Origin of the sequence: Chitinophaga sp., from assembly GCF_019236475.1 — a bacterium.
Taxonomy (GTDB): domain Bacteria; phylum Bacteroidota; class Bacteroidia; order Chitinophagales; family Chitinophagaceae; genus Chitinophaga.
Window position 1 is genome coordinate 288,358 of record NZ_JAFAIX010000009.1, and the last position, 115,343, is coordinate 403,700.

The following is a 115,343-nucleotide window of genomic DNA, read 5'->3' on the forward strand; positions in this document are numbered from 1 at the left end:
AAGATATTCTGCATTGGCTTTCACAAACACTCGAAAACGGGCGCAAACACAAACGCTTCCAGTTTAAAGGAAAAGCGGCAGACAGGGCACTGCTGATTATGACGAATCTTCAGGCTTCCCTGCTCATGTCCCGCGTGCTAGGACCCGAAATATTTACCCGGATAAGCCACCAACTTATGGAGGACCTTATCCCTTAAAATCAATGCTATGAAAAGAGTTGTAGTTACCGGAATGGGTGCTGTTACGCCGCTCGGAAATGATGTAAACACTTTCTGGAATCAGTTGGTAGCTGGCGCCAGCGGCGCTGCCACGATCACCCGCTTCGATCCCTCTAAATTCAGAACTCGCTTCGCCTGTGAACTGAAAAACTATGATCCTACACTGGCCCTCGATAAAGCTGAACTGCGTAAAACAGATCCTTTTACGCAATACGCCCTCTCCGCTACTGCAGAAGCGGTCGCCGATGCAGGGATCGATTTTGCTGCCATGAATCCTTTTGATACGGGTGTCATCTGGGGTAGTGGCCAAGGAGGAATGCAAACTTTCGAGGAACAAGTAACGGAATATGTGAACGGTGGTAATATTCCCCGATTCAGCCCCTACTTTGTTCCCCGCCTGATCGCGAATATGGCTTCGGGAATGATTTCTATGAAGTATGGTTTGATGGGTATTAACTATACGACTGTTTCTGCTTGCGCCACTTCGAACACGGCTATCATGGATGCGCTTAATTATATCCGCCTTGGTAAGGCAAAGGTGATTATCACTGGCGGCTCTGAAGCGCCTATCACGCCTGCTTCTGTGGGTGGCTTCTGTGCAATGAAGGCGATGTCTACCAGGAATGAGGATCCCGCAACTGCGGCCCGCCCTTTCGATACGGAAAGAGATGGTTTCGTGATGGGGGAAGGCGCCGGTGCGCTCATCTTGGAAGAATATGAACACGCAAAAGCGCGCGGTGCTAAAATATATGCGGAGGTGGCTGGCGCGGCTATGACGGCGGATGCTTACCATATGACGGCTACCCATCCAGAAGGCCTCGGCGCTTTCCAAGCAATGAAATTCGCCCTGGAAGATGCAGGCCTAAACACGACGGATGTGGATTACCTCAATGCGCATGCAACGAGTACTCCTGTTGGTGACTTGAGTGAAATTAAAGCAATTACACGCCTTTTTGGCGATGATCCGAGCCATTTGTATATAAGTGCCACCAAATCAATGACGGGCCATTTATTGGGCGCTGCAGGGGCAATAGAAGCGATTGCAGCTATATTGAGTATCGATAAGAAATTGATTCCGCCAACGATCAATACTACGAACCTAGACCCGGAAATCCCCGCCAATCTCCAGATTGTCCTAGGCAATGCACTGGAGAAAGACGTGAAAGTGGCCATCAGCAATACGTTTGGCTTCGGCGGACACAATGGGATTGTTGTCTTCCGAAAAATATAACTTTATTGTCCACTTCCGGACATACCTTGCCCCTTAGTGAACACTTATCTGTTAGTACTTTTGCATAAGTTGCTGATAGATAAGTGTCCACGTTTCTGGTATTTTTGTTGGCGATACCCTCCAAACAATCCGCCTATGTTGGTAAACTATTTGAAAGTCGCCTGGCGCCACCTCCGTCAAAATAAGGTCCTTTCTTTTATAAATATCTTCGGACTCGCCACAGGTATGGCTTTCGCCTTGCTGGTTTATATGTGGGTACATTATGAACGCAGTTTTGATACGTTCCATACCAACAAGGATCGTATCGCAATGGTGATGAGAAACGTACAGTACAATGGGGTGAAATCTACCTTCGCGGCTACGCCATTGCCCCTATACCAGGAACTGAAAAATAGCTTTCCAGAGGTGCAATATGCTGTGCGTAATTCCTGGCCACAAGAACATAGCCTGCTCGTAAAGGATAACAAATTCCGTAAAAACGGCATGTTTGTAGATCCCGATTTCCTCCATATGTTCTCATTTCCACTCCTGAGTGGCAATAGCGCAACTGCTCTTAAGGAGCAGAATAGTATCATCATTTCCGCCACTACAGCGAAATCGCTGTTTGGTTCCCTGGATGCTGTTGGCAAAACACTGCGACTGGATAATACCTATGACATGCTGATTACGGGCGTTATACAGGATGTGCCGGAAAATTCCTCGGTAAATTTCGACTTCCTAGTAAACTTTGATTTCTACGCTGCTCAACAAAAATTTAATGAACGAGGAATGTCATGGGGAGACAACATTCTCTTGAATATTGTACAACTTCGTGAAGGTACGTCCATGGCAACTTTCACAGAGAAGGTGGAAAGAATCCTCGCGCAGAAATCTCCTGAAACCAAAGATCAGTTCTTCACCGTCCAACCACTTACCCGCTGGCATCTGTATAGCGATTATGTCAACTGGAAAAATGTCGGTGGACGTATTACCTACGTGCAATTATTCATGCTGGTAGGCATCTTCGTGCTGTTAGTGGCTTGTATGAATTTTATGAATCTGACTACTGCCAGATCTGAAAAACGTAGCAGGGAAGTAGGTGTGCGGAAATCCGCTGGCTCCACGCGCAAACAACTCTTTTTGCAATTCATGGTGGAATCATTGCTCACATCTGTACTGGCTTTCTTCATAGCTATTCTACTCCTAGTGCTGATTTATCCTTTCATCCGCGATCTTGGCTTTGAACATATTCACGGGAATGCTTTCAACCTCCGATTGCTGGCGGTGATGTTGCTGGTGTGCATCGCTACTGGTTTTATTTCGGGCATTTATCCGGCAGTGTATTTGTCGGCCTTCAAACCTATTGCGGTGTTGAAAGGCTCCTGGCGCCCGGCTGGCGGTGCTGCCTGGTTCCGTCGGATACTGGTGGTAACGCAATTTTCCATTTCCTGCATACTCATCATTTGCACGATTATTATCTTTCAACAGGTAAGATATGGCCAGCAGCGTAATCCAGGATATAATGCCATGAACCTGATCAACGTACAAGCTAGCGATGATCTGCGGAAGAATTATGATGCGTTGAAGAATGAATTAATGGAGACAAACGTCCTGGAATCGGTCGCGCGCTCTTCGCAACCCATGACTACCTTGTACAATAGCTGGAGCGATTTCAAGTGGGAGGGTAAGGACCCAACCGCAAACATCGCGCTAGACGTGATCATGACGGATTTCGATTTCGAAAAAACTGTAGGATTACAATTTACAAAAGGTCATGCTTTCCGCAGGAACTACAGTACAGATTCTAGTGGTGTCATCATCAATGAGGCGGCTGCAAAAATATTGGGCTTCCAAGACCCACTAGGAAAAACGATCGCAGAAGGAGACCGGCGGTGGACCATACTCGGCGTGGTAAAAGATGTCATCCTAACGGACCCCTTCAAACCCATATCTCCACTGGTTTTCCTATTCAATACAGACCATCCAAATGCAGTACTATTACGCTTGAAACCTAATGTGAATACGGCTGTGGCACTGAATACGCTGCGGCCTATATTCGAAAAATATGACCCTTCGCTACCATTTGCTTATACCTTCACAGACCAAGAATTCGCAAAGAAATTCGATACGGAAAAACAAGCAGGTAAACTGGCAGTCATTTTCTCTGTATTGGCCATATTAATTTCCTGTCTGGGTTTATTTGGATTGGCCATGTACATGGCGGAAAGAAGAACGAGAGAGATTGGTATCCGCAAAACCTTGGGCGCTTCTGTCGTAAACCTCTGGATACTGTTGTCAAAGGAATTTATCTGGATGGTGCTACTGGCCTGTACTATCGCTTCTCCCATTGCATTGTGGATGATGAGCAACTGGTTGAAAAAATATGATTTTCATGTCAGTATAAGTCCTGCTGTGTTTATCGGCACTGGCGCGTTGGCTTTACTGATTGCTATCGCGACCGTCAGTACTCAATCTGTCAAGGCGGCCCTCACTAATCCGGTGAAGAATCTGAAGACAGAATAGCACGTGTCTCTATAAAAAATGAGGTTGTATTTAAAATTAAATGAAAGCTGAAATCTACCGCCTATCGTGCCTGCCCAGCTAAGCGGTACTTCATCAAAAGCTTTCCTGCCTATCGTCTCTGCGCAGATAAACCCAAAGGGAATGAAAGCAAAACTTTCCTGCCTATCGTCTCTGCGCAGATAAACCCAATGGGAATGAAGGCAAAGCTTTCCTGCCTATCGCCTCTGGGCAGATAAACCCAAAGGGAATGAAAGCAAAGCTTTCCTGCCTATCGCCTCTGCGCAGATAAACCCAAAGGGAATGAAGGCAAAGCTTTCTTGCCTATCGCCCCTGCCCAGCGGGCTGGGGCGATAAAAAAATAAGGAAAAGGGTTTGACGTCGCAGACGTCAAACCCTTTTCCTATCAAAATCCTTTTATACTTTCAGTAGAATTATACAGCTACATTAAATTCACGCAGTGTATCATTCAAACTTGTTTTCAAGTCGGTAGAAGCTTTACGCTGACCAATGATCAATGCACAAGATACCTGGTATTCGCCAGCAGGGAATTTCTTGGTATAAGTACCAGGAATTACCACGCTACGAGCTGGTACACGGCCTTTGTACTCAATTGGTTCAGGACCGCTAACATCAATGATTTTGGTAGACTGTGTCAGTACTACGTTTGCACCCAGTACAGCTTCTTTTTCCACGATCACACCTTCTACAACGATACAACGAGAACCTACAAAGCAACCATCTTCGATGATTACAGGACTAGCTTGCAGCGGCTCCAATACACCACCGATACCAACACCACCACTCAGGTGAACGTTTTTACCGATCTGCGCGCAAGATCCTACAGTTGCCCAAGTATCCACCATAGTACCTTCGTCAACGAAAGCACCGATGTTTACGTAAGAAGGCATCAGGATACAACCTTTTGCAATATAGGCGCCGTAACGAGCAATAGCATGAGGAACAACTCTTACACCCAGGTCTTTATAGTTGGTCTTCAGCTTCATTTTATCGTAAAACTCGAAAGGAGGCAGCTCCATAGTTTCCATTGGCTGAATGGAGAAATACATCAGGATAGCCTGTTTCACCCATTCGTTCACTTTCCAGCCGTTGGATGTAGGCTCTGCAACTCTCAGATGTCCCTTGTCAACCGCTTCAATTACCGCTTTGACTGCATCTGAATATACGGTTTCCTGTAACAGACTGCGATCCGCCCAGGCTGCCAGTATTTGTTGTTGTAAATCCATCGTCTTTTTAAATTTTTTGCAAACATAATGCGAATTTTCTTTTCATGCAATTGTGCCTCGCAATGCCGCAAAGAGACAAAGGCGACAAACATTTATTATTTTGCGCTCATGAAAATCGGATTTGACGCTAAACGCGCCTTTCAAAACAATACCGGACTGGGAAATTACAGCCGTAGCCTGATTGATTCCCTGGTCCTGGGCTATCCTGAAAACGACTATTACCTATTTGCTCCGAGAGAAACCACCATGTATAAATGGCAAAATCATACTGATCTGCACCTTGTCACTCCTGAAAAGGCGATTCATCGCTGGTTTAAGTCGGCTTGGCGTAGCAGATTCGTGGTGGATGAACTGGTAAACACAGGGATCGATATCTATCACGGCCTAAGTCATGAAATCCCTTTCGGTATTCATAATTCTGGTGTGAAATCCGTTGTTACCATGCACGACCTGATTTTTGAAAGGTATCCCAGTCAGTATAATCCGATCGATGTCATAACTTACCGTCGGAAGGCGCGCTACGCCTGCGAATACGCGGATAGGGTAGTGGCGATCAGTGAACAGACCAAGCAGGATCTGATTACTTATTACAAGACGCCAGCAGATAAAATCGATGTAGTATACCAGAGTTGTGACCCTTCATTCGCTCAAATCCACTCCCAGGAAGATATTCAGGCCCTGCGTACCCGCTACCAGTTGCCAGCACAATATTTCCTGTATGTAGGTTCTTTGATCGAACGGAAAAATCTGCTGAATATAGTAACTGCCATGCATACACTCCGTGGATCGGATAAATTGCCCCTGGTAGTGCTGGGAAGCGGTTCCGCATATAAAAAGAAAGTACAATCCTGGCTGGCAGCCAATAATATGACGGATCAGGTAATTTTCCTGAATGAACGTGGGCGATTGGCCAATGCTGAATTACCTTTGCTGTATCAAGGAGCGGCTGCATTGGTATATCCATCGCTCTTTGAAGGTTTTGGGATTCCCATCCTAGAGGCTTTGTGGAGTGGTACACCGGTGATTACATCTACTGGATCTTGTTTTGGGGAGACAGCCGGTCCTGCGGCCTTCTACGTGGATCCCTTAGATACGGCTAGTATCGCGGGTGCCATGCGCCAGGTACTGCACCAACCAGCGTTGGTGGAGGAACTGCGTAAAAAAGGATGGCAGCATGCCCAGCGCTTTACTGCGGAGAAATGTGCAGCAGCCATGATGAACGTATATTATAAACTGAAATAACCAGCCTGAATGGAGATATTTGAAGAGGATATTAGTGCCGCATTGCCGATTTTGCGCGATGGCGGATTAATCCTATACCCTACAGACACTATTTGGGGCATCGGCTGCGATGCCACAGACGAAGCCGCCGTGAAAAAGGTATTCCAACTCAAACAAAGAGAGGAAAGTAAAAGTCTGGTCATACTCCTTGCCGATGTCAGAGATCTGCTGCATTATGTGGCCAATCCCCGCCCCGATATGGCGGAAATCATCGCTGGCTTCACCAAACCTACTACCGTGATTTATGAAGGCGCACTGGGCCTGGCTTCCAACGTGATAAATGCAGACGGAACCATTGCGATAAGGATTGTACAAGACCAGTTTTGCCGACATCTCATTAAAAGATTAAGAAAACCCCTGGTATCCACTTCTGCTAATCTCAGCGGCGATCCTTCCCCAGCATCCTTTTCCCAGGTAAACGCGGAAATTGTCAATGGGGTAGATTATGTGGTAAAGTACCGCCAGCAGGAGGATGCAGCCCATACCGCCAGCCGGATTATCCGCATCCACAAAGATGGTAGTATAACCGTAATTCGCGACTAAAGGCGTTATTTCTTACATTTGCGCCCTGGTTTTAGCGAAAGGCACTACATTTAACCGGATTATAACTATATGATTAGCAACAAGCCAATGGATATTCCCTGCTCGCTGCAGGAAAGGAAAATACTGGAAAAGATAGCGCTGGCAGCTAAGGATCTGCACCTGCCTGCCTATCTCATAGGAGGCTTTGTGCGTGATAAAATCCTTGGAAGAAGAACAAAAGATATGGATGTCGTGTGCGTGGGCGATGGTATTGCACTAGCACATAAAGTAGCTGAATCGCTGGGCGAAAAGGTGCCTGTCAGCTTCTTCAAAACATATGGCACCGCCCAAGTGAAATGGAATGAACTGGAAATCGAATTCGTGGGCGCCCGTAAGGAAAGCTATCGCCAGGAATCCCGTAACCCAGAAGTAACGGAAGGGACCCTCCAAGACGATCAGAATCGCCGCGATTTTACGATCAATGCCATGGCTATCAGTCTCCGCGAAGAAGATTACGGCTCCCTATTGGACCCCTTCAACGGCATGGAAGACCTGGAAGCCAAAATTATCCGTACACCGCTGGAACCCTCGCAAACCTTCAGCGACGACCCACTGCGCATGATGCGGGCTATCCGCTTCGCCTCCCAGTTGCAGTTTACCATCGTTCAGGAAGCCTTTACTGCCATCCAAGAGAATGCGGAAAGAATCCGTATCATCTCCCAGGAAAGAATTACGGACGAATTCAATAAAATAATGCTCTCCCCTAAACCTTCTGTAGGTTTGGATTTATTGTATAAATCTGGACTGATGAAGATTATCCTCCCGCAAATGGTAGACCTAGTGGGCGTGGAAATGCTGGAAGGGAAAGGACATAAAGATAATTTCTATCACACTTTACAAGTGGTAGATAATATCTCTCAAAATACCCGCGACCTCTGGTTGCGTTGGGCAGCACTGCTGCACGATATCGCAAAACCAGCTACCAAAAAGTTCGAACCGGGCCATGGATGGACTTTCCACGGCCACGATGCCCTCGGCGGTAAAATGGTGACACGTATCTTCAGCAAGTTCAAATTGCCGATGGGAGATAAAATGCGCTTGGTGAAAAAATTGGTAGAACTACACCTGCGCCCTATTTCACTTACAAAAGAGAATATCACGGACTCGGCTATTCGCAGATTACTCTTCGATGCCGGGGATGATATCGACGGACTGATGTTGCTCTGCGAAGCGGATATCACCTCCAAAAACAAAGTGAAAGTTAAACGCTACCTGGAAAATTTTGAACTGGTACGCGCCCGCATGAAGGAAGTAGAAGAATCAGATCGTATCCGTAATTGGCAACCGCCCATCACCGGTGAAATGATTATGGAAATCTTCGGACTCTCTCCTGGCCGCGTGGTCGGCGACCTGAAAACCGCTATCAGAGAAGCTATCCTGGATGGAGAAATCCCCAACACTTACGAGGCAGCATATGCGTTTATGTTGGAAAAAGCAAAATCTTTCAACTTAACCCCTGTAAAATAAAATTGGTATTTTTACATTACAGAGTTATAGCGTAACTGTTAGCGACACTGCGCGTCATTGAGCGTTAAACCTTTATATATTTATCTAACTTATAACTTATTGTCATGCCGGTTTTGAAATTCAGAGTTTACTGGGAAGAAGATGAAAGCGTTTACAGGGATATTGCTATAAAGCCTAATCAAACGTTTTTACAATTTCACCAGGCAATCCTGCAAGCATTCGAATTCGACTCCAAACATAAGGCGACTTTTTTCCGCAGTAATGACAACTGGCAACGCGGAAGGGAAATAATCCTGGAAATGGATAAAACCCCCCGTAAGGCAGAACCATTGCTTATGTCTGAAACCCCGATCGGCGCTGCTGTGAAGGACCCTAACCAGAAATTTATCTACCTCTATGATTTTGCCAAAAACTGGAGCTTTTTGGTGGAATTAATCGGTGTTTCCAAAGAGGAGAATATTAAAGTTACCTATCCTTTATGCGTACGCAAAGAAGGCCTGGCCCCTAGCCAATATGGTACTAAAGGCCTCGTAGGTGATAAACTCGTGGAAATGGAAGAAAAATATGACCTCAATAAAGAGGGCATGGACGAAGAAGGATTTGGTGAGGAAGGAGAGGAAGACTCCACAGAAAATGATCAGGCAGAAGAGATGGGTGCTGAGGATGATTTGATGTTCTGATATGCAAAAAACAGTAATTGTAATTGCTGGACCCACCGCTTCGGGGAAAACGGCCATGGCTATACGATTAGCCAAACTGTTCAATACCTCTATCATATCGGCTGACTCCAGGCAATGTTATAAAGAAATTAGTATAGGCACTGCGAAGCCATCTCAGGAAGAGCTGGCGGCAGTGCCTCACTATTTTATCGACTCCCATAGTATCCAGGAAGAAGTCAACGCTGGCATGTACGAAAAACTGGCACTCCAATACTGCCAGGAAATTTTTACTTCCAACGATGTGGCTATTATGTGCGGTGGCACCGGCCTGTATATCCGCGCTTTCGCGGAAGGAATGGATGATATGCCACAAATTCCAGCGGAGGTCAGACAAGCCATTATGGCCCAATATGAGGCACAAGGCATCTCCTGGCTCCAAGAAGAAATCCAACGCCGGGACCCCGACTTCTACGCCATCGCAGAAGTGCACAACCCTGCCCGATTGATTCGCGCATTGGAAGTACTGGAAACCACCGGAAAATCTATTACCACCTTCCGCACTGCTGTTAAACGGCAACGTGATTTCCGTATCATCAAAACCGTGATCACATTGCCAAAGGAATTACTCCATGAGAATATCAACAAACGAGTAGACCTAATGGCCGCAGCAGGATTGGTAGCTGAAGTGAAGTCCGTATTACCTTACCGCACCCATAATGCCCTTCGTACAGTGGGCTACACGGAAATATTTGACTACCTGGATGGTAAATTATCGCTGGAACAAGCTTTGGAAGATATTAAAGTACATACCCGACAATACGCCAAACGCCAATTGACCTGGTTTCGCAAAGACAAAGAGTATAATTGGTTCGATGCTCGAGAAGGAGATGAGCTGGAAAATTGGGTAACAAGACAACTTTAGTGCATTTTCTTCTGCTTGTTGTCCCTGCCCAACGGTTAGGGACAACAGAAAAATAAAAATCGCTAAAAGACGCTACGATAAGCACCGGAACTTCTTTCCTGCTTGTTGTCCCTGCCCAGCGGTTAGGGACAACAGAAAAATAAAAATCGCTAAAAGACGCTACGATAAGCACCGGAACTTCTTTCCAGCTTGTTGTCCCTGCCCAACGGGCAGGGACAACAAAAAAAATAAACAAAGGGATTGACGTCGCAGACGTCAATCCCTTTGTTTGATACAGCACTCTTCAGTGCTTATTAAAGACTTCTCAAAATTAAAATTTGAATCCAACAGTAGCCATAATATTACTTCTTTTGAAGTCCACCATAGCAGCAGGAGGGTAGTAATCAGCAATATCAGTAGTATACAACTGATAGAAATCTTTACCCTGTGTATAGCTGTAGGTCAGGTCTACATAGATACCTTTAGTACGTACGCCTACGCCACCGCTGTATGTTCTGCGGGATGCATCTACGCTCATATTGTAGGTATCGTTGGAGTAAGGATTGCCAAATTGTGCAAAACCACCGCGTACCGCGAAGATGCGAGCAAATTTAACCTCTGCACCCACTTTGAAGTTGGAAGCGCTTTTGTAGAGGAAACCGATAGCGTCATTCACTGAACGTGAACCTGCTTTATCATCTGCAAAATTGTATTTGGATTTGCTGTGGTTAACATACTCATAGTCAGCCGCAATAAAACCGGTAACAGCATCTGGATCTTTCAAATTTCCGAAGAAATAAGAAGCGCCACCACTGAGTCGGAGGGGAGCTGTCAGATCGTAGCTATAATCTTTCAACAGGCTGTAATCTGCTGCAGTATTATATTTTTTGCCGCCCCAACCTTCTGTGTCAGAAGCCAGGTCCCCACCTTGCGTGATGTTCATGCTGTACTTGGTAGGAGTGCGGAAGTTAGCACCGATACGGAATCGATCTGTGATTTTATAGAGGATACCGATATTGGCGGCAATACCCAGTCCGGATATTTTAGTATACTGGTTGTAGTCGAAGTATTTGAAATTGTTATTAGGATTACCTGTGTTATCATCTTCAGATACAGACAGCGTTTCCTGGTAATTGATACTAGGAACAACGAGGCCGGCGCCGATATAGAATCTATCACCATAATTACCTCCGAAGGCAATGGTATAATCAGTCAATCCACCTTTGGTATCCAGTGCAGCACGTTGATAGATAGAGGCGAGACCGCCAGTCTGGCGAACTGGAGAGGCTTCAGAAAGCAGATCGGTTTCTCCTTTACTGTTCACATAAGAGTGAATAAGCCCTTGTTTAAAGGCCAATCCAGCACCGGTGGGCGTATATGTTGGGTCCATTGGATTGAAGCCCGCAGACCATAGTTGATCTATCCAGTTTTCTGTATAAGAGGTGGTGCTAGTAACGCCACCGATATTGATCCTGTTATTGAAATTCGCCTGGCGATTGGCGCCAACTGCGAAAGAGAAGTTATTCCAACTGTTAGGGCCAGTAGCTCTGTTGGCGGCAATCACTACGCCAATATTGGGTACTTGGAAGTTAGTGCGACTGCCTTTTATATCCAGTGGATCTGCTTTTGGCAGGTAGGAAGTTGTATTGCTGGAGATACCAACGCCACCGGAGATGAGAAACTCTCCAGTTTTGAAGATACCGATACCGGCCGGGTTGGAAAATGCGGATGAAAAGTCGCCTCCTAATCCTACAGATACGCCTCCTAATGCTTGTGTTCTGGCTGTACCACTGGGCTGCTGATTGGAAATCATCAGTGCGTCTGGAGCAGACTGAGCCATAGCGGAAACAGTTAATAACAACCCTCCCAGAAGAGGATAGATGCTCTTGATCATAAATTAAAACTTAAAAAGATATGCAGGTACTTTCTTTTTGCTTAACCTAACGGGTTATGTTGGCTAAAAACGTTCGTCGACGTGCAATTCGTATGTGGGTAGAAAAGATAAGCGTAGTTTTTGAGGCTACGCTTATCACTAAATGCTTTATTAACGACCACCTCTAGATGGACGGCTACCGCCTCCACCACCGCCGCCGCCTACTCGGCCACCACCACCGCTTGGAGCGCTGTAGCTAGGCTGTGAGTATGAAGGCTGTGAATAGCTAGGTTGACTTTGTTGTGGTCTGCTATATTCCACGCGGGAAGGACGAGAACTGTTATTGCTTGGTTGGTAAACAGGTCTTTCACCGGAAGACTGCTGGAATACCCTGCGAGGTCTTTCTGTGTTTGCTGGAGCCGTATATCCGCCACCGTTATTGTTGGTTGGCTGATAGCTTACTCTGCTTGGACGACCGTAGCCAGTGTTGTTACCAATTGGTTGATAACCACCTCTGTCTGGACGAGGGGTAGAACCACCGGCCATACCACCACTGCGTACAGGACGATTATAGTTATTGTTTACCCTGTTGTATACTGGTCCGTAGGTAGAACGGCTGTAGTATCCGCCGCCATAACCACCACCGTAGTATCCGTGACCATAGTAACCACCCGCATAGTATGGGTAGTAATATGGGTTGTAAGCATAGTAAGGATAACCCCAACCGCCACCGTAGTAGCCATAGCTCCATGGGCTGTAAAATCCGCCCAAACCCCAACCTAAACTGAGACCCATAGAAGAACCCCAGAAAGGACTGTAGCCATAACCAAAGCTGGAATATGGATATCCATAACCCATACCATAGCTCATGCCATAGTTAAAGCTGTTGGCATACATACCATCGTAGTAACCATCCATGTAGCTGCCTCTGTAACTAGACCCACCGCTTCCGAAGCGATCCAAGCGACGCTCATAATCACCCTGCTCGTCACTATAGGTTACATAAGTGCCGCCATCATCGTCTGCGGCAGGTACCGTACTATAGGTATTATCATCCTGGCGGGAATTGCCATTGGAATAATTACCAGCATAGGCAGGGTTCTGTTGCTGACGGGGTGAATAGTATACATCATCCGGCGTACCCGTAGTTCTATACGCGCTGGAACAAGCCCCGAGGGCCAAGGTTCCTGCCAAAATGAAAAAATATGATATAGGCTTCATTTGAAATATATTTTATGCGTGATCTGTACTGTAAATCTACTTTATTTAAACGGATTTTAGCTGAACAAAGTTACAATATACAAACCCCTCTATATTATTTTGTTGCAACTATTTGCTGCTTTATGATTTTCATGTAGGTTTGTAGCATTTTCTTTTTGAATATTAGTCAAAAATTACGCCAGACTATTATTTAATTTTCTTGATATAGGAAAAATTTTATATCAGGATAATTTTACAGATTTTTTGTTTAAATATAAAGATATATAAATTAGATATTTTATTTATGAGTAAAGAGATCACCGCCCGTTCAGCAGATTATTCCCAGTGGTACAACGACTTGGTGCTGAAAGGTGGACTGGCAGACTACTCTGCCGTAAAAGGATGTATGGTTATCAAACCATACGGCTTTGCTTTATGGGAAGCCATGCGCGATGTATTGGACCGCAAATTCAAAGAAACCGGTCACCAGAACGCTTATTTCCCGCTGTTTATCCCCAAAAGCTTCCTCAGTAAAGAAGCAGCACACATCGAAGGGTTCGCTAAAGAATGTGCCGTGGTAACTCACTACCGCCTGAAAAACGACCCCAATGGCGGCGGCGTAGTGGTAGACCCTGAAGCTAAACTGGAAGAAGAACTGATCGTTCGCCCAACTTCTGAAACCATCATTTGGAATACATATAAAGACTGGATCCAGTCATACCGCGATCTGCCCCTGCTCATTAACCAATGGGCCAACGTAGTTCGCTGGGAAATGCGTACCCGCCTGTTCCTGCGTACAGCAGAATTCCTCTGGCAAGAAGGTCACACTGCCCATGCTACTGCAGAAGAAGCCGTAGCTGAAACAACCCAAATGCTGAATGTATATGCAGATTTCGCGGAACATTACATGGCAGTACCAGTTGTTCGTGGGGTGAAAACTGCCAACGAACGCTTTGCCGGCGCTGTAGATACTTACTGTATCGAAGCACTCATGCAAGATGGTAAAGCCCTCCAAGCAGGTACTTCTCACTTCCTCGGCCAGAACTTCGCTAAAGCATTCAACGTACAGTTTTCCAACAAGGAAAATAAACTGGAATACGTATGGGCTACCTCTTGGGGCGTTTCCACTCGCCTGATCGGTGGTTTGATCATGGTGCATTCCGACGACCAAGGTCTGGTACTGCCTCCAAGAATCGCTCCGCTGCAAGTAGTAATCGTGCCTATCTTCAAAGGAGAAGAACAGAAAGCTACCATCGATGCGAAAGTACACGCACTCATAGCGGACCTGAAGAAACTCGGCGTTAGCGTAAAATATGACGACAGCGATAATAACCGCCCAGGTTGGAAATTCGCTGAGTACGAAATGAAAGGCGTACCTGTTCGTATCGCTATCGGCGCAAGAGATATTGAAAACGGCGTTGCTGAAGTAGCCCGCCGCGATAATAAAACGAAAGAAACATTGCCACTAGAAGGCCTGGGCCAACGTATCCAAGACCTTCTGGAAGAAATCCAGCAGAACCTCTTCAACAAGGCTAAGACCTACCGCGATGAACACATCACCCGTGTAGATACCTTCGAAGAATTCAAACAAGTGCTGGACGGAAAAGCAGGTTTCGTAAGCGCTCACTGGGATGGTACCAGCGAAACGGAAGAGAAAATTAAAGAGCTTACCAAAGCAACTATCCGTTGTATTCCGCTTAATAATCCGCAGGAAGAAGGCGTTTGTATACTCACTGGCAAGCCTTCAAAAGAAAGAGTGCTGTTCGCAAGAGCATACTAATAGCAGCATATATCCCTATATGCATGCGGCAAATAATTACAATGAGTGCATTTGCACTCATTGTAATTATTTTTAATTTCTTTCCCTCATTCCAAAAGAAACCAGTAAATTTATCCGATGCCCTCTGTCCGTTACATATTGTTTTGGATGCTGGCCATCTTTTGTGTTAGTACGGTTGCCCGCGCACAGGGCCTCATGATCCGTAACTTCAACGTGAAAGACGGACTGGCAAATGCCACCGTATATGCAGCGGTACAAGATAAAGATGGGTTTATCTGGTTCTCTACTCCCACAGGTGTCAGTAAGTTCGATGGTAAACGCTTTCGCAACTACGCTAAAAAAGATGGCCTGACAGATAACGATGTGGTCAAACTGACCGCAGATTCTAAAGGAAGGGTATGGTTCTTCACCCTCAATGGCAAACCTTCCTATTACTTCAATTCTGTTATTCACAACGAGGAAAACGATACCACTCTTACCTTCAATTCTCATGGACATTACCTCCAATATGCCTTCGAGGGAATAGGAGGAAACCTCATTTGGTTCCTCAACTCCAATAATAGGAGTCTGCTCTATAACGGGAAAAGAATCACCTACGATAAACAAGGCTCCACCGGTAGTGATGTTCGCTTCCTCCTAGCCCGTGATAGTATCTTCCATCCCCTACAGAATGCCTTCCGCCTGGAAACACTGAAAGATCCCAATAACCCTGAACAAAAAATTATTTCCGTACCCCCTTACCCAGTAGATGATCCGGATTTCCGCAGTCGTATTGCTAGCCATCCAGTAGTCATCCTGAAAAATAGCCTCTATTCTTATCGATTTAAAGATGCCATCAGCTTTTTTAATGGACCTGAATGGGGCATCCGAGAAGATATCAGCGATATCTGTCTAGATAATGATAACCTCTGGGTAGGCACGCAACGGGCACTCTACTTCATCAAAAACTTCTTCAAAGGAGAACGAAAAGTAACCCGGCTGCTGGAAAATCACTACATCACCTCCCTTCTCAAAGATCGGGATGGCAATATCTGGATCACTACTTTCGGAGATGGGGTGTATTATATTCCTTATAAGAATTTTTACTTCAGCTATCTCGATAATACCAACGGACTTTATTCTCACTCTATCTTCAGTATCTGTAAAGACAAAAAAACAGATCTGCTACTGATAGGCCAGAATGCTGGTATCCTCAATACCATGGATGCACAGGGAAATATCCGCCAATTTACGCTGGATACGACCACCGGTAGAAATAGCCTGCTCTCCATTATTCCTTACAAGGATAATAGTGTGCTCATCGCTACGGATAATGCCCTTTTTCAGTTCAATACCGCTACGCAACGCCCTAGTTTGCTGCGATCCGTGAAAATGCTGAAAGATGTAGACGTATCCCCATCTGGGAAAATTCGCATTGCTGCTAAAAACCAAGTCATCGCTCTGGATAATTATGTGATCCCTGATTTGGATATGGTGGTCACGTCCATCGCATCGGTAGATGATTCTACTTATTTCGTGGGTACCAATAACGGACTGTATTACTGTTCAGATAATAACCGGCAATTGGTAAGACCTGGCAACAATACGCACCTGAAACAAAGCATCAAGGACCTGAAATGGATCAACGGATTTCTTTGGATAGGTACCAGCGACCAGGGCATTTATGTGATGCACCACGACTCGGTGGTTCGGCATCTCTCTACAGCCAACGGCCTAGCCTCAGATATCTGCCAGCAACTCTATTACGATGGGGTTGGTAAACTATATGTGGCTACCAATAAAGGCGTGAGCGTTATCAATGTAACCAATCAGCATATTGTCCGCAATATTACCTCTAATGATGGCCTGATGTCTGATGACATCCGTGGCGTGTATTCAGATGACGATATGCTGTATATCGCTACTTCCAATGGCTTGTGCTATTTCAAAGGGAATAACATGCCGGTGGATTCTGTACCGCCGGTGATTTACCTCAGTAATATCCGGTATGCAGACAGTACCTTCTTGCCAGCAAAGGATTTCGTTCATTTATATCAGCGAAAATCCTCGTTTGAAGCGGAATTCGGTACCATTGTATTCGATCTGCCGGACCAGGTGGAATACCAGTATAATTTCTCTGGTGACAGTACTACCGGATGGCAAACTACCATGTCCAATTCCAATATTATCCCGTTCCCGGATCTGCAGCCTGGAGTTTACAAGCTGATGGTACGTGCCAGGAAATATAAAAGTGACTGGAGTCAGCCAATCAACCTTAATGTGAGCATATTACCCCGTTGGTACCAGCAATGGTGGGCCAGGGGAATATTACTGTTATTGGGATTACTGGTAATTCTTTTTATTTTACGCTATATTGTACGCAGAATCAAACAATCGGAAAAAAGAAAGACAGAATATAACCGGCGAATCGCAGAGCTGGAAGCCAAAGCCCTGACGAACCAGATGAACCCACATTTCATCTTTAATTCGCTAAATTCAGTACAGCATCTGATTCTGGAAAAAGAAGAAAAACAAGCATTGAATTTCCTGGCCGACTTTGCCACACTAATGCGGCAGATGTTGAATAATTCCCGGAAATCGTATATCTCTTTGGAAGAGGAAATAGCCTTTCTGACCAGGTACCTGGAGCTGGAGAAAATACGCTTTGCTCATTCATTTACCTATAAATTTACCCTTCAGGAATCCCTGAAGGACTATACCATCTATATTCCGCCTATGATCATTCAACCTATTGTGGAAAATGCGATCAAACACGGACTGGCACCGAAAAACAGTAGCGGTTGCCTGGAAATAAGATTGGAAATGTTGGATGATCTGTTATATTGCTCTGTAGACGATGATGGAATAGGATGGGATAAGTCCAATACCTTGAAAAGTACAAGACTGGTAAAACACGAATCTACCGCACTGAGCGTGATTAAGGAGCGATTGCAGATTATAAAATCTTTTAATGGAAGTGTTGGAAAGTTAGAAATTATTGATAAATTTAAATCTGGTTTCGGCAATAAGGAAGGTACCTTAGTTGAAATCCTGATTCCCATTGTTAAGATGTTATGAGTAATATAAAAGCTGCCATTGTCGACGATGAAGTCCGCAACATTCATATTTTGCGAAATATCCTTGAGAATTACTGTAAGGATGTCACTGTAGTGGGAGAAGCGCAAAATATCCATGAGGCGGCAGAAATGATTAAAAACAACCCCATTGATGTACTTTTCCTGGATATCGAGATGCCTCCGCATAACGGGTTCCAGTTGCTGGAAATGTTCCCTGTACTGAACTTTGAAGTAATTTTCATCACAGCTTTTCAGGAATATGCCCTTCAAGCCATCAAATTTGCAGCCCTCGATTATCTACTGAAACCAATCAAAGTAAGTGAAGTAGAAGACGCGCTGGAAAAGGTGAAGAAAAGTAAAAAAGGCCGCCTCAATGAACTGGCCTCCATCCTGAAAGACTATGTAAAGAACAATGATAATGCCTTCTCTAAAATTGTAATCCCCGTTAACGACGGCTACAATGTCATAGACCTGAAAGATATTATCTACTGCGAAGCATTTGACAGCTATACCAAAATACAGTTGATCAATAATGTTTCTCACCTAATCTCAAAGTCGCTGAAAGAATACGAAGAGATGCTCTCCGATAAAGGCTTTTATCGGGTGCATAAGTCTTTCCTGATCAATATTCACCATATTGTCAAGATCATCAAAGGATTGGGTACTGCCGTTGTCATGAGCGATCAGAAGAATATCCCGATCTCCTCCCGCAAAAAAGAAGAGTTCTTTACCCAGTTAAAGGGTGTGATTAATCTTTAATTTATAAAATTTAATGATATTTAACAGCCGGTTAGCTTGCGCTTAACCGGCTTTTTTATGCATTCACAAGGTAATTTTCGCATTTGACGGGAAAGCATAAATATTATCATATCTATATCCTATTTTCAATATGGGTTTTCATAGATATGGCTGATTACCTGTGAAGTTTTTTCAGGCAATGCAGGTATTGCTTAAGATAAAAAGGGTCACCAGGGGTGACTCTTTTTATTTGTATGAACTGCTTCGGGAGTCCATAAAAAAAAGGCGGTCTGGTCAGACCGCCTTTTTCGTAATGCTTGCGCTTTGATTAGAAGCTTTCCCTGGCAGCGCTGCCAGTTTGAATATTGTAATAGTAGATATTAGTGCTTTTTTCTGGATATAATCCAATCAGTTGAACGGTGGATTTTTTATCCAGCACTTTCGCCAGTTCATCCGGCGTGGTAATGGTTTGGTCGCCAGCTTTGATAATGAGGAAGCCGGGAGCCATGGTTGTTTGTTTTTTTAGGATACCATTGCCAATAGCACTTACCCAAACACCGCCACGAATACCGAGTCTGCGAGCGTCATCTTTATCCAGTGCGGATAAATCTGCGCCCAATCGGTCTATCATAGTGGTTTTTACCACATCGGTATTACCAGCCAGGTTTCGCAGGACTACATTCTCAGCAGTCATTTCCTTGTTATTGCGCAAGTACGTGATGGTGATTTTATCGCCTGGTTTATAGCGGGCAATTTGTTCTGTCATCTGGGATGCACCAGGAATAGGCACTCCGTTGATTTTGATGATGATATCGCCCGTTTTGAGGCCGGCAGCTTTAGCAGAACCATTGTCTACCACTTCCGTAATCTGTACGCCTGGAGCATCTCTTCTTACACCCAGTTCTTTCAACTGGTCATCGGTAAGGGAAGCAATGACAGAACCAGGCATATAGGAAACACCTAAGTAAGCACGTTGCACATTACCGTATTTCATCAGGTCGTTCACTACTTTTTTCACCAGGTTTACTGGGATGGCGTAAGAGTAACCTGCATAAGAACCGGTAGGAGAGGCGATAGCGGAGTTGATACCCACTAGCTCACCGTTGGTGTTGACGAGGGCGCCACCACTGTTACCTTGGTTAACGGCAGCATCGGTTTGGATAAATGATTCTATAGCGCTGTTACGGGAACCGCGACTCTTATTAATCCCGATCGTGCGTGACTTAGCACTTACGATACCGGCAGTAACCGTTGCATCTAGGTTCAGCGGATAACCTACCGCCAGTACCCATTGTCCGATTTCTACATTGTCGGAGTTGCCATACAGTAAGTAGGGCAATCCACTTGCCTCAATTTTGATAACAGCCAAGTCTGTGCTTGGATCTGCACCGATCAATTTCGCCTTATAGGTTTTACCACTGTTAGAGAGTGATACCGCTATGTCATCTGCGTCATCGATCACGTGGTTGTTGGTAACGATATAACCATCGTCAGAAATCAACACGCCGGAACCAGAAGCCATCTGGCCTGGAATGTAATATCTGCGGCCATCTCCGCTACCGTTAAATTCATCGCCGAAGAAATCATCGCCGAAGAGATCCTGCAAGATAGAACGTTTACGCTGCAGGTTATTACCGTTGGTTACCTGGCGGGGATTGATTTTCGTCTTGATATGAACCACTCCTGGTACCGCGGTTTTTGCAGCCGCTGTAAAATCAGATGGGGGTAATGCACCACTATTGTGTTCCGTGCCGGGCATATACCGGGCATAATTCACAGGTATGTCGGCTGAGCCATTCTGGAAAATTCCTGCCTGTCTGGGTTGGATATATTTGCTGTACACAAATATGGAGGCAGAAGCGGTCACAATGCTGATAAGGACAATTGTAACAATTTGCTTGAATTTCATATTATAGTGTGTTTAGCGTACGAATAAATTTGTAACACGCACTTCAGGTCAATTTTAATGCCTTCGATACAAATTTAATATCCGTGTTTAATCAAATATCCTTGTCTCTCTTCACTTTAACAGTTTTTTATATCAATCGTTAATTTAAATTAAAGATTAACGGATATCGGGCTGACAACCCTTCATTTACCACCTGACAGGATAACAATCTGATGCGACATTTTGTTAGATGCCCAGTAAAAATGCCATAGTATCTACCCCATCAGCATATTCCTGGAGTGCTGGTTGTTGTGCGTACCCGAAAGGTATAAAATCCTTTCCTACCAGGCATTGCAGTACTTCGTCCTGATGAAGGGAAGCAGCCAATTCCTGGATATCATCATAATAACCATAATTCAGTACGCTCAGCGGACTAAACAGGGATTCCGCTTCATGTAACAGCAGGGTGCCATTGGTGATATAAGGACTGTTATTTAGGAGCAGCAAGGCCAGGTTATAATCGTAATTGTTTTTGTACTTGTGATGATCCATCAGGTAGCTGTACTTGTTGAGTGCATCCAGTAGGGGTTGGAAATTATAATCCCTTGGTACAAATATTTTGGTCACATTGCGGCATCCCAGGCCGAAATAAAGCATAATATCATCTGCGAGGGCTTCCAGTTCGGCCGGGGTTTCTTTACCGGTAAGTACTGCTGCGGAAGTGCGGTTATGGCGAATGATATGTGGATATTTAGCGAAATAGTAATTGAAATAGCGGGCAGAATTGTTGCTGCCTGTGGCGATATAAGCCTCACAGTCCTTCAGCATGTCCAAAACTTCCGTCTGGCCGGCTGTTTCAGGGTACCATTCCTCCATTTTGCTCAGGATATGCTTCATGAGGATTTCATCCTTACCGGAGAGCTTCAGTTTCACTTGATGGCCACTGATAAATCCGCAGAGCCAATCATGGAACCCTACCAGGGGAATATTTCCCGCTGCCACAATACCCACTTTACGAGGAGTACGGTCTGCTGTTACAGCAGGATAGGACTGCAGCCATTGCTGGAGTTTGGCAGGTTCCAGGAAGTATTGGCAGATATTTTCCAGCGCATTGTTGATAAATGCCGGGATAAACCATCCATTGGCGATATAAGCCCTCTCCTTAACCACTTCCCATTCAGGGCTGTTTCCGGCCAGGTATTGGCCCAGGCGCACCAGCGCTGCTTCTTTTTCTGCTATATTCATGAATCTTTAATAAATAATGACTTGATTAAACCCGGAAAATTATATTTTTGTCCACAAAATTAATGGCTTACTACTTAAACAAAAAGTTTACTCTATGGCAATTAAGATAACAGACGAATGTATTAACTGCGGCGCTTGCGAACCAGAATGCCCAAACAATGCAATTTATGAAGGCGGAGTGGAATGGGCCATTGCTGATGGAACCAGTGTAAAAGGAACTTATACCCTGATGGATGGCTCCACTATGGATGCTGATCAGCGTAATGCTCCTATTAGCGTAGATACATACTACATCGTTCCTAATAAATGTACTGAATGCCAGGGATTTCATGAGGAACCACAATGTGCAGCTGTTTGCCCTGTAGACTGCTGTGTACCAGACGAAATGTACCAAGAAACAGTAGATGAACTGCTGGGTAAGAAAGAAAAACTGCACATGTAGTTAATATATTCAAAGGAAGCTAGAACCGCTCTGGAATGGTGCCAGAGCGGTTTTTTTATGCTCATAACAGTCTTCGTATATACGCTGGACGTTAGGTAATCATAGGTAGGCATCGTACCTTGCCAGTGACATAGATTAATAACTAAATCTTATTCCCTATGGCATTAAAAATTAATGAATGCCCCAACAACGCCATTTATGAACAAGGCGTAGAATGGTCCCTGGCAGAGGGGACCTCCCTCAAAGGACAGGTAGTCCTCAGGAACAATGAACCGCTGGATACCAGCCAGCGAAAACCCCCTCTCAGCAACGATATCTTTTACATCGTCCCGGACAAATGCACGGAATGCCAGGGTTTCCATGAAGCACCCCGCTGCGCGGATGTTTGCCCCGTAGATGCCTGTGTTCCGGACGAATTGTACAGAGAAACGCTTGACGAACTACTCGAGAAACAGGCTTTTCTCCATGCTGAATAACACACGATAGCTTTGCTGGAGCCCGGCCCCTGGCCGGACTCCCTTCTTTCCGCTATTATTTTCTGGCCTCTTGTACGGCAAAAAACTTTCCTTAACTTTACCCGCTTATAGCTCAGTCATCTTATGAAGAAAAATATTGCTTTAGTTGCCGGTGGCTACTCCGGAGAATATGTAATTTCAGTACAAAGCGCTGTTACCATTGAGAAAAACCTGGACAGCAACAAGTATGCGGTCTATAAAATTATTGTTACCCGCGAGGGCTGGACACACACTGCTCCTGATGGCCAACAATATGAGGTGGATAAGAATGATTTTTCCCTGACCATCAATGGGAATAAAATCAAATTTGACTGTGTTTTTATCGGTATTCACGGCACTCCTGGCGAAGATGGCCGCCTGCAAGGATATTTTGAAATGCTGGACATTCCATACACTAGCTGTGGAATGGTTACCTCTGCACTGACCTTCAACAAAAGCTATTGCAATAAAGTAGTGGCGGCGTTAAATGTGGTGAATGTTTCCAAATCCGTTCATATCTTCAATAATCAGCCTTATAATACCCAGGATATCCTCCAGCAACTGCACTTACCGATATTTGTAAAGCCTGCAGAAGGTGGCAGCAGTATCGGTATGTCAAAAGTTAAAACTGCAGAAGAGCTGCAACCAGCTATTGACAAAGCTTTCAAGGAAGATTCCCAGATCCTGATCGAAGAATTTGTAAAGGGTAGAGAACTGACAATTGGCGTATACCGCGCTGGTGGCCAGTTGCATGTACTCCCTATTACAGAGGTAGTGAGCAGCAAAGAGTTCTTCGACTACGAAGCGAAATATACACCAGGCGTTTCCAACGAAATCACGCCAGCTCCTGTACCTGCTGAAATTACAGCCCTGGTACAACAAACCGCTTCTAAACTGTATAACCTGCTGAACTGTAAAGGCATCACCCGAATCGACTTTATTTGGGAGGAAGCCAATAATAAACTATTTTTCCTGGAAGCCAACACCATGCCCGGTCAGTCTGAAAACAGCCTGATCCCGCAACAGGTAAGGGCTGCAGGGATGACTTTGACCGACTTCTACGGCGCTGTGCTGGAAGAAGCGATGAAAGGCTAACCTGTAACTGATTTATCACTTTTAACGTAATAAACTGTGTTTGATTTTATTACTAAACGATCTTTTGTAGTCAATGTGGTGGCGGTGATTGCCATGTTTTTCCTGTTGGCTGTCATCTTCTTTACGATGCTGCCTATCATTACCAAACATGGTAAACAGCTCACAGTGCCTGATGTAAAAGGTTTGAATGTTAAAAATGCTATTGCCAAACTGGAAGCTGCTGGATTTGATGCAGAAGTGAGAGATTCTATTTTTATCGATAGTATTCCGCCACTGGCAGTATGGGCCCAAACGCCCGATAAAGGGGCGGAAGTGAAAATGGGTAGAACCATCCACCTGACCGTCAATAAAACCGTAGCCCCAATGGTGGCTATGCCGGACTTAGAAGGACTTACCTTCCGTAGTGCGGAAATGATGCTGAAAAGTCTGCGCCTGAATGTAGGGGATACTATCTATAAACCGGATTTCGCTACCAATACGGTGTTGCAACAGCTCCTAAATGGCAAAACACTGAAACCCGGTACCATGGTGGCGGAAGGAACCAATATCACCCTGATTCTCAGTAGTGGTAGAGGAAGCGTGGAGAACCCAGTACCTGATTTTATCGGTCTGACTTATGCAGAAGCAAAGGAAATCCTGAGCGCCAGCAATCTAAACCCAGGTTCAGTAATTATCGATCCAAATGTATCAGATACCCTGAATGCCTACATTTACAAGCAGTATCCTACCCGTAAGAACGAAATCGGGGATTTCAATATGGTAAGAGCTGGGGAAGCCGTAGATCTCTACCTATCTGCTACCAAACCGGTGAAAGATAGTTCTGGAGCTGCACAGCAGCCTCCTGCGGGTGAGTAGGAAAAATTGGTTAATTTTACTGGTAATCAACAATCATTAAAAAAGAAAAGTATGCAAAACATAACTGCTGAAGAATTAAAAGCACGTCTGGATGCTGGTGAGCAACTGACACTGGTGGATGTAAGAGAACCACACGAACGCGCTGAATTCAATATTGGCGGCATTCATGTGCCATTGGGTCAAATCCAGATGATGCAAATCGATGAACTGGAAGGACTGGAAGGTAAAGAAGTAATCGTTTACTGCCGCAGTGGTAACCGCAGCGGACAAGCAGCTATGTCACTGGAAACACAAGGCTTCACCAATGTGTTGAACCTGGCCGGCGGTATGCTGAAATGGAGAGAAATCTACGGTTAATCCGTGTTTTTGATATTTTTATCGAGATAATTCCGGGAGCAGCAAAATGCTCTTGCCGACAAAAAAAGGGGAAATTGACGTCACAGATGTCAATTTCCCCTTTTTTGATACAGCTTCTTTTATTATGATTTTACTATTGCGGTAGCTTCTATTTCCACCAAATAGCGGGGATCAATCAGTTTGCTGACCTCCACCATGGTAGTAGCGGGTTTGATACTTTTGAAGAACTCGCCATGAGCACGGCCAAATTCTTCCCAGCGACTGATATCCGTCACAAACATCCTGGTTCTTACCACATCATGTAAAGTGGCGCCCGCCCTAATTAATACCGCTTCGATTTTGGCGAGAATAAATTTCGTTTGTTCATACGCGTTACCCTCTGCCACCACTTTCCCTTCATCTTCTGCAACGGTACCTGATACTTCAATAACATTTCCGGTTCTCACTGCTCTGGAATAACCTACTTTGTCTTCCCAGGTGGCTCCGGAGGAATAATTGGTACGAGTCATACAGCTAATATTTGTGATAAAGATAATTATTTACTGTCGGCTGGCGTATTCCGAAATTTCACCACCTTCCCTAATAGATCAAACCAGAACGGAGCCCCTAGGGAAATGGCCATGGCAGTCATAAACCAACCTGCCAATACCAACCAGATGTTTGCCTGCAGCGGGTGTGAGAGTCCGAGTCTCCCTACAGCAAAATCCCGGTGAATGCCCAACACATTGCGCGCCTCTGCCGCATCTCTGCGCAACATGCCATATACGGCCACTACAGCCGTATCCGCCACAAATGCCTTTACACTCGTATCTTGACGCAAGAAAGCACTGTCTTTATAAAATAGTTGATGTTGTTGCAACGTGTCTACCATGGGATAAAAGGCATCGCTTCTACTGCTGGCCAATTGCACCATTTCCTGTCGTACTGTTTTATCTTTCATCAAAATCCTGGCAATCGCGATGGTATCTACGTTGAAGATACCGGCAATGAAGAAGCCAATGATCAATAGCCAGGTCTGGCAATGCTTGCGATACCAACTGCTGGCCCTAGACATGGTTTCATTGAACCAGGATTCTAATTGTATCCTGAACTGAGGAATATCTTCACCTGCATCTGCAAACAAATTTCGTATATGCGATACCGTATGTTGGCCTAATTGCAGGCTGTTTTCTTCCAGCGCGGCCTGGATCGTTTCCGTATCACTGCTCTTGGCAGTAGTACTGGTTCGCAACAGGTGCACAATCGTTTGAGAAAAGATAGTCGGACTGATATACGCCGGCCTGGATGCGGCGGTATTTTCTCCTAAGTAATGAATGGAAGGAGAGTCGTAGAATTTTTTCAATATGGGAGCATCGGCAAATGGATTGAAATAGTGGACAATACTCCATCCTTTTTCGTAAAACCAGGTAAAAAACGTGAATTTTCCGAATTTTCCCAGGTCATTTGCATGAGTATCTTCATCCAACATGCGTCGTAGCGCTTTCGACAAGATACGTGACCGCAGGCCAAAGGCGCGCGCGATCATTTCCTGTAAGATAGTGACGAACAGAGAATATAGGAGATAAATGAATATCAGCCCCAGGGCAACATCGATGGCAAGGTTACTAAACATACATAGGGATTTGGATCAAAAATAGGGTGCAGGTACGCAGGTTATTTACGTAGCTGCCGGAATAGCTTCAAAGAAACAGCAACTGCCACCTACCCAGGTATCATTACTGTTGAAGCCCACTCCAATCATTCTGCCCTTACTGATGCGGGACAGGTTATGCACGAGCATAGGTCGGGCCGCACCATCTGGCCAGATATAGATCATGCGAATTTCACAGATTGCATTACCATCTGGCGTTACGATAACAGGTGCATATTGTACCCGATGCTGCAATATCCAGTTTTCCGGATCTTTGATCGCATTGATATCTTCTGCTGTTACATCAATCTTCACGCCCTGGCCTGCAAAGGAAAACAAAGGTTTCAGTACATAATTCTCTAGATCGGTCGGAATTACCGGCAGTTGATGCAGAAACCAGCTTTTAGGCACATAATCACTGTGCAACAAAGGCATAGTATACTTACTGATCCGATAAAACCAGTTTGGATGCGTAATCCACTCTACATCTAAGTCTTGGAAGAGATTTACATGCTCGCCCAAGGTGGATTGCTGACGTTGCAGATCGTCGAAGATAATGCGGTTATAGATGCGTTTTACAGGTGTGAGTACGCCATCTTTACGATAGAAAAGGTGATTGCCTTCCTGTACCAGGTCTGTAATGCACACGGCACGAATCCCCAGGTATTTTTCGGTGCTGTAAAAATCGATTTTGGTTTTCTGTTCTTCCGGTTTTACTTCCAATAGAATGACTTCTTCCGGTGGAAGATCGCCGATGATCATCTCCCGTAGGAGCTGATAATAGCTATCGTCATCCAGACCGTTGAAATAGTTATTGAGTTCCTGAGGGATTTCAAAATGATTCCTAAACTGTTTGGCCATCACCTGCTGGAAGGCGTTCATGGTAGGGAAGCCTTGCAGTTCTATCAGTTGTGGTTCCAGTTCGCCGGCTTCGTTGCGGGTAACGGCGAAATCGATCACAATGAAGTGCGGATGGTCATTTTCTCCAGGCACTTTGAGGGCTGGAGGAATGGCTTCTTCCGTCAGTGTTTTGAAATCGGGCCGCAGTATTACATTCACTACTTCTTCGCAAGCCTGTACTAGCTTGGCTGTCAGGTCGCCGGGAACAAATACAGGCGTTTCAGCCACTCTGAATGCGGGGGCTACACCGGCTTCTTCGGCCATTCCCTGTAAGAAATGGTGATATGCCGTTGTGGTGAACTTTTCGTTATAGGCTTTTCTTACGGAAGGAATCATAGTAAAATAGCTTAGAAGAATGTGTTTTCGTTATCATTATGGGCCGCTACCTGTACCAGTCGTTCGATGGTGGCCAATCGCTCACTGAGCGCACCATAGATGGCATAATCCAGGAATGCGGTGATGAAGCGGTCGTGTGTCAGCATGATTTTATCCGGATCGGTGAGCTGGGTAAGCATGCTTTCATACTTTTCAATACCGTGATGGGCGATGACCTGTTCTTTCTTTTCGTCTTGTAACAGGTACATGTGCATACCAGCGGCATCTGCTTCGGGATGGAACTGGGTTCCTATGAAATGTTCATTGAACCGGATGGCCATGGTGGCGCGTTCCAACGGAACGTGCGGACGTTCTTTTTCAATGGCGAGTACTTTGGCGCCCATGGCGGCTAGGTTCTCTTCATTGAGTTCTATTACTTGCCAGTTGCGGCTGTCCACAATGTAAAAAGGATCAGGCAATGCGGAGAATACTTTTTCCTGCATGCCCGCAGCAGTTTTATGTACGGGGAAAACGCCGAAGGCAGGGGATTTGCGCTTGCAAACATTCCCTAGCTTGTAATAGCGGCACATGATCTGGTAGGAGTGACAGATAAAAAGCACAGGCTTTTTCTGTTCATGTGTTTTATTCCATGCCATCAGGTTTTCCACGAGGTGGAAATAAGCCTTTTCCCAGTCGCTACCTTCACTATCGACCGGACTTCCAGGGCCGCCAGTGGAGATATAAATATCGTAGGATGTATCTGGTACCTGTTGCTGTAGTCTTACCTCAAATTCATCAAAAAGCAGATTGAGCGAGTGCATCTCTGCATATTTCAGCAATATCTCCCGGATACAGCGCATACCCTCGTTCGGTACGCCTTCGTACATATCCAGCACGGCTATTTTAATGGTGCGCATGCTGCAAAATTACAAATATCATGGGAGGAATCCTGGAATTAGCAGTTCGCAAGAAATTGTTGCTGAATGAAATCGGTTACTGCAACGAGGTCTTGGGTATCTTGGTACACTTTCAGTTGCCTATCGGCGCCAGTTCCATTTTCGAGGATGCGGGCGGTGGCACTGAGAATTTCCCGGCTGCCTAAGTCATCTACCACATCGTCAATGAAGTCGAGCAGTTCAAAGATGAGTGCCCTGGCATTCACTTCCATTTCCTTACCGAAATCGATTAGGTTGCCCTCGATGCCATAACGGGAAGCCCGCCATTTATTTTCGTTGACGAGAGCCCGGTTATAGATAATGAAGTTCAAGTTCTGCATGCGGAGCTTATAGATCTTAGCACATACGGCTTGGAACAATCCAGCAATGGTGATGGTATCGTCTAGGGTTAAAGGCACATCACAGATCCGGAATTCCACGGTGTTGAAGAAAGGATGTACGCGCAGGTCCCACCATACTTTTTTGGCATTGTCTATACAGTTGGTTTTCACCAGGAGCTGGATATAACGATCGTATTCTTCAATGCTGCTAAAGTAATCCGGGATACCGGTACGAGGGAATTTATCAAAAACCTTTGTGCGGAAGGATTTAAAACCGGTATTCCGGCCTTCCCAGAAAGGGCTGTTGGTGCTTAATGCAAATATATGCGGTAGGAAATACCTAACGGAATTAGCGATGTGTAGTGCCATATCCCGACTTTCCATGCCTACATGTACGTGCAGGCCAAAAATGAGATTGGAGCGTGCGGCATCCTGCATTTCGTTGACGATTTCGAAATAGCGGGGATTATCCGTAATCAATTGCTGTTGCCAGTGGCTGAAAGGGTGAGTCCCGGAAGCGCCGATGCTGAAGCCAAGATCCCCGGCAATCTGCGCGATGGTTTTACGCAGGAGGGCTACATCTTCGCGGGCATCGTGGATATTATTACAAACGCGGGTGCCTACTTCCACTACTGCCTGGTGAAATTCTGCTTTCACCTGGTCGCGGATAACCTTGTGGGCATGTTCCACAATTTTTTGTTCATGCGATCTCAACTCCCTGGTTACGGGGTCCATCACCATGTATTCTTCTTCTATACCCACTGTGAACGCATTGTACATAAAGTGCTCCTATCGTTTTTAATTTATACAAATGTATGTCGGGAAATCAATCGGGTGTAATTTTTTTCTATTTATCAGGATGGATAAATTTTCCCCAAGTGAGGTTGTCTTTTCCGGGTTCCTGTGCGATGGCTCTTTCTATGGCATATTCGGCGCTTATTTCCACGATCCATTCGAAATTCTTTTTTCCAATGGAGTGAATATCGGCATCGGGAGCAGGATTGCAAAAGTCGATTGCATAAGGTACATCCCCTCTGACGGCAAATTCCACGGTATTGAAATCGTATCCCAGGTGTTGGTTCAATGCCAACGTATCCCGGGTAATTTCATCCAACACAGCCTGGGGCGTGTCGAAATCAGCATGGTAACGCTCGTGATGCTGATGACGGGGATTGTAGGGCATAATATGCACATGTTTCCCGCCAATACAGTAACAACGGTAGTAGGAAGTGAAATCGATCTCCTCCTGCAACATCATGACTAATTGACCTGTTTCCTGGTGGATATTGTAAAACTCTTGTTTGTCGTTCAATCGGAATACGTTCTTCCAACCGCCGCCATCAAAGGGTTTGAGGTAGGCAGGAAAGCCTACATAGTCGAAGATGGCATTCCAACTGAGGGGGTAAATCAAATTGCGAAATGATTTATCGGAGGTATTGTCCGGCAACTGAAAAGAGGGGAGCAGTGCGGTTCTGGGCACGCGTACACCAATTTTTTCTGCGAGGGCGTTATTGAAAAATTTATCGTCGGCGCTCCACCAGAACGGGTTGTTGATAACGGCGGTTCCAGAAGCGGCGGCATTTTTTAGATAAGCCCGGTAGAAGGGTACATCCTGGGAAATACGGTCTATGATCACAGCATATCCAGCCGCTTCTCCCTGTAATACTTTGTCGATGGTGACAAATTCTGCGAATATTCCCGGCGGATTTTTCCGGTTAATAGCGTCTACGAATGCTTGTGGAAAGGTATTTTCCTGTCCGAACAGGATGCCAATCTTTTTCATGTGTTACCTGATTAATGAGAGATAGCGAGGAAGCATATTACGCCATGCTGGCCAGTCGTGGGTACTTTCCGGACGTATATCCAGCCAATGGTTGATATCCTTCCTGGTCAGTATGCCAGACATATTTTCATTCTGTGTGCGGGTAACATCGTTGTCGGCGACGCCGAGAATGATACCCATACGCCAGAGGGCTTCGTGTTGATTGTCGCGTATAAAATCCACGGGATTACTATAATAGACTTGATCGTCATAATAGCCATCCAGCCTGGATTTTATATCAAAAATGCCGCTGAGGGAGAAAAGATAAGATACAATTTCCGGATGACGAAATGCAAAAGAGGTGGCATGAAATCCGCCGAAACTGCAACCAGCAGTGATAACCCGGGTATGGCCTGTTTCGGTAGTCATCCTCGGATATATTTCTTCCAGCAGGAGTTTGTCATAACGTTGATGGTTATACGCTCTTTCAGCGGGTGTGATGTCTTTGTTGTACCAACTACTCGTGTCATAACTATCCGGGCAATATACCCGAACAATTCCTTCGTCAATAAACCAACTGATAGCCTCTATGAGGCCTCTGTCTTTACTTTCATAATATCTACCCATGGAGGTAGGAAACAATAGGAGCGGATAGCCAGCATGCCCGAACACCAACATTTCAAATTCCTGGTCTATGTTGGGGGAATGCCATTTATAGAAATTTTCAATCACGGTGCAAGCTTTGTCTAAATTTAAAAAATGTTTCGCGAATTGAATATGCGTACCTTCAATTTATGATCTGGAATGATTTCGTTTATGCACCCGGACTGGACCGGGAGGTGCTCCTGGATATTTACCAGTTCAGCGAACAGCCGAAAACATTGCTGCTGTTGAATGACGGACAAGAAGTTCGGAAAATGGATATGGCTGCATTATTGGATAACCTACGATTGCCAGTGGCGGTTGTGGCTATTCATGCAGGTCCAGCGCGATTGCAAGAATACGGCATCGCATCTCAACCCGATTACAACGGAGATGGCGCTAAAGCCGGCGCCTATACTACGTTTATCAATACCGTTTTACTTCCCGCCCTCTATAATCGTTTTCCTGATTGGAAACCCTTACCAGTGGCCTTTGCAGGCTTTTCCCTGGGAGGTTTGTCCGCCCTGGATATCGTTTGGCACCATCCGGATATTTTTTCCTTTGCTGGCGTATGTTCTGGCTCCCTTTGGTGGCGAGATGTGCCACTGGGCCCCGATTACAGCGATGCCAATAACCGTATCATGCACCGATTGATCCGCCAAAGTGCCTATCAACCTGGATTACAGTTTTTCTTCCAATGTGGCACCGAAGATGAAACCGCTGATCGTAACGGGAATGGCATCATAGACAGCATTGATGATACCAAAGATCTGATCCAAGAGTTGTTATCCAAAGGATATGAAATGGATAAAGACCTGTGGTATTATGAAATTGCCGGGGGCAGACACGATGCTATCACCTGGGAAAAAGCCCTGACGGCCATGTTGTTGTTGCCTTTTTTCAATGGTCCGGATAGAAAATAATAATCTCCACTCTTCTGTTTTTCTGCCTACCCTGACTGGTGCTGTTATCTGCTACTGGTATGGATTCTCCCATCCCGTTAATAGCGGTGATCGCGGTTTGTGGATGTTTTTGTCGCACATAAGCCGCTACAGAGGCTGCTCTGCGCATACTCAGGTCCATATTATACAGTACTGTTCCTTTATTATCCGTATGACCGGTGATGGCCAGTTGTATGCCAGGAATGTCTGGGATATGGCGAAGAACGCTATCTAACGAGGCATAAAGGTGTTGATTCAATGCGCTGCTGTCGAACTTGAAAAGAATATCCGGAATAACGAGGGTATCTGTTTTAGCAACAGGTACTGATTCTTCTTTAGCCGGTTGGCAGCTAATGATTTCCACGGTTTCTATAGAGTCCATTCCAGGGCGCGGATGCGTATATCCTTTTATCACAAAGTCATCAAAGCTGAACCCCCGGTTATAGACCAGGTATTTTGCCACTTCATTGGCCCGATCAGTGGCGATAATCTCGTTATACTGGGGATTGGCTTTCAAGTAAGAGTAACCCGATATGAAGATTTTCTCTTTGACATCCTCAGGCTTTACCGTGAACACGCGTCCTAACTGATCTGCATATACGTGATTGATATCTTTACGATTGCTTCTGAAAAATTCGGGGGAGATGGTCACTGTATCACATTTACCGCTATGCTGAATTACCCGCAAAGGTAGTTGCAGCTTGGGTTTGAGAGCGGCTTGGTACAAAGAGGTGCTGGGACGTGCATAGGAATGCCGCCAGCGGTCGTTGTACAGGAGTTTACGGATACTATCGGCCATAGTGGCGTTGTAGGCCTGGCCGTCTAAGGGCGTGATGGCAATACTATCAATATAGCAATAGAGGTCGCGGGCATTTTTAGGAGAAGAAGGTGCACTGAAATTCCCCATTACGAGGTAGGCATAATTATCTGCTGCCGTGAAGGTGGCCGTTGATTTTATCCATCCTTCCTTTGGTTTATCGGGAGTGGATTTGGTGAGATGGATAGTAGGCGTAGCGGCCAGTTGTACTGGAATGTCCTGGAAGGTTTCAGTGGTATCCAGTTTTATGTCAAGGAAAGTTGATGCATTTGATGTATTGAGCCAGAATACTTCCAGTTGATAACGGGTACCTTTCCGTAATGGATTGAGCAACTGCGTTTTATAATAAGGCCGAAAGCTGGTATTGGCGCGGTTTTCCATGATCAGGGTAATGGAATGATTGTCAGACGCGGTTTCCCCATCATAGATAACTTTACTGAAAAAGGGGGCGGTGGGATACCAGGCTCTTGGCGCACATCTGGCGGCATATTCGATGCAAATGTTAACTTCATTGAAACCGGGATTGGGAAGCAGATTTTGTGCAGATACGCTCGTACAGATGCAAAACAACAACAACGTGGTAAGGATAGATTTCATAAGGGTACTGATTAGCGTCTAAACGTGACAAAATCCGGTTTTATTTTAACAGCGGCTCGGATTTTAAGATAAATATTAAATTCGTAAAAACTTGAAAACCTTGCAGTTTCCAGTAACTCTTCCAATTGGATCAACCCATTTGCCCCTTCATGCACTGACGGAAACCTTGGGTATGTTCATCGGTTTCAGATTCTTTTTATTGCTGAAGAAGCGTCAGGGAGACGCGGTTACTCCGTCCAATCGCATCTGGGCTATTATAGGAGCTATTTTTGGCGCACTCTTCGGCAGCCGATTGTTGGGGGCACTGGAAAACCCACCCGAACTCGCGTCTGCCCATAATATCTTACTCTACGTCTATGCTAGCAAAACCATAGTGGGCGGCCTTCTCGGAGGACTCGCAGGTGTAGAGCTCACCAAAAAGCTGATAAAAGAAACCCGATCCACCGGTGATTTATTTGTTTATCCGCTGATACTTGCCATGATGATAGGACGTATCGGGTGCTTTAGCATGGGCGTGTACGAAGAAACCTATGGTTTGCCTACTACGCAGCCATGGGGCATGTACCTCGGCGATCAGTACCTCCGACATCCTGTAGCCCTATACGAAATCTTATTCCTCGGACTGTTGTGGATTTCGCTGGCATTGCTGGATAGAAAGGTAGTATTGGTTCAGGGGGCGCGATTTAAGCTGTTCATGGTTGCTTATTTATTATTCCGTTTCTTACTCGATTTCATAAAACCCGGTTACAGGTTTTCTATTGGTATAGGATCTATACAGATAGCCTGTTTGCTGGGATTACTATATTATCTCCCGGATTTCATTATACCGGGCCGACTCATTGAAAAACGCCATTATGCCTGAAAAAAATTACACCTATTATGATTTCACATTGAGCATTTGCAGTACTTGTTTACGCAGAGCAGATGCCAAAGTGATCTTCGAAGACGGAAAAGTGTTTATGGTAAAACGCTGTCCGGAACATGGAATGGAAAAAGTACTGATTGCGACGGATATTGAGTATTACAAAAATACCCGTAACTACAACAAACCTTCTGAAGCACCTTTAAAAACCAATACCAATACGCATTACGGATGCCCTTATGATTGCGGATTATGCCAGGATCATGAACAGCATTCTTGTTTGAGTGTTATTGAACTGACAGACAGATGTAATCTCACCTGTCCTACCTGTTATGCAATGTCCAGTCCGCATTATGGCCGTCATCGTACATTGGAGGAGATCGAGCAGATGTTGGATATCATCGTTGCCAATGAGGGGCAACCGGATGTGGTACAATTGAGTGGAGGAGAACCGACGCTGCATCCTCAGTTCTTCGAGATATTGGATATTGCCAAACGTAAGCCTATACGACATCTGATGGTCAATACCAATGGTATTCGTATTGCGAAAGACAAGGAATTCACTGCCCGCCTGGCTACCTATATGCCTAATTTTGAGATCTACTTACAATTCGATTCTTTCCGACCGGAAGTGCTGGAACGTATGCGTGGTAAGGATTTGACGGATATACGCAAACAGGCGCTGGAAAACCTGAATGAAGTAAACCTCAGTACAACACTGGTGGTTACGCTCCAGAAAGGGCAAAATGAAGATGAGATGGGGGCTATTATTGATTATGCCCTGAAGCAGCGTTGTGTGCGTGGCGTTACATTCCAGCCGGTACAGGTGGCGGGCCGTACGGATGATTTTGATCCTGCTACCGATCGTATAACGTTAACGGAAGTACGTCAGCGGATATTGGAGCAGTCGCCCATCTGGCAGCCGAATGATATTATTCCGGTTCCTTGTAACCCGGATGCATTGGCGATGGCGTATGCCCTGAAAATTGACGGGGAGGTCTTTCCGCTCACCCGTTATGTAGATCCGGCGGTTTTGCTGAATAACGGAAAAAATACGATTGTATATGAACAAGACGAGCGTTTGCATCAGCATGTGCTGAAGATCTTCAGCACGGGGATTTCCACTGATGCCGCTGTCAATGATATGCAGTCGTTATTATGTTGCTTGCCGCAGATACAAGCGCCCGGACTGGATTATACCAACCTATTCCGGATAGTGATTATGCGTTTTATTGATGCTTATGATTTTGATGTCAGGGCGATTAAGAAGTCTTGCGTACACATTGTACATAAAGATGGGCGCATTATTCCATTTGAGACCATGAACCTGTTTTACAGGGACGACAAAGAGGAATACCTGAAAGCATTGCAGATGGAAATGGGTGGCCCAAAGCGGATGGTATCTCCCGATATAAAATCATAAAGCCTATGTATATTTTTAGGATGGTTGTTTTGATGACCGGAATACCGCTAGGCTTAGCTGTGATTTTCATTTCTACCAAGGAGTTGGAAGGGCTGATAGCAACGGCAATACTGGCGGAGGTAGTGATACCTTCATATATCCTTGGAGCGCTCATACTGGCATTCCTGCGAAAGAAGGAAATAGCCCAAGCTATGGGATGGAGTGTAGGAATTTTATTGTTGATAGGGTTCTCTTTTTTGGGGCTGCTGGGAATAATGTAGGCAGACAGCAATGGTTATTATCTCCCAATATAAAATTTAAAGTTTATGAATAATTTCTGGAAGATGACATGTTATATGACCGGCATCCCGCTGGGAATAGCGTTGTTATTGGGTCTTGTTGGTGGAGAGGATGGATTGGCATCCGCGGCAATTATGGGATTGGCGTTGATACCTATTTATTTTTTTACTATGATCATACTGGCGATTATGGGTAAGGCGGATGCGGCAAAAGCCATGGCATTGAGTATGGGGTTAATGTTGTTGATTGGGTTATCTATCTGTGGCGCGGTGATGTCTGGGATGAATTTTCACTAATTATCGTAGTGGCTATAAACGAAAAGCGGCTGTATCACTTGATACAGCCGCTTTTTTTATGGAGATTGAAATAAATCTTAGAAAGAATATCTCAGACCCAGTTGCATACCCCAAGTGCTCAGGTTAGAAATGTTATTCTGGTAAGCATTGTTTACCAGGTTAGCACCTACGTTAGCCATTTGGTAAGTAACCACGCCGTTTGCATTTACACCTTTACTAACCAGTGGGTTAGTTACAGTAGTCTGCTGTCTTACGCCCCAGTTTTTGTTCAGGAGGTTAGGCAGGTTCAGCATGTCTACGCTGAATTGCAGGGTATGACGGGTACCACCTTTGGTAGTCAGGTAGAAGTCCTGCAGGAAGCGGGCATCCAGTCTGTTGTACCAAGGGAGAACGGCGCCATTTCTGTCAGCGTATTGGCCTTTGTGTTTTTTTAGGTATTTGCTGCTGCTGATGAATTGGTCATAAGCTGCTTGTTGATCAGCAACAGTGAACACTCTTGCATCAGGTTTACCAGCGTTGTAAGTGAACTGAGTGAAGTTCACATCAGCACCAGTTTTGTAGATGTACATCAGGTCAGCAGAGCTGTTACCGTCACCGTTGATATCACCATTGATAACGTAGCTAACGGTAGAGAGGTTAGAACCTTCGTAGAACAGAGACAGGGTAGAAGCGAAGTGCTTAGCATACTCTTTTCTGTAAGAAACGTTCGCAACTACACGGTGAGGCATAGCGTACTGAGAAGGTCCGAGTTCCAGGGAGTTGGAAGTACCCACGTTAGGGTTAGACTGCCAGATAGAAGCTGCCTGGTTACCTGGGTTACCAGTTACGTCTTTAGCGTTAGTGTAAGTATAAGCTACGGAACCATACAGACCGTTAGAGAAGGTTTTGCTCAGTTGACCGGTGAAAGACATAGAGTACCCTTTGTTGGTGTTCTCCATGATAACAACAGTAGTCTGACCTTTATTCAGGTATTTATCTGACTGGTTAGCCAGTACACCATACCAAGGACGGTTATCACCGTTAGCATTCAGTTGTTTGGTTGGTTCCAGCAGGTTCGGGTTACGCATAACAACCGCGTTGATGTCTTTGGTAAACATCGCCTCGAAAGTAGCGGTGAAACCACCACCAAGTGCTTTATCGATACCTAGGTTAGATCTCCAAATCTGAGGGAATTTGAATTTAGGATCGATCAGGGTAAAGCCTGAAGGTGCTACAGGAGAAGGAGCAGTAGGGAATTTATTCAGGTAAGCGCTTGCATTTGGATTGAAAGTGATTCCAGCCAGATCAGCAGCTTTGTTCAGTACAACCTGGTTCTGATACATACCAGAGTTGGTAGGCATGTTGGTCAGGTATACGAAAGGAATTTTACCAGTGAAGATACCGGTTCCACCACGAACGATCAGGGATTTATCACCCATTACATCCCATCTGAAACCAACTCTTGGAGACAGCATCAGTTTGCTGTTAGGCCATTTACCAGTAGAGAAGTGAGTCATGTTACCATCTTTGTCAGGGAAAGACAGTGCAGTGATAGCTGGGTTTTCCAGCGGTTGTTGTGGGTAGATAGGCAGATCAGCGCGTAAACCTACAGTCAATTTGAAGTTAGGTTTAACGTTCCACTCATCCTGTACGTAAGCGCCCAGTTGAGCGATTTTCAGGTTAGCAGAGAATACAGAAGAATCGCCTGGTACCAGGGTATAGGTATTTGCGTAGAAAGCAGGAGTTGCATTGTTCATGAAGTCAGCCAGGGTATTATAGATATAATAGCTGGAAGAACCAGGCATGAACATGTTACCTAATTTCTGGTATTCGTAAGAGATACCAGCAGTGAAGGTATGATCACCTTTGTACAGGGTGAAGTTATCAGTAATGTTGAAGATATTATTGATAACATCGTTGTTGCGGGTGAATGGATCAGTACCAAAGCTGATATAGTTTTTGCCGGTACCATCGAAGATATCTACAGTTGGGAATGGATTGCCCATTGAGAAACGGGTATCCTGGTTCTTAGTGTAAGTAACGATGAACTGGTTAGACATTCTGTTAGAGAATGCAGAGTTTAATTCCAAGCTACCGGATTTCACCCAGTGGTTAGTACCATAGTTAGAATTAGCAAAGCCCATAGACTGGTTGCTGAAACGGTTGTTTGGCAGACGAGAGATACCTGAAGCACCACCACCCAGTACAAATGCGTTACCAGTTGTTGAGTTAGGAATGGAGCTTAAGTTCAGCATGCTGTTGTCAGAACCTTTGAAATCAGAATATTTCAGGGTCAGTTTGTGAATGCTGTTGATATTCCAGTCAACTTTCGCGAGGATCTTATGGTTTTTGGTTTCAAATGCAGGGAAGTTATTGAAGCTTCCTGGATCATAACCATATTTAGATTTCAGGAAATCAGACAGTTTCTGCAGAGAGTCAGCAGAAGTAGCAGACATATTTGCAGGACGTGTACCAGTGAAACCTGAAGGAGTTGGCTGCCAGGTTACACCAGGAGCAGAAGATTTCTCATACTCACCGCTCACGAAGAAGAACAATTTATTCTTAACAATAGCGCCACCGAGGGTACCACCGAATATTTTATTTTCGCTCTTAGGCAGTGTCAGGGTGTTATCGTGTACTTTAGTACCGTTGAAGCTCTGGTCACGATAGTAACCATAAACGCTACCATGGAAGTCGTTAGTACCACTTTTGGTAACAGCATTAATACCAGCACCAGTAAAACCTGATTGTCTTACATCATAAGGAGCGATATTAACAGAGATTTGATCATAAGCGTCCAGAGAAATAGGAGATGCACCACCACCTGGTGTTGGGTCACTGCTCAGACCGAAGTTGTTGTTCAGGTTGGCACCATCTACTTGCAGGTTGTTCAGACGACCATCACGGCCACCAAAACCGTTACCATTTGCCTGAGGAGTGAGGCGGGTAAAGTCAGTGATGTTTCTAGTTACAGTAGGAAGAGTTTGTAATTGACGGAGGCCTACTACAGTTGATGCGCCCGTTTTGTTTTGGTTTAAACTTGCAGATTTGCTACCTACTACATTTACAGTTTTCAATTCTTTACCAGAGGTCATTGTCTGGTTGATAACGAAAGGTTCGCCCAGGTTGAGGCTGATACCTTCCATAGTGATCGTTGTGAAACCGATGAAAGATATTTCTACCTTGTAAGGGCCGCCGATACGCATGCCCGGAATGGTGTAGTTACCATCGGTTCTAGTAACTGTACCGTACACTGTACCAGAAGGAACGTGTGTAGCTTTTACAGTGGCGCCGATCAATCCTTCGCCCTTGTCATCCTTAATCCTACCCGTGATGCTAGAGGTCGTAACCTGACCAAAGCTGACAAAGGCAAGAAGCATTAAAGAAAATGTTAATAATAATTTTCTTAATCCCATGATTTGAGAATTTTGATTCATGGCGCAAAGATGAGCAATTCTCATGGTTAAATTTTAACTCTGTATTAACAAATTGTTAAGAGCCTTGCTGAAAATTGAAAGGGGCTAAAAAAAATTTGAAGCTTTTTATTAAAAGAATTATTCGTAGGACATTTACCAAATATTTCTGCTAAAATTTCGCGGCTGTCAAATTTACCTTATTGTTAATAACTGGAATCGCTGTAAACACTGAACCTTTAGCGGTTTAGTTTGTTTCGGGCAACTTATTTTAAGTCAGTAAAATATATGTTAATTTAATAGTGCGTAATTAACATAGCTGCAACATAATTTTAACAGAGAAACCGAGATCACATGGTCCAGTTTTCCATGTTTAATTGTCGTAACTTTGCGCCATTCAATTATTACTTCGAAGAACTATTTTATGTTAGATACAATAGAAGCTGCAATAGAAGATATAAAAAACGGAAAGCTGGTAATTGTAGTGGACGATGAGGACCGCGAAAATGAGGGAGATTTCATCACTGCTGCCCGCAACGTTACTCCTGAAATCATCAACTTTATGAGCATCCATGGCCGCGGCCTCATTTGCGCTCCCCTCGTGGAAGAACGCTGTGAAGAACTCGGCCTCGAATTGATGGTAAGGGACAATACTGCTCTTCATCAAACACCCTTTACCGTTTCTGTAGACTTGCTCGGACATGGTTGCACCACCGGTATCTCTGCACACGACAGGGCTAAAACCATTCAAGCCCTGATCGATCCGGCCACCAAACCGGAAGATCTTGGTAAACCAGGTCATATCTTCCCCCTGAAAGCTAGATCAGGTGGCGTACTCCGCCGCTCAGGTCATACCGAAGCTGCTATCGACCTAGCCCGCCTCGCAGGTTTTGAGCCCGCAGGCGTACTCGTGGAAATCATGAATGAAGATGGCACCATGGCCCGACTTCCTGAACTCCGCGAAATCGCTACCAAGTTCGATATGAAACTGATCTCCATTAAAGATCTGATCTCTTACCTCCTCAACCAGGAAACCCTGATTGAAGAAGGCGTTAGCGTTCAAATGCCTACCAAATACGGCAACTTCGAACTGATCGCCTTCAAACAGGTGAACACCGGCGAAATCCATATGGCGCTGAAAAAAGGGGAATGGGAAAAAGGTGAACCCGTACTGGTACGCGTACACTCTTCCTGTGTAACCGGCGATATCCTGCACTCTCTGCGCTGCGACTGTGGTGAGCAATTAGCTGCTGCCATGAAAATGGTGGAGAAAGAAGGAAAAGGACTGATCCTGTACATGAACCAGGAAGGACGTGGCATCGGCCTCATGAATAAACTGAAAGCATACAAACTCCAGGAAGAAGGCCGCGATACCGTAGAAGCCAATCTGGAACTTGGTTTCAAAATGGATGAACGCGATTATGGCGTAGGGGCACAAATCCTTCGTCATCTGAATATCTGCAAACTGCGCCTTATTACCAATAACCCGCGCAAACGCGCTGGCTTGCTAGGTTATGGACTGGAAATAGTGGAAAACGTTCCTATTGAAATTCATCCGAATCCGCATAACGAGAATTATCTCCGTACTAAAAGAGATAAACTCGGACATGAAATCCTGAAAGGATAATTTTTATACCATATTATATTATGTAAAGGGAATGACGTCTGCGACGTCATTCCCTTTTTGTTTTCGTCGCCCCTGCCCGCCGGGCAGGGGCGACAGCCGGGAGAATTTTGCTTTGCGCGAATTGCCACCGCAGGAAATGCGATTATGTTGAATCGACTTTAGGACTGGGTGACAGCCGGGAGAATTTTGCTTTGCGCGAATTGCCACCGCAGGAAATGCGATTATGTTGAATCGATTCTAGGACTGGGTGACAGCCGGGAGATTTTTACTTGTATTATTATTGATCAGAAGACTTCTTCGTGCTATCTGGTGGAGGCACCAGTTTTATGCCGCTACTATCTACTATATGATGGCGGGTACTATCCGGCCGTGGCTTAGCGCGTAAGGCCTTGTTGCGATTGAATAACTCCAGGAACCGGTCATACTCTCTCACGTAGGAAATACCCAAACCTGATTTCGTACGGTTGTTCAGGTTATATACGTCGTAATCAGATTTACTGAAGGCATTGATACGGAAACGACCATCCGGCGTCAGTAGGTATTCGATGCGGAAGTCGCCTGCAAAACGGTTGGAGCTAGCAGAGGTAGCTGTTTTACCCCAGTCGTAATCTCCACCTGCATACAGTCGGAAGCGGTTATTAAATAAGGTACTGGTGACACCGGCACTTACCTGGTTACGATCTACAGAGGAATTATCCGGTAATCCGCCTACGTTATAAGCGCGATAGTTTACATTGATGCCTATACCGCTTCCTTTGAGCAAGGCGCCGGTTATATTATTAAGGATAGCAGATGCCTGTGCGGAAATCGCTTGTCCCACGCTGTTTTTACCAGTGATGCCCACATTGGCGCCACCACCGGCATCATCCGGCAGGAATTGGTTGGCGATGAGCAATCCGTATATCTGTAAGAGGGCTTTGTTCTGGTCGTTGTTGATTTCTTTCAGTTTAGCTGCTACGCCGCTCTCATAAGACATGGTGCCTACTTCGGGGAGTTCAATGGAATAGGTGATGTCTGGTTTCATGAGGGCGCCGCGCAGGTTGATCAATACATCCACTTTCTCCTGACGGGTAGCGAGTTTGTCGTTCGCAGCGAGGGTGGCTGCCTGACCTACCAGGTTGTACAAGCTCACTTTAGGGAGTGAGTACTTGGCGGTGATATTCATCTTGGCTTCACGGGGATCTCCATTCCAACTGATGCTACTGTTTTTCTCAATGTCAAATTTCCAGCTAGTAACACGTTGGAAGGTGAAGTTATAGGAACCATTACTGATTTCATAGTTGCCGAACATATTGAAATCACCGTCTGTATTAGCAATGATTTGCAGATTACCCGTTCCGTTGGCGGAAATGATGTCTCCCGTTGTAGCATCCAAAATCACATCAATCTGTGCATCCGGATTGGCGGCGATGTCTAGCTTTACGGTTAGTTTGGTATTGTCTTTCTTTTTCTTGTTTTCTTTTATCTCTGTACCGTATGTTTTGAAAGTAATGTAATCATACTTGCCAATGTCTTTACTGTCGGATATTGGGAGATAGAAATGTGTTCCGCGGATCGGTCTTGCTAATACGTGCAACTGTAAATCATTCAGCGGCCCGGAGAAATAAACCTTTCCATCAGCGATGACATCCCCGTAAAATAGGTCATTATCATGCGCCGTGGTATTAAGGAAAAGGAATTTACGACCCGTTACATCAAAGTCGAAATTGAGTTTATCGAAGTGATCATGGCTGATATAGCCGTTGGCGGTCCCTTTTGTGTTGTATTTATCAATAACAGTGAAGCTACCGAATTCAATCAGGTTGTCGTCTACATTCACATTCAGCTTAGGTATCCGATAACGGGTACCCAGGTAATCTACGGTAACGCCTACGGTGTCAAGCGCCAGTTTACCCACCACAGATGGTAGATCAGTGGTTCCTGAAATATTCAGGCTACCAGATACGGAGCCGGTAAGATCATGTACATAACCCGCCAGGTATTTATTGAGTAGATTGATATTAGCGCCACCCAGGTTGATAACGGCGTCTAGCCCTTTGTCACTTTTGGAAGTGCCCACACGGCCTTGGGCCATGAAGTTCATACCTGTATTATCCGACTGTACAGAGAAATTTACCACGCCGGTATGTTGCAGATAGCTACCCTCGAAGGTTACCAATCCTATGGAATCGTTGTCTATCCGCAAATCTCGGGTACGCAGCGAAGTATTGATATCTAGGTTTTGGGTAGGATCAGATATATTAATAGTACCATCGGTGACACCTTCAATCCGCGTAGCTACCAGTTGACTAGGTATCACATCTGCGAGGTTCAGGTTTTTCAAGGTGATGATAAACCTGGATTCATCCGGATTGAATTCGTTTGTTTCTACTGTGATGCTTTGATCGTTGCGGGTAACACGCAGATTTTTCACTGTCAGGAAATGCTTACTCCAGTAAATCTCATTACCTGGCGTTACATTCCATTGGCGTTCATTCACGGTAAAGGCACTATTGAGGAAATTCACCTTTATGCCTTCCTGTACGGTGACGACACGGGCATAGAAGCCATCCAAGCTACTGGTGTCTTCAGCCTGCATATCCATTTTGATGTAAGAAGTATCATTGGAGGAAGAGGCTAGAATCAATGGGTTTTGTAAAACGACATTGCTTCCATTCAGTACCTTACCTACGGTACTGCTTAGATTCACCTTGTGGGCATTACCATCCCCTTTGATTTGTAAGTCCTGTAGATGATATCCCATGATGCTGGCTTCTGGTACTTGTACGTTTAAGGCCAGGTTGCCGGAAGTGGTATTGAGAGAGCCTTCCACTGTGGAATTATCGAAACCGGTTACGGCGGTGGTAAATCCTTTGATGAGTTTGGCAATGTTGCCAAACTGGAAATGGAATTGGAAGTCTTCCTGGATTTTACTGTTCACCGGCGCTTTGAAATAGCTAGGGTAGTAGCGGTACAACAGGAATTGGAAGGCATCTGGCAGTTCGAGGAAGCTGTATTTCCCTTTTACATATCCATCCACTTCACTACCATTGATCAGAAGGGTTTTCTGATCTACATCGGTATGTGCGCTGATAGCGAGGGAGTCAAATTCTAGGCGACTTTTATCTTTAAACACAGAAACGTCGTACATCCTGGCCACCCCTTCGAAGTTATCGATATTGCTACCGGCGAAGTTCAAGTCCAGTTTGGCTTGCAGGGTAATAGAATCATTTACCAGGTGTAGCGCTTTCAGGTCACTTTTCCGGATTTCAGAATTGAATTTAAAAACGGGGAGTTTCTCGTTAAAGTCGATTGTCCCGGAGAAGTCCATATCCAGGTTAGGATCGTTGGCGGTGAGGGCGCCATTAAAGAATTTCCGGTTCATTTCTCCTTTGGTGCGGATATTCTGGTATTTGTAACCGTAGAGGGAAATACTCTGTACATCTGCATCCAAGGAAGCTTTGAGGGTTTTGAAGTTAAACCCGGCCCCGTTTACGCGGGCATTCAAGGTCGCTTCTTGGAGGTCGGGGATATTGAGCAGGCTACCCAGGTCGAAATTATTTGTAGTCAGACTACCGGAGTATACCGGTACATCGCGGTTGGTTTTAAAGTTCAAGTCGGACGTCACCTGGCCGAGGTTCGTTTGGAACTGGCCATAGGCCACGAAGTCGTTGATGAAACCTGTATAGCTTCCTTTAAATCGGATATTCGTGAGTCGGTCTATGCGTACATTGGCGGTTACATCTTTCACGAGGGGCATGATCTGCATAACATCCGTGCCGGTGGTCACCAGGTCGTCTGTATGGAAATCGATGAATGTTTCATTGATGTCTGGCAATCCGCGCATTTCCAGGGAGCCTTTGAGGCGAGTGGTATTGCCGGCTTCCAGTTCTACATCGGAAGCTTTTAGGTTGCTGACAGGGCCACGGGCGTTTCCGTTGATGGTAATTTCCTTTTTCCAAGAGGAGAGCGGAGGCGCGAAGTAGGCGATATCATCTGAGGAAACTTTACAGTTCTTGAAATTGGCCCGCATGTATACCAGGTCGATATAATCGCTCATATCGTCGAAGTCACTGTACTGCATGGTATAGTAATCACCGATATGGCTACGATTGGTCTCGAGGTCCAGGTGGGAAAACTCCATTTCCACGGGCGACATTTTAAACCTACTGGTCAGTTTTTTCACCTCAAAGCCACAGCGTTCGCGGGTGGTGAGGGAAAGGTCGCCGATGATACTGTCTTTGAAGATACTGGTATTAGTGAGTGACAGGTTAATATCTCCGAAGCGGATATGATGGGGTGCAAAATAGCCATCTTCGATTTTCGTAGTGTCTTCCGGGTTATCCACGCCGAATAATCCGTTTTTGATTGTGAGTTCTTTTACCAGCAGTTTCCAGTTGGCGCCGTTCCAGCGAAGCTGGGTGCTATCGTAGGTTACAGGCGTATTGGCTCTAGGCCGTTTTTTACGGAGTGGGGAAGAGCTATAGCTACTGAGGATAAAGCTGGGTTGGTCCAGGGAAATTTCCTGGATATCGACATTATGTTTTTTCAGGTCCAGACTTTTGGCATCCAGGTAAATACGTTTGGCATAGCCGCGCATATCTTCGCCGACCCATTGATCTATTTGATTGATGCGGATGTTGCGCAGGTCGATTTTTTTGAGATCTAGGGAGATGCCGGTATTCTGTTTGGGTGTTTTACTTGGAGCAGAGCCGAACGCATCCGAAATAAAAGCATAGTTCCATACGGAGTCGTTGCGGGGACGGAGCAAGTTTACTTGTGCATTTTCCAGTCCTATGAATTTGATAACAGGTTTATCCTGGAAGAAGAACCAGTCTGTAATCCTTAACTGTAGCTTGCCGGCATAGATGAGCGTGTCTTTATGCTGATCTTCAATGAGCGCGCCTTCTAGATCCAGGCTGTTGAATAGCCGGATATTCACATGTTTGATTTCCACCCTTGTATTCAATTGTTCGGACAATCTGTTGGTAGCCTCATGTACCAGGAAGTTCTGGACAAAAGGAATGTTTACCAATACTCCGATCAAAATGATGAGGCCTAACAAACACAGTAGAATCACCGATAATATTTTCCGTATTTTTTTCAGGCGGCTAAGTTTATCCGGCAAAAATAATTAATAGTTGCTATCAGCATGCAGCAAGAAGCAGAAATATCTTCTAAATTTATACCAAAAGTTCACAAAATGTTCAAGCGACTGATATTACCATTTGCCGCCCTGGTGATGGGTTCCGGCTCATTGATGGCAGCCAGTGGGGTGGAGAGGGATTCCGCAACACAGAAAACACGTTATATGTTGGTTATTCACGGAGGGGCGGGGACCATTCTGAAATCCCAGATGACCCCAGAAAAAGAAGCTGCTTACAAAGCAGGACTTACTAAGGCATTGGAGGCAGGTTATACCATTCTGAAATCTGGAGGTAGTAGTCTGGATGCAGTAGAAGCCGCCGTAAAGGTGATGGAGGATAATCCTTTATTCAATGCAGGGAAGGGCGCAGTCTTTACCAATGAGGGGCGCAATGAAATGGATGCCGCCATTATGAATGGAAAAACCTTACAGGCGGGTGCTGTAGCAGGAGTAACGGTTGTTAAGAATCCGATTACTGCTGCTCGTGCTGTCATGGATAAATCGCAGCATGTATTGATGTTTGGCCCTGGCGCGGAGAAGTTTGCGAAGCAGGCCGGATGTGAAATTGTAGACCCCAGTTATTTTTATACGGAAGACAGATGGAAATCTTTGCTGAAAGTTCGAGCGGCGGATTCCACCAAAATGCAGTTGGATCACGATTCCACTATTCAACATAAACCAGCTACCAAATTAGGGGTGGAGAATAAAGATCATAAATTCGGTACCGTTGGTGCGGTGGCGATAGATAAACAGGGCAACCTAGCTGCTGCTACTTCCACTGGAGGTATGACCAACAAAAAATTTGGCAGGGTAGGAGATAGCCCGATCATTGGTGCAGGCACTTACGCCAATAATGCCACTTGCGCTATTTCTTGTACAGGATGGGGCGAATATTTCATCCGATTGGTAGTGGCAAAAACTGTCAGTGATCTCATGGAGTACAAGAATATGAGTGTAGCAGATGCCGCTGCGGAAATGATTATGAAGCAAGTGCCTAAACTTGGCGGTGATGGCGGTCTTATCGCGATTGATAAAGACGGTAATATCGCGATGCCTTTCAATACTGCGGGCATGTATCGCGGTAGCGTAACTGCCGACGGCAAAATCGAAGTAAGTATTTATAAAGAGAATTAATGCATATGGGCTGACTGTAAATATACGTCAGCCCCTTTTTATTATATTGTATCTGTCATTCTTCTGTCACAAACTTATCAACTGCTACCATGCTGCTATAGTTTGTAATATCTTGTTATAAGGAACCAAAGTCGCAAAAACGTAACAGCACTACCCGAAATGATACCCGCAATGTTTGTGTGCTCCCGCTGTCCCGTCATGCATTAAAGATAAAAGTATCGTCAACCAAGGCCCGCCAACGAGCAATTTTTTTCAACAATCATTTAGTACATCACCATCAAAAAAGTCATCGCGTAATTGTTAAACATGCTTTGCTAAATCGATTTTTTAAACTAAAACCAGGAGGTACACATCTACACTTTCACTATTGAATAATGAAAAAACCGTGCACCTGTGTACGGAGATCACCACATTTATCAACCAGGAAATCCAATCATCATGCATTCCATCTATTTCTATCGAGGCTGCCATGGCAGCTAGTTTCATGTATTTCGGATGAGGCGCCGGCAGCGTAATGCCGTGTTCTCCTGCTGCTATTAAACTGCGGTACTCGTACTGCGGCAGGCCATCTCATGTCCTTACCTGAACGCCGGAAACCTCCCCTCCATTTACCCACCTTCCCTCCAAAAGGGAAAGGTCAGACCACGGATACCCAGTGGTAATGGCCATTCCATGCCCATACGGTATTCGCCAATTCTCACCACAAACCAACATCTATGTCAAAGAAAATTTTGTACTTGTTGCTCCTGCTATGCTGCTCGTTGAGCATGTATGCACAGCAGGGGAAGGTGACCGGGATCGTTAGAGACGAAAACGGCTCACCCATTCCAGGAGCTACCATCCTGGAGAAAGGTACCCAGAACGGTACCACCACTAATGTAAACGGTACTTTTTCCCTCACCCTGAAAGGCACCAGCAATGTGCTGGTAGTCACTTTCGTAGGTTATGCTCCCAAAGAACTGAAAGTAGGGGATAAAACCAATTTTCAAATCAGTCTGGCCCCAGACGCCAAATCCTTGAAAGATGTGGTAGTTATCGGTTACCAGGAAGTATCCCGGAGAAAGAACACCGCTTCTATCTCTAGTGTAAAGGGAGACATGATCAAAGACTTACCAGCGCCCAGTTTCGACATGCTCCTGCAAGGCCGCGTAACAGGCGTAAACGTGCAAAACTCTTCCGGAGAGCCAGGTGTACGCAATTCGGTGGTAGTAAGGGGAAACAGCTCAGTGCTGCGCGGTTATGATGAAGCCCGTGCCCTTAGCTCTCCGCTCTATGTAATCGATGGTGTGCCTGCTTCTACGGATGATATCAGTGTGCTTTCCTATGGGCAGGGTACCGGTACGAATATGTTGGCAGGCCTCAACCCCAATGATATCGAATCCATCGACGTATTAAAAGATGCTTCTGCTGCGGCTATCTATGGTTCCAGAGGTTCTAACGGGGTCATTATCGTAAAAACAAGAAAAGCCAAATTGGGTAAACCTCAGTTCAACTTCAGTACCTATATGGGCTACTCCCAACAACGTAAACTGACAGAACTGGTAACAGGTGCAGAAGAGAGACGACAGAAACTCTGGGTACTGGGCCTATACAACAAATGGGCAGATAATCAATATCTCCCCCAAATGCTGACAGATAGCCTGAATCCGGCGTTTAATAATGCAACCGACTGGCAGTCGCTTTTCTATCAGACAGGTAAGATCAATAACTATGATATGTCTATGTCTGGCGGTAGCGAAGCCGTGAATTACCGTATCAGCCTGGGTCACTACCGTGAAGAAGGTATCCTGAAAAACACTGGTTTTAAAAGATATAGTGTACTGGCCAATATCAATTCACAGATCACCTCCAAACTGACGAATACAACTATCATTAAAATATATCGTACAGATAGGCCTCGTTCGCTGAAAGATCGTACTGGTGGCAACTTCGCCTTCAATAGCTATGAATTGCCTTCTTCTTTTTATAAGCTCACAGATGCCGGCAAACAATTCCTGCTGGGCAACAGTCAGAATACAGATAAGAACCTGAACAACAGCATGCAGTTGAGTACCATCTTCAATTACAGTATTCGACCTAACCTGAATTTTAATACCACCATTTCCTACGAAACCGCCAATTCCAGCAGAAACTATTACGTACCTGCGGTGGTGCGCACCAATGGCTATGGCTACGCGTCTTCCTTTGCTGACAAATCAGAACACTTTACGGTATATAACACCCTCGAATACACGAAAAAACTGGGACAGCATACTATCAATGTCATCGGCGGACAAAACCTGGAGTACAATTCCTACCGCAATACCTTCGCGTCAGCGGATTTCATTGCAAATGACTACGTGAATGTAGTAACGGTGGCTGATAAAAACTTCAGCACTGCCAGTTCCGGCTTCCAGGAAAGTGGCCTCCAGAGCTTGTTTGTACGTATGAACTACGATTTTAAAGGAAGATACTTGCTCTCTGGTGTATTCAATGCGGACGCTTCCTCGAAATTTGGTACGAAAAATCGCTGGGGTTATTTCCCTTCTGTATCTGCGGGCTGGATCATCAGTGATGAACCTTTCATGAAAGGCACTGGCAACTGGCTAAATATGCTGAAAATCCGCGGTAGCTGGGGTATTACTGGTACGCAGCCGGAAGAAAACTATTTGGGCTATAACACCTATGCAGTGAACAATGCGAATTTCACTGATCCCACGTCTACCTATAACGGCGGTTCTGTTATCACTCCCAACTATCACAATGGGATTGCCCAGCGTAATCTTTCCTGGGAACAAAGTATCCAGAGCAATATCGGCTTGGAAGCTTCTCTGCTGAAGGATCGTATTAAAGTCACCATGGACGCCTATTCCCGAGGTACTAGCAGAGGATTTTTTGAATACAAACTGCCCGTTTATAGCGGATATGATCTCGCTAAAACAAATGCGATTGGTATACGTAACTCCGGACTGGAACTAATGATCAACACCCGTAACCTGTCGCCTACCAGTAAGGTGCAATGGTTTACTGATTTCAATATCTCCTATAACAAGAACGTTATTACGAGTCTCCCTAATGGCGGACGCAGCCTGATTATCCCCTATAACGGTGGCGCCTATGGGTTCGATTACCTACTCACAGTAGGCAAACCTGCCAACCAGATGTTTGTGTTCCAATACGGTGGTGTGTATGCCTCAGATGCAGATGTGCCATTCAACAAACTAACAGGTAAACCACTGCAAAACTTTGTAGGTACTGATTATAAAGGTGGAGATCCTATCCTGATCGACCAGGTAGGTAACTACTACATTAAAGAACCGATGGACCAGATTGTTGGGGGAGACCCGAACCCTAAAGTGACGGGAGGTCTAAACAACGCCATCAGCTACAAAGGTTTTACAGTGGGCTTCTTCTTCACCTTTACTGCAGGTCGTCAGATTCTGAATTCGTATATGCTACGTCGTTATGCCAACCTCTTCGATGCCAGCGGTGATGCCGGCGAATGGAAACTGGCACAGGGAGCCCTTTTCGATCTGACAAAAGTGAACTTCTGGAAGAAACAAGGAGATCATGCAGATATTCCTTCCTTATCACTAGTATCCTCCGACCGCGATTATCACTACACCTGGTTTGATAAAAGTTCCATGTACATTGAAGATGGTAGCTACTGCCGACTGAAAAACCTCAGTCTAAACTACGCTTTTGGCCCCAAAGTGCTAAAGACCCTGAAGTTATCACGGTTACGCATATACGGCGTAATGGATAATGTGTTTACCATTCAGCGTTCTCATGTACCGGATGTGGAAGCCGTTAACGCATATGGTGTATATGATGGCGATGGTTACCCCATTCCGCGGAAATATACACTGGGACTTGATTTAGGATTTTAACCATTTAAACAACCAGACATGAAACGAATCATTTCATATATAATACTCATCGCATTTTGCAGTGTTTCCTGCAAGCAGGTACTGGAGCTCAGACCGAAGGAAACACCCAGTAGCGATGTATACTGGCAAAGTGAGAATGATGCGCTGGCGGCCACATTGGGCGCTTATTCCCTCTTGCGCGACGCGCTCACGGATCAAAACCGCTACTACGTTTACGGCGATGTGCCTTCCAAAGCTTTCCAAATCACCTATAACTCAGATTATGCCATTCAGCAGTTGATTGCTGGCTCTTATGATGGCGTGTATTATGGTTACCTGGATAATCTGCAAGACTGGACAAAGTTCTATAAGGCTATTGCACAGACCAACCTGTTGATCAAACGGCTGCCACAGATGGATGAAAAGAAATTCAAACTGGCAGACCGTAAGAAATATTTCCTGGGAGAAGCCCTGTACCTGAGAGCTTTTACCTATTTCTATATTTCACGGGTATGGGGAGACGTGCCGCTGGTAACTACAGCCGTTGAAGATGTCGTGGAGGCGAAACAATATGGCAGAGAAACACAAGCTAAAGTACTGGCACAATGCATCGCAGACTTGGAACAAGCCAAGACACTGATTCCAACCGTAACGGAGTCGCCCTCGGATAAAGGTATCCGTGCTAGCCTGGCTACTGTTCTGGCCTTGGAAGCGCATATCTACGCCTGGATGGGTAACTACCAAAAATGCGAAGAAATGACAAAAGATATCGTAAATAATCCTGCACAGTTTAATCTACAGTTTATTACAGACTCTGCACAGTTCCAGCGTATATCGATTGGGCGTACTTCAGAAAGCATTTTTGAAATCAGTATCAACTACGATCAGAATGAAAGCTCACAGCAAGGCATTGGTGAACGTACCTTATATAGTCCTTTCTTGGCTACACGTATCCCAAGCGGAGAGAACGTTCCCTGGACATTGAGCATGGAAACCATCAATAAACTGTATGATATCAATGGTGCTGATACCTTGGATCTCCGCTACAAATCTTGGTTCTACCAGGTGAAGGGGGATCATCCTATGCTGAAAAAATATGCAAATGTGATTTATAAAGATGGTGAAGTAAAGAAGAACCCACGCTTCTCTAATAACATTATCATCTTCCGTTTGTCGGATATCATGTTACTGCGTGCGGAAGCACTGTACAAAACCGGTAATGAAGCAGGGGCCAGGGTATTGGTAGATCAGATTCGTGCGAGAGCAGGCACCACACCAAGTGATCCGACTGTAACAGGGGCTGATTTCTTGTCATTCCTGGTATACGAGGAAATACGTGAGTTGTATGCAGAAGGGCATATGTATTATGACCTCATACGCAATGATATGCTCTCTGAATTCAATGATGTATTTGATGGCGCATTAGATAAAGGAAGCGCCAATTACGGACGCCAGTACTGGCCGATTAACAGGGATCTGTTCAAAGATAATCCCTATATGAAGCAAACGCCTTACTGGAGCGGTAGATTATAGTCATCCACTTAAAAAAATTATGTATGAAAAAGTTGATTTATTATAGCTGTATGCTGGGCCTTGCTATCGTCCTGCTGCAGGCTTGCAAGAAAGATAATTATATTGTGGGAGGCAGTCTGCATAACCCAAAATACAACGGCACTACTTACGATTATCTACATACTAATCACTTGTTCGATACCCTGCTGATAGTGATCGACCAGTTGGGATTGAAAGATGAAATTAATGCGAATAACACTACCTTCTTCGCACCTACAAATTATTGTTTCTATAATTATGTAAAGAAGATAGTGCAGGCCAGAAAACGTATAGCGCAAAATGATGAGAACCTGGTAGTGAATTTCAGTGATATAGATCTGAATACTCTACGGGATTCCATTCGGGCTTATATTTTTCCTGGAAGAATCGTATTGGATTCATTGGACAAGTATGGCAAAATGATTACTGCCATGGACGGAGAACAACGGTTGATCCGGGCTATTGAGGACCCCTCTGTAAATGTGGGCGGTACTAATTTTACGGATCTACCTAAATATATGTTTCTGACAAAAATTTATGGCACGCGCGACCCTGATAACCTCGACAGTCTGAAACTAATTCCGGATAGTCAGAAGGATGAGACATCCATCATGCAGACCACGGGCATTATCACCAATAACGGGGTATTGCACGTGTTGAGCAATTATCACATCCTCACTTTTGCCAAAATTCCTCAATAATTTACTATGAAAATGTGTAAATATATTTCGCTGTTCCTTTTGCTGATAGCCGTTTTTGCTGCCTGCACTAAAGTAACGCCAGGTTATATCAGCGATCAGATTCGTTATGTAGACGACACCTTCAGGGTGCCTAAAGGAACCTACTATTCGGCCGACTGGCGCTCCTTTCAGGCAGATGGTTCCAGTTATCCACTCAGTGTAAAACTGCTGGAGATAAGGGACCTGGCCACTGGTAAAGTAGCCACGCAGTTTTCCGATTCCCAAAACGTTTGGGTATTCAACGAACTGTTTAACCCAGATACGGATACCACCGTGGAACTCCTGAATAAGAAACGCACCATGCAAAGGGTACTGCCTATTCAAATCATGGAGAAATCCGGACAGGTAACGTTGAATCAAGGCTCTTTAAATATTCCTGATGGGAATTACACTTTTGATATCAGTGTTGCCAATGAGAGAGGGATGAAGGTATTCAAAAATATCGCGGTGTTGCAATTATACCTGGAGCAGTTCCAAGATCAAGGAAAGGGCTGTGCATGGTTTAAGGATAATACCACTACCAGCGGGGATTTGGGCGCGCCTACCATGACTTGTACCAAAGTATCTGACCAAGGTTATCGCGTAATTGTACGGATAACGGATAAAGCAGGAAATCCATTTAATCCGAAAGCAGGGGAGTTAATCAAACGTGGCGACAGGCCTTTGTTTGAAAGCTATGCACGCTTTCATCCAGTACAATATACAGATACTACGATGATTTGTGATTATGAGGTAACGCCGTTCCCTATGAAGGAAGTGCCAGGTTATGGTTATCTGATGTATTATCGTATACCCAGCCAGTTTGTAACGATTGATCCAGGCGTAACACCTACTCCTGATCCGATATATAGTGTGAATCCACGTTTTGCTTTCCGCCTGTTGGTACCAGGTACTTACCTGGTGAACATTAAGTTGCAGAAGGTTTTAAGAAAGATATAGGTAAATGGTGAGAATAAGTATTTGCAAGGGAGATGACTTGTTCATCTCCCTGCAAATATGAATTATTTCACTGGCTCTACTGTATAACCTTGCTTACGCAAAAGATTAATCACTCCTTCTTCCCCTCCAAGATGACCTGCCCCAAAAGCAAAGAAAGTGCTGGATGTTGTTGCTGCCTTTTCTATAACAGGAATCCAGTTTTTATTGCGTGTATACAATAATACATTGGCGTATTCGGCATAGGATGATTCTTGCAGTGCAAACTCAAAGATCTTATCTACATTGCCTTCAGCATAGTACTGTTTGGTTTGCTCATCTCTTTTGCGCGCCGCTTCAGGATTTTTGATATCCTTAATGATATCCGCCATTTGCACGCTATCAGGGATGACGTCAAATATTTTGAGCTGTGTCTCCAAACTTTCTAATCCTTCCACTGGTTTATTACTAGCCTTGGCCATGCCAAGAAATTCCTGCTCCAGTCCTGTAGGCGGACATCTCATATGTTGCACCATTAACAAACTGATCAGCACCAATGGTTTGAGATGAATCAACTGTGTTGCCTCCATATGGAAGCTATCGCGGATATAATTGGAGAACACTTGGAAATCGCTATCAGACATCGCTTTGCGCAGGTCATTTTCAGGCTTGGGAGCAAGTAAGGCCTGCATTTTTGCGGCAAACTGCGGATCTGCCATATTCATTTCTAAATACAGTGTAGAGGCCTTATCGAAAGCCTGTTGGGCTGCAGGGGAAATTTTGATTTCTTCTTTACAGAGCAGGTGGTAGGTGCCATAGAGCCAGGAGGGCTGTTTAAGACCTTTCCCTGAGACTTTCCACAACAGGGAAGATTCTTGTGCCTGGCTGACCAGCGTTGTAAAGCATACAAGGGTAAAAAGAAAAATCTTCTTCATGAGCTATGAATGGCGTTGATAAAATTCAAGTAAAAACTGTTGTAATATCTGAAGGTCTTTAGACAAATGCAGTGCCGAAATGATGGCTCTGTGTACCGGTGCATGATGTGGCAACGGATATGGAAAGCTGGAAATGATCAGATCTCTCTCTGACAAGTAATTTGCCAGGGAAGGACGATCATCATATTGCGGTAGTATGAATATCGGGAGACACGGATGCTGCTGATAGGGAACGCCTTCTAACAGGTGACGGGCGGTCTGAATATTCAACTTAAGCTGTTGTAATTGCTGTTTGATCAACGGTGCGGATTGCAGCCATGCAAAGGCAGTTGCTGGCATCATAGGCGTACTTGCGGTGAAGTAGGGGGTACGTTTTAGGGCCGCAATATCTGCTGCAGTACCAGCAATAACGCCACCTTCCGTACTATATGCTTTTGCCAGGGAAGTGGTGACCAGGTAACGTACGTTATCCGTACCTGGAGCCGTATGAATACTCCCTTTCCCTTCTGGTCCCAGTATCCCGAAACCGTGGGAATCATCCAGTATTACGAGCACCTGTCGACTCAACTGCCGCAGCCAATCGAAATTGAATACCGTTCCCGTAATCGGATTAACGGTATCTGATACAATCACATAGGAATGATCAGGGTGATTGTTTACTTTTTCAATCGTCTGGGCTTCCCATTGCTGCCGCGTTTCCGTTGGTAATGCAGGCACATGATGCCAGATCGCAGGATGCGCACCAGGTGCATATAACAGTTCTCCGCAATTGGCGGCATAGTGAATAGCAGCCTGACCAGATAGGTAACCAGAAGAAAACAGTACTGCTGCCTGCTGGTCCATCGTGGAGGCCAGGGCATGTTCCATTTCTTCGTATAGGCTTAAACGTATGTTGCTAACGCGGGATGCAGGAAATAAGGCGCCGAATTGGTTGATACCCTCAATGAGGGTGGCTTTAAAAACAGGGTGTTGGTGTAATCCTAGATAGGAGAAGCCGGAAAAAAATAGACAGCTTCTCCCATCAATGACTACCGTTCTGCCTGGGGTGAGATCGGTGTGGAACATAGGAATTGTTTGTGGAGACAACTAGTCCTTTTTAGTGCAAAGGATAAAATGAAAATCGCCGGATACCACTTTCATATCGAAATGATCATCATCCAGTCGATCTACTGTTACTAGGTTCTCCGCCTTACGATCTCCGTTAGAAGCAGTAACGGAAATAACTTTACCATTACTGAGTATCCGATATTTACCGGAATCAGGTTTATTGTCGATGGTGGCAATGAACACGTTATTATCTAGGAACTGATAGTATACATTGCTGTAATAGCCGTCTTTTAAATCGCGTGCCTGTGTGATCTGGGTCAGATTGTAAGGATCTCCTTTAGGCACCTTTACATCATATACCCGCCATTTTTTATGCAATAGCAATTCGTTCGTCTTACCGGTATTACATGCCTGCAGGAATAATGCAGCGATGATAACAGTAAAGACTACACGGAACATAGTGTTTGTTTTCATATTATCGGGAACCGAATTTTGCTTTGTTATAGGCCTCTGACTGACCTTTTGGAATAGAAAGGCTATCCCATTTGTCTTTCAGTATCATCTTACCAATATAAACCATCTGTCCCACATGATAGGGAATATGTCCCAGTTGACGGTTAATGGCATCTACCACAATAAGTGGTTCATTGCGGATCATTACCGTCTTTTCCAGGTCTTCCGGCTTCAGGGAAGCCAAAGTATCCATCATACATTTCCAGCCTTCTTCCCAGAGGGCTTGAATAGCTTCCTTATCAAGATTATCGTTCTCAAATTCCTCATCGCGGTGACGGTTAGGTTTCTCGCCATCGGTGGTGAGGAAGTCTGTCCAGCGGGAGAGCATATTGCCGCGCACATGTTTCACAATGTGGGCAATGCTGTTTGGTTCTCCTGCTGGCTGCCAGTGTAACTGTTCAGTATTCAGGCGGGCAATGGTTTTGCTGCCCATTTCTTTGGCAGTGAGAAAACGTTGTTGAACGCTGGTCAGATATGCGGTTGCTAATGATGACATGATGAATCAGTTTTAGGATTAATAACCTGCGGCGCTGTCGTCGCCGCGTTTGTCTGCTGCTGCATCCAGTTTTTTGGATGTCAGGTTTTTACGAATTAATTCTGTTCTGCCGATAGGGCCTCTTTTCACCACTTTGTACCCCATTGCTTCCAGTGCTTTGATGCTGGCTTCATTGAAACCTGTTTCCACATATACTACATCTGGCAGCCATTGGTGATGGAATTTCGGTTTATTCACGGCATCATCTGGGGAAAGGCCGAATTCCAGCGAATTTAACAGGGTCTGAAACACAGAGGTGATGATCGTAGAGCCACCTGGAGTGCCCAGGGAATAAACCGGCGTATTGTTTTGTAATACGATGGTCGGCGTCATGCTGCTGAGCATACGTTTGCCGGGAGCAATTGCATTGGCTTCTGTGCCTACAAGTCCGTACATATTGGGTACGCCTGGTTTTACGCTGAAATCATCCATTTCATTATTCAGGAGGAAGCCGGCTTTACCTACCACTGTACGAGAACCGTAGTGCCCGTTGAGGGTAGTGGTGACTGCCACGGCATTTCCTTCTTTATCAATAATGCTCAGATGCGTAGTTTGTTCGCTTTCCTTGATCAGTCCGGCTTTGGTTTGATCGCTGTTACCTGCTTTGCCTGGTTGATAATCTGCCATTCTTTGTTTCAGGTAATCCGGTTGGATCAGTTTTGCTACCGGTACTTTTACAAAGTCTGGATCGCCGAGAAACTCGGCCCTGTCGGCGTACGCGCGTCTCTCTACCTCAATCATCAACTGCATGGCCTCCGGCGATTGAAAACCCCATTTACCGATAGGGTACTTTTCTATCATCATCATCATTTGCTGTAAACAAATACCGCCAGAAGATGGGAGGGGCATGGTAACAATCGTTTTACCTTTGTACTGGAAGGAGAGAGCAGTTCTTTCTTTCGCTTTATAGTTCTTCAGATCTGCCAAAGTCATGATACCATGACCGCGCTGCATTTCGGCTACAATTTTATTGGCCGTTTCGCCTTCATAAAATCCTGCCATTCCTTTTTCACGTACTAATCGGAGGGTATGTGCCAATTCCGGCTGTAAGAGGGTATCTCCGGCTTTCCAGGGTACATCTTTTACAAAAGCTGTGGGGGCAGTATTGAGTTTCAGGAATTCCGCTCTCGTATCATTGAGGTTTTTTGCTTCCTGGGCAGTAATCACATATCCTTTCTCCGCCAGTTGGATAGCGGGATCAATCAACTTGCTGAATGGCAGTTTACCATATTTATGAGAAGCATATAACCCAGCGATGGTGCCCGGTACGCCTGCGGCCAGGTGGCCATCCAAACTTAAATGCGTGATGGGATTACCTGCGCTATCCAGGTACATATCGCGACTAGCTTTCGCAGGGGCGGTTTCGCGGTAGTCGATAGCAATATTTTTCCCGTTTTTCAGGTGGGCTACTAGGAATCCTCCTCCGCCGATATTGCCGGCGCCTGGGTATACGACCGCCAATGCCAACTGTGTAGCGATGGCCGCATCTACGGCATTCCCTCCTTGCTGCAATATGAGCACACCCGCCTGACTGGCAAGGGGATGGGCGGAAACCACCGCACCGTTGGGAACGGAAATATTTTTTTCTATGGTATAGTCGTAAGGGCGAAGTTGGTAGCCCGGTTGCTGGGCACGGGCACTGAGTAATCCGCCGATGGCCACTCCAAATATTAACAGAAAACGCATGGAAAAACTCTTTTAACTAAATTAGTATTACCAGCGAATTTCAGGAAATTTACTCTACTTTGCCGGATATTTTATTCCTTTTTCTATGCGTAAATATATATTGCTGGCACTAACGATAGTTGGTTTTCTGCCTGCCATGGCGCAGGCGCCTACCCCAGACGCTTTTCTGGGGTATACGCTCGGAACACGCTTTACGCCCTCTTATCGCGTAGCGGACTATTTCCGCGCTGTTGCTGCCAGCGTGAAAAATGTAAAAATAGAACAGTATGGCACTACTTACGAAGGTCGCCCACTCATCACTGCCGTCATAGCCTCTCCGGAGAATTTCGCCCGACTGGAGCAAATCCGCAGTAACAGCCTGGATGCTGCAGCCGCCAAAGCCAATATGCCTGCAGGTCAACCTGTTATCGTCTGGCTCAGTTATAATGTGCATGGTAATGAAGCTGTTTCCACAGAAGCAGCCATGAAAACACTGTATGAACTGACCAATAACGGTAATGCACAAACGCAGGAATGGCTTAAAAATGTGGTAGTTGTCATGGATCCCTGCCTGAACCCCGACGGACATGACAGGTATGTGAATTTTTATAATGCCAACAGAAGCCTGAAACCGAATGTAGACCGTTATACCCGGGAACATAATGAACTATGGCCCGGCGGCAGACCCAATCACTATTATTTTGACCTAAACCGTGACTGGGCCTGGCAATCGCAGCAGGAATCGCAGCAACGCCTGGCCAGCTATAGCAAATGGATGCCACAGGTACATGTGGATTTCCATGAACAAGAAATAGATGCGCCTTATTACTTCGCCCCTGCCGCAGAACCTTTCCATGATGCCATCACTCCTTGGCAGCGTGAACTCCAAGTAATGATCGGGAAAAATAATGCTAAATACTTTGACCGCGAAGGCTGGTTGTACTTTACAAAAGAAAGGTTCGATCTGTTCTATCCTAGTTATGGCGATACCTATCCCATGTATAATGGTGCGCTTGGTATGACCTACGAACAAGGTGGTAGCGGAAGAGCCGGCGTAGCAGTGCTGAAGCAGGATGGAGATACGCTTACCCTCACAGACCGCATTGCTCACCATTTCACTACAGGGATGTCTACCATTGAAGTGGCGGCTACCAATGCGGCAAAAATCAATCAGGAATTTGCCCGCTTCTTCCATGATGCTAAAACAAACCCACAGGGCGTTTACAAAAGTTATGTTGTGAAAGCGGCCGGCAATCCGGAAAAACTAAATACCTTGGCGGACTTGCTTCGCAAAAATAATATCACCTTTGGATATGGCGCTACTGTAGGCGCTGCCAGCGGTTTTAGCTACTTCTCCGGGAAAACAGAAAACTTTAACATCGACAAAGAAGACCTGGTCATCAGTGCTTATCAGCCGCATTCAACTATGCTGCGGGTATTATTTGAACCCGTGTCTCACCTTAGCGACTCTGTAACATACGATATCACTGCCTGGGCTTTGCCTTATGCATTCGGATTACCTTCCTATGCCGTGAAACAAGGGCTTACTGCTGCCGCAGATTCTCCGCAGGTGAAGAACAACAAAGCATTGGCTGCAGAACAACCTTATGCATATTTGGCAAAATGGAACAGTATTCGCGATGCGCGTTTCCTCTCCGCATTACTGCAACGCAATGTGAAAGTACGTTTTAGCGAAACGCCGTTTACCGCTGGTGGTAAGGATTTCCCAGCAGGAACGCTGATCATTACCCGCAATGGCAATGTTACAAATTTATCCGACTTCGATAACTATATCACCACGCAGGCCAATCGATTTCGCATTTCCTTGGATGCTGTCAGCACCGGTTTTGTAGAAAAAGGCACCGATTTCGGCTCTGATAAAATTCGTTTTATCAAAGCGCCGAAAGTAGTGATGTTGGCCGGCGACAACGTATCTTCCCTAGGATTGGGCGAGGTATGGCACTTCTTCGAACAACAACTGGACTATCCGATTAGTATTGTCAATGAAAGAAATGTGAATGAGGTAGATTGGCAGAATGTAGATGTACTGATTTTACCTGATGGCGATTACGCTGCCCTGAATGATAAAGGCACTTCAGAAACGTTGAAGAGCTGGGTGAAAAGAGGCGGTAAACTGATTGCGATAGAAAATGCCGCAGCACAGTTATCAGAGCTGGACTGGGGTGTACACATGAAGAAAGATGAAGGCAAACAGGAAGCTGGTAAAACTGCTGCCTACAACGAGTTGAAAACATATGCCAACCGGGAGAGAGAAAGTGTAAAACAGTTCATTCCAGGCGCTATTTACCGTGTGGATATGGATACTACACATCCGTTGGCATTCGGTTATACGAGCAAATATTACACGCTGAAACAAGATGCCCGTTTATATGATTTCTTCGACGGTGATGGTTGGAATGTAGGCATCATGAAACGCGATAATTACCTCAGCGGTTTCGTGGGTACTGCTACCTTGCAACGCCTGAAAGATGGCGTGATATTCGGTGTGAAAGACAGCGGACGTGGTAATATCGTGATATTAGCAGATAACCCTTTGTTCAGAAGCTTCTGGGAAAATGGGAAACTGCTCTTTGCTAACGCGGTATTCTTCGTAGGAGAGTAGTTTTTCGTGCTGTTCCGCGCATCGCGCGGAACAGCACAGTAAGGGAATGTTGAAACTATCAAAGTGCAGTAGTTCCAAAACGTTTAGTTCCGCCCGAAGGGCGGAACTAAACAAAAAAACAAAAGTCGAAAGTTGACATCGAAGATGTCAACTTTCGACTTTTGAAAAAAAAATATAAGCTTACATCTTACGTTTAATATTACAACCCAGCGCGCTAGAAGTCGCCACCACCACAGTTTTTCCCGCCAACATTTCATTAATGGCATTATGCAGCAGCTTACTTTTCACTGCTTCCGCATTACCCGGACTATCGTCAATAGCTCCTTTATATACTAGCTTCCCATTTTTATCAAAGAGAAAGCATTCCGGTGTATGATTCGCATCAAAAGCATCTGCAATTTCAGCATTGCGATCTACTAAGTAATACCATGAAATATTACGCTTTGCAGCATATTCTTTCATGGCAGCTAAGGATTCGCCAGCATTGCGACTCGCTTCATTAGAATTGATCATTACTACTCCCACACGATTGTTATGGGCTGTTTCGCAAATGTTTTGTAGTCGTTGTTCATTGCGGAGCATATAAGGACATTGGTTGGCAACAAAAATTACCAGCAATCCTGCACTGCTTTTGGCAGCATTAAGAGAAATTTCCTTGCCGGAAATATCGGTGAGACGCGTGTCAGCTTTGGGGATAGCGGCGCCCAATTCAAGGGATGCTTCATTCGTTGGAAGGAACGAAGAAAACAGCAAGGTACAGACAGATAAATATAGTGCGGACTTAATCATAAAAACTATTTTCAGGTCCAACAAAAGGTGGTTAAATGTGACTAAAATCATCAGAAAGATAGGCCAAAAAATGATTCCTTTCACCCCCTAACACTTAAATCAACTTTAGCACCTGATAACCAATAAAAAGCTGTTTCCCGACAGGCGGAAAACAGCCAAAAATCTTATCCAGCGGCCAGATTAGCGTAATAGCAAGAAGCTCCCTTTTATGAGTTCTGTGGTGCCATCTACATATTCTACCAATGCCATATATACATAACTGTCCATATTACCGGTACGATTGTTTACTTTTCCGTCCCAGCCAAATGCTTTGTCGTTTGCAGGTATATTAAATCGTTCAAACACCTTGTTACCCATGCGGTTAAAGATGGTGAAGCTTTTCACTATCCTGATATCGCTGGAACCAATGATGTAGAAAATATCGTTTTGCCCGTCTCCATTAGGGGTGAAGGCCGTAGGCATAATGGTACGGGGCAGTGTGGAGGTGAGTATCGTAGCATCAGCGGAAGCCGTGCAATAATAACTGTTCGTAATAGTCACCTTGTACTTCATGCTGGAACGTACCGTGGCGATAGGGTTTGGACAATTATTGCAAGATAAACCTTCTGCTGGCGTCCAGGTCCAGGAGGTGGCCGGATCGCCTTCTACTTGTGTGCGCAATGGTACCTGTGCAGGACGTAATAAGTTCGATGTCACGGGAGATAGTTGCAAACTAAATGGAATGTATGCTACATCGCCGGTATTATTATCACGCACTGTTTCCGGTAGAATCGCGTTATAATTTCCATTGGCATCTGTACTGCCATCGCTATTGATCACCGCTAAGATACCATGGCCTTTTTCAGGCGCAGGAATGGTATGCGTGTATACGTGACAGTTACCTTCCTGACGCACCGTAGTATAAAACACTGTACCTAGTCGCTTGCCAGTCCCATCGTCGTAAAAAGTAACTGGAATCTTGGACATCACACTGTCATATCCGTTATGCATGCAGATATTGAAGGCTACGACTACTTCTCCTTCTTTGTAACAATGGGCCTCTTTTAAGTCGATGGTAAAGTCGGGCGCAAAGATGGCGATATGCGCGGTATCGTATAACGTACAGCCGTAATTATTCGTTACCTGCAATCTAATATCATCGCTGTTTTTCATCGCAGCAATAGGATTATCACAATTGGTACAACTGATGGTATAAGTATTAGCGGTAGACCAAGTAGGCTGGTACGGTTTATCCAGCGTAGTATTGTATCTCAGGTCAAATCTATCTTTACGATATACCTGTGTATCTGCTGGCATTACCTGGAGTACTGGTGGGGTGTAATCTGTATCATACTGATTATTGGTATAATCTTTTTCAATCAATCCACTTTGAATGGTGTAGGCTATTTTCCCACCTGTATTGACGGTTGCGAAAACCTTGCCACTGGCAGGAGTGCCAATAAAATGTCCGTAGTGATCACACGCATTGACGCTATAGGTACTCGTGATGAAATCCGTGCCAAGCTGGATGGCGCCTGGTTGTGCAGGATCTGCATCATAAAAACGTACGATTAATCCTGGAGGAATATTACCCGCAATAAAATTGTTACACAGTTGGAAATCCACGTGCAGCCTATTGTTGCTGGCACAGGTAAGATGTTGGACCTGCACGGTATAATCGTCTGCAATAGGAATATGGATCGTAGCCATAGCGCTATCATAGCAGCCGAGCGGAGAATAAGCAGTGATTTGGCGGGTAGTAACCGTGTCTTTGCGGTAAGGAGCTGTATAAGTAGGGGAGACGCAGTTACTACAACTGAGATCATCCACTGGGGCCCATGTAGCAGTTGCGATAGTCCCGTTTTTCCCTTCCGCTTTCAATACTGCGGTGGTGAGTGGTTGCACCGTCAGGTCTGAGATATCAATTACTGGCGTGAAACGGAAATGGCGTTTTACTGCGATATTATTATTGTAGTTAGACTCCACTACATTGGTATTCGGTAATGCCAACGGAAGCGTAGTGCCGTTATCATTAATCACCGCGTAAATGGAATCGAGGTTACCCATTTGTACATTGGCTACAGTGGTAAAAACTGGAGTACTACATTTACCTGGTAGATCTGCCGGCAATGGATATAAATTGCCCAGTAGCTTGGCTCCTGGCTGGCGGGGATCTTTATCATAAAAGGCTACTGTTGTTCCTTTGGGAATCGTTTTATAGCCCATGTTGGCCGCATACAAGCTAATCCGCAATTGATTCTGCTGATAACATTCTGCCTTGGTCAGATACAGTATTGCATCAGGAGTAGGATCATCTACCGTCACATGCAATGTTTCTGATTCATCCGTGCAAACGCCATCCGTAGCGATCAGGCGGATATTATAAATCCCTGGGTCCAGGAAGGTATAAGTGAGATCTACGTTCGTGCTGATCACTTGTTCCGCCATGCCTTGGTTATTGCTCATCAGCCATTGGTAGGAAGTCGCGTTTCGAGAACGGTTGGTGAAAACGATTTTATCCAGTTCTATACCTTGTTTGGAAGCTATTTTTCGTTTATCGGGCGTGAATCTGGCTACTACGCCGCAGCTCACTCCCACTACGTCGGTACTGATGGAAGTACAGCCGCCATTAGTAGCTAGTAGGGTAATTTTATAATTACGTTTATCTGTAACAGTTAGTGTAAAATCCTTAGTGGTAGCAGCAGGTAGATCGTCTACCAGCCATTGGAAAGTGGCGGTGCCGGTAGTGGTATTGGTAAATGTAATTTGATTGCCTTGCAGCGGGTAATCGATGTTCTTGCTGAAAGAGGCCGTGGCGGTAGGTATGCAAGGTGGATTGCATACCGTACTGTTGATCATTTGGGGCAGCGCAGCATTGATGAAATTATGCATACGGTCTGCCTGGCCCTGTGTGAATCCCAGGATACAGCCTGTTCCCTGGCCGTAGTCCATAAAATTATCCGGGAGATCTGGCACGTCTACACTGAAACCGGAGAGGGTATCGGTGCTGCAGGAATTTTGTGGCGTGGCGCAGGAATAACCGCCGGTAATGGTTTTTTCCGGAGGCGTATCGCATACTTTGTCGCCATCCACGGTGCAATCATCATTCTTACAATCCATATTTCCGAAAGTATGCAGGAGGCTGAGATAATGGCCCATCTCATGCGCTACGAGACCAACACCGAGGCCCGCCACAACGATGTCTCCCCCAGCGCTAGCATATCCGCCCATCTTCATCCGCGTCCATTGGCCGCATTCAAACAGTTGCATGAACTCGGACTTAATATCCGTGACTACCCAGATATTGATATAACGATTGCCATCCCACCGGCCCAGGGCAGTAATTTTATCCCCTTCAAGATCATTATCGAAATCCGTCAAGTAGGACTTGACGCGGGTGATACCGGTGGTAATACTACCATCTGGCGCAGTTTGTGCCAAGCAAAACTGGATACCTGTATTGGTACGACCACCTGTAAAAGCGCCGGAGGCAGAATAGGCTTCATTCAGGTCTTTGATCGCCTTTATCACAGCAGCATCGGTGATGCTGGCAGGATTCTCATTGATAATATGTACTACTACCGGAAGGGTAACGGTGCCGGTTGCACGAAAGCCAGCTCTTTGTCGGGCGAGGATGGCTTTATCCACGAATTGCTCCCTGGAAAGAAACTGTGGATTGCTGCGCCATCTATCCATCATGATATCCGTACCGCATGGACGGATGGCTGCTGTCAACTGGGCCTTTGATAGCAATGGTGAACTGACGAATAGTATAACAATAAGGATAATACGAGTGAGTGTTCCTTTACAGATTTGCATTTTCCAGGATTTGGTTGTTGGCATACGGTGTTGTCACTGACACAGCCCCAAAATTACAGGAAACATCTGTTAAAAAATTACTATTTGATTGGGAGTGGAAAAATTATCTTGTGGAAGGAATGACCTTTGGCTTATGGCCGGCATTTTCCTTTCGATTTTCGCTGAGATAGCGAATACTCGCATTCAATTCGAACCCTACAAGCAGGAAGAAGGAATTGAAAAATACCCAGAGCATCAGGATCAGGATAGTACCGATAGAGCCGTAGATTTTGTTGTAATTGCCGAAATTATTCACAAAATAGGAGAAACCTATGGTCACGAGCATCATACCGCAGGTGGCAACAGTAGCGCCGGCGGTGATGAAATGCCATTTCTTGGCAGTAGCGGGACCGAAGCGATATAATACCGAATTGACAGAATACAACAGCATGATGATAATGATCCAACGGGAAATATCGATGATATTTTTCACGAAGGAGCTGGTGATATGGAGCCAGTTGAAGATGGTCCGAAGCGTAGCACCTTGTGCGATCATCAAGCCTACTGTAATCAGGAGAATGACACCCAGCAGGGCTGTCAACTGCAAGGCCACGAGCCTATTTTGCCACCATTTGCGTTTATGGAAGCCAGAGCGTTCCATTTTATTGAAGGAGCGGAGTATTCCCATCACGCCGTTGGAGGAATAGAAAAAACCCATCAGGAAGGCGACAGACAACAATCCATTACGGTGCGTATGGAGGAAGTCGTGGATCATTTCCCGTACAATCATGTAGGTATTGTAATTGGGCGTAAGATCCTGTGCTAGATCGTACAAGGTCGGCTCAATATTCTTCAGTGGAACAAAGGGTACCAATGTAAACAAGAAGATAAAGAACGGAGGAATGGCCAACAGGAAGTTAAAAGAGATGGCGCGGGCACGGTCGCCGAGGCCACGGTTTTTAACTTCCTGTCCGAAATATGTCAGCACATCATACAATGGCAGTCCTTCAAACCCTGGTAAAATCAATGTTTTAGTACGTTCTACCAGTTGTTTGTAGGGTTTCGATCTGAATATTAAGTTTTCAGGTTTAAATGCCAAGATGATATATGTTGAGGTCAGTAATGATTATAGTCCGCGTTTATTGAGTTCTGCCTGGTATTTTCTGGCATTTTCAAGATGCTCTGAATAGGTAGCTGCAAACGCATGATAGCCGGAAAAATCCGATCTGGCGCAAAAATACAGATAATCTGTTTCTGGTGTATTCAGTACAGCGTTGATGGATTTTTCAGACGGCGTACAGATCGGGCCAGGAGGCAGACCTTCATTGCGGTAAGTGTTATACGGAGAATCAAACTGGGTATGTCCTTCCCGGATTCTTTTCAGACCGAAATCTTGCAAAGCGAATTTCACAGTAGGATCGGCTTGAAGGCGCATGCCCTTGCGGAAGCGGTTCAGGTAAACACTAGATACCAGTGGTTTTTCGTCGTTTTTATTGGTTTCTTCCTCCACGATAGACGCTAGGATGGTTACCTGTATAGGCGTCAGGCCGAGGGCTTTGGCTTTCGCTTTACGTTCGTCTGTCCAGAAAGCGTCCATTGCTTTTTCCAGTTTCCTGAAAACGGCATCGGCATTGGTATTCCAATAGAATTCGTAAGTATTGGGCACTACCGCGCACATCACGGTGTTGGTGTCCAGGCCAAATTGACGCAGGTATACCTGGTCTTTCAGCATGGCTCGGAGGGTAGTGGAGTCGGCTTCCAGGTTACTGGACACCTTATGAACGAAGTCGTCTTTGGTGCGGAGTTTATTGATCACCAGGGTTACAGGTGATTGTTTCCCGGAGCGGAGCATCTTTACGATTTCGAAGTTGCTCATGCCACGGGCAATTTTATATCTACCGGCTTTTACCTTGGCTGGATAACCAAACTCTTTTGCCACCCAGTTAAAGCTACCGGCATTGCGTATAATACCTTGTTCCTGGAGGCCATCTACTACGTTGTTGTAGGTGCTTCCAGTGCGTATGTAGAAGTATTTATTATCTCCAAAAGCGCGGGTGTTGGGTCCGAAAACTCTATAACTGACATAGACCAGCGCCCCTGCTGCCAAGCATCCGATGATGAGCAGACTTCTTTTCAGGAGCATGGATTTCCCGGCGGATTGCTTCTTTTTTGCCATAGATAGTAATGGTAACAAAAAACCTCGCTTTTAACGGCGAGGTTTGCGAATATATTATTCAAACAATATTATTTAGACTGACCAGGAGCCGGTTTTGCAGGCTGACCCTGTTGTGCAGGAGCTGGTGCTGGCTGAGGTGCTTGTATTGGCTGATTACCAACGCTCTTTTCAATAGCTGTTTTTTCCAGGGTCTGGGTACCAGCTTTGGAACCAGAACCGATAAAGAAAGGAGCTGTCAGGCACAGAATAGCGATAATTGCTGCCAGTACCCAGGTACCTTTTTCAAGCACATCCGTAGTCTGACGTACGCCAATCACCTGATTACCAATACCTCCAAAGGAACCGGATAAACCGCCACCTTTAGGATTCTGGATCAGAACGAAAAAGCCCAGTAACACACAGGCCAGGATAATCAGGATACCAAAAACTATCAACATAGAAACGACTATTTATTTTTGTCTATTAGTGACTTTAAATCTTTTATCTTTTGCGCAAAATAAGCGTTTTTGTTGGGATTAAGCAAACTTAATTTTTGATATATCTGTATGGCATTCTGGTACTGATGCTGACGTACCCAAATTTCTGCCAATGTTTCAGATACAATGTCTGTATCCACCTTAATAGAATCCAAAGCCATTTTCTCTACTGTTTCAGAGATTTCAGGCTCTTCGGTCTCTTCATACAGGCGGTGCAGTTGTTGCTGATACCAATCTTTGCTGGTTCTGCCAGCGAAATTATCCTTCATCTGGCGTAGCCAGGAGGTAAAACTCTTCATTTCGGCTTCTCGCTGCACACTCAGTTCATCAGCATGTTCCGGATCTTTCAAGCGTTTATATGCAAAATAATCATCTGTGAATAGTGGCTGAAATACTAATTCTGTTGCTTCTTCTGTCGGAATTTCCAATGGAAATATTTTTATCGGCTCGGAAGACGCTTCTTCGGCTTCCGGCACTGCTGTTGTTTCAAAATTGTTTATGTCTGCTTGTGGCGGCGCAGCACTACTCACCTCTGGCTCATCCTCAGCAACAGGCGATGGTTCCGTTGCAACCGGCTCCTCTGCTGCTGCTAAGTGTACAGAAGGATCCAGTATGGCCATGTCTTCCGTTACTTCTTCCTCTACTGCCTGATCTACTACTTCCGCTGCTGGTAATTGAACAGTAGGGTTCAAGATGTCAAGGTCATGCTTCACTTCTTCCTCCACTGCCTGATCTACTACTTCTGCTGCTGATAATTGAACAGTAGGGTTCAAGATGTCAAGGTCCTGCGATACTTCCGCTTCATCATGCTGAATGGTTGTTGACTGTGTATTCAGTACGGAAGGCTCATGGATAATGGCCTCCGTGAAGGCGGTGGGCACTGCAGGTATATCGGCTTCGGTGTTTGCAGGAGCAGGGGGTGTGTGAATAGCTTCCGGAAGCGTATCCGTAGGAATAACCCGCGCAATACGTTCTTCTACTGGCATTAATACCGCTTCGGTAGTAACGAACTGGTAGAAATGATGGGCCTGATGGCTGTAGATGCTACCGGTTTTGACAGTAGGACTATTTAAATCCTCATGGCGACTATAATCTTTCTTTGCCATAAGCACGCGAGCGGTTGCAAAGTAAGGATATTCCGTCACCAGCTTTTTTAAAGCGGCTTCATCTACCTGGTGAAGATCAGGTACATGGAAGATATGCTCAATAATCCTGTTTGGTGTCATACCTGCTAATGTAATAAAAATCTGATATGTATCAGTCGTTGCTACAGAATTTGACTACCAGTTAGCAAATGCCCGGTTAAAGATATCATCCGTAATATTCGGAATGATTTCATTATCCAGGAGGCCATTCTCTACGCTGCTCGCCAGTGAGGTAGCGGGGAAGTCGGCGCTACGGGAGAAGGATTGCGTGAATCCTTTTTTATCGCCCACACGCTTCAGGAATATTACATTCACGGTCACTGTCAGCCTAGATCTGGAAGATTTATCGACATTGGTTACAGCGGCATTGGAATAAGTGTAACCGGTGATGGTAGCCCTGAATTCATAATCCGCTCTCGGTTCTGTTTCCGCAACTTGTACCAGTTTGGTTTGTCCTTGAATTTTATCACGGAGTTTTTGCGTCATACGTTGGCCCAGGGTAGGGTTGTTGATAGGCGCTCTATTCTCCACAAAACGAACATTCACGGTTTTTGCTTCCTGGTCGATACTGGCGCCGGTGGCGGAGTATTTAACGGAGCAGCCGCTTAATATGGCGAGTACTCCGAAGGTCAGGAGTATCGGGAATAATTTCCTCATGTATGGATGCATTATTTTATTCTGCGATGTTATATTCTTTCAGTTTCCTGTACAGGGTTCTTTCAGAAATCCCCAGATCCAAAGCGGCATCTTTACGTTTGCCCTTATGTTTTTTGAGGGCTTTGACGATGAGTTCCTTCTCTTTGTCGGCGATAGAAAGTGTTTCCTCTACTTCTTCGTGGTGATCGATTTTATTATCCTGTATAATGATAGGCTGTGCATTACCAATGGTGGGCGCCTGCGGTGCAATATCTGTTGCCGTGGCAGGGTAGCTGTGTAATACATGGGTATCTGCTGGATGGAAATCGTGATTGTGTGCAATGGTCGGATTTTGCAGAATATCGAAGAACATCTTTTTCAGTTCTGTTACATCTTTCTTCATATCGAAGAAAAGTTTGTACAGGATGTCCCTTTCACTGGCGAAATCGCCGCCATGTGGCTGAGGTGCAGCCAGCATGGGCAGTCTGTTTACTTCCAGGTGTTCTGGCAAGAATCGTTTCAGATCATGTGCCGTGACCATTTTATCCGTAGATAGTACAGAAATCTGTTCTGCAATATTTTTCAGTTCTCTTACATTACCTCTCCATGGATAATTAACGAGCGCGTTGCGAGCTTCATCATCCAGTTGAATAGAAGGGGTTTTATATTTTTCAGAGAAATCTACGGAGAACTTACGGAAGAGCAGGGGAATATCCTCTTTTCTGTCACGTAGTGCAGGTACGCGGATAGGTACGGTGTTGAGCCTGTAGTAGAGGTCTTCTCTGAACTTCCCTTGTTGGGTTCGTTCGAGGAGATCCCTATTGGTAGCGGCAATTACGCGTACATCTGTTTTTTGTACTTTGGACGAACCCACGCGAATATATTCGCCAGTTTCCAGTACGCGGAGTAGTCGCGCTTGTGTTCCCAGCGGCATTTCCCCGATTTCATCCAAGAAGATAGTACCGCCATTAACGGTTTCAAAATAACCTTTACGGTTGTCTACTGCACCGGTGAAGGAGCCTTTTTCGTGTCCGAATAGCTCGGAGTCGATAGTGCCTTCCGGAATAGCGCCGCAGTTTACCGCGATGAACGGATTGTGTTTGCGGGCGCTTAACGCATGGATGATCTGCGAGAATACTTCCTTACCAACGCCGCTCTCTCCGTTTATCAGCACGGTGAGATCGGTATTGGCTACCTGTACAGCCACCTGCAGCGCGTAATTCAGCGCCGGGCTATTGCCGATAATGCCGAACCTGTTTTTGATAGCCTGTATATCCATTTTTCGTTAAGCCGGTTTAGTGATATGATAATTATTACGGTGAAACAGTGCTTACTGTACCGCTACTCCTCTCAATGTTCCAGAAGTGCAGCTTTCCACTTTCACCATAACGTAATCTCCTTTCTGATAGTTTTCTTTCGGGAATACAATCACTTTATTCTGATCGTTTCTGCCGTAAAGTTCATCTGATGAGCGTTTGGAAGTGCCTTCCACCAATACTTTAAAGGTGCGACCTACTTCGCGCTGCATTCCTGCCAAGGAATTCTGGCGGTGGAGTTCTACTACTTCCGCCAATCTTCTTTTCTTCACATCTTCTGGAATATCATCCTGGTAACGACGTGCTGCCAGGGTGCCCGGACGCTCGGAATAAAAGTACATATATGCCAGGTCATAACGAGCAAATCTCATCATGGCCATGGTATCTTGATGATCCTCTTCTGTTTCAGTGCAGAAACCAGTGATAATATCAGTAGAAAGACCGCAATCCGGCAGTATTTCACGGATACGCTCTACTTTTTTGATATACCACTCACGGGTATACGTACGGTTCATCAACTGTAAGATACGGGTGCTACCACTCTGCACAGGTAGATGTATATAATTACAAATGTTTTCGTACTTCGCCATGATGAAGAGTACTTCATCTGTGATATCTTTTGGATGGGAGGTGCTGAAACGTACGCGGAGCAAAGGATTGATCAATGCTACTTTTTCTAGCAACTGGGCAAATGTAACGGTTTCATCTCCGGCATCGTTGGTCCAGTAATAGGAATCCACGTTCTGACCGAGGAGGGTTACTTCCCGATAACCATTGTCGAACAGCTCTTGCGCTTCCCGAATAATGGAATAGGCATCCCGACTCCTCTCACGGCCACGGGTAAACGGTACTACGCAGAAGGTACACATATTGTTGCACCCACGCATGATGGATACAAAACTTGTCACACCGTTATTATCTAGTCTCACCGGACTGATATCTCCATACGTTTCCTCTCTACTCAACAACACATTTACCGATTTCTGACCGCCTTCCGCTTCTGCAATGAGGGCAGGCAGACTGCGATAGGCATCTGGACCTACTACCAGGTCTACCAGTTTCTCTTCATCCAGCAGTTTACCTTTCAATCGCTCAGCCATACATCCTAGGATACCTACTAATAACCCCGGACGCTCTTTCTTCGCACTCTTAAACTCCGTCAGGCGTTTACGTACCGTTTGTTCCGCTTTCTCCCGAATCGAACAGGTATTCACCAGGATGAGATTCGCTTCCTCTAGGTTACGGGTAGCACCAAATCCTTCGTCATTCAGAATGGATGCTACGATCTCACTATCGTTGAAGTTCATCGCACATCCGTAACTTTCTATATAAAATTTCTTGCTATATGTATTGGAATGGTTGGCAGCAGGTGAGAAGGCTTCCCCCTGTCTACTTTCATCATGCACTTTGGTGTTCTGATCCAGCATTTCCTTTCTCAAATTTAGGATGGCAAAAATAAGGAATAAAAGTTGAAAATGCCATTATGTCATTTTGATTGGCTAGCTTAAAAATGAAAACCCCTCCCGTCAGGCGGAAGGGGTAGGAAATAGCTTGTATGGCATGGAAAACTATGCCTTTACACCCAATTTAGTGGCCAACCAGCTATCTTTCAGCGGGATGAGCCATTTGGTGTCCAGGTCGGCTTTATTCAGCACGGTATTATTCAAATACAGGGTATTTTCGTCGATATAGCCTTTTTCCAGGGCGTAAGGCACCTGGGCCAGTGGCAGCAACTGTACTTTATCTTTTACGATGAAGCCCAGCAACAGGCGATCGAAGAGGTTTACCTCGTATTGTCTTTCCAGGCTCTTGATGATACGTACGGAGCTGTCGGTACTACAACCGCTCACCATCGTTTGCGTTTCATCTGCCATTAAAATGATTACATGGTTCATCACCACGCCACCCCATCCTTTAATAGGGTCGCCATGGGCATTCCATTGCGCCGTAAATTGGTGCAGTTGTTCGTTGATCTCCAATACTTCCTGTTCGTTGAATGGTCGATTGCTCTGATATATCCAAACCCTGGAAGAAGGAGAAAATCCCTCAGGGAAATTTATCTTGTCCATACTACAAAATTAGGTAATTCGGATTTATTTCATGCTTTCGGCAATGATTTCGGCTAGGTCCAGTACCTGTACGGTATCTTCCTTGCCGGCTTCCTTCACACCGTCTGTGAGCATGGTCATACAGAAAGGACAGTTGGAGGCTACTACGGAAGCACCGGTTTCCACGGCTTCCCGGCCACGCTCAAAGTTGACACGGTCCGTACCTTTTTCCTCCTCCTTGAACATCTGCGCTCCACCGGCTCCACAGCAAAGACCTTTACTGCGACAGCGTTTCATCTCTATTAACTCGGCATCCAGTATTTCCAAGACTTTACGGGGCGCTTCATAGATATTATTCGCCCTGCCCAGGTAACAAGAATCATGATAGGTGATTTTCTTACCCTTGAAGTTGCCGCCTTCTTTCAGTCGGATCTTCCCCTGGTCTATCAACTGTTGGAGATAGGTGGTATGGTGAATCACTTCATAATTACCACCCAGGGCAGGGTATTCATTTTTTATGGTGTTGAAGCAGTGAGGACAGGTCGTAACGATCTTCTTCACTTCATACATATTCAATACCTGGATATTGCTTTGGGCCATCATCTGGAAGATGAACTCGTTACCAGCGCGGCGTGCAGGATCGCCGGTGCAGCTTTCTTCTCTTCCCAGTACGGCAAATTTTACCCCTACCTTATCCAGGATAGTGGCAAATGCCTTGGTTATCTTTTGTGTACGCTGATCGAAGCTGCTTGCACATCCCACCCAGAATAATACTTCCGGCGTTTCACTATTCGCGGCATATTCTGCCATTGTCTTTATATGCATCGGGAGATTTTTAAAATTAACTATTCATTTCTTGGATCCATTGCTCACGGTCGTCTGGACCGAATTTCCATGGCGCCATGTTATTCTCGATGTTGCTGAACATGCCGGTCCATTCTGCCGGTGCGCTGGATTCTTCCATTACGAGGTAACGGCGCAGTTGGAGAATGATATCAAGAGGACTGATACTTACCGGGCATTCTTCCACACAGGCGTTGCAGGTAGTGCAGGCGCGCAGTTCTTCTTCCGTGATATAGTTACGCAATAAGGTTTTGCCATCATCTTGGAAACTACCATTGGCTTTGATATTCTGACCTACTTCGGCTACACGGTCGCGGGTGTCCATCATGATTTTACGGGGAGACAACAGCTTCCCGGTCTGGTTAGCTGGACATGCAGCAGAGCACCTACCGCACTCGGTACAGCTATACGCATCTAGTAAGTTTTTCCAGGTAAGATCCTGTACATCCTTGGCGCCGAATTTCGGAATAACATCGGAAGCAGGTGCTTCGGAAGCCAGTTCCGGTTGGAGCATCGTTTTTACTTCATGCTGGATGGCAGGCATATTTTCCATTTCGCCCTTTGGTTCCAGGTTGGCATAATAGGCATTGGGAAATGCCAGGATAATATGCAAGTGTTTGGAATAGGGGAGATAGTTGAGGAAAGCCAGTACGCCGAGAATATGCATCCACCAGCAGCCACGCTCGATACCGATAACGGTGCTATCAGACATGCCGTGGAATACGGAGGCGAAATTATTGCTAATCCAGAAAGCGCCAGTAGGAATATAGTGCTCTACACCGCGCGCTTGCAGGTTTTGATCTGCCGCATTCATGGTGAGAAACAAGCACATTAATACGATTTCGGTAATAAGGATATAATTGGCGTCGGACCGTGGCCATCCGTCCAGATCATGGCTGGCGAATCGTTTCAGTTTGATAATATTCCTGCGGATCAGGAAAATAGCACAACCCAGGATTACCAGAACAGCCAGGATCTCGAAAAGTCCTATCAGTACAGGGTAGAGGCTTCCTAATACGTTAACGAATAAACGATGCTGTCCCAAAATACCATCCAGGATGATCTCCAGGATTTCCAGGTTAATAATGATGAAGCCCGCATACACGAAGAAGTGCAGCACCGCTACCAAGGGGTTACGGAACATTTTCTTCTGACCGAAAGCCAGTAATAGCACGTTTTTCCAACGTTGATTCGGCTGGTCCGAAAGATCCGTATCCCGCCCCAGCAGTATGTTTTTCCTGATCTGGCGCACCTGTAGGGAGAACAGGTAAACGGCTATCCCAAAGGCAATTACAAATAACAACTCTTGTACAATTCGCATTATTTCAGATTTGACTCCCTAATTTATGTTTTTTTTCGTTCGTAGAACGCAGATGGGTATTTTCACTATTTTTGATGTATGGAAAGGAATGTAATTCTTACACAGGATATCATACAAAAGAAATTAGAGCGCATCGCTTATGAAATATATGAACATAACAGCGATGGCGAAGAAATCATCCTGGCAGGTATCTGGGAAAGAGGGCTGAATATTGCCCGTAAAATTGCGGATATACTGCAACAGATCTCTCCGCTGAAACCTCGTATCATTGAACTGCGATTGGATAAACAACAACCAAGTGAAGTTACTGTTTCAGAGCAGGTGGACTTCAATGGCAAGGTGGTAGTGGTAATCGATGATGTGGCGAACTCCGGACGTACCATGCTGTATGCCCTCAAACCTTTGCTGGCGTACCTCCCGCTGAAAATTCAGACGGCGGTACTGGTAGACAGAAAACATAAATCATTCCCGCTGTCGGTAGATTTTGTGGGTTTCTCGCTGGCAACTACCCTCCAAGAAAATGTAATAGTGGAAACGGAAGGTAGTGAAATCGTGTCTGCCTACTTAAAATAATAATCAAGTAATTCTATGCATAATGATCCGGTCATCTCTAGTGACCGGATTTTTTATTGCCCCCTTTTTCTAGAAGTAAATGGGATGCAGGAACAATCGGCCTTTGCTGTCTAATTCCAGCGTAGGTGCTGGGAATTTCAGCATGTTCAATACTTGGAACATCACTTTTACCCCTTTCTTTTTCGTACGAATCCTGGTGAAATCCACATCTGGTGAAATATAGAACTGCCGGATACGGCCCATATGCGTGTAGTCATAATGTTTACCATTGGTATCATCCCACCAGTTGACCGTACCGCCATACATATGCTCAGCGCCATAGCCTACAGAAATATTCAGCCAGCGCGGGAGGTTACTATTAGGTGCAAAAGAACGTAGGTTGACAGATAGCCAGTAGGTTTGGGCGTTATAATCCTTCAGGATTCTTTCCAGGAAACGTGTACCAAATAACTGGTTGGTTTTATCTTTTAATACCGGATCATCATATCTGCCGGGATGGGCACTGAATTTAATCTGGATACGTTGTTCATTCCAAGCCAATTCTTGACTGATCAGCATGGCGGAGCCAATAGTATTGGCGCCCATATCTCCCCAGGAGAAGCCCCATTCACTGGAATAGCCATCTAGTATTTCTATTACAGACTGATAGGCGAGGCCACTCAATCCGCCGATCCATATTTGTTTTTTTCTTGGAAGTCCAGACCAGCGCCACATTTCGCGGCTATATTTCCCAATGAAATAAGCACTGAAAATATGCCCCATTTTGTCCATCTGGTTCCACTCGTTCATATCATTGAAGAAATGGAAATTACTTCTGGGATAGTCTTTATACCAGGCAGCATTGAGGGCGATGAGACTAGTACCATACATTGCAGCAGTAGCGCCGCTAAGAATGGCCACTCGTCTTGGAATGGTAGTATCGGGAATGGTAGTAAAGGAAACTTTTTGCTGAGCGTAGCTAAAATGCAGCAAGAAGAGGATAGGTAATATGCACAGGATACGTTTCATGCTGCATTGAAAAACCGCAGCCCATGCGGACTGCGGTTCTAAAGGTGTTTTTGCTTATTTCAGATGCATGTCCGAAATAATGCCATTTATTTTTGCTTCCAGTTCAGCGGTTACGGCGTCGTAATCAGCAACACTTTGCAGGGTTGTATTTACGCTGAAATAGAATTTAATTTTAGGTTCCGTACCGGAAGGACGGGCAGAAATTTTGCTACCGTCGGCCAGTACAAACTGCAATACATTGGATTTAGGCAGGTCGATCGGTTTGATTTCGCCTGTTTTGATATCCTTGATTTGTTTCAGTTGGTAATCGTACATCATTACCACTGGAGAGCCATTGATAGCAGTAGGAGGGTTTTCCCTGTAGCCGCGCATCATTTCAGCAATTTCGTCGGCACCTCTCATTCCTTTTTTAGTGATAGAGATCAGTGATTCCAGGTAATAGCCGTATTTAATATAAATGCTGAGCAGTTGTTCGAAGAGGGTTTTGCCCTTGCTACGTGCTACTGCCGCCATTTCGCAGATCATTGCTACCGCAGACACGGCGTCCTTGTCCCGCACCCTGTCGCCAATCATAGTACCATAAGATTCCTCACCACCACAGATGAATTTTTCTTTAGGTTCTTTATTGCGGATCAGTTCTGCGATCCATTTGAAGCCGGTAAGTACGTTATAGCAATTAATATTATTCTGTGCAGCAAATACATCGATCAGATCGGAGGTTACGACTGTTTTGCAGACGAAATCTTCTGGTCTGGCGAGGCCTTTTTCTTTACGGCCTTCGATGATATAGTTGAAGAGGAGCGCTGCGGTTTGGTTACCATTGAGCAGGATCCATTTGCCATGGAGATCTTTAACGGCAATGCCTACACGGTCAGCGTCAGGGTCTGTACCGAGGAGGATATCCGCATCTATTGCCTCGGCTTTTTTCAGGCCAAGACTCATCGCTTCTGCTTCTTCTGGGTTAGGATATACCACAGTAGGGAAGTTGCCATCTGGAGTGGCTTGTTCTTCTACAATGTTTACGTTGGTAAAGCCGTAACGTTTGAGGATTTCCGGTACCATGGTAATACCAGTACCGTGAATAGGCGTATAAACGATTTTCAGGTCGTGCTGTTGTTTGCAGATTTCCGGGTTGATGCTCAGGGCCTGGAGTTCCTGGAGGTAAGCCTCGTCAATGTCTTTACCGATGATGGTAATATTGGCTTCGCCGCCGGTCCACTTTACTTCAGCCGGAGAAGTGATTTTCTCTACTTCGCGGATAACGTTTTTATCGTGAGGAGGTACCAGTTGGGCGCCATCATTCCAGTAAGCTTTGTAACCGTTGTACTCCCTTGGGTTATGGGAAGCAGTACATACTACACCGCCTTGGCAGTGCAGGTGACGGATGGTGAAAGACAGTTCCGGTGTAGGGCGGAGGCTTTCAAACAGGTATACTTTGATGCCATTGGCAGCGAAAACGTTGGCAGCGGTTTCTGCAAAGAAACGGGAATTGTTGCGACTGTCGTGCGCCAGTGCTACCTTAATCTCTCCTTCAAAGCTCTGTTTCAGGTAGTTGGCAAACCCTTGGGTAGCCATACCAACGGTATATTTATTCATCCGGTTGGTACCAACGCCCATAATGCCACGAAGGCCACCAGTCCCGAATTCGAGGTTACGGTAAAAAGCTTCTGTTAGGTCATCAGGGTTTTCAGCCTCCATTTTCTTAATGGTGGCAACGGTTTCCGCATCGTAGTTACCGTTGAGCCATTGGGCTACTTTGTTTTGAATATTGATATCCATGGTCATCAGTTTTTTTATGGACTGGGAGGTCCAAATGGAGTGTAAAGTAAAAATAAAAAAACCAATGTGTGAAATTCCAATTCGGGATTTCATTGAAAATCCCAGGTATTGGTTAAATTTGTGATTATGAGGCGGTATGAAGATACTTACAAACAAAAAGGACTACGCAGACAATTAGTTGATAGTATCCGTCAGAAGGGAATTACAGATGAGAATGTCCTGGCGGCTATCGGCAATATCCCGAGGCATTTCTTCCTTGATACGGCTTTTGAAGGTATTGCCTATGAAGACCGTGCCTTTCCTATCGGTGAGGGACAAACGATTTCCCAGCCATACACGGTAGCTTACCAGACCCAACTGCTGGAAATCAAGCCTTACGAAAAAGTCCTTGAAATAGGTACAGGAAGTGCCTATCAGGCCTGTGTGCTCGCCGAACTCAAAGCGAATGTGTTTACTATTGAACGGCAGAAAAGGCTTTTCGATCATGTAAAGCAATTCCAGTTCAAGTCAAAATATCCCAATCTTCGCTGTTTCTATGGCGATGGCTATGAAGGCCTGCCTTCTTATGCTCCTTTCGATAAAATCCTTGTTACTGCTGCCGCTCCGGCCATCCCGGAAAAATTACTGCAGCAGTTGAAAGTTGGCGGTAAAATGGTGATCCCTGTTGGCGGCCAAGACGTACAACGTATGCTGCGGATTACCAAAATCAACGATACTGATTTCGATCAGGAGCTGTTCGATAACTTCACTTTCGTACCTATGCTCTCCGGCAAAAGATAAAGCCTGCCAACATATTGCAGATGCCGGCAGGCAGTAGTTTTATAATCGGCCTTTTTCTGCATTAGGCTTTGGTGCTTCCTCTTGCGGCTTTTCCTCTTCGTCGTCCTGGCGCTTTTTCTTCTTGAAAAGGTTCGGGTCCATTTTGCCAAAACGGTAACGGACATTTAGGCGGATGAAGCGGGTAGCACGTTTGCGGTCATAGTCCTGTATGAAAGTAGGCGTCACATAGTGACTATTGTACTGTTGGGTATTCAACAGATCGGAGACATTCACTGCTACCACCAGCCTGTTGTTCTTCAGGAATTCCTTTCTTACGCCCAGGTCAATACCGTTCATGGCTTTAAAGGTTCCCTGCGGCTGTATACGTGGTGAACGATAATGTCCGCTGAGTTCTATATTGAAACGCTCTGGCAAACGGAACTGCATGTTGCCACTCAATCCATAAGTGAAGTTCTCGTTGTGAATGGTCACACTTTCAATCTTATTATACTCCAGGTTCAGATTGGAATTGAATTTCCACCATTTAACGATCTTCCAACTATAAGAGAAATTAGCGCCCATATTCTGACTGGTGGCCAGGTTCATTGGGCGAGTAGTAGTCACGCCACTGATCGTATCAAGGGTACTGATGCGGTCAATATTATCATTCGTCTGCGCAAAATAAATACCTGTGCTCAGGTAATTATTCGTTTTTGGATACCAGGCAGAATAGTTCATTTCGAACTTATGCGTTAACGCGGAACGCAGATCTGGGTTACCAGTGCGGATATTCTGCGGATCGGAGTTGTTGATGTAAGGCAGCAACTGATCGAAGTTTGGTCGGTCTATCCTGGTAGAATAGTTAAACACCAAGTTCTGATTCTGGTTCTTAGGCAGATTATACTTCAGGAATACGCTCGGAAATATGTTAAAGAAAGACCGATTTACACGGGAGCTTTTTGTAAAGGAATAGCCACGGAGATACGATTGCTCTGCCCTCGCGCCTACTTGGTAACCAAGATTACCCAATGCATTGGCAAAGTTGAAATAACCTGCGTAGATGTCTTCCTCGTAATTATACTTATTGCTGAGCGACATACTCTGGATAAAGGCCAGGCTGTCTCTATTATACAACATCGCTATATAATCATTCTCTATACTCCGCATCGTCGCTTTCACACCAGTTTCCAGCTTTCCTTTTTTACCAATTGGAGAGGTGTAGTCGGATTGCAGGTTCCAGAACTTATTCCCATTGCTACTTGTATTCTGCTGGTTGCCGGTACGATAGGCCGTGTCTACATTATGGTAAAAATAACTACTCAGATACTGGCTGTTGCCAGTACTGCCGTTATCACTATAGCTAACATATGCCGTCAGTTCCTGGTTGGGCTTTTTGTAAGTCCGTTTGTAACTCAGGCTGGTATTGTTATTATTGTTGTTATAGCGGCTGTTATTAGTCCGGATGCCGCTGGATAAAGGATTGTATTTCTCATCCAGGTTGTTGAGATTGATGTTTTCGTCCGTACCGCCGAAGCTATAATTCAGGCCCTGAGCGATGGTAATGGTATTGTGATCATCTAAGTAGTAATCGAATCCGAAGCGACCGCCATTGTTGCCGTTACGGTTATTATTCTCGCTGCGTTGGGTGAAATACCTGGTTTTACTGGTATCGGCAATGAGGTTTTCCCGATTGCTGAAGCCACTGCCGTTGAGGTCTTCATATCTACCGTTATAATTACCGAAGAAATTGAAGCGTCTCATGCGGAGACTCGCATTGGCGCTTCCATTTACCTGACCTCTGGAAGCCGCGCCAACATTGAACATCACGTTGTAACCGATGGCCTTATCTTTTTTCAACACGATATTGATAATACCGCCGCCACCTTGTGCTTCAAACTTGGCAGAAGGGTTATTAATCACTTCCACGCGGTCGATGCTTTCCGCTGGAATCATCTGCAGTGCTGTTTTTGCATCACCGAAGGGCGAGGGTTTGCCGTCTACATAAATCGTAACACTCTTACCGCGAAGCGTCACGTTATCATCAATATCTACATCCACGCTAGGGATATTTTTCAGGATATCCGTACCAGTGCCACCTTCCGCATTGATCATATCGCCGGCATCAAATACCTGCCGGTCTATCTGCATGGAGAAGGAAGGCTTTTCTGCTTTCACTTCCACTGTACTTAATTCCTTGCCAGAGCGGTGCAGGTGCAAGGTTCCAACGAAGGCGCCCTTGCCTTCCACTACTTTAATGGCCTTCTCCAGTTTATCGTATCCCATGAAAGTGACACGCAATACATAGATGCCAGGATTAATATTAGTGAAACTGAAATTGCCACTGGCATTGGTATACATGCCGGTGACGACGGATGAATCGGAACTGTTGAGTACCACTACCGAAGCCATTTCCACGGGTTTGGTAGTAGACAGGTCTACCACTTTCCCGTTCACTTTCGGTGGCGTGTGTGGCTGCGTTTGTGCATGAGCGTTACACAGCATACATAAAGTAGCAATCAACAGGGACAGTTTTTTTCGCATGCAAGGGTACTTATACTAGCTCTTGTAATATTGGTTTGATGGCGTAAAACTAATAGGCGTATCGTTAAATAGTGTTTGTATGTGATGAGCGGCAATCAAAAAATGATAGCCGGCGTTCCGCTATAGAAGCGGGTTGCCGGCTATTGGTTGCATCCATCCTCTTTAATGATATTAGTAACCCATATCCATTTGGTTATCGTTGCTATCAGGGCGTTGTTTCTTTTTCTTGAACAGGTTGGAATCGAATTTACCGAAACGGTAACTGAAGTTCAGCTTGAAGATCCTGGATTCGCGCTTGCGGATGTAATCCTGTGCGAATGCGTAGGTCACTTGGTTCAGCTCATACTGACGCGTGTTGAAGATATCTGAAACACTGAGCGTAAGGGACGCTGCTTTGTTTTTCAGGAAATCTTTTCTCACCGCTACATCCACCGTGCTAAAGCCTTTGATGGTACCCTGTGCAGAAGAAGGGATCATCATCATACCACCGCCTCCGCCGCCACGGCCGCCGCCTCCACCTCCACCACCATTGCCGCTGTTAGGCAGTGCCACAGTTGGCGCTTGGTAGGTCGCATTCACCTGGAAAGTGAAATTGGCAGGCAGTTTCGTTTCGGAATTAATTTTGCCCAACCAACTGAAACCACTGTTGTTAAAGGTATGTTGACCGTCGTTTACCTGTAGATCTGTCTGATACAGGTTGACGTTGGTAGTAACATCCCAGCCGCGAATAATCTGATTTTTCATGGTCAGCTCTGCGCCATAGGAATTGCTTCTGTTGGCGTTGGTATACTGCGTCAGCAGGGTATCCTTGCCGATAGGCGTGCTGATAGTAGTAATCAAGTTATTGGTATTGCGGAAGTAAATGCTTCCTAAGAAATTGCTGTTCTTCCAGTTCTTCACGTAGGAAAACTCCAGGCTGTTGGTGTATTCCGGCTTCAGGTTTGGATTACCTTCCCGTTGGTTTTGCGGATCGCTATAATCGCGGTAAGGTATCAATTGGAAGAAGTTCGGACGATTTACTCTCCTGGAATAATTCAATTGCAGTTCCTGGTCTTTCTTTAATTTCTGAGAAAGGAACACACTTGGGAAGAAGCCAGGAGTTGCTTTGGTTGGCTTATAAATAACACCCTGGTTTTCTCCGCTGTAGATATATTGTTCTACGCGTAAACCAGCCTGGTAGCCGAAATTGCCGATGGTATTGGCAAAATTGGCATATCCTGCATAGATTCTTTCTTTATAACTGTAGTCAGTAGAGAGAGAATCAATATGTGGGAAGGAACCGGTAAGGGTATCCTGATTAAACACATCGTATCTGCTGCTATAATCTCTCATCGTGGCTTTCACGCCCAGTTCCAGCTTACCGTTCTTACCAATTGGATTGGTGTAATCGGATTGCATGGTGATGAAAGTGGTTCGACCGTCTGTGGTATTATTTTGTCTTACAGATTGTCCGAGTGGATTGGAAGCGGGATCCAGCGCCTGGGTGATATAATCGCCATTGCGACTATTATTACTTCTGTTGAAGTTCAGGTCTGCGGTTAATTCCTGGTTTTGTTTGGCAAACGTGTGACGATAGTTGAGGGCAGACGTATAGTTACGGAAGCTCATTTTGCTATCGTTTTGGCGATCGTTTTTGCTCGTCACCTGTTTGTGTACATCAGAGAAAGTACTGAGGAGATCTTCATGGGTTTTGAAATCGCCGCCACCAACGCTTTGAGTGAAGGAGATGGTATTCCTGTTGTCCATGTAGTAATCAAGGCCCGCACGACCAAACTGGAACAGTGGTTTGCTTAAGCTGTTGCTATGTTGGTTTAGGTAGTTGGTATCGCCTTTGGAGCCGCCGAAGTTGGTGCGGTAGGTATTTCCTTCGCCCCATGTTTGGTTGGCGTTCACGTTGTAGTTGGCGAACACATTGATTTTACCTTGGCGTACCGCGATGTTGCTACCGCCATTGTATTTGTTGTTATTCCCAATACCCGCTTGTATAGCGCCATTGAAGCCTGCTTTCTTATTTTTCTTCAGCACGATATTGAGAATACCGCTCATCCCTTCTGCATCATATTTTGCAGATGGGTTGGTGACGAGTTCAATACTTTCAATAGCATCCGCAGGAATCTGGTCGAGGGTAAGGGTAGAAGGTTTACCATCCACAAAGATGTTTGGGGAGGCGTTACGTACTGTTACATTACCGTCCAGGTCTACGTTGACAGAAGGTACGCTTTTGAGTACATCCTGCGCGGTACCGCCTACGCTGGTAAGGTTGCGGTCTACGTTAAATACTTTTTTATCGATACCCATTTGGAAGGCACTTTTTTGTCCGGTGACTTCCACGCTGTTCAGCATTTTTACATTGGGTTCGAGTTTAATATTACCGAGGTCTTGGTCTGTATTCTGGCCGGTGATGGTCACTTTTTTCACTTGGGTGACATATCCCATAAAGTTCACTCTGATGAGGAATTGGCCGAATGGCAGGTTTTCCAGGCTGAATTCACCATTGGGTTTGGTGAGCATACCCGTAACAACAGAAGAGTCTTTTTGTCTGAGTAAAGCCACGGACGCATATTCTACGGGTTTATTCGTTTTCGCGTCCAAGAGTTTTCCATAGACATGGCCTATTTGCGGCATATTGGGTCTTTGTCCCTGGGGGCGTCCTTGGCCTTGTTGTTGGGGAGGAGTAGACTTACCGGCATTGGGTGCCTGTGCGTATGTATTCACTTGCCACAACATGATACCAGCAACAATTGCATAGCATTTTCTCATCCTAAGCGTATTTAAATCCAGTTTATTTCCGGGTAAAACAAAAATACCTGGCCTGCATTATGAATGGCAGCATATTGTGATGAACGGAATTTTTAAGGGGAAATCGGGGAAAAGCGGAGTCAGAAGGTCTTAACAGTAGTTAACAATGGGAGGCGGTTAACAGCAGTTAACATACAACAATGGTTCTTCCTGCGGCGTGGTTGCCGCAGGTATGATTTAGGGAGACACGAAGCCATCGGAATTAAGCCGCTATCATTGCAATGATCAGGCAGATGATGCCTATCACAGCGCCGGAAATAGCGCCCAATAATTTGAAGGCTTTCAGTTCTTTACCCAGGAATTTTTGTACGGCGTTGGACATTTGTTCATCCGTTGTATGGCGGATTTTATCGCTCACAATTTTTTCCAGGTTCATGTCATTTTCCACGTTATCGAGGTATTGTCCGATCATTTTCGGGAAGAGGGCATCCAGTTCTGTTACCAGGTGAGATTTAATCTGGTTAACGGTGCTGTCGCCGATGAACATGGAGAGTACGGGCATTGCTTTCGGGAGACGCTCGCGGAGAAAGCCGTCCAGGTGTTCTTCTACAACAGGGATAATATTTTTAATTTTTTCTGGGTCGGTGAGTTTCTGGCGGATGAGGGCGAAGGAGAATTGTTTACCTGCGAGGGTGCCAAGTTCTGTGGCAAGTTGTTCTCTGCGTTTGGGCAATTGGCGGAGCAGGATTTGAACGGCTACTGTATTAATCAACCAACCGGCGATGGCAGCGATGAATGGTAAAGTATATAACATGAAGCGACTGTCTGTTTAAGTAGAGTGGTAAAGATATAAAAGAAAAAGGCTTCCAAGAGGAAGCCTTTTTAAGTGTGGGGGTGAATGAAGGGTTTCGAACCCTCGACCCTCAGAACCACAATCTGATGCTCTAACCAACTGAGCTACATCCACCGTTTTAATAAGTGGGGTGATTGAAGGGTTTCGAACCCTCGACCCTCAGAACCACAATCTGATGCTCTAACCAACTGAGCTACAACCACCATTTATCCTTTCCGACGGGGCTTTTCACCTTATGTGAGTGCCTATTTCCGTTGTTGGGAGTGCAAAGATAAGAGAAAGTAATCTGAAATTCCAAATAGATGTTAAAATTTTTTTTCAAAGACTTACGAATTAAAATAAAATCAGATTTGGATTGTCTTCCAAGAAGATGTTTTCAGCTCGCTAAAATATTGACGATTTCAAACGTTTTCTCTATCATTTTCCAGTTCAAAAATCGTAATTTTCTGTGTATCTTTGCGAACTTTCCCATTTCATTCCCGTTTATTATAAACTACTGAAAATCAATTAGTTGATTTCTAAGTAGGTATGCAGAATACCCCTGCGTAATCGTTTGTGCGCAGCAGTTAACCGAGACGTTTAATTTTTAATTATATATATATTATGGATCAGCTTAAACTGAAACTACAGGAGTACTATCAGCGTTATCAGCAGTTGGACCGTAAGGTTAAACCTGGAAACGAGGTGGACAGTAATGACGACGTGCAGGATATGGAAAATGATATTCTGTCGCAGTTCGGATTGCCTACATCCCGGCGATTTGTGCAGATTCTGCACGACTTCGTACACCACAGCCCGGTGAACGAGCAGTTGCTGGATTATGTTAGTCGTAAGCTGAGATCTGCTGCCAGGAAATACCTCTTGTCCCCCGTTGTGTCGGACATTGATCTCCTGGAGGGCGCTCGTGAACAAAAAAGAAGTCCTTATGATGTTCTCCCGGAATTAGGCTACCCGGCGCATGAATATGCCATCTTCCTCATAGGTGAATTATTTTATCGCCGCAATATTCCTGCTACTGATATTTTGGATGAACTGAAGCAAATGCAGCATTTCGATGGCTGGAACGACCTGAGCCTGCTCAGCAAAATGAATAATTATACCAGCAATGAACTGTATGCCCGGATGAAGAAACACGGACTCCGATTTGTAGATGATTATATTCAACACAGCCGTCGCCAGGAAACCAGCAGACTGGTCAATAAAAGACCTACGCCGGTAGAAGAAGGGTATAAACCTAATTATCGTACCATCACCAAAGTACAGGTGGAAGATATCATTTTCGATGAAAATACATCTCCCAGTCTCTTTGGTAAGATCAAAAATGGCCGCAACTATAATCGTATCACTATTAGTCTGGAGTTCTCTGAATTGAATCAGATCCTCATGAGTAGTGAAGACCTGGGCGTAGAAATCAGCAATCATATCAAGAAACGATTGGCAAATCCGACACCGGAAAAACCAATGGTCATCGATATTAAAGCGGAATTTGGTACCGTACTTAAACTGGACAACTGTTACCTGGAAGTCTATAAACCTCAGCACAGAGAAGGAAATAAGTGGGTAGAGGATAAAGATAATTTCTACTTTGTAGATAAGATCCTCACCAAGAAAGAATTTGAAAAACGTGCGAAGGAAGAAGAAGTGAAACACAAAATCCAGGAATGTTTGGAGCTCATTGGCGGTTCCTATGTGTACTATCAGCGTTTACGCCGTTTAGGTATCACAGATGATGAGGCCAAACTCCGTGCTGGCCTGTCAGATGAACTCTTGTTCAAATTATCTTACTTCCTGAATAAGGTAAAAGAGTAATTGCGTGCAAAACTTTTTTTATGATAACCCCGGCCTACGCCGGGGTTATTTTTTTATTTTGATTTGAGCCGCAAAACTTTTTTATGTTTGACAAAAAACTAACTCATGGAAGAACTAACCCTGGGAATCGGCAGCAGAGTACAGCATGCACACTATGGACCCGGCGTCATCATTGGCCTCAGATACGCCCAATATCAGGTTACCTTCATGGATCATGGGATTAAACTGATTGATAAAACAGATCCGCTGTTTGAAGCGCTGGTAGCGGAAAATGTAACCACCGAAGTGGAAACCTTATCAGAAGTGGAAATGTCGCTATTGAAAATCCTACGCCTTTGGGGAGGAACCTCGGAAGTAGTACCGTTGGGCGACAGATGGAAAAATGGTACGCTGGTCTTACAGCCAGGCGACAGCTCCCTGAAAGCCAAAGAGCTGCCTATTGATACCTTCTTTCACAAAATCGTGATGTTGCGGGATCGCCTGCGTGTATTGGAACAAAATATCAACAGCCACAAAGTGTTGTCTGATGAAGATAAAATCAATCTCCAGCAATATATCACGCGTATCTATGGTTCCCTGACTACGTTCAATGTATTATTCCGTGATAAGGAACATTGGTTTGTAGGAGAGAAAGGCGGTAGCAGCGATTAAGGATTTACTGTATTGCAGTATATCTGTTGCGTGAGCCACAGATAAGGTTTCATCATATGATGTGTGAATATATTTTTCCCATCGAAAGGAATTTTTTCATCATATCCGTTCACCGGATATAATATTACCGGGATACCGGCAGTCGCATAATTGTGGCTCTGCACAAAGGTTGGCGGCTGGTATCCTGGTATTACTTTTCCGACTCTTTTGGATAGCATCTTCCCCAACACCCGTTGCATACGCCTGCTGGTGCGCTTCCCTGGCCTATCGAGGCGACCGTACATGTAACTCAACGCCATCCTGGCGGCCCATTTCTGTTCTCTTAAGGCCGACTTAATATTCACAAACGGATTCACTGCAGTGAAATCGCGGGTGGTCTGTACCGAGAAAGGTGTTTCTGGTACCCAGTCTCTCGCATTCACCACCCTTAATCCCCAGCCATTGCGGGTAATATAATCGTAGTCGTATGCATAGTTGAGATTGCCAGGCTTCGGTGCGCCACTGCTAATCGTTTTGAAGACAATATCTTTTGGAATATCCTCCCTGTAAGCGAGGTAAGAGCGCACCAGAAATGCGATCACGCCACCTTGGCTATGTCCCATGATAATGAATTCGTGTATCCCTTTCCGATAGTAGTCTTTTATCTTCTCCGCAATATCAGGGCCTAATGATGCCAATCCGATCATCCATCCTGCGTGGACATACGCCTGTGGGTCTGCGGAAAGTTTATAATCAAAACGGATACTGTCGTTCAGTTGAAAATGCCCAGTGGCGGGGATCATACCGGCATAAAAGTTTTCCATCCAGGATTCAGTAGTACCGTTAGTACCGCGAATGTGTACAATGGCTACATCATCATTGCGGAGCCACAGATCCCATCTGTTCTTCATTCCCACTTCTGGAGAGCGATATACCATCCTACAGTTTTCCGGATAAGGCGTAATCGCTTTTGGCCATGGAGAATCGCCAGAGCGGTCAATAATGGCCAGCATCTGCTCATATTCGGCAGCATTGAAATAAGGGCGTAGATGTTGGGCGCTTGACTGTTTTGCGGTGAAAGCAAAAATCAGAAAACATATAACGGAAATACGGTATAGCATAGAATTCTACTAAAAATATCGGGTTTGTTCGTTGAAGATAAATTAAATAATCGCTGTTTCGTTCAGATCTCTCAAACAATTTCTTCCATTGTATTGTTGTAAAAGCATTTACCTTCCTGTTTTAAATCTTTAAACGATATGTCAAAGAGAATCGAACATGATTTCCTTGGTGAAATGGAAATCCCGCAGGATGTTTACTATGGTATCCAAACCATGAGAGCCCTTGAAAACTTTCATATCACTGGTATTCCCTTGAAGGTGGAACCTTTATTCGTACAGTCGCTGGGGTATGTAAAGAAAGCTGCAGCCATGGCCAATCGCGACTTGGGTGTACTGGACAAAAATATTGCTGAATATATTATTAAGGCGAGCGACCGTGTTATCAGCGGGGAGTTCAATGATCAGTTTCTGAGCGACCTGATTCAAGGTGGCGCGGGTACTTCCGTGAACATGAATGCCAACGAGGTGATCGCCAATGTGGCATTGGAAATGATGGGACATAAGAAAGGAGAGTATCAGTTCTGCCATCCCAACAACCATGTAAACTGCTCACAATCCACTAACGACGCATATCCTACGGCATTTCGTATTGCGTTGATGAATAAACTGACTGGTTATAAAGAAGAATTAGCATTATTGGCAGACGCGTTTGCCTCCAAAGGCGAGGAGTTCCGTAACGTGTTGAAAATGGGACGTACCCAACTGCAGGATGCTGTTCCTATGAGCTTGGGCGATGAATTCAAAGCTTTTGCTACTAACCTCGGAGAGGAATCACCAAGGGTAGAAGACAGTAAGCGTTTGATTTCTGAAATCAACATGGGCGCTACAGCCATTGGTACAGGCGTGAATGCACCTAAAGGTTATTCTGACCTGGTAACAAAATACCTGCGTGAAGTAACTGGCTTGGATCTCTCTCTGGCAGCGGATTTGATCGAGGCTACCTACGATGCCGGCGCTTATGTACAATTATCCGGTGTGCTGAAACGTACTGCCGTTAAAGTATCCAAAATCTGTAACGACTTAAGATTATTATCTTCTGGTCCGCGTACAGGTTTCAATGAAATCAATCTGCCCCCTATGCAGCCTGGATCTTCTATCATGCCAGGTAAGGTAAATCCGGTGATTCCAGAAGTAGTGAACCAAACTGCTTATTATGTAATTGGCGCTGACCTTACAGTTACGCTGGCTGCAGAAGCAGGACAGTTGCAGTTGAACGTGATGGAACCGGTACTGTCTTTCGCACTGTTTACTTCTATCTCTTATATGTCCAATGCATGTCGTACGCTGAGGGAAAAATGCGTGGTAGGTATTACTGCCAATGCAGAACATACCCGTCAGATGGTGATGAACAGTATTGGTATTGTTACGCAACTGAACCCGGTTATCGGTTATGAAAAATCCGCTGGTATTGCCCGTGAGGCCCTGGAAACAGGTAAATCCGTTCATGATATTGCGGTGAAAGAGAAACAATATATCTCCCAAGAAAAATGGGATGAGATATTCACTTTCGATAACCTGATCAGGCCTCAATTTATCAAATAACCAAACCCCGTTTAAGTATGTTACGTTCTTCTATTTTCGTTTATGGCTTACTGTTAGTCTGCACTGCGGTGCAGTTGCAGCCATTAGCATTGCAGGCACAAAAGAAAAGGAAACAACGGGCAGAAACAACGCAGACGACGGCTACCGCTACAACACCCGCACGTAATAAGAACTTGCCAAATATTGTAATTTTAGCTACCGGAGGTACTATTGCCGGCGCCGGCACATCCAGTGTCAGCGCCGGTTATACAGCCGGAAAGTTGCCTATTGAAGATTTACTGAATGCAGTTCCGGAAGCCAGGAAAGTGGCTAACCTGGAAGGAGAGCAGGTAGCTTCCGTGGGTAGTCAAGCGATGACCGACAGTGTATGGCTGAAGTTGGCCAAGCGGGTCAATCAGTTGTTGGAGCGGGGCGATGTAGATGGTATCGTTATCACGCATGGTACCGATACACAGGGAGAAACGGCATTTTTCTTGGACCTCACCGTTAAATCCAATAAGCCAGTGGTAATGGTAGGCGCGATGCGCTCTGCCACCGCCATTTCCGCCGATGGTCCCAAAAATCTCTATGATGCTGTTGTAATAGCTTCCAATAAATCTGCTGTTGGTAGAGGTGTGCTCGTAGCCATGAATGAAGAAATTTACTCCGGTAGGGAAGTGACCAAAATGAGCACTACCAGCACCGCTACTTTTAAAGCCCCCAATACCGGTCCTTTAGGTTATATTTATGACGGAAAAGTATCCTGGTATCATTCCGCGTTGCGTAAACATACCACGCAATCTGTGTTTGATGTAATGCATGTCAATGAATTACCGAAGGTGGATATCCTATATGGATATTCCAATCCTGATCCCACGTTAATGGATTGCCTGATAAATAATGGCACCAAGGGCATTATCATTGCAGGCGTAGGAAATGGTAATATTTATCCTACTGTAGAGAAGAAGGTGAAAGAGGCTACTGCCAAAGGAATCGTAGTGGTAAGAGCTTCCAGAGCGGTGAGTGGCCGTGTTACGCTGAATGGTGAAACAGACGATAAAGCGCTGGGCACTATTGTGTCTGATGACCTGAACCCTGAAAAAGCGCGCGTATTGCTGCAGTTGGCCCTGTTGAAAACTTCGAATTCCGCGCAGATACAGGATTATTTCTTTGAATACTAGTCCGTCGTTCCGTATCTAATTTTACCGTATATACTTGACAGTTATGATCTGGATTCAGTTTGCTATCCTGTTGGTGGCTATTTTGATTGGTGCGCGTATGAAGGGCATTGGTTTGGGTGTGATGGGTATGGTGGCCCTATTAATTTTCGTTTTTGTTTTCCGCATGCAACCAGCGGATCCACCGATTGATGTGATGCTGATTATCTTATCCGTAGTGACCACCGCCGCCACTTTACAAGCGGCTGGGGGCATGGATTTCCTCGTGCGCCTCGCAGAGAAAGTATTGCGAAGTAAACCTTCCTTAATAGTGCTGATTGGGCCGCTCACCACTTTCGTATTTTCTGTATTTGCAGGTACTGCCCATATCACTTATTCACTGCTGCCGATCATTGCAGAAGTGTCTACCAAAAAAAGAATACGCCCAGAAAGAGCCCTCAGTATCTCGGTGATTGCTTCTCACCTGGCGGTTACCGCTAGTCCTATCTCTGCTGCCACAGCGGCGTTGGTAGGGATTCTCGGTGGTGCCGTTACCTTACCAAAGGTGGTCATGGTGAGTATCCCGGCGGCATTAGTAGGCATCCTCGCAGGCGTAGCTGTGTGTTGGAAGAAGGGGAAAGACCTGGATAAAGATCCTGTCTTCCTAGAAAAAATGAAAGATCCGGAATTTGCACAAAGTATAGACTCGGATACCTCTACAGAAAGGGCGCCCTTATTGCCTGGCGCCAAAACATCTGTGGTTATTTTTGGATTGGCGGTGTTGATGATTGTGCTAGTAGGAGCCTTCCCTAATTTGCTGCCTTCCTTTGAGCCTGGGCATCCTAACTTGGCCATTAATAAACTGGGCAATATCAAGATGGCGGCTATGATTGAGCTGATCATGCTGGGCGCAGCGGCGGCTATTATGTTGATTTGTAAAACCTCCACTGCTGCTGTGGCGAAGGCTAGTCTCTTTACTGCCGGTGCTTCTGCGGTGATATCTATTTTCGGGGTGGTGTGGATGAGCGCTACCTTTATGCAAACCAATCAAGGACTGATAGAAGCCGCATTAGGCAACATGGTAAGGTCTGCCCCATGGACATTTGCTATCGCCATTTTCCTATTAAGTATTTTACTTTTCAGTCAGGCTGCCACTACACAGGCACTGATGCCTTTGGGGCTCTCTTTGGGCATTGTTCCGCCGCACTTGGTGGCGATGTTCCATGGTGCAAATGGCGACTTCGTACTTCCCGGATATCCCACACTGTTGGCGGCAATTAACTTTGACCGTACTGGCAGTACACATATTGGAAAATTCCTGGTAAATCACAGCTTTATGATACCCGGCCTCGTTGCGGTAGGCGTAGCCGTGGCCGCAGGCTTCTTTTTCGCGGGTATATTGCTGTAGCGCCATATTAAGTAAACCTTAATCTAACTACCATGTGTACACGTTACTGGCTATCGTGTGTACTATTGCTGTGCGTATTCACCGCGAAATCACAGCAGCAGGAACACCCCGACACTACTTACAAACCCCTGATTTCACTTCCCAAAACATTTCTGCTGGACAATATTGATCTGATTGCCAATATGCGTTTTACGGAGCGAAATGATTTTGTAAATAACGCTTATACGGGGTCCAGGTTTGTGAATGAGCAGTTTCGCCTGGAGATAAAAGGAAAAGTAACGAATAAGCTGTATTTCCGATTCCGTGACCGTTATACCACTAATCCGGTTACCCAGTCTGTTGATAACCTCAGCAGATCCACTGATATGGCGTATCTGCGCTTTGATCCAAATGAACACTGGAAGATATATGCCGGTAAAATGTCGGCAGATTGGGGAGGGTACGAGTTCGACGCTAACCCAATTGATATTTATGAGTATTCAGATATCATTGAGTTTGCGGATAACTTTCTCTCGGGGGCTGGTATGGGATACCTGCCCGACAAACACAATGAATTTACGGTACAATTGATGAACAGCAGAACCAGGACCTTCACAGAGTTATACGATACCATTCCCGGCATCTACGAATCCAAATTCCCATTTGCGGCTGTAGTCAACTGGCGCGGGAATTTCTGGGATGGAAAATTCCAGACTATTTGGTCCTCTAGTCTCTTCAAGGAAGCGACGCATCAGTTCATGACTTACTTCGCATTCGGAAACCAGTTGCAGCTAAAGAACGTCCGCTTCCAGTATGATTTTAAGTTGAGCCTTGAAAACCTGGACCGTAAGCTGATCGTAACAAATATTGTTAACAATGGTCATGCAAAGGAGGGCATAAAGTATATGAGCCATTGGATAAGCGCAGATGTGAAGATGAGTCGTATTGTACACCTGGCCTTTCAGGGCATGGTGGATTTTGCTTATTGGGACGGCAATCCAGACCCCAATGCCAACAAGAAACTACGCACTGCATGGGGATATGTTCCCGGTGTGGAGGTATATCCCCTGAAAGCCGTTAACCTGAAGGTATATGCCAATATGGTAGGAAGAGTGTATAGGTATACAGACTATGCTAAGGCGGCCTTCGGGAAATCCGATAATACTAATTTTCGGTTTTCTGTAGGTATTGTTACACCATTAACGGTATTATAATCGCCCGCTGAAATCTACTGCTTGTCGCCCCTGCCCTCTGGGCAGGGACGACAAGCAGTAGGAGCGTTTTGCCGCTATCAATTTTAAATTTATTGCGGCTTTGCATCTATTTCTTTGTGTTCTTTGCGAGAACTATAATTCTTGTTCCAGGTGACCTACGGTACCATCTTCGGCCATACCTTCTACTACCAGTCTGAATTTCTTAGTGAAATCGTTGTTATAGAATTCCACTTTGGCAGTATGGGTGAGTGTATCGATTGTTACGTTCGGGTTCCAGTAGAGTGTGAGGCGTTTATCAGGCAGTGCATGTACTTCTTTTTTCACGCTGTAATCGGGAGAATAGAATTGTTTCACTACGCTGTAACCTGCTTTCTTATAGAGCTCAAATCCACGAACACTAGGATCGTTGACAGGTTTGCTGTCGCCGCCTTTTTTCGTATATACAGCGATGGCGCCGTTAGCGCCGCCCATGCCCATAAACGGCGGACGGATCACTTTCACCATAGCGATATCTGTAACCGGCAAAGAAGCCAGCATAGAGATATCTGTCTGCATTTCGTTGAGGTATAAACCAGGTGCGCCACCGCGCCAGCTCAGTGAAGGATTATTGATATCCCCAGTGATCTGGAGGCCGGCTACTTTGGACTGCAGATACTGGAAGATGTTCATGGCGATGGGTGTTTCATTTGTCAGGTCGAAGGTCATGCCGTCTCCCCCAGCAAACAAGCCAGATACATATCTTTTCTCGGTAGTCTCAGCAGGTTTATCTTTTTTAGCATTTACATTTACTTCTTTCAGATAAACCATTTTATTGTTGATCGCTCTGTTAACTTTATTGCTTTCCGCCGCATTGGCGAGGAATGCCTTCAGTGCAGTATTATCAACTGATGGTGGCACGCGCAGTGGGAAAGGAAGTTTAATGAGAGATGGCTTCTCAAAGAAGTGATTGGTAAACTTCACGCTTACATCTTTGGACTTTTTGATATTATCATTGCCCTGGTAGTAAATGTAGGCAGTATCAGGGAAGATCATTCCGGAGATATGGAACTCTCCTTTATCGTCTACTGGCGCCTGTGCGAACATGCTGGAACTATCTGCAGGTACTTTGATGATCATATCAATCCGACCATTGGTGAGAGGGCGGCCGGTACCGGCGGTAGCTTTACCATCCATAGATAGCCCTTGTTCGTAAGGGAATTTTATCTGCGGATAATCATTGCTCAGGATTTTCTCCCAACTGAAACGCGTCCAGCCATTGGTGAGCATCACCATGTCAAGGGCCTGCAAGGTTGCCGTAGAATCGTTCCGGAAGTACCAAGCTGGATTATAAACAAATCCTTTGATATCGGAAGTCAGCAGCAGGTTGGAAACGATGTTGTTGGCATTTTTTGTTTCTACCGGCACCGCTTCTGCATCTGTAATGGCAACAGAGATACTAGTGCTGATGGTGTCTGGGAGTCTTAATACCAAAGAGTTTTTGGTACGTGGCTCGCGGTGCATATCAGATTCCAGTACGTCCATTTGTACCTGGTCATTTTTGTGGATGAATACCAGTCGTTGAGAGATTGGCAAGCCGCTCTTCGTAAAGAGGGTAAGCTGCAAAATGCCAGAAGGAATACTGTTTGTAGGGATGAAACCGCTAATGCGACCATCTGTTACATCCAGGTTAGCTTTATAAACCATCTGCTGATTCATCTGTGCGAGGATCAGCAGTTCGTTCATACTGGTATCGTTGTTAGGGCCGGCTACTGCCTGGTAGAAGATCCTGGCACCTTTGTTATAGACTTTCAGGGTTACACCTTTGGCCTGCGGAGCTGGGAGGGAAACGGTTTTCGTTTGTCCTTTCGCGCTCTTTACAGTGGCCTGATAGGTTTCTGCACCATCCGGGGTGAATTCGATGGTACCCATACCATCGTGAACAGATTTGATATTACCTACGGCTGCTCCTTTACTGTTTTTGACAGTTCCGGTTACTTCGATAGGGTAACCATTCTGGTCAATGGCTTTATAGGCCACTACGCCAGGTTGGCCGGCAATGAGGTTGCCACCTTCGGCGAAGAACTGTACGGAAAAGTCCTGTGCGAGGGAATCCGCAGCAAGTCCGCCTTTCTTCGCGGGATCAAAGATTTCTATTGTTTTGGTGAAGAAGAAAGCCGGGTCGAAGTTATTCATCCAAGCAGTATAGGCACGAATCTGGTACTGTCCTGGCTTTTGGGTTTCTGGCAGTTCGAATTCTCCGGGCGACATACCGCCACCACCTGCGAATAATTTCTTCTGAATAATATTGTTATCCTTGTCCAGTAGTTCTACGTACAGGTTTGTGGCATTAACAGAAGGAAGTCCTTGCAGGGTGATATATGCCCTGAACCAGATGGTTTCTCCAGCCGCATAGTAGTCTTTATCCATATGGAGATAGACTTTCTCCTGCGGGTAGCGGTGACTGAACTGCTCCAGTGCCTTAACAATTCTATCCGACCAGTCGGGCGGTGGCAGAAAAGCCACTGCAGATACAATTCCTGTCAGCAGCGCCAGTGGAAGTTTCCATTTCATGGTTATTAATTTATCTACAAATTACTAATTACTATTAATTGTCCTATAGGGGCCTTAAAAATAGCAATCTTCAAAAGATTAAAGTTATTATTGCGCGAAATACTGAAAAATTAACAAGAATTAATGAGTTCCAAACATAAACGACTGGTAGTGGCCGGAGGCGGAGCAGCCGGATTTTTTTGTGCCGTGAATGCAGCGCGGATGAATCCAGACCTAGAAGTATGGTTGCTGGAGAAAACGGGCAAGCTGCTCTCTAAGGTGAAAGTGAGTGGGGGCGGGAGATGTAATGTCACTCATAATGCGCCGGATATAACGTATATGTCTAAACGTTATCCGCGAGGAGGAAATTTTGTAAAGAAAGCATTCGGACATTTTTTTGTGCCGGATACGATCAGTTGGTATGGCGATAGAGGTGTGCAACTGAAGGCAGAAGCCGATGGGCGTATGTTCCCGGTGACAGATGATTCGCAGACAATTATAGATTGCCTGCTCCGGGAGGCGGACAAGTGTCTCGTTAATATCAAAACTAATACGGAAGTCTTATCGTTGGACCGGCAGCCTGATGGGCGTTGGAAGCTTTTATTGAATCAGGGCAATCCCATCGTGGCAGACTATGTATGTATAGCGGCTGGGGGCTATGCCCAGGCAGGGAAATTCCATTGGTTGGAAACAACAGGGCATAGTATTGTACCGCCAGCACCGAGTCTCTTTACATTCAACATGCCAGGCAATCCTATCACGGCCTTGATGGGCGTGGCTTCGGAGGCATCTGTGAAAATTGCTGGTACCAAATTACAACAACAGGGGCCGCTGTTGATTACCCATTGGGGTATGAGTGGTCCGGCTATCCTGCGTTTATCTGCATGGGGCGCCAGAGAATTGCAGGCTATGCAGTATACCTTTACCGCAGTGGTAAACTGGCTACCGAGCTATAATGAGAATAGTTTGCGGGAAGACTGGCAGTCTCTCCGACAGGAATTAGGCAAACAGAAAATACATACTCGTAATCCGTTTCAGTTGCCGCAAAGATTGTGGCAATTCCTGCTACAACAGGCGGGTATTGGCGAGGATTTGAGATGGGCAGACGTGGCTGCAAAAGACCAGAACCGGCTCATGAAGCTACTAGTGAGTATGGAATTTCCAGTGAAAGGTAAGACTACTTTTAAAGAGGAATTCGTGACCTGTGGCGGAATACAGCTTAGTGAAATAGATCCCAACACGATGGAGAGTAGGTTGGCCCCTGGATTATTTTTCGCAGGTGAAGTGATGGACGTGGATGGTATTACAGGCGGGTTTAACTTCCAACATGCATGGACCAGCGGTTTTATTGCCGCTAAAACTATTGCAGGCAAAGGGTAAGTTGTCTCCCTAAAGAAAAAAATAGAGCAATGAAGTGACGTCGCAGACATCACTTCATTGCTCTATTTTTTAACTGTTGAAAGATAGTATCCATGGTCGGTTGCAGGGTGAAAGTCGCCTGATTTGCGGCGATTTCCTTTTTTATATAACGTACACGGCTATCCGTTAAAGGATGCGTACTGATAAATTCCAAGTTTTGGTTTTGAGGATCGAGTTTTTGCAATGTTTGCATAAGGGATAGCATTCCCTCTTGATTCACATGGTTGTGACGCAAGGTAGCCAGGCCTACTATATCTGCCTCAGCTTCATTTTGACGAGAATAGCGCAGATTATTGAGCGATGCTGCGTTGGCATATAACTGATTGACGGCAGTACCACCGCCGCTGAACAGGAGATTAACGATTAGCATACTGCTCATATTACGGCAAAGGGTCCTCACGGAGTGCCGACAACTAACATGGGCTACCTCATGGGATAACAAAGCGGCCAGTTGTTCCGGGGTTTTTAGTTTTTTGAGTAAACCAGTGTACACCACAATATAACCGTCGGGAAGGGCATAAGCATTTTTGATGTCTTTGGATACCACTGTGAATGTGAGGGTATCCTCTGTATCCCATTGCATTTGTGCGGCGAATGCCGTCAGCAAGCGACTGGCAGCAGTATCCACCGGCTCGTTCATATTGCTGCGAGCCATTTCGCCGAGTTGTTTATCGATGGAATGGGGGAGTTTTTCGGCTGCGATATCTGCCCACCAGGGAAGCAGTATAAAATTGCCTAGGAGTGCCAGTGCTATGAGGATAAGCATGATGCCCAGGCTCCATTTAAGGCCGCCACGCTGCACCAGTTGATGGAGACGGGTGGTAGGTGACGGCTTATGAAATTGTAGGAAAAGTTTTACAAAGTCCGCGTTGTTCACTTCCAGGGTGCCAGGGTTATCGCCTGTATCTGTAATGCGAATGAAGTTGCGGTCTACCAATTCGGCTTCCAGCGCTGTATACAGCCAGTGTATCGGACGACCGTTGCCATCCGCTGCGGCTATACGCAGTAATAGTCCTTCCGGCAATACCTGAATGTTGACAGGAATCGCCTTGGCCACTTGGTGATTGTAAAACAGTCCTGTAAACATCGTTATTAGATAATGTTCAGATCAAATGCATCCGCGAAATCTTCGCCCATCGCATTTTTATACTCTTCTTCTGTTTGTTCCAGTTCATCCAATACGAGGTCGCCTTCAATATCCACATTCTCCATCAGGAAGGAAATGGTACGGGTTTGTACCCAAGCATAACCGAGACCTAAGGTGAAAAAGAACAGCAGCGCATTTACAATCAGTAAGCCCGCAAAAGCGCCACCAGAAGCAGTAGAGCGGAAATTGAACTCTTTACCATTATGCGTCAAACGTAGGTGATCGATATAATAACGGAAGATATCCGCTTGCCACCAGAAGGCATAGATGCCTAGGGTAACGATTGTCAGGAGATAGCCTTTGATATTCATGATGAAAAAGTCCCAGCCATCGCCTTCGTATTTAAATTCTCCGCTACCCATCCGGACATTGGAAATAACATAATTACGAATATTGATCACCATCCAAGAACCATAAATACCTATGGTGATGATGGTCAGTAACATTTCCTTGATGAAGAGTTTTATCAATTCGTTTCTGTTGCCGCGATAGCCGAAACGGATGCCTCTCCAGGTAGTTCTGGACCAGTGATAGCGGTTAGCGCCATGAATGGCCAGCGGAAATATTATAATGATTACTGCCAGGTATACTAAAATACCAATGAAAGGCACTTTTAACCAGGCGGTGATGCCAATGATAGCTCCCACAGCCAGGAAGATACCCATGACTTTCAGAAAGCCAATAAACATTTCCTTACCAGTACCATTCCAGGAAAAACGGGAACCTTCCAGTTCAGTGGAGGAGTACAGGAATTGTAAAGTTTTGGCTCTGGCCCATGGATAATACAATCCCAGGGTAACTACCGACAGTAGCATGTTCAGAATAAGGATACCAAAAAAGGTAGCACCAGTGCCTTTAAAACGCAGTGTAGGTTTGTTTACCGCAGGCCTTGGAGGAGGCGGTACGTACTGTTGTTGCATAGTGATAGGAATATGTGTGAATATAGATGAGTGCTAAATGTAGAATAAAAAGGCAATATAAAGAAAGCGCTTTGTTGTATAGCAGCAGGGGCGTTGGTTTGGGGTGTGTTATATTTATGTAACGGTTATCTAGTAGGGCCTGCAATGTTGATTTGCAGGCCCATCTAAGTATTAGAGTTTCAGGTAGTTGATACCTGGTTCATACTCTTCATCCAATGCTTTAATGAGTTTGTTGAAATCGTCCGGATTACGGAGGAAATCCATTTTTGTGGTATCTACCATCAGGGTGCGTACTGGGTGTTGTTTGATGTACTGCATGTACATATCATGCACATTCAGGAGGTAAGTATCTGGAATGGACTGTTCGTAGGAACGGTTCCGACGTTTGATATTTTGCTGCAACTGATTGACAGGCGCATTCAAGTAGATGAGCAGATCCGGCTGTACCAGTTGTGGATTGATGATATCAAACAATTTCTGGTAAAGAGAATATTCTTCTTCTGGCAGATTGATTTTTGCGAAGAGCAGGCTTTTGATAAACAAGTAGTCAGAGATGATGACATCGCTGAAGAGGTCTTGCGACTGGAGCATATCTTTCAGTTGTTTATAGCGTTCGGCCATAAAGAACAGTTCCAGCGGGAAGGCGTATTGTTGGGGACTTTTGTAAAACAGCGGTAGGAACGGATTGTCGGCAAATTCTTCCAGGATTAGTTTGGAAGAAAAGTGTTTGGCCAACATATTGGCCAGTGTGGTTTTGCCGGCACCGATGTTACCTTCTATTGTAATAAAATTATAGCGCATGAATCTTCGTTTAGAGTTTGTAAGCCGGCAGTTTGTCCGGGGAAGCGGCCAGCAGTTGGCTGACAGTTTGGTGCAGCACCGGGTGTTTGAATTCCGGAATGATTTCTTCCAATGGTGTAAGCACAAAGTTGCGCAGTTGCATGCGCGGATGTGGGATTTTTAGTTCTGGTAGGGAGATGACATCTGCATTAAAGAATATCATGTCTATATCGATCACCCGGGAGCCCCATTTCTCCTGGCGTACCCTGCCAATGATGCGTTCAATCTCTAGCAGGCATTGGAGCAGGGTAGGAGCATCCATTTCCGTTTGGACTTCCAGGCCCTGGTTAATATAATCCGGCTGATCTACTACACCCCATGGCGCTGTTTGGTACAGGGCAGATTTCTTTGTCACCTGGCCGGCTATTTCTCCGATCAGTTGAACGGCTTTTTCCAGGTTAAGTTTGGGATCTCCCAAATTGCCACCTATAAGTAATATTGCTGTATTCATGTATATTTCGAGCCCCAAAAGTAGCTATATTCCGTATTTTTGAAAAAATGTATCTTTCCATTCTGTTTCATTTAACTCTTTAACATGCGTTTCTTCAAAGTATTTTTCGCCGCTTTTCTGGCGCTGATCGTATTCACCGGGATAGGATTCATTATCCTATTGGTGATGATCGGCAGAGCTATTGCTCCAGAAAAAGTAACATTGTCCCCCAATAGTGTACTGGTTCTTGAAACTAGTCAAACTTACATGGAACAAGAATTGGTTAACCCCCTGGCAGCTTTCCTGGGCGATGGTGTCACCAATGTCCCTGGCCTATATCAGACCGTTCGCCTGATCGAAAATGCAGCGGATGATGATAACATTAAAGGTATTTACCTGAAAGTAAACGGCAACAAGAACGGATTTGCTACCAATGAAGAGATCCGCACCGCCCTGAAGAAATTTCGCCAATCCGGCAAATTCGTATATGCGTATGGGGAAGTCATGGGTCAGCAGGACTATTATCTCGCGACAGCGGCAGATAAAGTTTACCTCAACCCTAGAGGCGGCATTGATTTCAATGGATTCTCCAGCCAAATCATGTTCTTGAAAGGAACCTTAGACAGACTGGAAATCAAACCTGAAATATTCTACTGTGGTAAATTCAAAAGTGCTACAGAGCCACTGCGCGAAACCCAGATGACAGATGCGAACAAAGCCCAGACCACTCAGTTCCTGGGTGAGCTGTACGGCAACTTCCTCTCTGGTATTGCTGCCAGTCGTAAACTGGATACCGCCTCCTTACATCAATATGCCAATGAAGCCCTGATCCAGGAGCCTGGCGATGCCATGAAATACAAACTGGTAGACGGTTTGAAATATGATGATGAAGTGCAGGCTGAATTAAAGGGCCGCCTGAATATCAAAGGAGACGACAAAATCAATTATGTCACCCTCGCTAAGTACAATAGTGCCGCTAATATCAGCAATGGTAGCAGCGATAATAAAATTGCCTTGATCTATGCACAGGGAGATATTGTGAGCGGAGAGTCTGAAAGAGATAATACCATTGCGAGCGACAATTACATCCGTGATATTCGCAAAGCAAGAGAAGATAAGAATGTAAAAGCCATTGTATTCCGCATCAATTCCGGCGGAGGAAGCGCACTGGCCTCTGAAGTAATCTGGAGAGAACTGACCCTGGCCCGTAAATCCAAACCCATTATCGTTTCTATGGGAGATTATGCTGCATCTGGCGGATATTATATCTCCTGTATGGCCGACAGTATCTTCGCAGAACCTAATACCCTGACCGGTTCTATCGGCGTATTCGGGATTATGTTCAATATGCAGGACTTCTTCAAAAATAAGCTGGGCGTAACTTTCGATGGGGTTAAGACCGCGCAATATGCCGATCTGGGCTCTATGGGCCGTCCTATGAACGATGCCGAGAAAAAACTGATCCAGAACAGCGTAGATAGTACTTACTCCACCTTTAAAGGAAGGGTAATTGCTGGCAGAAAGCTGAACTCAGTGATTGTTGACAGTATTGCACAGGGGCACGTTTGGAGTGGTGTGCAGGCGGTTAAACTGGGACTGGTAGATCGTATTGGCGGTATTGAAGATGCGCTGGCATCTGCTGCTAAAATGGCCAAACTCAGCAACTATCGACTGGCAGAATATCCAGAAGTGAAACCTTCTATCAGCAGCGTCCTGAAGTCCGTGAGCGACAATGTTAGCACCCGGATGGTGAAAAAAGAACTGGGCGAATCTTATGACGTTTGGCAGCAGGTGAAACAAGTGAAAGAAATGCATGGTCAGATACAAACACGTATGCCTTTCGAATATAAAATTTATTGATATTAACCGACTTCGGTATATAATTGGGAATTACGCTGATAATTGATGCGTAATTCCCAATTCTTTTTATGTAGTTTTACGCGATTTTTTAAAACGCAGATCAGATGAATGGAGCTAAGTACAGTCAGTGGAGAGCAATGATGGCCATTACCAAGGGTAGTTTGAGGGCTACTTTCAGAAGTCCTTCTTCCGTGGTGTTCAGTTTGGCCTTTCCGCTGGTATTTATCCTCGTATTTGGATTTATCGGAAATAGTACCGTTTCTGTTAAAGTGGGCGTAGATCGCCATACCGACATCAATACCGAGTATTTTAGAAAGCTTTCTGCCAATAAGACCCTGAAGCTGATTACAGACGAGAGTGAGGCGGAAATGGCGGAAAACCTGAAGAAAGGGAACCTGGTGGCTATTATGAATATTGAGTATCAGCCCAACGCTGATTCAGTTAACCAGTACCGGATTCATGTCAAAACCTCCACCGCTACGGATGCCAATAAAAGAGGTATCCTGTTGGCAGCCTTGAAAGATGTTACTGGGCACCTGGATAGCCAGGCATTTCCTCGCCCTTCAGTAGCCACCATCGTACCGGAAGTTGTGCCTGGTCGTATTTATAAGACGATCGACTTTATTCTGCCAGGCCAGTTGGGTTTTGCCCTCATGAGTGGAGCTGTATTTACCACTGCTTTCCTCTTCTTTGGCTTAAGACAAACATTAGTATTAAAGCGATTCTTTGCGACGCCTATAACCCGCATGAACATTGTACTGGCGGAATCTTTCAGCAGAACGATCTTTCAGTTGATTAGTTCTGTTGTGATCATTGCACTGGGACATTTTGCCTTTGGGTTCACCCTTGTCAATGGATTTGTTACCTTCCTGGAAATGCTGGCCTTATCTGCATTTGGCCTGATTGTATTTCTTGGATTTGGGTTCATTGTGAGTGGGATCGCTAAGAATGAAAGTACTATTCCTTTATTTGCCAATATTATCACCATGCCACAATTCTTGCTGGCAGGTACCTTCTTTCCAATTGATTCATTCCCTGCTTGGTTACAACCCATCTGCCGACTGATGCCACTCACTTATCTGGCCGATGCGCTTCGCCAGGTGGCTTATGAAGGTAAGCACCTTTGGCATGTAGGGTTGGATATTGGCGTGCTGGCTATCTGGGGGGTGATCGTATATGTTGTAGCCGTTAAAGTATTCAGATGGGAGTAAGGCAAGCTTTTATTAGATTTGCTTAAATAAAACCCTTCTAATGCAAGCCTTTTTCATTATCCTGGGAGCATTGATCGTACTGATCCTTGGGCTGTTTATCTTTAGTCTTGTACTGTCTCCGACCGTCAAGGTAGAGCGCTCTTTGTTGATTCCAGGCACTGCCGGCACTATTTTTCCTTATGTGAACATTTTAAAGAATTGGGAGTTATGGTCTCCATGGAAGGAGCTAGATCCTGAGATGAAAATCACTTATGGTGAAAAGGATAGTGGCGCCGGCGCTGGATATAGCTGGGAAAGCAAGAGTCGCAATGTAGGTAAGGGCAGTATGGTGATCACCATTTCCAGGGAAGACCAGTACATTGCTACCGAAACAGATTTCATGAGTATGGGAATTGCCAAAGGTTATTTCCGTTTTGAGCCATCTATGGGTGGCACGCTTGTTACCTGGGGCATGGTGGCCAATATGGGGCAGCATCCAGTACGTAAGCTGATGGGTCTTATGATGGACAAATGGGTGGGTAATGATTTTGATAAAGGACTCCAAAACCTCTCCAAATTAGTAGCAAAACAATAGACAGATATGAGATTTATTAAATTGGGAATTATCAGCGTAGTCGTATTTGGCGGTCTGATATTCCTGGGTTCCCTGTTACTGCCTACCACCGCAGTGGTGGAGCGTACAGGCGTTATCCATGCCCCTATTGATACTATATATGCCCATATAGGGGATCTGAAAGCATGGGAGCCTTGGAATCCCTGGTTTAAGCCCGATTCTACGGCTACCCTCACCTTTTCCCAAACTACCATTGGTACAGGTGCCTGGTATAGCTGGGAGGGCCAGATAAGCAGCGGAAAAGTTATTATCATAGATAGCGATCCTCAGAAAGGGATTCACTATTCCATGGATATCAAAAATATGCGTCCTGTAGATGCCGGGATAGAATTGAAACCTACCGCCGATGGTAAGGGCACTGCTATTTTCTGGCATATGCAAACACACCTGGGTATGTTGCCTTGGTGGAAATTACGTGGTTTTATGGCAGATAAGGTATTTGGACCCACTATGGATCAAGGTTTGACTAAGCTTAGCCGGATCTGTGAAGGGAAGCAGTAGGTATTTGATGGAGTTATTTTGCCATTGGTCCAGATTAACAATCAGGAGTTCATATTAAGTTCTAAATTGATACATCCTCTTATTCTAACCAATAACTCAAATCAAGATGAAACAATTCATTATGGCAACTTTCTTTGTTGCAACAACTGCAATAGCATTCGGTCAGCAAAAAGAAAGAAAAAGCCCTCATGTCACCGCTGAAGGTAAAGATATAAAAGTAGTTTATGGCCAGCCTTCTAAAAAAGGCCGCGAAATCTTCGGTAAACTGGAACCATTCGGCAAAGTATGGCGTACCGGTGCTGATGAAGCTACTGAAATTACTTTCGACAAAGACGTCACTTTTGGCGGCAAAGCAGTGAAAAAAGGTACTTATACCCTGTTTTCTATTCCGGATACTAAAACCTGGACTGTTATCCTGAACGCCAAACTGGGTCAGTGGGGCGCTTATGATTATGATAAGGTAAAAGACCAGAACGTTGTAGAAGTGAAAGTACCACGTGAAGCTTTGAAAACACCTGTAGAGAAACTGACTTTCACCTTACCAGGTAATGCGGTGGTGTTTGAGTGGGATGATACCAAGGTATCTGTACCAGTGAAATAATTGCAATTAGAATTAATCAAAAGCCCTGAATTTACGTCGCAGACGTAAATTCAGGGCTTTTATCTTTTTCGTCGTCCTTGCCCGCCGGGCAGGAACGACAGACCAACGTGTTTTGGAATAACTGTCCGCCGGGTTTTGTATTCGTTATTACAGTGCTTTCAATAAGTCGCGAATCGATTGATATACTTCCTCCAACTGCTCATCTGTAATGCAATAGGGTGGGAGTACATACAAGGTATTGCCAAGCGGGCGGAGCATCACCCTTCTCTCTCTGAAAAACTGGTGCAGGAACGCTGCAATGTTATTCGTATATCCATCAGCGTTAGTGGTGATGAGATCAAATGCGATGATGGTGCCTTGTAATCTTGGATTTTTTATTTTGTCTGATTGCTGTAGTTCCTGCAGGAAAGCTGTGTGCGCCTGGTTAATGCGCTCCCTGTTTTGTGCGCAGTTGGGATCTGTGAAGATATCCAGGCTGGCAAGCGCCACGGAGCAAGCTAGGGGATTTGCGGTGAAAGAGTGGCCATGAAACAGCGTTTTTAGTTTGTCATTGCTGAGAAATGCATCATAGATATTGCTGGTGCAGGTAGTGATACCTAGTGCCATACTACCACCAGTAAGGCCTTTGGATAAGCAAACCATGTCAGGGGGAGTCTGACAGTTTTCCATCGCGAAGTTTTTTCCGGTTCTGCCGAAGCCTGTCATTACTTCATCTGCGATGAGGAGGATGTTGTTGGTTTTACACCATTGCAAGAGTTGATCTAGCGGGGCCGCCTCATACATGAGCATGCCGCCAGCGCCCTGTACCAGTGGCTCAAATATGAAAGCTGCAATGGTAGTAGGATCTAAGTCTTTTATTTGCGAGATGATGGTATCTGTATTGGAAGCAGTGGGCAGGTCTAGGAAATGTACTTCAAAGAGTAACTCATCAAAGACGCGGGTAAATACACTGCGGCCGCTGACACTCATTGCGCCGAAGGTATCGCCATGGTAAGCATTTTTGAAGGCCAGGAATTTAGTGCGGCGTTCTCCTTTATTGTCCCAGTATTGGAGGGCCATTTTCAACGCCACTTCTACGGCAGTGGAACCATTGTCGGAATAGAATACCCGGCGTTGGCCTTGCGGGAGCAATGGGAGGAGTCGCTCTGCGAGTTCTACTGCTGGCTGATGGGTGTAGCCGGAGAAAATAATATGTTGTAGCTGAAAGGCTTGTTTGGACAGCATTTCCGCGATATGAGGATGTGCATGGCCGTGAATATTTACCCACCAGCTACTGGTAGCATCTATATAGCTATTGTTTTGATCGTCAAAGAGGAGTGCCCCTTTGCCATGTGTGATGGCAATAGGTGCGGGCGCTGTTTGCATCTGCGTGTAAGGATGCCAAATAACCTGCTGGTCGCGCGCCGATAATGACAATTGTTGCATAATCCTTGCGATTGAATGAGCTGCGAAGGTACAACAACCGACATAATGGTTGGTCTTTGAATTTTATTCGTAATACTTGGATAGCATTTTGTATAAATCCAGCGCTGCATAAGGTTTTGGCAGCACGTCTTTTACATGCAGGATGGACAGTTTATCTGCCACATCGGGCATGATATCCGCCGTGAGCACGATAATGAACGCATCTGGTTGAATCATTTTAATATGGGGGATCGCTTCATAGCCATTCATTTCTGGCATATGTAAGTCGAGTATAATGCCATCGAATGTTTGTTCTTTTAAGCGCTCCAGGGCCTGTTTTCCATTGGTTGCGGTGGTGAGTCGTGCGCCGGATTTTTTCAGTTGCATTTCGATGATGCGCACATTGATCACATTATCTTCCACGATGAGTAGGTTCATATCCTGGAGGAAACCAGCAGGGAATTGCTGAGGTTTATGTTGTTGGGGGTGAATAACCGGTATATCGAAACCGAGGGTGAACCGGAAGGCAGAACCTTTTCCTGGTGTGCTTTCCAAGGTGATATGGCCGCGTTGTAATTCTACCAGTTTGCGGGTGATGGCAAGGCCAAGCCCTGTACCGCCATGGCGGCGAGTAGTAGCCGCTTCTGCCTGTACAAAAGTTTCAAATACTTTGTCATGCATTTCTGGCGCAATGCCGATACCGGTATCTCTCACGGTGAAGCCTATATGCGTTCTGTTGCCATGGTGTTCTTCCTGGTGGACTTCCACACATACAGAACCGGAGGGAGTGAATTTAATCGCGTTATTGATGAGGTTATTGAGGATTTGCCCCAGGCGTACAGGATCGCCCATGATATGGTGGGGCAGGTCGTGATCTAGGGCGGTGAACAGTTTGATACCTTTTGCTTTAGCCAGCGGCTGATAGTTGCTAGCGATGCCGCGAATCAGGTCTGGCAGATGCACAGGAATATGTTCCAGTTCAATTTTACCGGCTTCAATTTTACTGAAGTCAAGTATATCATTGATGAGTCCTAGTAGGTGATTGGCGGAGAATTGCAGACTTTCTATCACCTCTCTATCTTCGGGAAGATGATTTTCTTCCAGTATGCCGGAGATGCCTATAATAGCGTTGAGGGGTGTACGAATTTCATGGCTCATCACAGAAAGGAATTCGCTGCGGGAAGTAGCCGCTTTTTCTGCATTTTCTTTTGCTTTAAGCAATTCCAGTTCTGTTACTTTCTGGTTGGTGATATCCATGATGATACCGCGGAAATGAGAAACTTGACCGTTTGTAAACACCGGCATGCCCACCGTTTTCACCCAGCTAGGAGTGCCTTTTGAGGAGATGTGGCGTAATTCCAGGCAATAAGATTTCTGATTTTCCAACAGATTATTGAAGGCTTCCGTGAAAATGGGCTTGTCTTCAGGATGGTAGAAAGAGGCGGCTATTTCCAATGATACTGGGAAGTCGTATGGAACTTCGCGGAGATCATAGACTTGTTTTGTCCAGAAGAGTTCGGAGGTATTGGTATTGAATTCCCAGCCACCGATAGCGCCCATTTGCTGACTGATATTCAGCAGGTGATTATTTTTTTCCAGGTCTGCTTTTGTTTGCCGGAAGCGGATTTCATCTTCTCTGTGTTTGGTAATGTTTTTAATCATCACGAGAATGCGCTTCTGACCGGGGATGCTACTTTTGATGAGCGACATTTTCATATTGTACCAGATCTGGACGGCCTGGCGTATATCCCGATATTCATATTCTTGTGTAGTACCTGTTTGTAGGAGATCCTCTGCGAATTTTTCAAATATCAGCGCATTTTCTCCCATGGTTTCCCGGAGGGAGCGGCCAATGACTTGCTCTTTGGGGCGGAAGAGTAGACTTTCATTATTACACCATACCCGCGTGAAGATCATGTCTTCATTCATTTCCAACACAATATCATCCAGTGTGGAGATGAGGGCATCAATATCAGAACGCATCAATTGATTGGCCTGTTCCTCTTTGAGGCGTTCTTTTTCCTGGTTATTGATATGCTGTAATAGCCCATAGCTCTGAATAAGCGGTTGTAGGGTATCGAAGAGGGAAGGGGAATAGCCGCCAGGTTTATTGCCGAGGCCAATCACCCCAATGAGTCTTCTATCAAATAAAACAGGGATGCCTATAAAAGATTGGAGAGTGGGTAGGTTGGCAGGATAGCAAACCATATCCTCCTCCGGTAATGGATTATTACTAATGAAGGGAAGTTCATTTTTTATGATCTGCCGGGAGAGGGCATCCATTTGCATGAATCGGAGACCATTATCCAATTCGCTGCCGTGGCGGCGTTTCATCTCCTGTAACCACTCTGGCCGGGTAACAGCCTGTAATTGCAGGGTGGGTACCTGATTGATGCCAGGCACTACTTCTCCGATAAAGCCGGTTTTACTCCCGGTAATGTCTAACAGACTTTGGAGAAAACTTTCATGCGTATACCTGGAATTCTTATTACGGGCCAATGCTTGGTGCATATTGCACAACATTCCCATAATCCTGGATAGCTGGTCAAGTTTCTCGTGAAGGGTAGGGATGTCCGTAATATCTTCTTCTCTCGCTGCTTGGGGCAGCAATACAGGTAGAGTTGTGGCCAGCATGAGCAAATCAGGTTTTAGTTGTAAAGCGAACAGGTTTTCAATGTTACGTTGGAATCGTCAAGTTTTAGCTACGCTACAGCGGCATGGATTATGACCGTTCAGATGTTTCTTTTAATGGATTAGCTAGGAAAATAAATTTACTAAAAATACAATTCCAGCCAAGTTATTTTTTCGCACAGCAAATGTGGAGATCATGTGCAGATTGTGTGCATAAGAATGGAGGGGGTAACATGTATTTAGCGGGCAGCAGCGCGACTACTGCCCGCTGGTAAAGTATTATTTGCGCATGCCTCCGGTTTTGAAGAGGGTGTATGCGGATTGGTAATTAGCAACTGCCTTTTTCAGTAATGTGCTGTCCATTGCATTTGGCTGTAAATCGCCACTGCCGGGCTTTACCAAGAAAGATTGCGCCTTTTGCTGCGGACTGAGAATAATTAGTTTTCCAGGCTCCAAGTAACCCAGTAGTTGATAAGTACTAATCATCGCTCTTTGTTGATAAGTGGAGTCTAACACATTCTTTCCGTATAGGTTACTATCATACGACCAATGCAGGAGTCCTAACAGTGTGGGGTAAATATCCAACTGTGAACACATCGCGGATATTTCCTGAGGGGCTTGTCCGGGTACATTGTACAACATGCATGGAATATGGTATTTGTTGACTTCAATTTCATTCTTACCTGCACTGCTGGCGCAATGATCAGCAACAAATACGATAATGGTATTCTTAAACCATGGTTTATCTTTTATCTGACGTAGAAATTCGCCGATTGCGTAATCGGTATATTTCACGGCGCCATCTCTGCCAGTATGGGAGGGGATATCAATTTTTCCATCTGGATAAGTGAAGGGACGGTGATTGGAAACCGTCATCACAAAATCAAAGAAAGGCTTGCCTGCAGCATGTTTTGCATCTGCATTCCTGATCACTGCGGCATAGATATCTTCGTCGCATACACCCCATGCATTTTCGAATTGTACTTCGCTGTCTTTGAAGTTGGTGCGTTTGGTAGGGAAATTATCGCCTACCAATCGGTGGCGCAATCTATCGTGGATATCGAAGCCGTTATTTCCGAAAAACTGGTTCATATTATCGAAGTAACCATCGCCGCCATAGAAGAAGGTGCGGTCGTAGCCCGCTTTTGCGAAGATGCTGCTAATACCGAAGAGTCCTTCGTTGTTTTTTCTTCTAACGATGCTTTGGCCAGGCGTAGGTGGAACTGCCAGTGTGAGGGCTTCCATACCCCGCACGGTTCGAGTACCAGTAGCATAGAGGTTTGTAAACAGGATACTTTCTTTCGCGATACTGTCTAGTACAGGTGTGATATTTCGTCCGGAGCCGAAACGGGCCATGAAATCGGCGCTGAAGCTTTCAATCGTGACCATGATTACATTCGGGCGAGTGCTGGTGGTGGTATCTGTAACATGTCGGTAAATGCTGCTGCCGTTTTCCAGAAAACTGCTGTTACCTGCTTGCAGCAAGGCACGCATCTCCCGAAACACTGCTCCATTGTCCTCCATCAAATAATACTTGTCATACGGCAGTTCATTGTTCACGAAGGCTGATGCGAAACTATAAATACCCGCTTTGGAAAGTTCTTGCTGGTAGCGGTTTTTGCCCGTTTCTGCCCAACTATTGCTGATCAGGAGGAGATGCGCAGTTGTCGCGCCCACGATCAGTACTGTTAGCAACAGTCGCTTACCGATAGGGGTATACGACTGGAAGCTAGCTTTGAACATCCCTCTGCGCGCTGCTAGCCAGGTCACTAGTGCAGTTGCCAGCAATACGCCGCCAATCAATAATGGCAGGGGATAGGACTGATTGATATTACTAATAACTTCATAAGTATACAGGAGGTAATCCACTGCAATGAAGTCGAACCGGGCGGCATATTCCCCCCAGAAAGTAAATTCAGCGAAAAATGAGAAGATGGTAATCAGTACTGCGAGGAAGAAACCGAAATAAGTAAAAATCCTGTTAAACAGGGTATTATTCAGTTTTTGTGGCAGTATCAGCAGGTAAATGGCGTATGCCAGGGTGAAAAACAAGGCCACTCCCAGGTCAAACACAAAGCCTTTTGCGAAAACGCTAATAATACCACCAAAGGTAAGACTAGCTTCGGAAAAGGAGGAAAGCAAGAGTGCACATCTTACTATCGTCGAAAGCGTCAGATATAAAAGGATATAACCAAACTGAACGCTGTAGCGGTTTAAAGTTGGCTTCATTAAAATAACATTAGACCGCGAAGGTACACTCTTGCTTTATAAAACTGACTTTTATTTTCTAAAGGTCAAATTTCACGGAGAAATTGATGGTTCTACCGTCTATTGGACCCCATAAAGGTTGGAAAGTAGGATTGGAAACGCTGCCTGTCCAGAGTGGCATATGCTTACCCTGACGGGCATCAAACAGGTTTTCCCCGTTCAGCACCAGGGTAATATGATCGCCAATTTTTCTAGAGATCATCGCTGCCCAGAACCAATAGTTCGGCGCTTTCTCGTTGTTGTAGAGGTATTGGTTACCAATCCAGCTATTTTCTATCCCAAAACGCCATTTTCCCTCGATTTCATAAGCCAAAGTAGCTGCGAATTTATCTTGTGGCGCGAAAGGGACATTGGTTTTAGTGGCGTCTGTGTAGTGAGAAGCAGTATGGTTATAACCCAGGTAGAGTTCCAGGTCATCATATTTCATGCGAACATAGGTATCGGTACCCAGACTGTTCACCGCATATGGCTGATTTTCCAGGAAGACTTTGGCAGGATTTGTTTGATTTGGAAGAATCGGATCGGTGATATGGGTATAGTAGAACGCTTGGTTCAGGGTAATATCCAGTTCATCGATACGGGTATGCCAGTTACCGTCGAAATTCAGGCCAGTACTGCGTTCTGATTTAACGTTAGCACCCAGTGGCAGCAGGTAGCGGTAACCGATGGTTTGTGTTTGGGTGGTGAAGATAGCTGGAGATTTGTAACCTGTACCAGCACTGAGGCGGATCGACAGATCGTCTGTAGGTCTGTACATCACAGCGAGGCGCGGTAATACGTACCATCCGAAAACATTGTGGTGATCCGCACGTAAGCCTGCTTCTGCCAGCCATTTATCGGAGATATGGAATCC

General features: G+C 45.3%; 89 protein-coding genes and 2 tRNA genes (2 of these 91 only partly in view). 42 read left to right on the top strand and 49 right to left on the bottom strand.

Annotated features, from left to right (window positions below; all coding sequences use genetic code 11):
- The 3 genes from JO154_RS12480 to JO154_RS12490 form a co-directional block, all read left to right on the top strand.
- Positions 1-197: the 3' end of a TetR/AcrR family transcriptional regulator gene (locus JO154_RS12480; RefSeq protein WP_291945886.1), read on the top strand. It extends 358 nt beyond the left edge of the window; 197 of the gene's 555 nt are visible here — the last part of the coding sequence; its start codon lies off the left edge, out of view; it ends in the stop codon at positions 195-197.
- 10 nt (positions 198-207) lie between these two features.
- Positions 208-1,449: a beta-ketoacyl-ACP synthase II gene (gene fabF, locus JO154_RS12485; protein WP_291945887.1), complete on the top strand. Its 1,242-nt coding sequence runs from the start codon at positions 208-210 to the stop codon at positions 1,447-1,449.
- 135 nt (positions 1,450-1,584) lie between these two features.
- Complete coding sequence (locus JO154_RS12490) at positions 1,585-3,951, top strand: ABC transporter permease (RefSeq protein ID WP_291945888.1); 2,367 nt, start codon at positions 1,585-1,587, stop codon at positions 3,949-3,951.
- Positions 3,952-4,382: 431 nt separating this feature from the next.
- On the opposite strand, the gene JO154_RS12495 is transcribed toward JO154_RS12490, so the two are convergent.
- Positions 4,383-5,195 (bottom strand): 2,3,4,5-tetrahydropyridine-2,6-dicarboxylate N-succinyltransferase, encoded by an 813-nt coding sequence (locus JO154_RS12495; protein ID WP_111595502.1) that lies wholly within the window; start codon positions 5,193-5,195, stop codon positions 4,383-4,385.
- A gap of 108 nt (positions 5,196-5,303) precedes the next feature.
- Between JO154_RS12495 and JO154_RS12500 the strand changes: the two genes are divergently transcribed.
- The 5 genes from JO154_RS12500 (at position 5,304) to miaA (ending at position 10,106) form a co-directional block, all read left to right on the top strand.
- The gene (locus tag JO154_RS12500; RefSeq protein WP_291945892.1) at positions 5,304-6,437 is read left to right on the top strand and encodes a glycosyltransferase family 1 protein; all 1,134 of its coding nucleotides are present in this window, start codon (positions 5,304-5,306) and stop codon (positions 6,435-6,437) included.
- Between the two features lie 9 nt (positions 6,438-6,446).
- Positions 6,447-7,019 carry an L-threonylcarbamoyladenylate synthase gene (locus tag JO154_RS12505; protein ID WP_291945894.1) on the top strand — a complete coding sequence of 191 codons (573 nt, stop codon included), beginning with the start codon at positions 6,447-6,449 and terminating at the stop codon, positions 7,017-7,019.
- A 69-nt stretch (positions 7,020-7,088) separates the two neighbouring features.
- The gene (locus JO154_RS12510) at positions 7,089-8,525 is read left to right on the top strand and encodes an HD domain-containing protein (RefSeq protein WP_291945896.1); all 1,437 of its coding nucleotides are present in this window, start codon (positions 7,089-7,091) and stop codon (positions 8,523-8,525) included.
- A gap of 104 nt (positions 8,526-8,629) precedes the next feature.
- The gene (locus JO154_RS12515) at positions 8,630-9,205 is read left to right on the top strand and encodes a hypothetical protein (protein ID WP_291945898.1); all 576 of its coding nucleotides are present in this window, start codon (positions 8,630-8,632) and stop codon (positions 9,203-9,205) included.
- A 1-nt stretch (position 9,206) separates the two neighbouring features.
- Positions 9,207-10,106, top strand: a complete 900-nt coding sequence (miaA, locus tag JO154_RS12520; RefSeq protein ID WP_291945900.1) for a tRNA (adenosine(37)-N6)-dimethylallyltransferase MiaA — start codon at positions 9,207-9,209, stop codon at positions 10,104-10,106.
- 310 nt (positions 10,107-10,416) lie between these two features.
- Here miaA and JO154_RS12525 read toward each other — a convergent pair whose 3' ends face one another.
- Positions 10,417-11,979, bottom strand: coding sequence for a hypothetical protein (locus tag JO154_RS12525; protein ID WP_291945902.1), 1,563 nt, complete (start codon positions 11,977-11,979; stop codon positions 10,417-10,419).
- A gap of 150 nt (positions 11,980-12,129) precedes the next feature.
- Entirely contained in the window at positions 12,130-13,179 is a 1,050-nt protein-coding gene (locus JO154_RS12530; RefSeq protein WP_291945904.1) for a hypothetical protein, read from the bottom strand.
- A 283-nt stretch (positions 13,180-13,462) separates the two neighbouring features.
- Here JO154_RS12530 and proS point away from each other — a divergent pair, with 283 nt between their 5' ends.
- From proS to JO154_RS12545, 3 genes are all read left to right on the top strand, one after another.
- Complete coding sequence (proS, locus tag JO154_RS12535) at positions 13,463-14,938, top strand: proline--tRNA ligase (RefSeq protein ID WP_291945906.1); 1,476 nt, start codon at positions 13,463-13,465, stop codon at positions 14,936-14,938.
- 147 nt (positions 14,939-15,085) lie between these two features.
- On the top strand, positions 15,086-17,995 hold the full coding sequence (locus JO154_RS12540; protein ID WP_291945908.1) for a histidine kinase: 2,910 nt from the start codon (positions 15,086-15,088) through the stop codon (positions 17,993-17,995).
- A complete protein-coding gene (locus JO154_RS12545) occupies positions 17,992-18,753 on the top strand; it encodes a LytTR family DNA-binding domain-containing protein (RefSeq protein ID WP_111595513.1) in 762 nt (253 codons plus the stop codon). The genes JO154_RS12540 and JO154_RS12545 overlap by 4 nt, the downstream gene beginning before the upstream one ends.
- 307 nt (positions 18,754-19,060) lie before the next feature.
- Here JO154_RS12545 and JO154_RS12550 read toward each other — a convergent pair whose 3' ends face one another.
- Both JO154_RS12550 and JO154_RS12555 read right to left on the bottom strand, forming a co-directional pair.
- The gene (locus tag JO154_RS12550; RefSeq protein WP_291945910.1) at positions 19,061-20,641 is read right to left on the bottom strand and encodes a trypsin-like peptidase domain-containing protein; all 1,581 of its coding nucleotides are present in this window, start codon (positions 20,639-20,641) and stop codon (positions 19,061-19,063) included.
- A gap of 225 nt (positions 20,642-20,866) precedes the next feature.
- Complete coding sequence (locus JO154_RS12555; RefSeq protein WP_291945912.1) at positions 20,867-21,865, bottom strand: acyl-CoA reductase; 999 nt, start codon at positions 21,863-21,865, stop codon at positions 20,867-20,869.
- A 94-nt stretch (positions 21,866-21,959) separates the two neighbouring features.
- On the opposite strand from JO154_RS12555, the gene JO154_RS12560 reads away from it, so the two are divergent.
- From JO154_RS12560 to JO154_RS12580, 5 genes are all read left to right on the top strand, one after another.
- Positions 21,960-22,307, top strand: coding sequence for a 4Fe-4S dicluster domain-containing protein (locus tag JO154_RS12560; protein WP_291945914.1), 348 nt, complete (start codon positions 21,960-21,962; stop codon positions 22,305-22,307).
- A 158-nt stretch (positions 22,308-22,465) separates the two neighbouring features.
- Complete coding sequence (locus JO154_RS12565) at positions 22,466-22,783, top strand: ferredoxin (RefSeq protein WP_291945916.1); 318 nt, start codon at positions 22,466-22,468, stop codon at positions 22,781-22,783.
- A 123-nt stretch (positions 22,784-22,906) separates the two neighbouring features.
- Positions 22,907-23,896 carry a D-alanine--D-alanine ligase gene (locus JO154_RS12570; protein ID WP_291945918.1) on the top strand — a complete coding sequence of 330 codons (990 nt, stop codon included), beginning with the start codon at positions 22,907-22,909 and terminating at the stop codon, positions 23,894-23,896.
- A gap of 36 nt (positions 23,897-23,932) precedes the next feature.
- Positions 23,933-24,751: a PASTA domain-containing protein gene (locus tag JO154_RS12575; protein ID WP_291945920.1), complete on the top strand. Its 819-nt coding sequence runs from the start codon at positions 23,933-23,935 to the stop codon at positions 24,749-24,751.
- A 51-nt stretch (positions 24,752-24,802) separates the two neighbouring features.
- The gene (locus JO154_RS12580; RefSeq protein ID WP_291945923.1) at positions 24,803-25,108 is read left to right on the top strand and encodes a rhodanese-like domain-containing protein; all 306 of its coding nucleotides are present in this window, start codon (positions 24,803-24,805) and stop codon (positions 25,106-25,108) included.
- A gap of 122 nt (positions 25,109-25,230) precedes the next feature.
- Here the strand turns inward: JO154_RS12580 and JO154_RS12585 are convergent, their stop codons facing one another.
- From JO154_RS12585 to JO154_RS12615, 7 genes are all read right to left on the bottom strand, one after another.
- On the bottom strand, positions 25,231-25,617 hold the full coding sequence (locus JO154_RS12585) for a RidA family protein (protein WP_291945925.1): 387 nt from the start codon (positions 25,615-25,617) through the stop codon (positions 25,231-25,233).
- Between the two features lie 26 nt (positions 25,618-25,643).
- On the bottom strand, positions 25,644-26,720 hold the full coding sequence (locus tag JO154_RS12590; protein WP_291945927.1) for a hypothetical protein: 1,077 nt from the start codon (positions 26,718-26,720) through the stop codon (positions 25,644-25,646).
- A gap of 45 nt (positions 26,721-26,765) precedes the next feature.
- Complete coding sequence (locus tag JO154_RS12595) at positions 26,766-27,974, bottom strand: hypothetical protein (protein WP_291945929.1); 1,209 nt, start codon at positions 27,972-27,974, stop codon at positions 26,766-26,768.
- 11 nt (positions 27,975-27,985) lie between these two features.
- Entirely contained in the window at positions 27,986-28,870 is an 885-nt protein-coding gene (locus JO154_RS12600) for a GMP synthase (protein ID WP_291945931.1), read from the bottom strand.
- Between the two features lie 38 nt (positions 28,871-28,908).
- Complete coding sequence (locus tag JO154_RS12605) at positions 28,909-30,009, bottom strand: carboxylate-amine ligase (RefSeq protein WP_291945933.1); 1,101 nt, start codon at positions 30,007-30,009, stop codon at positions 28,909-28,911.
- A 67-nt stretch (positions 30,010-30,076) separates the two neighbouring features.
- Positions 30,077-31,012 (bottom strand): hypothetical protein, encoded by a 936-nt coding sequence (locus JO154_RS12610; protein ID WP_291945935.1) that lies wholly within the window; start codon positions 31,010-31,012, stop codon positions 30,077-30,079.
- A 3-nt stretch (positions 31,013-31,015) separates the two neighbouring features.
- Complete coding sequence (locus tag JO154_RS12615) at positions 31,016-31,723, bottom strand: alpha/beta hydrolase-fold protein (protein ID WP_291945938.1); 708 nt, start codon at positions 31,721-31,723, stop codon at positions 31,016-31,018.
- 62 nt (positions 31,724-31,785) lie between these two features.
- Here JO154_RS12615 and JO154_RS12620 point away from each other — a divergent pair, with 62 nt between their 5' ends.
- Positions 31,786-32,556, top strand: a complete 771-nt coding sequence (locus tag JO154_RS12620) for an alpha/beta hydrolase-fold protein (RefSeq protein WP_291945940.1) — start codon at positions 31,786-31,788, stop codon at positions 32,554-32,556.
- On the opposite strand, the gene JO154_RS12625 is transcribed toward JO154_RS12620, so the two are convergent.
- Positions 32,534-33,988, bottom strand: coding sequence for an OmpA family protein (locus JO154_RS12625; protein WP_291945942.1), 1,455 nt, complete (start codon positions 33,986-33,988; stop codon positions 32,534-32,536). The two genes, JO154_RS12620 and JO154_RS12625, sit on opposite strands and share 23 nt — an antisense overlap.
- A gap of 91 nt (positions 33,989-34,079) precedes the next feature.
- Between JO154_RS12625 and JO154_RS12630 the strand changes: the two genes are divergently transcribed.
- From JO154_RS12630 to JO154_RS12645, 4 genes are all read left to right on the top strand, one after another.
- Complete coding sequence (locus tag JO154_RS12630) at positions 34,080-34,850, top strand: prolipoprotein diacylglyceryl transferase family protein (protein WP_291945944.1); 771 nt, start codon at positions 34,080-34,082, stop codon at positions 34,848-34,850.
- On the top strand, positions 34,843-36,273 hold the full coding sequence (locus JO154_RS12635) for a radical SAM protein (protein WP_291945947.1): 1,431 nt from the start codon (positions 34,843-34,845) through the stop codon (positions 36,271-36,273). The genes JO154_RS12630 and JO154_RS12635 overlap by 8 nt, the downstream gene beginning before the upstream one ends.
- A 5-nt stretch (positions 36,274-36,278) precedes the next feature.
- Positions 36,279-36,533 carry a hypothetical protein gene (locus JO154_RS12640; protein WP_291945948.1) on the top strand — a complete coding sequence of 85 codons (255 nt, stop codon included), beginning with the start codon at positions 36,279-36,281 and terminating at the stop codon, positions 36,531-36,533.
- Between the two features lie 63 nt (positions 36,534-36,596).
- Positions 36,597-36,848, top strand: a complete 252-nt coding sequence (locus tag JO154_RS12645; protein WP_291945950.1) for a hypothetical protein — start codon at positions 36,597-36,599, stop codon at positions 36,846-36,848.
- A 77-nt stretch (positions 36,849-36,925) separates the two neighbouring features.
- On the opposite strand, the gene JO154_RS12650 is transcribed toward JO154_RS12645, so the two are convergent.
- A complete protein-coding gene (locus JO154_RS12650; RefSeq protein ID WP_291945952.1) occupies positions 36,926-40,207 on the bottom strand; it encodes a TonB-dependent receptor in 3,282 nt (1,093 codons plus the stop codon).
- A 457-nt stretch (positions 40,208-40,664) separates the two neighbouring features.
- Between JO154_RS12650 and JO154_RS12655 the strand changes: the two genes are divergently transcribed.
- On the top strand, positions 40,665-41,867 hold the full coding sequence (locus JO154_RS12655; RefSeq protein WP_291945954.1) for a bifunctional 3,4-dihydroxy-2-butanone-4-phosphate synthase/GTP cyclohydrolase II: 1,203 nt from the start codon (positions 40,665-40,667) through the stop codon (positions 41,865-41,867).
- A 277-nt stretch (positions 41,868-42,144) separates the two neighbouring features.
- On the opposite strand, the gene JO154_RS12660 is transcribed toward JO154_RS12655, so the two are convergent.
- Complete coding sequence (locus tag JO154_RS12660) at positions 42,145-46,926, bottom strand: translocation/assembly module TamB domain-containing protein (RefSeq protein ID WP_291945956.1); 4,782 nt, start codon at positions 46,924-46,926, stop codon at positions 42,145-42,147.
- Between the two features lie 123 nt (positions 46,927-47,049).
- On the opposite strand from JO154_RS12660, the gene JO154_RS12665 reads away from it, so the two are divergent.
- The 5 genes from JO154_RS12665 (at position 47,050) to JO154_RS12685 (ending at position 55,204) form a co-directional block, all read left to right on the top strand.
- On the top strand, positions 47,050-48,126 hold the full coding sequence (locus tag JO154_RS12665; protein ID WP_291945958.1) for an isoaspartyl peptidase/L-asparaginase family protein: 1,077 nt from the start codon (positions 47,050-47,052) through the stop codon (positions 48,124-48,126).
- Positions 48,127-48,842: 716 nt separating this feature from the next.
- On the top strand, positions 48,843-51,995 hold the full coding sequence (locus tag JO154_RS12670; RefSeq protein ID WP_291945960.1) for a SusC/RagA family TonB-linked outer membrane protein: 3,153 nt from the start codon (positions 48,843-48,845) through the stop codon (positions 51,993-51,995).
- Between the two features lie 18 nt (positions 51,996-52,013).
- Positions 52,014-53,507 (top strand): RagB/SusD family nutrient uptake outer membrane protein, encoded by a 1,494-nt coding sequence (locus tag JO154_RS12675; RefSeq protein WP_291945962.1) that lies wholly within the window; start codon positions 52,014-52,016, stop codon positions 53,505-53,507.
- 23 nt (positions 53,508-53,530) lie between these two features.
- On the top strand, positions 53,531-54,226 hold the full coding sequence (locus JO154_RS12680; RefSeq protein ID WP_291945964.1) for a fasciclin domain-containing protein: 696 nt from the start codon (positions 53,531-53,533) through the stop codon (positions 54,224-54,226).
- Between the two features lie 6 nt (positions 54,227-54,232).
- A complete protein-coding gene (locus JO154_RS12685) occupies positions 54,233-55,204 on the top strand; it encodes a DUF5007 domain-containing protein (protein WP_291945966.1) in 972 nt (323 codons plus the stop codon).
- A 62-nt stretch (positions 55,205-55,266) separates the two neighbouring features.
- Here JO154_RS12685 and JO154_RS12690 read toward each other — a convergent pair whose 3' ends face one another.
- From JO154_RS12690 to ggt, 5 genes are read right to left on the bottom strand one after another with little or no spacing between them, the layout of a single operon-like run.
- Positions 55,267-56,115: a TraB/GumN family protein gene (locus JO154_RS12690; RefSeq protein WP_291945968.1), complete on the bottom strand. Its 849-nt coding sequence runs from the start codon at positions 56,113-56,115 to the stop codon at positions 55,267-55,269.
- Between the two features lie 3 nt (positions 56,116-56,118).
- Positions 56,119-57,180: an aminotransferase class I/II-fold pyridoxal phosphate-dependent enzyme gene (locus JO154_RS12695; protein WP_291945970.1), complete on the bottom strand. Its 1,062-nt coding sequence runs from the start codon at positions 57,178-57,180 to the stop codon at positions 56,119-56,121.
- A gap of 21 nt (positions 57,181-57,201) precedes the next feature.
- Complete coding sequence (locus JO154_RS12700; RefSeq protein ID WP_291945972.1) at positions 57,202-57,636, bottom strand: hypothetical protein; 435 nt, start codon at positions 57,634-57,636, stop codon at positions 57,202-57,204.
- Between the two features lies 1 nt (position 57,637).
- The gene (locus tag JO154_RS12705) at positions 57,638-58,171 is read right to left on the bottom strand and encodes a DUF1572 family protein (RefSeq protein ID WP_291945974.1); all 534 of its coding nucleotides are present in this window, start codon (positions 58,169-58,171) and stop codon (positions 57,638-57,640) included.
- Positions 58,172-58,189: 18 nt separating this feature from the next.
- The gene (gene ggt / locus JO154_RS12710) at positions 58,190-59,896 is read right to left on the bottom strand and encodes a gamma-glutamyltransferase (RefSeq protein WP_291945976.1); all 1,707 of its coding nucleotides are present in this window, start codon (positions 59,894-59,896) and stop codon (positions 58,190-58,192) included.
- Positions 59,897-59,981: 85 nt separating this feature from the next.
- Between ggt and JO154_RS12715 the strand changes: the two genes are divergently transcribed.
- Positions 59,982-62,498: a M14 family metallopeptidase gene (locus tag JO154_RS12715; RefSeq protein WP_291945978.1), complete on the top strand. Its 2,517-nt coding sequence runs from the start codon at positions 59,982-59,984 to the stop codon at positions 62,496-62,498.
- 180 nt (positions 62,499-62,678) lie between these two features.
- Here JO154_RS12715 and JO154_RS12720 read toward each other — a convergent pair whose 3' ends face one another.
- The 12 genes from JO154_RS12720 to JO154_RS12775 all read right to left on the bottom strand — a co-directional run bounded on the left by JO154_RS12720 (position 62,679) and on the right by JO154_RS12775 (position 77,025).
- On the bottom strand, positions 62,679-63,287 hold the full coding sequence (locus JO154_RS12720) for a redoxin family protein (protein ID WP_291945980.1): 609 nt from the start codon (positions 63,285-63,287) through the stop codon (positions 62,679-62,681).
- Between the two features lie 180 nt (positions 63,288-63,467).
- Positions 63,468-67,085 (bottom strand): gliding motility-associated C-terminal domain-containing protein, encoded by a 3,618-nt coding sequence (locus JO154_RS12725; RefSeq protein ID WP_291945982.1) that lies wholly within the window; start codon positions 67,083-67,085, stop codon positions 63,468-63,470.
- A gap of 103 nt (positions 67,086-67,188) precedes the next feature.
- On the bottom strand, positions 67,189-68,163 hold the full coding sequence (locus tag JO154_RS12730) for a YihY/virulence factor BrkB family protein (protein WP_291945984.1): 975 nt from the start codon (positions 68,161-68,163) through the stop codon (positions 67,189-67,191).
- A gap of 27 nt (positions 68,164-68,190) precedes the next feature.
- Entirely contained in the window at positions 68,191-69,240 is a 1,050-nt protein-coding gene (gene mltG, locus JO154_RS12735) for an endolytic transglycosylase MltG (RefSeq protein WP_291945986.1), read from the bottom strand.
- A 68-nt stretch (positions 69,241-69,308) separates the two neighbouring features.
- Positions 69,309-69,677: a preprotein translocase subunit SecG gene (gene secG / locus JO154_RS12740; RefSeq protein WP_291945988.1), complete on the bottom strand. Its 369-nt coding sequence runs from the start codon at positions 69,675-69,677 to the stop codon at positions 69,309-69,311.
- 8 nt (positions 69,678-69,685) lie between these two features.
- Positions 69,686-70,942, bottom strand: a complete 1,257-nt coding sequence (locus JO154_RS12745; RefSeq protein WP_291945990.1) for a hypothetical protein — start codon at positions 70,940-70,942, stop codon at positions 69,686-69,688.
- A 54-nt stretch (positions 70,943-70,996) separates the two neighbouring features.
- Positions 70,997-71,518: an LPS assembly lipoprotein LptE gene (gene lptE, locus JO154_RS12750; protein WP_291945992.1), complete on the bottom strand. Its 522-nt coding sequence runs from the start codon at positions 71,516-71,518 to the stop codon at positions 70,997-70,999.
- 16 nt (positions 71,519-71,534) lie between these two features.
- Positions 71,535-72,776, bottom strand: coding sequence for a sigma-54 dependent transcriptional regulator (locus tag JO154_RS12755; protein WP_291945993.1), 1,242 nt, complete (start codon positions 72,774-72,776; stop codon positions 71,535-71,537).
- Positions 72,777-72,827: 51 nt separating this feature from the next.
- Positions 72,828-74,240, bottom strand: a complete 1,413-nt coding sequence (gene miaB, locus JO154_RS12760; protein WP_291945994.1) for a tRNA (N6-isopentenyl adenosine(37)-C2)-methylthiotransferase MiaB — start codon at positions 74,238-74,240, stop codon at positions 72,828-72,830.
- A 141-nt stretch (positions 74,241-74,381) separates the two neighbouring features.
- Positions 74,382-74,882 (bottom strand): hypothetical protein, encoded by a 501-nt coding sequence (locus JO154_RS12765; protein ID WP_291945996.1) that lies wholly within the window; start codon positions 74,880-74,882, stop codon positions 74,382-74,384.
- Between the two features lie 24 nt (positions 74,883-74,906).
- Positions 74,907-75,686, bottom strand: coding sequence for a (Fe-S)-binding protein (locus JO154_RS12770; protein ID WP_291945998.1), 780 nt, complete (start codon positions 75,684-75,686; stop codon positions 74,907-74,909).
- A 16-nt stretch (positions 75,687-75,702) separates the two neighbouring features.
- Positions 75,703-77,025, bottom strand: coding sequence for a (Fe-S)-binding protein (locus JO154_RS12775; protein ID WP_291946000.1), 1,323 nt, complete (start codon positions 77,023-77,025; stop codon positions 75,703-75,705).
- A gap of 78 nt (positions 77,026-77,103) precedes the next feature.
- Here JO154_RS12775 and JO154_RS12780 point away from each other — a divergent pair, with 78 nt between their 5' ends.
- Positions 77,104-77,598, top strand: a complete 495-nt coding sequence (locus JO154_RS12780; RefSeq protein ID WP_291946002.1) for a phosphoribosyltransferase family protein — start codon at positions 77,104-77,106, stop codon at positions 77,596-77,598.
- 69 nt (positions 77,599-77,667) lie between these two features.
- Here JO154_RS12780 and JO154_RS12785 read toward each other — a convergent pair whose 3' ends face one another.
- Entirely contained in the window at positions 77,668-78,606 is a 939-nt protein-coding gene (locus tag JO154_RS12785) for a DUF2279 domain-containing protein (protein ID WP_291946004.1), read from the bottom strand.
- A 54-nt stretch (positions 78,607-78,660) separates the two neighbouring features.
- A complete protein-coding gene (locus tag JO154_RS12790) occupies positions 78,661-80,385 on the bottom strand; it encodes a phospho-sugar mutase (protein ID WP_291946006.1) in 1,725 nt (574 codons plus the stop codon).
- Positions 80,386-80,511: 126 nt separating this feature from the next.
- Between JO154_RS12790 and JO154_RS12795 the strand changes: the two genes are divergently transcribed.
- Positions 80,512-81,165, top strand: a complete 654-nt coding sequence (locus JO154_RS12795) for a protein-L-isoaspartate(D-aspartate) O-methyltransferase (RefSeq protein ID WP_291946008.1) — start codon at positions 80,512-80,514, stop codon at positions 81,163-81,165.
- A 39-nt stretch (positions 81,166-81,204) separates the two neighbouring features.
- Here JO154_RS12795 and JO154_RS12800 read toward each other — a convergent pair whose 3' ends face one another.
- From JO154_RS12800 to JO154_RS12820, 5 genes are all read right to left on the bottom strand, one after another.
- Complete coding sequence (locus JO154_RS12800; protein ID WP_291946010.1) at positions 81,205-83,685, bottom strand: outer membrane beta-barrel protein; 2,481 nt, start codon at positions 83,683-83,685, stop codon at positions 81,205-81,207.
- A gap of 171 nt (positions 83,686-83,856) precedes the next feature.
- On the bottom strand, positions 83,857-86,445 hold the full coding sequence (locus tag JO154_RS12805; protein WP_291946013.1) for an outer membrane beta-barrel family protein: 2,589 nt from the start codon (positions 86,443-86,445) through the stop codon (positions 83,857-83,859).
- A 241-nt stretch (positions 86,446-86,686) separates the two neighbouring features.
- The gene (locus JO154_RS12810; protein WP_291946015.1) at positions 86,687-87,238 is read right to left on the bottom strand and encodes a hypothetical protein; all 552 of its coding nucleotides are present in this window, start codon (positions 87,236-87,238) and stop codon (positions 86,687-86,689) included.
- A gap of 75 nt (positions 87,239-87,313) precedes the next feature.
- Positions 87,314-87,392 (bottom strand) — tRNA-His (locus JO154_RS12815).
- A gap of 11 nt (positions 87,393-87,403) precedes the next feature.
- Positions 87,404-87,480: transfer RNA gene (locus tag JO154_RS12820), tRNA-His, on the bottom strand.
- 400 nt (positions 87,481-87,880) lie between these two features.
- Here JO154_RS12820 and JO154_RS12825 point away from each other — a divergent pair.
- The gene (locus JO154_RS12825) at positions 87,881-89,086 is read left to right on the top strand and encodes a hypothetical protein (protein ID WP_291946017.1); all 1,206 of its coding nucleotides are present in this window, start codon (positions 87,881-87,883) and stop codon (positions 89,084-89,086) included.
- Positions 89,087-89,191: 105 nt separating this feature from the next.
- Positions 89,192-89,737: a hypothetical protein gene (locus JO154_RS12830; protein WP_291946019.1), complete on the top strand. Its 546-nt coding sequence runs from the start codon at positions 89,192-89,194 to the stop codon at positions 89,735-89,737.
- Here the strand turns inward: JO154_RS12830 and JO154_RS12835 are convergent.
- On the bottom strand, positions 89,734-90,837 hold the full coding sequence (locus JO154_RS12835; protein WP_291946021.1) for a lipase family protein: 1,104 nt from the start codon (positions 90,835-90,837) through the stop codon (positions 89,734-89,736). The two genes, JO154_RS12830 and JO154_RS12835, sit on opposite strands and share 4 nt — an antisense overlap.
- Before the next feature lie 138 nt (positions 90,838-90,975).
- Here JO154_RS12835 and aspA point away from each other — a divergent pair, with 138 nt between their 5' ends.
- The 4 genes from aspA to JO154_RS12855 are packed head-to-tail and all read left to right on the top strand — an operon-like array spanning position 90,976 to position 96,116.
- Positions 90,976-92,379 (top strand): aspartate ammonia-lyase, encoded by a 1,404-nt coding sequence (aspA, locus tag JO154_RS12840; protein WP_291946023.1) that lies wholly within the window; start codon positions 90,976-90,978, stop codon positions 92,377-92,379.
- 17 nt (positions 92,380-92,396) lie between these two features.
- On the top strand, positions 92,397-93,539 hold the full coding sequence (locus JO154_RS12845) for a type II asparaginase (RefSeq protein WP_291946025.1): 1,143 nt from the start codon (positions 92,397-92,399) through the stop codon (positions 93,537-93,539).
- Between the two features lie 43 nt (positions 93,540-93,582).
- Positions 93,583-94,923: an anaerobic C4-dicarboxylate transporter gene (locus JO154_RS12850; RefSeq protein WP_291946027.1), complete on the top strand. Its 1,341-nt coding sequence runs from the start codon at positions 93,583-93,585 to the stop codon at positions 94,921-94,923.
- Between the two features lie 32 nt (positions 94,924-94,955).
- Positions 94,956-96,116, top strand: a complete 1,161-nt coding sequence (locus JO154_RS12855) for a porin (RefSeq protein ID WP_291946029.1) — start codon at positions 94,956-94,958, stop codon at positions 96,114-96,116.
- Positions 96,117-96,248: 132 nt separating this feature from the next.
- Here the strand turns inward: JO154_RS12855 and JO154_RS12860 are convergent, their stop codons facing one another.
- Positions 96,249-98,666, bottom strand: a complete 2,418-nt coding sequence (locus JO154_RS12860; RefSeq protein ID WP_291946031.1) for an MG2 domain-containing protein — start codon at positions 98,664-98,666, stop codon at positions 96,249-96,251.
- 123 nt (positions 98,667-98,789) lie between these two features.
- On the opposite strand from JO154_RS12860, the gene JO154_RS12865 reads away from it, so the two are divergent.
- Complete coding sequence (locus JO154_RS12865; RefSeq protein WP_291946033.1) at positions 98,790-100,025, top strand: NAD(P)/FAD-dependent oxidoreductase; 1,236 nt, start codon at positions 98,790-98,792, stop codon at positions 100,023-100,025.
- A gap of 49 nt (positions 100,026-100,074) precedes the next feature.
- Here the strand turns inward: JO154_RS12865 and JO154_RS12870 are convergent, their stop codons facing one another.
- The 4 genes from JO154_RS12870 to folK all read right to left on the bottom strand — a co-directional run bounded on the left by JO154_RS12870 (position 100,075) and on the right by folK (position 103,422).
- Positions 100,075-101,151, bottom strand: a complete 1,077-nt coding sequence (locus tag JO154_RS12870) for a M48 family metallopeptidase (RefSeq protein ID WP_291946035.1) — start codon at positions 101,149-101,151, stop codon at positions 100,075-100,077.
- A 5-nt stretch (positions 101,152-101,156) separates the two neighbouring features.
- A complete protein-coding gene (locus JO154_RS12875) occupies positions 101,157-102,131 on the bottom strand; it encodes a DUF898 family protein (RefSeq protein WP_291946037.1) in 975 nt (324 codons plus the stop codon).
- Positions 102,132-102,302: 171 nt separating this feature from the next.
- Positions 102,303-102,932 (bottom strand): deoxynucleoside kinase, encoded by a 630-nt coding sequence (locus JO154_RS12880; protein WP_291946039.1) that lies wholly within the window; start codon positions 102,930-102,932, stop codon positions 102,303-102,305.
- 10 nt (positions 102,933-102,942) lie between these two features.
- Positions 102,943-103,422: a 2-amino-4-hydroxy-6-hydroxymethyldihydropteridine diphosphokinase gene (gene folK / locus JO154_RS12885; protein WP_291946041.1), complete on the bottom strand. Its 480-nt coding sequence runs from the start codon at positions 103,420-103,422 to the stop codon at positions 102,943-102,945.
- 84 nt (positions 103,423-103,506) lie between these two features.
- Between folK and sppA the strand changes: the two genes are divergently transcribed.
- The 5 genes from sppA to JO154_RS12910 all read left to right on the top strand — a co-directional run bounded on the left by sppA (position 103,507) and on the right by JO154_RS12910 (position 108,187).
- On the top strand, positions 103,507-105,261 hold the full coding sequence (sppA, locus tag JO154_RS12890; protein WP_291946043.1) for a signal peptide peptidase SppA: 1,755 nt from the start codon (positions 103,507-103,509) through the stop codon (positions 105,259-105,261).
- Positions 105,262-105,365: 104 nt separating this feature from the next.
- A complete protein-coding gene (locus JO154_RS12895; protein ID WP_291946045.1) occupies positions 105,366-106,472 on the top strand; it encodes an ABC transporter permease in 1,107 nt (368 codons plus the stop codon).
- A 40-nt stretch (positions 106,473-106,512) separates the two neighbouring features.
- Positions 106,513-107,046: an SRPBCC family protein gene (locus JO154_RS12900; RefSeq protein WP_291946047.1), complete on the top strand. Its 534-nt coding sequence runs from the start codon at positions 106,513-106,515 to the stop codon at positions 107,044-107,046.
- 6 nt (positions 107,047-107,052) lie between these two features.
- Positions 107,053-107,586, top strand: coding sequence for an SRPBCC family protein (locus JO154_RS12905; RefSeq protein WP_291946049.1), 534 nt, complete (start codon positions 107,053-107,055; stop codon positions 107,584-107,586).
- Positions 107,587-107,692: 106 nt separating this feature from the next.
- Positions 107,693-108,187 (top strand): DUF2911 domain-containing protein, encoded by a 495-nt coding sequence (locus JO154_RS12910; protein ID WP_291946051.1) that lies wholly within the window; start codon positions 107,693-107,695, stop codon positions 108,185-108,187.
- Between the two features lie 147 nt (positions 108,188-108,334).
- Here JO154_RS12910 and bioA read toward each other — a convergent pair whose 3' ends face one another.
- The 4 genes from bioA to JO154_RS12930 all read right to left on the bottom strand — a co-directional run.
- Complete coding sequence (gene bioA / locus JO154_RS12915) at positions 108,335-109,612, bottom strand: adenosylmethionine--8-amino-7-oxononanoate transaminase (protein WP_291946053.1); 1,278 nt, start codon at positions 109,610-109,612, stop codon at positions 108,335-108,337.
- A gap of 63 nt (positions 109,613-109,675) precedes the next feature.
- A complete protein-coding gene (locus tag JO154_RS12920; RefSeq protein WP_291946055.1) occupies positions 109,676-112,225 on the bottom strand; it encodes an ATP-binding protein in 2,550 nt (849 codons plus the stop codon).
- Between the two features lie 276 nt (positions 112,226-112,501).
- Positions 112,502-114,451 carry an LTA synthase family protein gene (locus JO154_RS12925; protein WP_291946057.1) on the bottom strand — a complete coding sequence of 650 codons (1,950 nt, stop codon included), beginning with the start codon at positions 114,449-114,451 and terminating at the stop codon, positions 112,502-112,504.
- Between the two features lie 58 nt (positions 114,452-114,509).
- Positions 114,510-115,343, bottom strand: the final stretch of a protein-coding gene (locus JO154_RS12930) for a TonB-dependent siderophore receptor (RefSeq protein WP_291946059.1). 1,125 nt of this gene lie beyond the right edge of the window; the window shows 834 of its 1,959 coding nt (coding positions 1,126-1,959); the start codon falls outside the window, past its right edge; its stop codon occupies positions 114,510-114,512.

What these genes read in the sequence shown, in the direction of transcription:
- JO154_RS12640 (WP_291945948.1), top strand. Translation starts at nt 36,279, where the DNA reads ATGTATATTTTTAGGATGGTTGTTTTGATGACCGGAATACCGCTAGGC.
- JO154_RS12490 (WP_291945888.1), top strand. Translation starts at nt 1,585, where the DNA reads ATGTTGGTAAACTATTTGAAAGTCGCCTGGCGCCACCTCCGTCAAAAT.
- JO154_RS12580 (WP_291945923.1), top strand. Translation starts at nt 24,803, where the DNA reads ATGCAAAACATAACTGCTGAAGAATTAAAAGCACGTCTGGATGCTGGT.
- ggt (WP_291945976.1), bottom strand. Translation starts at nt 59,896, where the DNA reads ATGCGTTTTCTGTTAATATTTGGAGTGGCCATCGGCGGATTACTCAGT.
- folK (WP_291946041.1), bottom strand. Translation starts at nt 103,422, where the DNA reads ATGAATACAGCAATATTACTTATAGGTGGCAATTTGGGAGATCCCAAA.
- JO154_RS12770 (WP_291945998.1), bottom strand. Translation starts at nt 75,686, where the DNA reads ATGCATATAAAGACAATGGCAGAATATGCCGCGAATAGTGAAACGCCG.
- lptE (WP_291945992.1), bottom strand. Translation starts at nt 71,518, where the DNA reads ATGAGGAAATTATTCCCGATACTCCTGACCTTCGGAGTACTCGCCATA.
- JO154_RS12595 (WP_291945929.1), bottom strand. Translation starts at nt 27,974, where the DNA reads ATGATTCCTTCCGTAAGAAAAGCCTATAACGAAAAGTTCACCACAACG.
- JO154_RS12495 (WP_111595502.1), bottom strand. Translation starts at nt 5,195, where the DNA reads ATGGATTTACAACAACAAATACTGGCAGCCTGGGCGGATCGCAGTCTG.
- JO154_RS12675 (WP_291945962.1), top strand. Translation starts at nt 52,014, where the DNA reads ATGAAACGAATCATTTCATATATAATACTCATCGCATTTTGCAGTGTT.
- JO154_RS12905 (WP_291946049.1), top strand. Translation starts at nt 107,053, where the DNA reads ATGAGATTTATTAAATTGGGAATTATCAGCGTAGTCGTATTTGGCGGT.
- JO154_RS12560 (WP_291945914.1), top strand. Translation starts at nt 21,960, where the DNA reads ATGGCAATTAAGATAACAGACGAATGTATTAACTGCGGCGCTTGCGAA.
- JO154_RS12745 (WP_291945990.1), bottom strand. Translation starts at nt 70,942, where the DNA reads ATGACACCAAACAGGATTATTGAGCATATCTTCCATGTACCTGATCTT.
- aspA (WP_291946023.1), top strand. Translation starts at nt 90,976, where the DNA reads ATGTCAAAGAGAATCGAACATGATTTCCTTGGTGAAATGGAAATCCCG.
- JO154_RS12900 (WP_291946047.1), top strand. Translation starts at nt 106,513, where the DNA reads ATGCAAGCCTTTTTCATTATCCTGGGAGCATTGATCGTACTGATCCTT.
- JO154_RS12505 (WP_291945894.1), top strand. Translation starts at nt 6,447, where the DNA reads ATGGAGATATTTGAAGAGGATATTAGTGCCGCATTGCCGATTTTGCGC.
- JO154_RS12880 (WP_291946039.1), bottom strand. Translation starts at nt 102,932, where the DNA reads ATGCGCTATAATTTTATTACAATAGAAGGTAACATCGGTGCCGGCAAA.
- JO154_RS12530 (WP_291945904.1), bottom strand. Translation starts at nt 13,179, where the DNA reads ATGAAGCCTATATCATATTTTTTCATTTTGGCAGGAACCTTGGCCCTC.
- JO154_RS12795 (WP_291946008.1), top strand. Translation starts at nt 80,512, where the DNA reads ATGAGGCGGTATGAAGATACTTACAAACAAAAAGGACTACGCAGACAA.
- JO154_RS12570 (WP_291945918.1), top strand. Translation starts at nt 22,907, where the DNA reads ATGAAGAAAAATATTGCTTTAGTTGCCGGTGGCTACTCCGGAGAATAT.
- sppA (WP_291946043.1), top strand. Translation starts at nt 103,507, where the DNA reads ATGCGTTTCTTCAAAGTATTTTTCGCCGCTTTTCTGGCGCTGATCGTA.
- JO154_RS12830 (WP_291946019.1), top strand. Translation starts at nt 89,192, where the DNA reads ATGGAAGAACTAACCCTGGGAATCGGCAGCAGAGTACAGCATGCACAC.
- JO154_RS12550 (WP_291945910.1), bottom strand. Translation starts at nt 20,641, where the DNA reads ATGAAATTCAAGCAAATTGTTACAATTGTCCTTATCAGCATTGTGACC.
- JO154_RS12805 (WP_291946013.1), bottom strand. Translation starts at nt 86,445, where the DNA reads ATGAGAAAATGCTATGCAATTGTTGCTGGTATCATGTTGTGGCAAGTG.
- fabF (WP_291945887.1), top strand. Translation starts at nt 208, where the DNA reads ATGAAAAGAGTTGTAGTTACCGGAATGGGTGCTGTTACGCCGCTCGGA.
- JO154_RS12625 (WP_291945942.1), bottom strand. Translation starts at nt 33,988, where the DNA reads ATGAAATCTATCCTTACCACGTTGTTGTTGTTTTGCATCTGTACGAGC.
- JO154_RS12800 (WP_291946010.1), bottom strand. Translation starts at nt 83,685, where the DNA reads ATGCGAAAAAAACTGTCCCTGTTGATTGCTACTTTATGTATGCTGTGT.
- JO154_RS12650 (WP_291945952.1), bottom strand. Translation starts at nt 40,207, where the DNA reads ATGCTTCTTGCCTTTGTCAGCTTTGGTCAGGTTACGACCTCTAGCATC.
- miaB (WP_291945994.1), bottom strand. Translation starts at nt 74,240, where the DNA reads ATGCTGGATCAGAACACCAAAGTGCATGATGAAAGTAGACAGGGGGAA.
- JO154_RS12810 (WP_291946015.1), bottom strand. Translation starts at nt 87,238, where the DNA reads ATGTTATATACTTTACCATTCATCGCTGCCATCGCCGGTTGGTTGATT.
- proS (WP_291945906.1), top strand. Translation starts at nt 13,463, where the DNA reads ATGAGTAAAGAGATCACCGCCCGTTCAGCAGATTATTCCCAGTGGTAC.
- JO154_RS12845 (WP_291946025.1), top strand. Translation starts at nt 92,397, where the DNA reads ATGTTACGTTCTTCTATTTTCGTTTATGGCTTACTGTTAGTCTGCACT.
- JO154_RS12725 (WP_291945982.1), bottom strand. Translation starts at nt 67,085, where the DNA reads ATGCAAATCTGTAAAGGAACACTCACTCGTATTATCCTTATTGTTATA.
- JO154_RS12555 (WP_291945912.1), bottom strand. Translation starts at nt 21,865, where the DNA reads ATGAATATAGCAGAAAAAGAAGCAGCGCTGGTGCGCCTGGGCCAATAC.
- JO154_RS12670 (WP_291945960.1), top strand. Translation starts at nt 48,843, where the DNA reads ATGTCAAAGAAAATTTTGTACTTGTTGCTCCTGCTATGCTGCTCGTTG.
- JO154_RS12525 (WP_291945902.1), bottom strand. Translation starts at nt 11,979, where the DNA reads ATGATCAAGAGCATCTATCCTCTTCTGGGAGGGTTGTTATTAACTGTT.
- mltG (WP_291945986.1), bottom strand. Translation starts at nt 69,240, where the DNA reads ATGGCAAAAAAGAAGCAATCCGCCGGGAAATCCATGCTCCTGAAAAGA.
- JO154_RS12565 (WP_291945916.1), top strand. Translation starts at nt 22,466, where the DNA reads ATGGCATTAAAAATTAATGAATGCCCCAACAACGCCATTTATGAACAA.
- JO154_RS12910 (WP_291946051.1), top strand. Translation starts at nt 107,693, where the DNA reads ATGAAACAATTCATTATGGCAACTTTCTTTGTTGCAACAACTGCAATA.
- secG (WP_291945988.1), bottom strand. Translation starts at nt 69,677, where the DNA reads ATGTTGATAGTTTTTGGTATCCTGATTATCCTGGCCTGTGTGTTACTG.
- JO154_RS12655 (WP_291945954.1), top strand. Translation starts at nt 40,665, where the DNA reads ATGTTAGATACAATAGAAGCTGCAATAGAAGATATAAAAAACGGAAAG.
- JO154_RS12785 (WP_291946004.1), bottom strand. Translation starts at nt 78,606, where the DNA reads ATGAAACGTATCCTGTGCATATTACCTATCCTCTTCTTGCTGCATTTT.
- JO154_RS12610 (WP_291945935.1), bottom strand. Translation starts at nt 31,012, where the DNA reads ATGAAAAAGATTGGCATCCTGTTCGGACAGGAAAATACCTTTCCACAA.
- JO154_RS12700 (WP_291945972.1), bottom strand. Translation starts at nt 57,636, where the DNA reads ATGAAAACAAACACTATGTTCCGTGTAGTCTTTACTGTTATCATCGCT.
- JO154_RS12925 (WP_291946057.1), bottom strand. Translation starts at nt 114,451, where the DNA reads ATGAAGCCAACTTTAAACCGCTACAGCGTTCAGTTTGGTTATATCCTT.
- JO154_RS12620 (WP_291945940.1), top strand. Translation starts at nt 31,786, where the DNA reads ATGATCTGGAATGATTTCGTTTATGCACCCGGACTGGACCGGGAGGTG.
- bioA (WP_291946053.1), bottom strand. Translation starts at nt 109,612, where the DNA reads ATGCAACAATTGTCATTATCGGCGCGCGACCAGCAGGTTATTTGGCAT.
- JO154_RS12590 (WP_291945927.1), bottom strand. Translation starts at nt 26,720, where the DNA reads ATGTTTAGTAACCTTGCCATCGATGTTGCCCTGGGGCTGATATTCATT.
- JO154_RS12790 (WP_291946006.1), bottom strand. Translation starts at nt 80,385, where the DNA reads ATGGATATCAATATTCAAAACAAAGTAGCCCAATGGCTCAACGGTAAC.
- JO154_RS12585 (WP_291945925.1), bottom strand. Translation starts at nt 25,617, where the DNA reads ATGACTCGTACCAATTATTCCTCCGGAGCCACCTGGGAAGACAAAGTA.
- JO154_RS12510 (WP_291945896.1), top strand. Translation starts at nt 7,089, where the DNA reads ATGATTAGCAACAAGCCAATGGATATTCCCTGCTCGCTGCAGGAAAGG.
- JO154_RS12645 (WP_291945950.1), top strand. Translation starts at nt 36,597, where the DNA reads ATGACATGTTATATGACCGGCATCCCGCTGGGAATAGCGTTGTTATTG.
- JO154_RS12865 (WP_291946033.1), top strand. Translation starts at nt 98,790, where the DNA reads ATGAGTTCCAAACATAAACGACTGGTAGTGGCCGGAGGCGGAGCAGCC.
- JO154_RS12870 (WP_291946035.1), bottom strand. Translation starts at nt 101,151, where the DNA reads ATGTTTACAGGACTGTTTTACAATCACCAAGTGGCCAAGGCGATTCCT.
- JO154_RS12855 (WP_291946029.1), top strand. Translation starts at nt 94,956, where the DNA reads ATGTGTACACGTTACTGGCTATCGTGTGTACTATTGCTGTGCGTATTC.
- JO154_RS12875 (WP_291946037.1), bottom strand. Translation starts at nt 102,131, where the DNA reads ATGCAACAACAGTACGTACCGCCTCCTCCAAGGCCTGCGGTAAACAAA.
- JO154_RS12765 (WP_291945996.1), bottom strand. Translation starts at nt 74,882, where the DNA reads ATGGACAAGATAAATTTCCCTGAGGGATTTTCTCCTTCTTCCAGGGTT.
- JO154_RS12690 (WP_291945968.1), bottom strand. Translation starts at nt 56,115, where the DNA reads ATGAAGAAGATTTTTCTTTTTACCCTTGTATGCTTTACAACGCTGGTC.
- JO154_RS12720 (WP_291945980.1), bottom strand. Translation starts at nt 63,287, where the DNA reads ATGATTAAGTCCGCACTATATTTATCTGTCTGTACCTTGCTGTTTTCT.
- JO154_RS12835 (WP_291946021.1), bottom strand. Translation starts at nt 90,837, where the DNA reads ATGCTATACCGTATTTCCGTTATATGTTTTCTGATTTTTGCTTTCACC.
- JO154_RS12895 (WP_291946045.1), top strand. Translation starts at nt 105,366, where the DNA reads ATGAATGGAGCTAAGTACAGTCAGTGGAGAGCAATGATGGCCATTACC.
- JO154_RS12635 (WP_291945947.1), top strand. Translation starts at nt 34,843, where the DNA reads ATGCCTGAAAAAAATTACACCTATTATGATTTCACATTGAGCATTTGC.
- JO154_RS12605 (WP_291945933.1), bottom strand. Translation starts at nt 30,009, where the DNA reads ATGTACAATGCGTTCACAGTGGGTATAGAAGAAGAATACATGGTGATG.
- JO154_RS12780 (WP_291946002.1), top strand. Translation starts at nt 77,104, where the DNA reads ATGGAAAGGAATGTAATTCTTACACAGGATATCATACAAAAGAAATTA.
- JO154_RS12545 (WP_111595513.1), top strand. Translation starts at nt 17,992, where the DNA reads ATGAGTAATATAAAAGCTGCCATTGTCGACGATGAAGTCCGCAACATT.
- JO154_RS12715 (WP_291945978.1), top strand. Translation starts at nt 59,982, where the DNA reads ATGCGTAAATATATATTGCTGGCACTAACGATAGTTGGTTTTCTGCCT.
- JO154_RS12705 (WP_291945974.1), bottom strand. Translation starts at nt 58,171, where the DNA reads ATGTCATCATTAGCAACCGCATATCTGACCAGCGTTCAACAACGTTTT.
- JO154_RS12680 (WP_291945964.1), top strand. Translation starts at nt 53,531, where the DNA reads ATGAAAAAGTTGATTTATTATAGCTGTATGCTGGGCCTTGCTATCGTC.
- JO154_RS12695 (WP_291945970.1), bottom strand. Translation starts at nt 57,180, where the DNA reads ATGTTCCACACCGATCTCACCCCAGGCAGAACGGTAGTCATTGATGGG.
- JO154_RS12540 (WP_291945908.1), top strand. Translation starts at nt 15,086, where the DNA reads ATGCTGGCCATCTTTTGTGTTAGTACGGTTGCCCGCGCACAGGGCCTC.
- miaA (WP_291945900.1), top strand. Translation starts at nt 9,207, where the DNA reads ATGCAAAAAACAGTAATTGTAATTGCTGGACCCACCGCTTCGGGGAAA.
- JO154_RS12825 (WP_291946017.1), top strand. Translation starts at nt 87,881, where the DNA reads ATGGATCAGCTTAAACTGAAACTACAGGAGTACTATCAGCGTTATCAG.
- JO154_RS12920 (WP_291946055.1), bottom strand. Translation starts at nt 112,225, where the DNA reads ATGCTGGCCACAACTCTACCTGTATTGCTGCCCCAAGCAGCGAGAGAA.
- JO154_RS12600 (WP_291945931.1), bottom strand. Translation starts at nt 28,870, where the DNA reads ATGCGCACCATTAAAATAGCCGTGCTGGATATGTACGAAGGCGTACCG.
- JO154_RS12755 (WP_291945993.1), bottom strand. Translation starts at nt 72,776, where the DNA reads ATGGATATACAGGCTATCAAAAACAGGTTCGGCATTATCGGCAATAGC.
- JO154_RS12515 (WP_291945898.1), top strand. Translation starts at nt 8,630, where the DNA reads ATGCCGGTTTTGAAATTCAGAGTTTACTGGGAAGAAGATGAAAGCGTT.
- JO154_RS12500 (WP_291945892.1), top strand. Translation starts at nt 5,304, where the DNA reads ATGAAAATCGGATTTGACGCTAAACGCGCCTTTCAAAACAATACCGGA.
- JO154_RS12850 (WP_291946027.1), top strand. Translation starts at nt 93,583, where the DNA reads ATGATCTGGATTCAGTTTGCTATCCTGTTGGTGGCTATTTTGATTGGT.
- JO154_RS12685 (WP_291945966.1), top strand. Translation starts at nt 54,233, where the DNA reads ATGAAAATGTGTAAATATATTTCGCTGTTCCTTTTGCTGATAGCCGTT.
- JO154_RS12665 (WP_291945958.1), top strand. Translation starts at nt 47,050, where the DNA reads ATGTTCAAGCGACTGATATTACCATTTGCCGCCCTGGTGATGGGTTCC.
- JO154_RS12775 (WP_291946000.1), bottom strand. Translation starts at nt 77,025, where the DNA reads ATGCGAATTGTACAAGAGTTGTTATTTGTAATTGCCTTTGGGATAGCC.
- JO154_RS12860 (WP_291946031.1), bottom strand. Translation starts at nt 98,666, where the DNA reads ATGAAATGGAAACTTCCACTGGCGCTGCTGACAGGAATTGTATCTGCA.